Here is a 115,343-nt window from a genome sequence, read left to right as displayed (position 1 = left end):
CTACGACCTGCTGGACGTCGACGAGCTGTTCGACGCGCGCGTGGCGCAGCATCTGGACACCCCGACGGCCGAGCGGGCGCTGTCCCGATCGATCGCGGCCATCGAAGGACTGACGCGGCACGATTACGACCTGAACGCCTGGCTCGCGTCGATCGGAATGCCGACGGAATGGAACGGCAAACCGGCCTGAACCGCGCAGCTCTGCCTCAGGCAGTCCAGTTCGTCTCCTCCGCCCACTGCCACGCCCGCCGATACGCCACGTCGAACCACGGTGCCTTCGCGTTCTCGTATGCCTCGATCGCCGAGCGGTAGTCGGTGATTCCGGCGGCGGCTTCGGACGCACGCCGCTTGATCGCGGCGTATTCCGTCGCGACAGCCGCGTCCGCCCGGAGCCAGTCACGGAACACCAGGGCGAACGTCTGGTTCGGCCAACCGTCGACTCGAACATGAACGTTGGCCGGTCGGCCGGGGTCTGCGTTGCCGTGAAAACGCTTGCCCCACACGGCCGGATCGGCCTCGCCACCCACTCCGTACGCGGGCTTCGGATCGTCGAAGTCACTGGACTCGACTCCGGGGAACCCGGCGACGCGCAACTGTTCGCCGACCGAATCTGCGTCGGCAAGCGAGCGCACCGTGATCTGGATGTCGAGCACGTCCTTGGCGTCGAGTCCGGGTACCGCCGTCGATCCGACGTGGTCGATCCGCACAGCCTTGTCCCCACACGCGAGAGCAAGGCGCGCGATCATTCGCCGCGCCTGGGATTCCCAGGCCGGGTCTGCAGTCACCAGTTCCGGATGCGTCCGGGCGACAATGCCCTCTCTGAGGTTGCGCTCGAAGGGAATCACGCGCTCGTTCCACAAGTTTCGTACCTGATCGTCGACGCTGCCGGGCGCACCCGTGTTGTCTATCCACACATCTGCCGCAGCTCGGCGCGCATCGTCGGTCGCCTGCGCGGCGATGCGCGCGCGGGCATCGGCCTCGGGCATGTGTCGTTGGCCGGTCAGCCGACGTACTCGTTCCTCGGCGTCGACCCAGACGACGACGACCAGATGGAAGAACGGAGCCATCGAGCCTTCGACGAGAAGTGGAATATCTTGCACCACCACGGCATCCGCTGCCGCACCCTCGATGATCTCGGTAGTGCGCTGTCCGACCAATGGATGCACGATGGCATTGAGCTTCTTTCGCGACTCCTCGTCGCCGAAAGCCTTGGCGGCCAAGGTCGGCCGATCGAGTGACCCGTCGGGTGCCAGTATCTCGGTACCGAAGGTGTCCGTCAGTTGTTGCAGCCCAGGCGTTCCCGGCTCCACCACTTCGCGGGCAAGTACGTCCGAGTCGACGAGCACTCCCCCGAGTTCGGTCAGCACTTTCGCCACGGTCGATTTGCCGGCACCAATTCCGCCGGTCAGTCCCAGTCTCAGCATGCGTCCAGTCTGACACTCGAACACGCCGAAGCCCACCAGCCCCAAATGCACCGGTTTTGCAAGCCTGTCGGTTATCTTCGACGAGCGCGACCTCGATGTGCCGACCCACCGCCAGCGAAAAGGACACCCATGCAAAGCAATCAGATCCAACCGGGTCGGCACCGCCTCGGCATGGATGCAGGCGTTCACTGCATTCTCATTCCAGAAGTTGCCTCGGCGCTGGCCGACCACCGGCGTAACTGGTTCACCAACCTCCTGACCCCTGCCCGCCACAGCTTCGCCACGATGCGTAAGCGCACGGCGAGCGTCGGCCAGTGGAGTCCAGCCACCGCCGCGTAGTTCGCACTCCCCCTCAACCTTGGACCCGGTTCACCAGAACCGGGTCCATTGTCGTTCCCGTTGCACCTGCGTATTCGAACGAGAAAGCCCCGGTTCTCACAGGGAGAACCGGGGCCGAGGTCACACCCTCACGGGTGGACTACTTCTATCAGGCGTTGCCCGACAGCTTCTCGCGAAGTGCAGCGAGCTGCGCATCGCTGGCCAGCGATCCACCGGTCGAGGCGGGAGCCGACGCTGCGGGAGCATCGCCTTCTGCATCGGCGGGAGCCTGACCCGACTCGGAGGAGTAGTTGGTGTTGGCGGCTTCAGCAGCTTCGTCCTTGGCCGTCTTCTCCATCTGAGCGGTGTGCATCTTGTGGCGACGCTCGGCCTCGGCGTAGCGACCTTCCCACTCTTCACGCTGCTTCTCGTAACCTTCGAGCCATTCGTTGGTCTCGGAGTCGAAGCCCTCGGGGAAGATGTAGTTGCCACCCTCGTCGTACGAGTCGGCCATGCCGTACTTGGACGGATCGAACTCTTCTGCGTAGTCCTCGTTGGCCTGCTTGAGGCTCAACGAAATCCGGCGACGCTCGAGATCGATGTCGATGACCTTGACGAGTGCGTCGTCGCCGACACCCACGACCTGGTCCGGAACCTCCACGTGACGCTCGGCCAGCTCGGAGATGTGCACGAGGCCCTCGATGCCCTCTTCGACGCGAACGAACGCACCGAACGGAACGAGCTTGGTGACCTTGCCGGGCACGATCTGGCCGATCGCGTGGGTGCGAGCGAACTGGCGCCACGGATCTTCCTGCGTTGCCTTGAGCGACAGCGACACACGCTCGCGGTCCAGGTCGACGTCGAGAACCTCGACGGTGACCTCGGTGCCGACCTCGACAACCTCGGACGGGTGATCGATGTGCTTCCAGGACAGCTCGGAGACGTGCACCAGGCCGTCGACGCCACCCAGGTCCACGAAGGCACCGAAGTTGACGATGGAGGACACGACGCCCTTGCGGACCTGGCCCTTCTGCAGCTGGTGCAGGAACTCGCTGCGGACCTCGGACTGGGTCTGCTCGAGCCATGCGCGACGCGACAGGACCACGTTGTTGCGGTTCTTGTCGAGCTCGATGATCTTGGCCTCGATCTCCTTGCCGACGTACGGCTGGAGGTCGCGGACGCGACGCATCTCGACGAGCGAGGCGGGGAGGAAGCCACGGAGACCGATGTCGAGGATGAGTCCACCCTTGACGACCTCGATGACGGTGCCCTTGACGGCCTCGTCCTTCTCCTTGAGCTCCTCGATCGTGCCCCAAGCGCGCTCGTACTGAGCTCGCTTCTTGGACAGGATCAGACGGCCTTCCTTGTCCTCCTTGGTGAGGACGAGTGCTTCGATCTCATCTCCCACGGAGACGACCTCGTTGGGGTCGACATCGTGCTTGATGGAGAGCTCGCGGGAAGGGATGACGCCTTCGGTCTTGTAACCGATGTCGAGTAGAACCTCGTCACGATCGACCTTGACGATGGTGCCCTCGACGATGTCACCATCGTTGAAGTACTTGATCGTGGCGTCGATGGCGGCGAGAAAATCCTCTGCGGAGCCGATATCGTTGACGGCTACCTGCGGTGAGGTTGTGGTTGAGGGCATGTGTTGAGTTGCTCCGGACGGGTTGGGTATCGGTTGATGGATGTTCGGTCGGACTTGTGAAACGTGTGCAGCACGAGCATCTTCCGCGGATCCGTTGCCGGCTCCGCACGCGTCGACGCCGGGCGAACCCGACCTGGGCGCAGCATGGACACACTCGCGTTGATCAGGGTACGCGATGCCGCAGTACCAGCACAAACCCGGTTAGAGTCGGCGTGTGACCGATCCTTCCGCACCGTCGTCCACCCCCGGCCGCGGCCGAATCGATTCGGTCGCGAGCGACCGCGCGAGTCGAACCTGGTGGGATTCGGATGCCGACAACTATCACCGTACGCACGGCGCGTTTCTGGGCGCGTCGACCGAATCCGGAGAGTTCGTCTGGTGCCCGGAGGGACTGCACGAGGGCGACGTGCATCTGCTGGGTGACGTCGCGGGCAAGGACATTCTCGAGGTGGGCTGCGGCAGCGCACCCTGCGCCCGCTGGCTCGGGACTCAGGGGGCGCGCGCCATCGGCCTCGACATCTCGATGGGCATGTTGCAGCGCGGCGTCGACGCGATGACCGCGGGCGGGTCGACGGTTCCGCTGGTGCAGGCCAGTGCCGAGTCCCTACCGTTCGCCGACGAGGGGTTCGACATCGTGTGCTCGGCCTTCGGTGCGGTTCCGTTCGTCGCGGACTCCGCCAATGTGATGAAGGAAGTGGCGCGGGTACTGCGGCCGGGCGGCATCTGGGTGTTCGCGGTCAACCATCCGATGCGCTGGGTGTTCCCCGACGATCCCGGGGTGGGCGGCCTGACCGCGACGATTCCGTACTTCGATCGAACCCCGTACGTCGAGTACGACGCCGACGGGACCCCCAACTACGTCGAGCATCACCGCACGATCGGTGACCGCGTGCGCGAGCTGGTCGCCGCAGGTCTCGAGGTTCGCGACATCGTCGAACCGGATTGGCCGGAGTGGCTCGACCGCGAGTGGGGTCAGTGGAGCCCACTGCGCGGCCAGCTGTTTCCCGGCACCGCGATCTTCAGTAGTCGAAAACCGCGGTGAGTCCGTAGTCGATCAGCGCCGGTGCACCCTGGCTTCGACGGTCTCGGTGAAGGCGCTGGTCGACGCCTGCCCGCCGAGGTCTGCTGTCGCGACCCCGGATTCGACGGTGTCGTCCACGGCGTGCCGAATCCGGCCGGCTGCGGCGGCGAGCCGTTCGTCCTCGTGCCGATCGGCGAGCCACTCGAGCAGCATCGCGGCCGACAGGAACAGTGCCGTCGGGTTGGCGCGATTCCTGCCTGCGATATCCGGGGCGGATCCATGGGAGGCCTGCGCCATGGCCTGGGTACGCGAAGAGTTGATCGACGGTGCCGTGCCGAGTGACCCGGACAGCTCTCCGGTCAGGTCGGAGAGGATGTCCCCGAACATGTTCTCGGCCACGATGACGTCGTAGTCCTCACCGCGTCGAACCAGATGCGCCGCGAGGGCGTCCACGTGCTCTTCGGTGACGTCTACCTGCGGAAACTCCTCGCCGACGGACCGGCAGGCATCGCGAAACAACCCCGTCGTCAACGACAGCACGTTGGTCTTGTGCACGATCGTCACTTTCTTCCGCCGCCGGTCTGCGAGCGAGAAGGCCTCACGAGCGATGCGTTCGCACGCCGAACGGGTGAACACTCCCACCGCGAGCGCTACATCGGGCGTGGGCATGAACTCGCCACTGCCGACGAACATGTTGCGGTCGGCGTAGAAGCCCTCGGTGTTCTCCCGCACCACCACCAGGTCCATCTGCGGCGACATCGCGCGCACTCCAGGAAGCGCCTTGGCCGGACGGATGTTGGCGAACAGATCGAAATGCTTGCGAATTCGTCCGCCCGGAGTCAGCTGAGATCGGAACGGCTCAGGGTACGACGCGCTGTCGTGAGGCCCGAGAATCCACGCCTCGAGCCTGCCGAGCTCGTTCAACGTGTGCTCGGGCATCGGCGTTCCGTGCTCGTCGAGAGCACCCAACCCCAGCGGCAAGTGCTGCCAGTCGACGACGGGACCGTGCACTGCGGCCAGAGCTGCGTCCACCACCCGGATCGTCGCAGGGACGATCTCGTGACCGATGCCGTCGCCGGTCATGGCCCCAATTCGTAAAGTCGGTGCATCTCGTCCGTCCGTCTGCGCCATCATGACTACATGGTGCAGTCCGCCGAACTCCTCCTCGACTCGGGGCTCGATACTGCGGTTCGCCGCGAGTGGGCGGCACTCTCCGATGCCGGCCTGCCGAGCCAGAACCGTCATCGGGGCGAGTCGAATCGTCCGCACATCACCGTCTCGGTGGCGTCGTCCATGCCCGCGTCCGTCGATTCCGGTACGGCCGTGCGTTTCGACCCGTTCGATGTTCGTCTCGGCGGCCTCGTCGTATTCGGTGGCCGGACCGCCACCCTGGCCCGTCTGGTCGTGCCGAGCGTCGAACTGCTCGACCTGCATGCTCGGATGCATGCCGCCGTAGGCCCGGGCTCGTTCGACAATGTCGCCATCGGGCATTGGACGCCGCACGTGACGCTGGCCCGGCGGTTGACACCCGACGAAGCCGGTGCCGCGACGCGCCTGCTGTGCCCGCACCTGGACGACCTGATCGGCTCTGCCGTTGCCTTGCGTCGGTGGGACGGCGACAACAAGTGCGAATGGCGCATCGGCTGACCGCCAGGCCTGTCAGAACCGGAAGTCTCCGAATTGGGTCACCTCCGCATGTGTATCCGGCGTGCGGCCGACAGCGACCCACGCATCGAGGGCGAGAAACATCAACACAACCACCAGTACAATTGTCATGCCACCAGCGTCCTACCTGCGCCGACCCACCACGAGTGGCAGTAACGACATGTATCGTCGATTTTCTGCCATACTGCTGTCATGCTGAAGAAGGTGGTCGCAGTACTGCTGCCGTTGACCGAGCAGTTCGAGCTCGGCGTGGCCTGCGAGGTGTTCGGATTCGACCGCTCCGACGAGGGACTGCCCACCTACGACTTCTCGTTGATCGCCGGGGTCCCCGACACGATTCGCACCAGGGTGGGTTACACGATCGATGTGCCCCACGATCTCGACCGGCTCGACAGCGCCGATCTGATCATCGTTCCGGCCGGCGGCACCGAATCGGCCGACGACGGAAGCTACGTGTGCGGCAGTAAGTACAGCCCCTCGATCGAGCCACTACTCGACAAACTCCGTGCGGCGGTGGACCGAGGCGCGCTGGTCGCCAGCCTGTGCAACGGCGCGTTCGTACTCGGCGCGGCGGGCCTGCTCGACGGCAGGCGGTGTACGACCCATTGGCGACACTCGGCCTCCCTGGCCGCGAAATACCCGTTGGCCCAGGTCGATCCGAACGTTCTCTACGTGGACGACGGGAATGTACTGACCAGTGCGGGCACGGCGGCCGGTATCGACCTGTGCCTGCACATCGTCCGCAAATACCAAGGCAGTGTCGTGGCCAACGGAATCGCGCGCAGAATGGTCGTTCCGCCACACCGTGACGGCGGCCAGGCGCAGTTCGTCACCAGTCCACTACCGGCGATTCGAACCGAAACGTTGGCACCGTTGCTCGATTGGATGACCGAGAACCTCGATTCGGAACTCACGATCGGCCGACTGGCTGCGCGGGTGAACATGTCGGCTCGTACATTCGCCCGCAAGTTCGCCGCCGAGACCGGCACGACGCCCGCGCGGTGGCTCAACGACCAACGCGTACTGGCTGCGCAGCAGCTCCTCGAGAACTCCGACCTGCCGATGGATTCGATCGCCGAAGTCGTCGGTTTCGGCAATGCCGCAGCCCTGCGCCAGCATTTCGTCAGACTTCGCTGCACGACGCCCAACTCGTACCGCCGAACATTCCGGGCCGCGCCGCAACCCGTGTGACGGACCACGGAGAGGAGTGGGTCCGGGAAGATTCCGGAGAACCTCTGCGTTGAGACGAACAAGAAGCGCAATCAATCGAAAGGGTACGCGTGGCCACTCAGACTTTGACTCAGCAGAATTTCGACGAGATCGTCACCAGCAACGACGTGGTGTTGGTCGACTTCTGGGCCTCCTGGTGCGGTCCGTGCCGCCAGTTCGCGCCGACGTTCGAGAAGTCTTCCGACGCGCACCCGGACATCGTGCACGCCAAGGTCGACACCGAAGCCGAACAGGGCTTGGCCGCTGCAGCGCAGATCCAGTCGATCCCGACGATCATGGCCTTCCGCGAGGGCATCCTGGTCTACGCCCAGCCCGGCGCATTGCCCGCTCCGGCGCTCGAAGACCTCGTCGGCCAGATCAAGGCACTCGACATGGACGTCGTCCGTCAGCAGATCGCCGAGCAGGCACCCGCAGCGGAGTAGTTCCCTCACAGCACAAAACGAAGGGCCGCTCACCGAATCCGGTGAGCGGCCCTTCGTCATGCATGAGCCGGCCCCGACTCAGTGAGCTGCGGCATCCCAGCTGCGACCGGTACCGACCGACACCTCGAGGGGCACCGACAATTCGATGGCCGACGACATCTTGTCACGCACCAACGCCTCGACTTCCTCGCGCTCGGAGTCGACGACCTCGAGTACCAGTTCGTCGTGCACCTGCAACAGCATGCGCGACTTCAAGGTCGACTCCGCCAGAGACTTGTGCACGTCGATCATCGCTACCTTGATGATGTCTGCGGCAGTGCCCTGGATCGGAGCGTTGAGTGCCGCGCGCTCGGCGACCTCGCGACGCTGACGATTGTCGCTGTTGAGATCTGGGAGGTAACGACGACGGCCGTACAGCGTCGAGGTGTAGCCCACCTTTCGGGCTTCCTCGACCGCGTTGCGCAGGTAGTCGCGCACGCCGCCGAAGCGAGCGAAGTACGCCTCCATCTGCTGCTTGGCTTCGTCGGTGGAGATCTTCAACTGCGCGGCGAGGCCGAACGCGCTGAGTCCGTAGGCGAGGCCGTACGACATGGCCTTGACTCGACGGCGTAGTTCCGGGGTGACCTCGTCGATCGGTACGCCGAACGCGCGCGAACCGACGAAGCTGTGCAGGTCCTCACCGGTGTTGAACGCTTCGATCAGCCCCTCGTCACCGGATACGTGCGCCATGATGCGCATCTCGATCTGGCTGTAATCGGCGGTGAGCAGGGTGTCGTAGCCGGCACCGACCACAAAGCCGTCGCGGATGTGGCGACCCGCCTCGTTCCGCACCGGAATGTTCTGCAGGTTCGGTTCCGTCGACGACAGTCGTCCGGTGGCCGCGACGGTCTGATTGAACGTGGTGTGAATGCGGCCGTCCTCGGCGACGGACTTGAGCAGGCCGTCCACCGTCACCTTCATTCGTGTGGCATCACGGTGATCGAGCAGGAACTTCAGGAACGGATGCTCGGTCTTCTCGAACAGCCCCTGAAGAGCATCGGCGTCGGTGGTGTACCCGGTCTTGGTCTTCTTGGTCTTGGGCATGTCGAGTTCCTCGAACAGCACCACCTGCAGCTGTTTGGGCGATCCGAGATTAATCTGCTTGTCGATCACGCCGTACGCAGAATTCGCGGCCTCGTCGACCTGCGCAGCAAAACCCGATTGCAGCGAGCGCAGGTGATCGCCGTCCACTGCGATGCCCGTGGCTTCGATATCGGCAAGCACTGTCAGCAGCGGCAGTTCCATCTCCGAGAGCAGAGTGGTCGACTCGATTGCCGCGAGTTCCGCGTCGAGGGCGTCGGCCAGATCGATGACCGCCCGCGCCTTGAGAATTTCGCCCTCGGCAAATGCCGCGTCAGCGGTGTCCTCGGCGTCGAGAAGTGACATCTGACCCTCGCCGGCATCTTCGACGCGTAATTCGCGCTTGAGGTAGCGCAGCGACAAGTCGTCGAGGTTGAACGACCGCTGACCGGGCCGGACGAGATACGCCGCGAGCGCGGTATCCGTCGTCAACCCACCGAGCGTCCATCCCCGACCACGAACAGCGTGCAGTGCCCACTTCGCCTCGTGCAGAGCTTTGGGTCGATCCACATCGGCGAACCACGCGGCCAGAGCGCGTTCGTCGGATTCGTCGAGAGCCGTCGTGGTGACGAAGGCACCCTCGCCGTCTGCTGCCGCGATGGCCACCGAGGTCGCGTCGCTGTCGTACGGCCTGCGCGGTCCGAGGATGGATACCCCGCTACGCCGACCGTCGGACGCATGCTCGTCCAGCCACGCCGCCAACTCCCCCGGCGCGACGATGCCGCCCCGAACGTCGAACCCTTCTTCTGCCTCGGGCTCGACCGAGGCGAGTGTCTCGAACAGTCGATCCCGCAGGATGCGAAACTCCAGATCGTCGAACAGCGCGTGAATCTTCTCGCGATCCCACGGGGCCAGCTCGAGTTGATCGGGTGTGAAGGGCAACGGCACGTCGCGCACCATCTCGGTGAGCTCGCGGTTGAGCACCACACTCGACAGGTTGGCCCGCAATGCGTCGCCCACCTTGCCCTTCACCTTGTCGACATTGTCGACGAGGGCGGTGAGCGACCCGTATTCGATGATCCACTTGGTCGCCGTCTTCTCCCCGACGCCGGGAATGCCGGGAAGGTTGTCGCTCGGATCTCCGCGCAGAGCTGCGAAGTCCGGGTACTGCGACGGCGTCAGACCGTATTTGGTGGCGACCTCGTCCGGGGTGAACCGCGTCAGGTCCGAGACACCCTTGCGGGGATAGAGCACCGTGACGTTGTCGGTGACCAGCTGCAGTGCGTCACGATCGCCGGTGACCACGAGGACGCGATAGCCCAGCGCCTCGGCCTGCGTGACCAGAGTGGCGATGATGTCGTCGGCTTCGAATCCTGCCTCGGCCATCACCGGAATGCCCATGGCACCGAGCACATCCTTGGTGATGTCCACCTGGCCCGCGAACTCGTCCGGCGTCTTGCTGCGGTTCGCCTTGTATTCGGGGAACCGCTCGGCTCGGAACGTTTGCCGTGACACGTCGAAGGCGGCGGCGATGTGCGTCGGCTTCTCGTCTCGCAACAGGTTGATCAGCATCGAGGTGAACCCGTACACGGCATTGGTGGACTGACCGCTCGTGGTCTTAAAATTGTCCGCCGGCAACGCGAAGAAGGCACGGAAGGCCATCGAGTGACCGTCGATGAGGAGCAGCGTCGGACGCTCTTCGGCTGACTTCGCATCGGTCCGGGCTGCGGGTGCTGCACTTTTGTCGGTTACTGGGCTCACGGTTGACCAGTCTAGGTAGCGGGTCCGACATCACGTAGCCGGATGCGGGCACCGCGACGCAATCGCGGCGGCACCGATCTCCCGCAGCGCGAAACACAACCGATACTTTCCGGAAATCTCAGTTGCCGATTTTGCGTCCTTTCAACGGATAGAGTCCGACAATTGCAGTAAATCCCCATCCCGTGACTCAACGACAACCGTCCGGAGGACGTGCGTGGCTCCAAATGTTCGATGGACCAGAAAGGTGCAACCACCGAGGTTGCGCGCAAGATCTGCAGTTCGCGTCTTCCAGCGAACACTTCTACTCGCCATCCTGAGTTCCATTGCGGCGCTGCTGTTCAGTGCGCCTGCGTTGGCGCAGGAACCTACCCCCACTCCCCCGGCGGCGCCGGGAACCAGTGCCGAACAGGCACCGCCCGCAGACGCCGTCAGCGTCGCGGGATCGCTCAACAACGGTGGAGAACGCCTCGAAGGTGTCGATGTTGCGGCGCTCGACGCGTCGGGCAGCGAAGTGGCCCGCACCACCAGCGAGACCGGCGGACGCTGGACTCTCGAATTGTCGCCTGGCACATATACATTCCAGGTGGTCCAGGAAACGCTCCCCGACGGGGTGAGCGTGCAGGGCGAGGTCGAGCGCGACGTGCAGGCCGGTCGCTCGAACACCGTCATCTTCTCCTTCGGTGAGGCCAGGACCGCGACCAGCACCCCGTTCTACGAGAAGTTCGTGCGCACCACGGTCGACGGCTTCCGCTTCGGTCTGGTCATCGCGCTCGCGGCGGTCGGTCTGAGCTTGATCTTCGGAACGACGGGTTTGACCAACTTCGCACACGGCGAACTCGTGACGCTCGGAGCCGTCGCGGCGTGGTTCTTCAATGTGAGCCTCGGGATACAACTGATCCCGGCCACCGTGCTGGCCATCATTGTCGGAGTCGCGATCGGCTGGCTCAACAACGCCCTGATCTGGCGGCCGTTGCGTAAACGTCGAACCGGCCTGATCGCTCAGCTGGTGGTCACGATCGGACTCGCCATTGCGCTGCGCTACCTCATCCTGATCTTCTTCTCCGACCGCTCGGAGCCATTCGACGACTACCAGGCTCAGACCGAGAACGACTGGGGCCCACTGTCGATCACCAACGTCAACCTCGCCTGCATCGTCATCAGCGTCGTCGTCCTCATCGGCGTCGCACTGATGTTGCAGCGCACCAAGATCGGTAAAGCCATGCGTGCGGTGGCCGACAACCGTGATCTGGCTGCCTCGTCGGGTATCAACGTCGAGCGCGTCGTGACGTTCGTGTGGTGCCTCGGTGGCGGCCTGGCTGCCCTCGGCGGCGTGCTGTTCGGGCTCTCCGAACTCGGCGGCCGCGTGCAATGGGAGATGGGCTTCAAACTCCTACTGCTCATGTTCGCCGGAATCACGCTCGGAGGACTCGGCACGGCCTACGGCGCATTCCTCGGTTGCGTCATCGTGGGTCTGCTCGTGCAGTGGTCGACGTTGGTCATCAATCCCGACCTCAAATACATCGGAGGGTTGCTCGTCTTGATTCTCATCCTCGTCGTCCGTCCTCAGGGCATCCTCGGCTCGCGACAAAGGATCGGGTGACCTGCACATGGATATCATCGGCGCACTTCAGATCTCTCTTGCTCAGCTGGTCGGCCCGTCGGCCATCTTCTACGCACTGCTCGCCATCGGCCTGAACCTGCACTTCGGCTACGCCGGCCTGCTCAACTTCGGCCAGATCGGCTTCGCCCTGCTCGGCGGCTACGGCGTCGGCATCACCACGATCACCTATGAGCAGCCACTGTGGCTCGGCATTCTGGTCGGTCTCGCTGCGGCCGGCCTGCTGGCTCTGGTGCTCGGCATTCCGACCCTGCGATTGCGAGCGGATTATCTCGCCATCGTGACGATCGCCGCATCGGAAATCCTGCGACTGGTATTCCGCTCCACGGCAACCGATTCGGTGACCAAGTCCACCAACGGCATCACCGGATTCGCAGCTCCGTTCACCAACCTCAGTCCGTTCGAGGGTGGAAAGACGTACAGCTTCATCGGCGTTCGGTTCCTGGGTAACGACCTGTGGGCCATGCTCGTCGGCTGGACGTTGGTACTGCTGCTGTGCGGGGTCGTATACCTGCTGACACACAGCCCGTGGGGTCGCGTTCTCAAGGCGGTTCGTGAAGACGAGGACGCTGCCCGGTCGCTGGGTAAGAACGTGTTCGTCTACAAGATGCAGGCACTCGTTCTCGGCGGCGTGATCGGCGGTATGGGCGGGGTGTTCAACGCACTGCAGACGCAGTCGATCAACCCCGACTTCTATTCGACCGCGCAGACGTTCTTCGCGTTCGGCGCTCTCATTCTCGGTGGTGCCGCAACGGTGTTCGGCCCCGTGATCGGCGCAATGCTGTTCTGGTTCCTGCTGTCCATTCCCGACGCGATTCTGCGGCAACTGATCTCGGGCGACGATCCGGTGCTCAACCTCACCGGTGCCCAGGTCGGTGCCACCCGATTCGTACTCCTGGGAATTCTGATCGCCGTGCTGATGGTGTTCAGACCCCAGGGCATTCTCGGCAACAAGCGAGAGGTTCAACTCAATGCCTGACCCGAGCACCGGTGCCGCCGCAGATGCGACACCGAGCAAGAAAGCCAGCACACTCGAAGCACGTGCGGCCAAAGCACTGTCGAGCGATCAGCGTGCCAGTCTGTTCGCCGGCGTCGCCAACGAGCCCGGGGCAGCCAAGCCCGACGCGACATTGGTGGTCGACGGGGTCTCGCGTACCTTCGGCGGCCTCAAGGCCGTCGACGTGGCGCACCTCGAGATCCAGCGCGGATGCATCACCGGTCTGATCGGACCGAACGGCGCGGGTAAGACCACACTGTTCAACCTGCTCACCGGATTCGACCGACCCGACACCGGCACGTGGTCGATGGACGGTCAGGAACTCGGCCGGATGCACCCACATCAGGTGGCACGCAAAGGCGTCGTGCGCACCTTCCAGTTGACGAAGGCACTGTCGAAACTGACTGTGCTGGACAACGTTCGACTGGGGGCGACGGGCCAACGCGGCGAGCGCATGATCAACACGTTCATGCCGTGGACGTGGAAAGCACAGGAGCGTCAGATCACCGAACGCGCCTATGAACTGCTGGGGCGCTTCAAACTCGACGCCAAGGCCGACGATCTGGCCGGCTCGTTGTCGGGTGGCCAGCGCAAACTCCTGGAGATGGCGCGAGCGTTGATGACCGATCCGTCGGTCGTCATGCTCGACGAGCCGATGGCCGGAGTCAATCCCGCTCTCACGCAATCGCTTCTGGGCCACATCAAATCGCTGCGCGACGACGGCATGACAGTGGTGTTCGTCGAACACGACATGGATGTCATCCGCGACATCAGCGACTGGGTGGTGGTAATGGCTCAGGGCAGCATCATCGCCGAGTCCACCCCGGAAGAGCTCTCCAACAACGGTGCCGTCGTCGATGCCTATCTCGGTAGCCATCACGATCAAGCACTCGAATTCGACGCCGACGGCAATCCCGTCGGAGCCACCGCCGAACTGGCCGAGGCATTGAAGCAAGCCGAGGTGGAGGAACTGCAAGCAGGAGGCGATCTTTCGGAACCGGAGTTCGTCAGCCCCGCAGCCACCGACACTGCTGCGGGCGGCTCGCACCGAGCCAAGGAGGACAACTGATGAGCGAACAAACTCTGACGCCGGCCGAGTTCGCGGCCACGCCGGGCGAGCATGCGCGTCTGGCCGAAGGAGCGTTGCTGCGCGCCGACGGTCTGGTTGCCGGGTACATCCCCGGTGTGAACATCCTCAGTGAGTGCAACTTCTTTCTGAACGACGGTGAGATCGTCGGCATCATCGGACCCAACGGTGCCGGTAAGTCGACTCTGCTCAAGACGTTGTTCGGCCTCGTGGCGGTCCGCGAGGGCAGTGTGAAGCTGCGCGGTGACAACATCACCTCCGCCGAGGCGCACGTTCTGGTGACCAAGGGCGTCGGATACGTGCCCCAGACGCAGAACGTGTTCCCATCGCTCACGATCGAGGAAAACCTCGAGATGGGAATCTATCTGCGGCCCAAGAAGTTCGGTGAGCGGTTCGACTTCGTCAGCGAGTTGTTCCCACTGCTCGGCGAACGCAAGAAGGTCAAGGCAGGTGCACTGTCCGGCGGTGAGCGCCAGATGGTGGCGATGGGGCGGGCCCTGATGATGGAACCGTCGGTGCTGCTGCTCGACGAACCGTCGGCAGGCTTGTCGCCGATGTTCCAGGACGAGGTCTTCATCCGCTGCAAGAAGATCAACGCGGCGGGCGTCTCGATCATCATGGTCGAGCAGAATGCCCGCCGCTGCCTGCAGATCTGCGACCGCGGCTATGTTCTCGATCAAGGTCGCAACGCCTACACCGATACCGGGCCGGCGTTGATGAACGATCCCAAGGTGATCGAGCTCTACCTCGGCACTCTCGCGGGAAGCAAAGAAAAGAAGGCCTGACCCTCTCGACAAGAAGCCCCGACTCGACATAGTTCGAGTCGGGGCTTTCTCGTACCTGCGCCATAGGTACCCAACGCGGTGTATTCGAACGACTCCGGGCCCGAGTCCTGATGTCAGGACTCGGGCCCGGAGGCTGTGCAGCAGCTACAGATCACTCACCGACGACGATGTATCCGTCCGTCGTCAGCTTGTTGTCCGGTCCGAAGACCAGGTTGCCGTAGGAACCGGTGGCGGGCTCGCCTGCGTCACTGAAGTTCAGCGCGCCGGTGACTCCGTCGTAGTCGATATCGGTGCCGGCCTTGACGAGTGGGAGGCACTCGGCGAAGCTCGTGCACTTCGTGCCGTCCTTGGTGATGCTGTTGATGTTGGCAGCGATGTCGGTGCCTGCCGTCGACTTCGCCTGCTCGGCTGCCAGCGCCGAGATGACGACCGCGTCGTAGGACTCACCGGCGTAGTTGAAGTCGACCAATGCCGGATCCACGCCCTTGAGTCGGTCCTGGAACGCGGTGCCGACGTCGGTCAGCGGGGTGGTGCCGCGCATCTTGTCGAGCAGGCCGGCAGCGACCGACTCACCGAGTGCGTTGCCCATGTTGCCGTCGACGCCGTAGACCAACGTGCCGTCGGACGGTCCGATGCCGATCTCGTGCATACGGGTGATGATCTTCGCGGACTCCTCGAAGCCGATGATGGCGACGGCATCCGGGTTGAAGTTCTTCACGCCGTCGACCTCGGCGTTGAACGACTGTGCGTTCGGGTCGTAGATCGTGGTCTGGATCTGGTCTGCCGCGATGCCGGCCTCTTCGAGGTTGTCGGCGGTGTTCTTGGCCAGGCCCGTTCCATAGGGGTCGTTGAGAGCCAGGATGGCCACGCGCTGCGCGCCGTCCTCGGCGATCAGCTGCGAGAGTGCCTGTGCCTGCAGCACATCGGTGGGCGCGGTACGGAAGTACTGGCCCTTGTCCGGGTAGCAGACGAACTGGTCGGAGGTGTTGGCAGGCGAGAACTGCACGACACCCGCGCTGGCGATCTTGTCGATGACTTTGAGCGACACCGAGGAGGACGCCGCACCGACGATGACGTTCGAGCCGCCGGCGAGCAGACGGTCGACCGTGGTGTTGGCGGTGTCGGTGGTGGTGTCGCCCGAGTCACCGGGGATGAGCGTGACGGGCTGGTCGAGGACGCCGCCCGCGCCGTTGACATCGTTGACGGCCAGCTGGACACCGGCGACCTCGGGTGGTCCGAGGAAGGCCAGGGTGCCGGTCTCGGGAAGGAGGGTTCCCACCACCAGCGGCGACGTGTCGGGAGTGGATCCGGCGGTGGCCTGCTCAGGTGTGCAGTCGGTGGAGACGGTCGTTTCCGCGGCCGACGTGCCGCCGCTGGCACTGGTGGAGTCGGTCGAGCCCGAGTCGTCGCTCGACGAACAGCCGAACAGTGCGAGCGAGGTGACGCTCAGCACTGCAGCCGTGCGGACATAGGTCCGAATTGCCATCTAGGTTCTCCTTGAAATTGCTCGTCGTTGAAGCTCACCTGAGTTACATGTGGCTCACGTGTGAACCAGACGCTAATGCTCGAAACCGGTTCGCAAGGCCTAGAACGACGCTCGTGACCTGACTGTGACCTAAGAGGTCGAAGTTTTACGTGGCCGTAGCTTTCCGCGGGCCGATCAGCTCTCTGCCACAGGGTTGTTCGCCGGAGTACCGAGTGTTTCGATCACGACCTCGGCTACCGCCTTCATCGTCGTGCGTCGGTCCATCGCGGCACGCTGAATCCACTTGAACGCCTGCGGTTCCGTCAGCGATTGCGACTCCATCAGGACGCCCTTGGCCTTCTCGATCAACTTGCGGGTCTCGAGTCGATCCCGAAGATCGGCGATCTCCGATTCGAGCGCAGAGATCTCGCCGAATCGGCTCGCGGCCAACTCGACTGCAGGCATCAGATCGGCCTTGGTGAACGGTTTGACCAGATAGGCCATCGCACCCGCATCGCGCGCCTTCTCCACGAGCTCTCGCTGACTGAACGCTGTGAGAATCACCACCGGCGCGATCCGCTTCTCCGCGATCTCGGAGGCCGCGTCGATGCCGTCACGTCGCGGCATCTTCACGTCCATGATCACCAGATCCGGTCGAAGTTCGACAGCCAGTTCCACGGCCTGCTGACCGTCCGCGGCCTCACCGACCACGTCGTACCCCTCTTCGCGGAGCATCTCCACCAGGTCGAGACGAATCAGGGATTCGTCTTCCGCGACCACCACCCGCAGCGCAGGCTTGCCAGTACCGTGCGTATCAGGAGCATTCATCTGTACCGGTCTCCTTCGACAGTCGTCGCCCCTCAGGGGCATCGAGCAACTGAAGGGTACCGGTGCACGGGGCCGAAAGCGCATCTTCTACACTCGTCAATCGTTGCTTCAAAGACGCCAGCCCTCGTATCCCAATTGGCAGAGGAAACGGATTCAAAACCCGTCCAGTGTGAGTTCGAGTCTCACCGAGGGCACCACAGCACGATCGACCGGCCGCGGCAGCGGTCGGGCCCACTCCCGATCACGCCTACAGTGGGGTGATGTACATACCCAGCAGTCTTCGTTGCCATGACACCAGCGCGGGCAAATTGTGCGCGCAGAAGGTCGACCACCGTTTCGGAGATTCCGCGGACCAGTCCGCTCAGTGGGTCTACTACACCTGCAGCGCCGACTCCGCCCACGAAACCGGTTACGTCGACCGCCTGGTCACCGCCTGAATCATGTTCGTAGAGCGCGCCTTTGTCCACGCCGACGATGTGGGATCGGAGTGGCCCTTCACCGTTCCCGCTGTCGCCGACCTCGCGCGCGAAGGACTCGAGTTTCTCGCACCGGTCACAATTCTGGTGGGCGACAACGGTTCCGGTAAGTCGACTCTCGTCGAGGCGATCGCAGAGCGTTTCGGCATCGACGCCCGCGGGGGTCGGGCAGCGCAGAAGTCTCGTCGACTGGACGAGGTGACGAGCGTCCTCGGCGAGGTGCTCGAACTCGAGACCACGCCACGAGGCGCGCGCATGCTGCGGGGTCCGCGGGAGCAGAAGCGGGGATTCTTCCTGCGCGCCGAGACTGCATTCGACATGGCCGAGAACCTCGGCGGCATGCCGGGCTTCTGGGACGAGAACACCGCCGAAATGAGCCACGGTGAGGGCTTTCTCACCATGTTCGGTGCGATGTTGGCCGAACCGGGCTTCTATGTGCTGGACGAACCGGAGTCGGCCCTGTCGTTCACCGCGTGCCTGAACCTGGTCGCGCTGATGTCCCACTTGGGCGAGGAGGGGGCACAGCTCGTCTGTGCCACGCATTCACCGATCCTGGCTTCGACACCCGGTGCGGACATCGTCGAAGTGGGTGAACACGGTCTGCGCCGAAGCACCTGGGACGAACTCGAATTGGTCCAGCACTGGCGGCGATATCTCGACGATCCGAACGTGTATCTCCGTCATCTACTCGACTGAACCGGCACCAACGCCACGTCCCGACGACGACGCACACTCCCCGGAGAGACTCCCATCGCCCGTTTGAACGCTTTGCCGAATGCTGCCTCCGACAAATAGCCACTGCGCCGGGCCAATTCGGCCAACACCACGTCCTCGGACCGCAATGTGTCGTACGCGACCTGCATCCGCCACGTCGCCAGGTAACTCATCACCGAATCGCCGACCAATGCGGTGAATCGAGCCGAGAACGCCGAACGTGACATGTGTGCATTCGACGCCAGGGCCGCAACGGTCCACCGCTCGTGGGGATTTCGATGAATGCTAGCCAGCGCGCCCCCGATGCGCTCGTCCTGCAACGCTCCCAGCCAACCGGATTGCGCGCTCGGGGTGTCCGCAATCCATGACCTCAACGCCTGAATCACCAGAACGTCGGAAAGCCTGGTGATCACTGCCTCTCCCCCGGGCTCGAGCGATCGTGCCTCGTCGGCCACCATGGCGAGGATGTTCTGCATACGTGCGCGCCGTGGTTCGCTGTCTGCGTCGATCACGATCACCGCCGGTAGCAGCCGAAGAAGCTGCTGCGCCGCAGGATGATCCATCCGGACGGCCCCGCAGACCAACACGGTGTCGGGTCCGCTCGCATCGCACTGGGCGATCACTGCGTACCGGTCGCTGGCGTAGTCGTGTGGCACCTCGTACACGCTGGTCGCGTCGCCGACAGACTCGATGTCGGCCGCCAATACGTGCCCACGCCCGTGGGGAACCAACGCGAAGTCGCCGGGAACGAGCTCACGCGTCGACTCCCCGGGGACCGACAGCACACACGACCCGTCGACCACGGTGTGGAACCACACAGCGTCGTCCATCGCGGGCAGGGCCAGCCCCCACGAGCCACCCATCTCGGAACGCACGTAGAAGGACCCGGTCATTCGGAGGAAATGCAAAGCCTCACCGAGCGGATCGGGTGACTTCCAGGGGTCGGCTCCACGCACCGGACAATTGTCCCCCACGGCCGGGACGATCGGACATGAATTCGAGCCCTGCGCGCATTGTCCATCCACCCGCGACGCGGAAAGGTCGGAAGCGCACGACGAATCCCCGGGAAGGAAAACCGATGATCGACAAGATCTCCTCGATCGCCACCCTGGTCGCAGCAGTGGGATGCGGCCTCGTCGCGGGCGTCATGCTCGCGTTCTCGGTCAGTGTTCTTCCTGGCCTGGCGTCGTTACCGGTGCCCGACGCGATTGCCGCGATGCAGAGATCGAACGCCGCGATCCTCAACCCACTGTTCATGACGCTGTTCGTCGGTACGGCGTTGACCTGTTCTCTCGCAACCGTTCTCGCGATCACCACGGAGGGTGGGCGATCGACCTGGGTCGGCGCGGGAGCAGCGCTCTACGTCGTGGGCTGCTTCGTGGTCACGGTGGCGTTCAACGTCCCACTCAACGATGCACTGGCAGCGGTCGATCCGGTAGGTCCGTCGGGAGCCGACATGTGGCAGACGTTCACGTCGAACTGGACGCGGTGGAACACCGTCCGGATCATCTCGTCGACGGCGGCGTGCGCCGTGCTGATCCTCGGTCAGGGCAGATCCGCGCTGGGCTGATCGGACTCACCGTCCTGGTGACGCCTGCGAATCTCGTCCTCGAAGCGAGCGATGAGATGATCGGTATCGGCAGTGGACACATCTCGCGCGCCTTCGTCCATCGCGGCGTCGCGTCCTCTGCGCAAGGCGGCGAGTTCGGCTTCGAGTTCGTTGTTGTCGAGTACGCGTGGATCCAACATCTCTCCATTGTGGTCCCACCCGAGTGCCTGCGCGCGCTGTTTGCTGTAATCGCGACATGAACGTCGTGCACAGCTTCGAACCGATAGTCGACGAGCACGCTCACACGCTGATACTCGGTTCGATGCCCGGTGTCGCATCGCTTGCTGCTCAGCAGTATTACGCTCATCCCCGAAATGCGTTCTGGCCGATCATGGGCGCGCTGTTCGGTGCCGGTCCCGAACTTCCGTACGAGGCGCGAACAGAGAGACTGGCGCGCAGCGGGATTGCTGTGTGGGACGTACTGAAGCTGTGTACTCGGACCGGAAGCCTGGACTCGGCCATAGTCGAATCATCTATCGTGGCAAACGATGTCGCGAACCTCATCGCAGGTCATCCCGGCATCGACACCGTGCTGTTCAACGGAGCAAAAGCTGCCGACAGCTATCGCAGATACGTCGCGAACGCGGTGCAGCCGGATGTCGAGTGCATCCGTCTGCCGTCCACCAGTCCAGCGCACGCCTCACTCACCCTCGAAGCCAAGACTCGACTGTGGTCGGCAGCACTCAGGCGCGAACGCGTTTCGGGAAGTGGCGAATGAGGCCCTCCTGCACGACGGTTGCGAGCAGCTGACCGTCCATCGAGAAGAATCGGCCGGTGGCGAGTCCCCGCGATCCGGCCGCGACCGGCGATTCGGTTGCATACAGAGCCCACTCGTCGAATCGGAACGGTCGGTGAAACCAGATGGAGTGGTTGACCGTCGCCGCCACGATGCGGTCGAGTCCCCAGGACAGTCCATGGGTGGTGATGATCGAATCGAGCACCGTGGTGTCCGACGCGTAGCCCATGGTCGCGGCGTGAAAGATCGACTCGTCCGGCAGATCGCCGTCCGCTTTCATCCACACTCGATTGTGGTTGAGTTTCTCACCGGTGCCGTGCATGATCCACGCCGGATCGTTCGCGTACCGCATGTCGATCGGTTTGAGTGCATCGACGAACATCTGCAGTCGGTCCTCGAACCCCACGAAGTGGTCGCCGAGAGGCGGCAGGGCGTCGGGATACGGAACCTCGGGCACCTCGACGCTGTGCTCGAGGCCCTTACCGAAATCCTGGAAGGCAGCGAGCATGACGAACAGCTCGTTACCGTCCTGCAGCGCAGTGACCTGCCGGTTGGCGAACGCCCGGCCGTCGCGCTGACGACTCACCCGGTACTCGATGGGCTTCTTGACGTCACCACCGCGGATGAAGTGCGCATTGATCGCATGAACGTCCCGGGACGTTCCGGTTACGGTCCGGCCGGCGGCGATGAGCGCCTGAGCGACGAGCTGCCCACCGAACGTCCGGCTCCCCACCTGCTCCGGATGCTGTCCGACGAACACATCCTCCTCGGTCTCCTCGAGGGCGAGGAGACCGAGAAGGGTTTCGAGATCGGTTCCGCGTACTGCAGTACTGCTCGGCGCGCTCTCGCTGACGCCGGTTCCCCCCGCTTCGACCACTTACCGGTCCTCTTCTCCGATTCGGTGCACATGGATCAAGTTGGTCGAGCCTACTGTGCCGGGAGGGGCACCGGCGACGATCACGACCTGATCGCCTCGGTTGTAACGACCGAGTTCGAGCAACGCCTTGTCGACCTCTTTGACCATCGCGTCCGTCGAGCCCACATCGGGAACCAGGAACGTCTCGGTGCCCCAGCTCAGGGACAGCTGACTGCGGACCTCGGAGATCGAGGTGAATGCGAGCAACGGGAGCTTGGTGTGGAGGCGAGCCAACCGTCGCACGGTGTCGCCCGACTGGGTGAAGGCCACGAGGGCCTTCGCGTCCAGACGTTCGCCGATATCGCGGGCGGCGTAGGAAATGACACCGCGCTTGGTGCGAGGAACGTGGGTCAGAGGAGGAACGCTGTCGCCCTCGGTTTCCACGGTCTCGACGATCCGAGCCATCGTCCGCACCGTCTCCATGACGTACTTGCCGACCGAGGTCTCGCCGGACAGCATGACCGCGTCGGTACCGTCGAGCACTGCGTTGGCGACGTCGGACGCCTCGGCGCGGGTGGGACGGGAGTTCTCGATCATCGATTCGAGCATCTGGGTCGCAACGATGACAGGCTTGGCGTTGGCGCGGGCGATCTGGATGGCGCGCTTCTGCACCAGGGGCACCTGCTCGAGTGGCAACTCGACGCCGAGGTCACCGCGGGCGACCATGATCGCATCGAACGCGAGCACGATGGCTTCGAGGTTGTCGACGGCCTCGGGCTTCTCGAGCTTGGCAATGACCGGAACTCGGCGGCCGACGCGGTCCATGACTGCGTGGACGAGTTCGACATCGGCGGGAGAGCGCACGAAAGAGAGCGCGATGAAATCGCATCCGAGCGCGAGGGCGAACTCGAGGTCGGCAATGTCCTTCTCGCTCATGGCAGGAACGGAGACGTCCATGCCCGGGAGGGAGACGCCCTTGTTGTTACTGACCGGACCACCCTCGGTGACCCGACACAGCACGTCGTTGCCTTCGACGCCGGTGACGACGAGGCCGACCTTGCCGTCGTCGACGAGCAGGCGGTCGCCTTCCTTGGCGTCCTGAGCCAGCTCCTTGTACGTGGTCGACACACGATCGTGGGTGCCCTCGCACTCCTCGACGGTGATGCGGATGAGTTCACCGGCGGCCCAGGTGGTAGAGCCCTCGGCGAATCGGCCGAGTCGGATCTTCGGTCCCTGCAGGTCGGCCAGGATGCCCACGGCTTTGCCGGTGGCGTCCGATGCGGCGCGAACTCTCTCGTAGTTGGCCTGGTGATCGGGGTGATCGCCATGGCTGAAGTTCAGTCGTGCGACATCCATTCCACTCTCGACGAGTTCGCGGATGCGCTCTGTGGTTGCGGTTGCGGGTCCAAGGGTGCAGACAATCTTCGTACGTCGGCTCACGGTTGCGAGCGTAGCCGCTGGACGCCTCGTTCTCTATCGCAGAGGAACCCGGCCGAATACTACCGACGGGTAGCCGCGCCGGGCCGCTGCTGAAAGCACCTGTACCGGTACAGAGACGAGTGTCACACCACCGCCAGAGGCAGTGCCGTGGGGTGTACCGGGGACGGCAATTCCGAGTGTCCGGTGAGGTAAGCGTCGACCCCGTTGGCAGCCGAACGCCCCTCGGCGATCGCCCACACGACCAACGACGCACCGCGGTGGGCATCCCCACAGACGAACACACCCGGGGCCGTCGTCTGCCAATCGGGACCACACGACAACGCGCCGCGCTTGGTCAGCGCCAGGCCGTAGTCGTCGAGCAGCGGTCCATGCTCGACACCCTCGAATCCGATGGCGAACAATGCCAGATCACAGGGCAATTCGACCTCTTCACCGATGGGCGTCACGATGCGTCGCCCGTCCGCGTCGCGCTGCACCTCGACCTCGGCGAGCACCATGGCGCGCACATGTCCATGCTCGTCGCCGAGAAATCGCTGCACCGCGACCTGATGACGCACGACGCCACCCTCCGCATGCGCGGGCGACGTCCGAAGTACCAACGGCCACGACGGCCATGGCGAAAGGCCGTCGTCACGGGCACCGGGAAGAGCAGGGTTGTAGTCGAGCTGAGTGACCGACGCGGCGCCCTGACGGTGAGCCGTGCCCAGACAATCGGCCCCGGTGTCTCCGCCGCCGATGATCACCACATGCTTGCCCGCAGCGGATATCGACGTCGGCCCGTCGCCCTCGCATTCCTTGTTCGACGGCACCAGATGCTCCATCGCCAGGTGAATGCCGTCGAGTTCGCGGCCGATCACCTCGGTGTTGTCGCGAGCCCGCAGAGCGCCGACGGCGAGCACGACCGCATCGAAGCTCGCGCGCAGTTGCTCGACGGTGAAGTCGATGCCGACCTCGCAGTCGGTGACGAAATGCGTGCCCTCGGCCCGCATCTGCATCAGCCGCTGATCGAGCACCGACTTCTCCAACTTGAATTCGGGGATTCCGTATCGAAGCAATCCACCGAGCCGATCGTCGCGCTCGTACACGGTGACATCGTGCCCGGCCCTGGTGAGCTGTTGCGCCGCAGCCAGTCCCGCCGGACCCGAACCCACGACGGCCACTCGCTTACCGGTGGTGATCGTCGGAGGCTGCGGAACGACGCTGCCCTGTTCCCAGGCCAGGTCTGCGATGGTCTGCTCGACCCGCTTGATCGTCACACTTCCGCCGGTGGCGGCCTCGGAAATGGACAGGACACAGGCGGATTCACACGGAGCCGGACACACTCGGCCGGTGAACTCCGGAAAGTTGTTGGTGGCGTGCAGCCGATCACTGGCCGCGTCCCACCGATCGCGGCGCACGAGATCGTTCCATTCCGGGATCAGGTTGCCCAGCGGGCAGCCGGCAGTTCCGGAGTGGCAGAACGGAATTCCACAATCCATGCAGCGGCGCGCTTGTTCCGAGACCTCGGCCGCGCGTTCGCTGCTGGGCTGATCCGAGTACACCTCGTTCCAGTCCCTGACCCGTTCGTCGATAGGACGCTTGGCGGCCTCACGCTTGACGACCTTCAGAAATCCCTGTGGATCAGCCACGTGCAGCCTCCATGATCGCAGCGTCGACGTCGCGCCCCTCGGCGCGCGCCATTCGTGTCGCCTCCAGCACTCGCTGGTAGTCGACGGGCATGACTTTGGTGAACAGAGCGGACCGGCGGGGCCAGTCGGCGAGCAGTGATGCCGCGACGGTGGAGCCGGTCCAGCGCTCGTGGTTCTCGACCGTCTCGCGCAGCCACACCAGATCGTCCGGATCGGGAACCTGCAACTCGACCATTGCCGTGTTCACGTCCGCGGGGTCGAGACCCAGAACGAAGGCGATACCGCCCGACATGCCGGCCGCCATGTTGCGTCCGGTCGGCCCGAGCACGACAACCCGTCCGCCCGTCATGTACTCGAAGGCGTGATCTCCCACGCCCTCGTTGACCGCAACGGCTCCGGAGTTGCGTACGGCGAACCGCTCCCCCGCCTTACCGCGCAGGTACACCTCCCCCGACGTGGCTCCGTAGAGAATCGTGTTTCCGGCAATGACGTTGTCCTCGGCAACGAAGGGTGCGTCCTCGGCCGGTCGGACGACGATGCGTCCTCCCGACAGGCCCTTGCCCACGTAGTCGTTCGCGTCGCCGACGAGATCGATCGTGATTCCGGGCGGCAGGAATGCACCGAGCGATTGCCCGGCAGAGCCGGTGAACGACACGCGAATCGTGTCGTCGGGTAGCCCGGCCGCGCCGTAGCGTCGCGTGACCTCGGACCCCAGAAGTGTTCCGACCGTGCGGTTGACGTTGCGCACGGGCAGCTCCAGCGTGACCGGATGTGCGTCCTCCAATGCCCCCTCGGCCAGCTGGATCAGCGTGCGATCCAGCGCGAAATCGAGGCCGTGGTCCTGATCGCGTAGGCGTCGACGCTGCGTCATGGGCGCGCCGTGTCGATCCACCGGCATCGCGAAGATGGGTGTGAGGTCGAGTCCCTTGCTCTTCCAATGTGCGACGCCGGCCGCGGTCTCGAGCACGTCTGCGTGGCCGACGGCCTCGTCGATGCTGCGGAACCCGAGCTGCGCGAGGTACTTTCGCACATCCTCGGCGACGAACCTGAAGAAGTCCTCGAGGAACTCGGGCTTGCCGGTGAACCGCTTGCGCAGTTCGGGGTTCTGAGTCGCGACACCCACTGGGCAGGTGTCGAGATGGCAGACCCGCATCATGATGCATCCCGCGACGATCAGAGGCGCCGTCGAGAACCCGAATTCCTCGGCACCGAGCAGCGCCGCGATGATCACATCACGGCCGGTGCGCATTCCGCCGTCGCACTGGACGGTGATGCGATCGCGAAGTCCGTTGAGCACCAACGTCTGTTGGGCGTCGGCCAGCCCGATTTCCCAGGGCGCACCGGCATGCTTGAGAGACGTCAACGGAGCCGCGCCCGTGCCACCGTCGTATCCCGAGATCAGTACGACGTCGGCGTGCGCCTTGCTCACTCCCGTCGCCACCGTGCCCACTCCTACCGAGCTGACGAGTTTGACGTGGACGCGCGCGTTCTCGTTGGCGTTCTTGAGATCGTGGATCAACTGCGCGAGATCCTCGATGGAATAGATGTCGTGGTGCGGAGGCGGGGAGATCAGGCCGACCCCGGGCGTCGAGTGCCGAGTCTTGGCCACCCACGGGTACACCTTGTAACCGGGCAGCTGCCCGCCCTCACCGGGTTTGGCACCCTGCGCCATCTTGATCTGAATGTCGGTGGCGTTGACCAGATAATCGCTGGTCACCCCGAACCGTCCACTCGCGACCTGCTTGACGGCACTGCGCCGGCTCGGATCGTAGAGGCGATCGACGTCCTCTCCGCCCTCGCCGGAGTTGGAGCGCCCACCCAGATTGTTCATCGCAACGGCCATGGTCTCGTGCGCCTCGGCAGAGATGGATCCGTAGCTCATCGCTCCGGTGTTGAACCGGGTGACGATGGACTCCACCGACTCCACCTCGTCGAGTGGAACAGGCGTACGCACCTGGTCCCTGAACTCGAACAGGCCCCGGAGTGCACCCCCTTCGCGGGCGAGCCGGTTCACTTCGTCGCTGTATTTCTGGAACACGTCGTAGCGACCGGTGCGTGTTGCGTGCTGCAACAGGAACACCGTCTCGGGACTGAACAAGTGGAGTTCGCCCTCACGCCGGAACTGGTACTCGCCGCCGATCTCGAGGCGGCGGTGAACACGGTCGGTGGGATTCTCCGGGTATGCCTTCCGGTGACGGAGTTTGACCTCTTCGGCGAGGACGTCGAGACCGACTCCGCCGAGCTTGCTGACGGTGCCCTTGAAGTACTCGCGCACGACCTCGCGATCGAGACCGACCGCCTCGAAAACCTGTGCGCCGGTGTAGGACCCGACGGTCGAGATGCCCATCTTGGACATGACCTTGAGCACGCCCTTGCCGAGCCCGTACAGGTAGTTGCGCACCGCGACAGTGGGCTCGACCCCGGTGAGCTCGCCTTCGCCGACCAGGTCCTCGATCGACTCCATGGCCAGGTACGGGTTGACGGCCGCCGCGCCGAATCCGATCAGCAGGGCCAGGTGGTGCACTTCTCGTGCATCGCCGGACTCGACGACGAGGGCGACCTTGGTGCGTTCCTTGGTGCGCACCAAATGGTGATGCACAGCAGAGGTGGCCAGCAGGGACGGAATCGGTGCCCGAGTGTGGTCCGAATCACGATCGGAGATGATCAGCGTGCGGTAGCCGGCAGCGATGGCTTCCGATGCCCGCGAGCGCAGCTCCTCGATGGCCTCGGCCAGACCTTCCCCACCACGCTCGACCTCGTACAGTGCGCGGAGCACGATGGCCGACAGACCGGGATGATCACCGTCGTCGTCGATGTGAATGATCTTGTTGAGTTCGTCGTTGTCCAGCACCGGCCACGGCAACACGATCTGTCTGCACGACGCGGCAGTGGGCTCGAGCAGATTCTGCTCCGGCCCCATCACGCGCGACAACGAGGTCACTATCTCTTCTCGGATGGAGTCGAGTGGCGGGTTCGTGACCTGCGCGAACAGCTCGATGAAGTAGTCGTACAGCTGACGAGATCGCTGGGACATCACCGCGGACGGGGTATCGGTCCCCATCGACCCCAGTGGCTCGCCCCCGGAGGCGGCCATCGGGGTGAGCACGACGCGGAGATCTTCCTCGGTGTAGCCGAAGGCGATCTGTCTGCGGATCACGGACTCGTGGTTGTACTGAATGTGGGCGCGCTCGGGCAGGCTCTTGATCTCCAGCAAGCCGGCGTGCAGCCACTCCTGGTACGGATGTTCCTGCGCCAGTTGCAGTTTGATCTCCTCGTCGGGAACGAGACGCCCGGCGACGGTGTCGACCAGAAACATCTTGCCCGGTTCGAGGCGACCCTTGGCGACGACCTGAGATTGCGGCACGTCCAGCACACCCGCCTCGCTCGCGAGGATCACCCGACCGTCGGCCGTTTGCCACCACCGACCGGGTCGCAGACCGTTGCGATCGAGAACGGCCCCGACGTAGCTACCGTCGGTGAACGTGACGCAGGCCGGACCGTCCCACGCTTCCATCATCGACGAGTGGAACTGATAGAACGCCCGTACCCGCGGATCCATCGTGCGATGGTTCTCCCACGGCTCCGGCACCATCATCATCACGACGTGGGGAACGCTCCGGCCGCCCAGATGCAGCAGTTCGAGCACCTCGTCGAGCGACACCGAATCGGAGGCGTCGGGATTGCAGATGGGGAAAAGCCGCTCCAGATCACCGGGGATGAGATCGCTGGACAGCATCGCTTCCCGAGCGCGCATCCGGTTCCTGTTGCCCTTGACCGTGTTGATCTCTCCGTTGTGCGCGACGTAGCGGTGCGGGTGCGCCAACGGCCACGACGGGAAGGTATTGGTGGAAAAGCGACTGTGCACGATGGCAATTGCACTCGTACACAACGGGTTACGCAGCTCCGGGAAGAACAGGGGCAGCTGCATGGTGGTGAGCATGCCCTTGTAGACGATGGTGCGTGCGGACAGCGAAGGGAAGAACAGGCCCGAGCCCTCTGCCTCGATCTCCGGGGTGACGCGCTCCGACCGCTTACGCAGCCCGTACACCAATCGGTCGAGTTCGAGACCGGCCGGACGTGAACCGTCGACCTCGGGGGCCGCGACGAAGAGATAGCTCATGTACGGCATGCATCCGAGCGCCGTCAGTCCGACGTCGGCGCGATCGGGGTCGACCTCGACCGGAACCCAACCCAGCACCTCGAGACCCTCTTCGGCTGCAATGGATTCGACACGCTGCACGGCCGACCCGCGCTCGCGGATGCCCTGCGGCAGAAAGCAGACACCCGCCGCGAAGGTGTTCTCGCCGTCGCCGTTGGCGGACGGTAACTCGAACGAGGACAACGAATCGAGAAGTTCGACGGGCAGCTGGATCAGAATGCCCGCGCCGTCACCACTGTTGGGCTCGGCACCGGCTGCACCACGGTGTTCCAGGTTCTCCAGTGCCAGAACACCGTCGGACACGATCGAGTGCGAACGGCGTCCGGCGATGTCCGCGATCATCGCGACGCCGCAGGAGTCCTTCTCCGCGCTCGGGTCGTACAGTCCTTGCTCGGCAGGCATCCGAGAAAACAACACCACGATCACCTCCACGTAGACCGGTGGGTGCTTCGGATGGCGCAGTGTCGACACGCTGCACTGTGAGCCTCGGCTACCCCGCCGGCTGGTCGCCCGAACCGACATAGAGTGCCGGATCGACCGAATTCGATGCCTATCGGGAATTCACCGGGACAGCTCTGGCCCGCGAAAGAATCCGAGATCGCTCTCGGATGGCGGAATCGTATCAGTTGCCGATCGCAACGATGCAATCGCGAACGGCACTGGGCTCAGTCGCGCAGGGGGCGCCCGTGTTCATCGCGCACGCTGCCCGTGAGCATCATGATCCCGTCGATCAGCGGCCAGATACCGCCGATGCCGCACGTGAGCCACGTGACCGCGATCTGCGCCACCGCGATTCCCGGCTGATTCAAATAGAAGCGTCCTGCCCCGAAAACACCCAGCAGGATGTTCAGCAGCCCGGCAGTGAGCTTCTGCTTGTCCGAGAACGGTTCCCCGGTGACGGGATGCCGTCCGTAAGGAGCGCTCGGATCCACCCAACCAGGGGCACCGGCGTACTGGGGGCCTGGGTAGTGGGGTCCTCCGTACTGGGGACCGCCGTATTGGGGACCGCCGCCCGGGAACGGGGGCGGCGGGTAACCCGCACCGGGCGGTGGACCGTCCGGTGCACCGGAGCTACGGTCGTCACTTCCGGACGCGTCGTACGGATCACTGCCCCAATTCGGCGGGCCGTACCCGGGGTCGGGTGCGCCGTATACCGGACCCGGTGCCGCGTTCTTCTCGAACGAGATGGTGGGCTCCGAACCCGAGCCGTCTCCCGCCGATCCGCCCGGTGTCGATCCGTCCGATGACGATGTACCTGAATCACTCACAACGAACTCCCTCGACGACGCGCTACGGGTAGGTCGATCAGTCTCGCAGCTTGAGCCCGCGACTGTCGGGAACATTGCCGACGAGAATCAGCACGGCGTCCACGACATGCCACACGAACAGTCCGAACAACAGAATCAGGCCGAGGCCGAACACCACGGTCAGCAGCACGCCGAAGAAGAACAGCAGCAACTGCGCGACGCCGATTCCGGTGCTACCGATGTAGAAACGACCCACGCCGAGCCAGCCGAGGAACAGCTGAAGTAGTCCACCGACGATCTTCGATTTGTCCGACAACGGTTCACCGGTGACCGGATCCCGCCCGTACGGCGCGTCGGGTCCGACACCGAAACCGGGCCCGGCCGAAAAGCCCTGTGCTTGGCCATAATTCTGCTGGCCATAGCCCTGCTGGCCGTACCCTTGCTGGCCGTACCCTTGCTGGCCGTAGCCCGACTGCTGGCCGTATCCCTGCTGGCCGTATCCCTGCTGGCCATACCCCTGTTGGCCGTATCCCCCAGTCTGGCCGTACCCCTGTGGTGAACCGTAGGGCGACTGTTGGCCGTATCCCGGCTGACCGTATCCCTGGTACTCGGATCCCGGTGTCGGGTAACCGGCGGACGGCGGAAGGCCACCGATCGAATTGTCAATACTGCCGTCCGGGCTGGGGGCCGGATAGCTGGGAGTACTGGACCAGCCGGGCCCGTTGCCGATACCCGAATAGGTGTCCCAGCCCGGTCCGGTAGAACCGGCGGGACCGTGCGAGGGTGCGGACTCGGATGTCGCGGGCGGCTCGGAGAGCGACGCCTCGGCCGTTGCGTCGTAGTCGAACGGTGTACCGAAAGAGCCGGCCGACTTGTCGGTACCGCCGCCCGAATCAGCAGGGTCGGGGTGTGCCCTCTTCTCGAAATCAACCACGGGTACTGCCTTCTTCCTCGGCTTTCTTCTCGGACGATGTCTCGCCCGTGCCTGCCTGCGGATCGCCGTCGGCGGACTCGCCACCCGTCTTGTCTTCGCTGTCGCGACTGTCGTCGTCGTTCGACTTCAATGCCGCCGGGTCTTCGCGCCCCTTGGTGGCGAGAACAACGTAGGCGACCGCGAGCACGAAGATGATCGCCGAGGTGAACGTATTCACGCGGATTCCGGCGATCTTCGTCGCGAAGTCGTCTCGCATGAGTTCCACCCAGAACCGACCGACGCAGTATCCGGCCACGTAGAGCGCGAACAGTCGACCGTGGCCGATCGTGTACTTCCGGTCGACGAGTACCAGGAGGACGACGATCAGGACGCTCCACAGCAGTTCGTAGAGGAACGTCGGGTGGACGACCTTCTCGACCATTCCGGTGGACACGCCGTTCAACGGATCGAGCCGGCCGTTCGCATCGAGTCGCTCGTAGATCTCGAGACCCCACGGTTGCGTGGTTTCGCGACCGTAGAGCTCCTGGTTGAAGTAGTTGCCGATGCGGCCGATTGCCTGGGCCAGCAGGATCGGCGGGCCTACCGCGTCACCGAATGCCGGGAGTGGGATGCCGCGTCGACGACACGCGATCCACGCGCCGACTCCGCCGAGGAACACCGCGCCCCAGATTCCGAGGCCGCCGTTCCACACGTAGAGCGCCTCGATCGGCCGACCGCCGGCACCGAAGTACGTCTTCCAGTCGGTGGCCACGTGGTACAGCCGGCCACCGAGAAGCCCGAAAGGTACGGCCCACACAGCGACGTCGAGGACCGTGCCCTTGGTTCCGCCGCGAGCGACCCAACGGCGATCTCCCCACACCACGGCCACCACGATGCCGATGATGATGAACAGGGCGTAGGCACGGAGCGCGAGCGGTCCGACGTGCCACACCCCCTGCGCGGGACTGGGAATATAGGCCAGGAAGGCGGTCGAAGTCACGACGCTACGTTAGCGGAGCGGACACCCTCGGCGAGTTCGGTCGTCAGGTCACGAACCGCGTCGAGACCGTTGTCGACAGCCGTCACCAAAGCCGAGCCGACGATGACCGCGTCGGCATACTTCGCGATCTCAGCAGCCTGTGCACCCGACCGAACGCCGAGACCGACGCCGATCGGAATGTCGGAATGCTCGCGGATACGCGCCGCCAACGCCGGTGCCATCGAGGACACCGCGTCGCGGGCACCGGTCACGCCCATCGTCGAGGCGGCGTAGACGAAGCCGCTGCTGGCTTCGACGGTGCTGACGAGTCGCTCCTCCGTCGTCGACGGTGCGACGAGGAAGATTCGGTCGAGTCCGTACCGATCCGAGACCTCGATCCATTCCTGAGCCTCATCGGGGATCAGGTCGGGAGTGATGATTCCGAGTCCACCCGCATCGGCGAGGCTCCGGGCGAAATTCTCGATGCCGTATTTGAGCACCAGGTTCCAGTAGGTCATGACGACCGCTTTGCCGCCAGCGGCGGCAACCTGCTCGGTGACGGCGAAGACGTCCTTGACCCGGGCACCGGCTCGCAGCGCCACGTCTGCAGCAGCTTGGATCGTGGGGCCGTCCATCACCGGATCGGAGTACGGGATGCCGACCTCGACGATGTCGCACCCGGCATCGACCATGGTCTTGAAGACCTCGATCGACCGGGGGACGGTCGGAAAGCCGGCGGGCAGGTATCCGACGAGTGCAGCGCGCCCTTCGGCACGGCACTGGGCGAACGTCCCGGAGAGGCGAGAGTCGTTGTTGCTCATGGCTTGATACCTGCTTCGTCGTCCACGTTCGCTTCGCCGTCTCCGTCGATCAGACCGAACCACTCGGCTGCGGTGTCGACGTCCTTGTCGCCGCGACCGGACAGGTTGACCAGGATGATGGCACCTTCACCCAGTTCCTTGCCGAGGGTGAGTGCGCCTGCGATGGCGTGCGACGATTCGATGGCCGGGATGATGCCCTCGGTGCGGCACAGCAGCTTGAAGGCGTTCATCGCCTCGGTGTCCGTCACGCCGCGGTACTCGGCGCGCCCGATGTCGTGCAGGTACGAATGCTCGGGTCCGACCCCGGGATAGTCCAATCCTGCTGAGATGGAATGGGATTCGACTGTCTGGCCGTCCTCGTTCTGCAGCAGGTACGAGTAGGCACCGTGCAGGGCTCCAGGCGTACCACCGCTGATGGTCGCCGCGTGACGACCGGTCTCGACTCCGTCGCCGGCAGCCTCGAACCCGACGAGACGCACATCGGCGTCGTCGATGAACGCGTGGAAGATTCCGATGGCGTTGGACCCGCCGCCGACGCACGCCGCGATGGCATCGGGCAGGCGGCCGGTGGATGCGAGGACCTGCTGCCGCGCTTCGAGGCCGATGATGCGCTGGAAATCGCGGACCATCACCGGGAACGGATGCGGCCCCGCGACGGTTCCGAAGCAGTAATAAGTGTTGTCGGCGTGGGTGACCCAGTCTCGCAGTGCCTCGTTGATCGCATCCTTGAGAGTGCGCGAACCGGACTTCACTGCGACGACTTCCGACCCGAGCAAACGCATCCGGGCGACGTTGAGGGCCTGGCGCTCGGTGTCGACCTCACCCATGTAGACGACGCAGTCGAGACCCATGAGGGCACAGGCCGTGGCGGTCGCGACGCCGTGCTGACCGGCACCGGTCTCTGCGATGACACGAGTCTTGCCCATTCGCTTCGCGAGCAGAACTTGCCCGAGCACGTTGTTGATCTTGTGAGAACCGGTGTGATTCAGGTCTTCTCGCTTGAGCAGGATCCGAGCGCCACCGGCATGCTCGGACAACCGGGTCGCCTCGAACACAGGCGATGGCCGACCGGTGTAATCGCGCTGCAGCCGATCCAGCTCACTGAGGAACTCGTTGTCGCTGCGCACTTTCTCGTACTCGGCGGTGACTTCCTCGATCACACCCATCAACGCCTCGGGCACGAACCTGCCCCCGTACACGCCGAAGTGACCGCCCACGTCGGGCTCGTGCGCGCTGCGATCGGTGAGGCCGATGCTGCTCTGCGGCAGATCAGCGCCCTTGAAGCGGACTACCTGAGGGGCGTCCGCGGCGGAAGAAGTTTGGCTGGTGCTCACCGCTCCAGTGTGCCCCAACGGCGGACCGTCGCCGCGTTCGGGTGGGGTGCCGGTTCAGCGTGCGGGTTTCGGGCACGACGGGTGCGTGCCCGCCGTCACCAGGTCCGAGACCGCAGTGCGCGGATCGCCCGCGGTGACCAGACCTTCTCCGACCAACACTGCGTCGGCGCCGGCTCCGGCGTACGCGAGAAGATCGGCGGTGCCCCGCACTCCCGACTCGGCAACGCGAATGATCTCACTGGGCAGGCCGGGCGCGATACGGCCGAAACTGTCGCGATCGATCTCGAGGGTCTTGAGGTTGCGGGCGTTGATACCGATGACGCTGGCACCCGCCTCGAGTGCGCGATCGGCCTCGGCCTCGGTGTGGACCTCGACGAGTGCCGTCATGCCGAGTGACTCCGTGCGATCGAGAAGAGACGTGAGTGCGTCCTGCTCCAGGGCCGCGACGATCAGCAGGATGACGTCCGCGCCGTGGGCTCGGGCCTCGTGGATCTGGTACGGACCGACGATGAAATCCTTGCGCAGCACAGGAATCGAGACTGCGGCTCGCACCGCGTCGAGATCGGCGAGCGATCCCCGGAAACGACGCTCCTCGGTCAACACGCTGATGACGCGAGCGCCACCCTGCTCGTAGGCACGCGCGAGCACCGCAGGATCACCGATGTCGGCCAACGCGCCTTTGGACGGGCTCGCACGCTTGACCTCGGCAATGACGCCGATGCCGTCCTCGCGGAGGGCAGCCGCCGCGTCGAGAGGTGCCGGGGCCAGCTTCGCTGCTGCCTTCACCGCAGCGAAATCGATCACCGATTCGCGCGCGGCGACGTCGGCTCGTACACCGTCGAGAATCGAGTCGAGAACAGTCATGGTGCCCCAGTCCTTTCTGAGCGTCGACATTCGATGTGAGGAATCTCATCGAGGTCGGAACCTAGCGTAGAGGGCCGAATCAATCCGACGAACGCCGGGTACCGGACTCGTCGGTAGGGTCTTCACCGGCATCGAGCGCGTCCCACATCATGCGCTCGGTCAGGTCTTCACCCTCGTCCTGTGCACCCACGGCGGACGTGGTTCCAGCGGCCCGGCGAGCCACTTCGTCGCGCCGCACAGCCGGAGCTGCGTACTTGGACGAGAGTACCTGTGGGCCAAAAGATTTCCGAATCGACAGGGCAGCCGCCGCGAACGCACACAGGGCCCCTGCAAGCGTGATCAGCGCGGGCAGTATCGATGCCGTCGTCATGGTCACCTCGGCACGAGCCGGGAGCTCGGCGAGCGCAGCCGCCTCCGAGTCCGAAGCCCCCGCGGCGAGTAGCCGAACGGCCGGAATCGCCGCAGCGATCGCAACCACCGCGATGAGCAACGCCAGAACCCGAGATGCCCACCCGCGCACCGCGAACGAGGCCGCCACAGCAGCGACAAGCACCAAGGCGAGAGGAGTCGTCGCCGCGGCCCAGGTACTGCCGACGAGATCGTCGGTCCGACTCTCGCCGAGACCGTCGGAGGACGTCACGCTCACCCACGTCATTCTGGACGCACCCCACAGGCATGCGGCCGCAACCACGAGCAGCACGACAGGCAGAACGGCCGATCCGCGGCCGCCGGAGCGTTCGGTCATCGGCCACCGACCTCACGCAGCGTTTCGGCTGCTGCGACGGCACTCAGCACGGCCATGGCCTTGTTCCTCGCTTCGTCGTCCTCGTACTCCGCTACCGAGTCGGCCACGACTCCGGCACCGGCCTGCACGTACGCCGTGCCGTCCTTGATGAGCGCGGTGCGAATCGAGATTGCGGTATCGGCGTCCCCGGCGAAGTCGAGATAGCCGACGATGCCGCCGTAGATGCCACGACGCGTCGGCTCGAGCTCGTCGATCAGTTCCATCGCCCGCACCTTGGGTGCACCCGACAGCGTGCCCGCGGGGAAGCACGCCTTGACTGCGTCCAGAGCCCGCTTTCCCTCGGCGAGCCGTCCCGTCACCGTCGACACCAGGTGCATGACGTGGCTGTAGCGCTCGATATGGCGGTAGTCGCCCACGCGCACCGTCCCGGGAGCACACACTCGGCCGAGATCGTTGCGACCGAGATCGACGAGCATCAGATGCTCCGCGTTCTCCTTCTCGTCGGCCAGCAGATCCTTCTCGAGCAGCACGTCGTCCTCCTCGGAGGCACCGCGCCAGCGCGTACCGGCGATCGGGTGCGTGGTCGCGAGACCGTCCTTGACCGTCACGAGAGCTTCGGGGCTGGATCCGACGATCGAGAACGCAGTCTCGTCGTTCTCCCCTGGTACGTGCATCAGATACATGTACGGGCTGGGATTCGAGGCCCGCAGCATGCGATAGACGTCGAGAGGAGACGCCTCGGTGTCCATCTCGAAGCGCTGCGAGAGCACCACCTGAAACGCTTCACCGGCCTCGATCTCCTCGACCAGCCGCTCGACATCGGCACCGAATCCCTCCGATGTCCGCTGCCTGCGGAAACGGGGCGCGGACTTGGAGAAGACCGACACCGTCGACGCAGCAGGCTCGGACAGATCCGCGCACATCCGGTCCAGGCGACTCACCGCGTCGTCGTAGGCCCGGTCGACGTGCTCGTCGGTGCCGTTCCAGTTGACCGCGTTCGCGATCAGGGTGATCGATCCTTCGTGATGGTCCACGGCCGCCAGATCGGTGGCCAGCAACATGACCATCTCGGGAATGCCGAGGTCGTCCTGCGCATGTTCGGGCAACTTCTCGATGCGCCGCACCGAGTCGTATCCGAGGTATCCGACCATTCCGCCGGTCAACGGCGGCAGGCCCGGCACGCGCTCGGAATGGAGTAGCTCCAAGGTTCGGGCCAACACGTCGAGGGGGTCACCGCCGCTCGGGACGCCTGCGGGCACGTTGCCGCGCCACGCCGCCTCGCCGTCGACCACCGTCAGCGCCGCAGGCGCACCCGCACCGATGAACGACCATCTCGACCACGAACGCCCGTTCTCCGCGGATTCGAGCAAGAACGTTCCGGGTCGGTCGGCGGCAAGCTTGCGGTACGCCGACAACGGAGTTTCGGAGTCGGCGAGCACCTTTCGCGTCACCGGCACCACTCGATGCTCGGCGGCGAGCTGGCGGAACACCTCCCGGGACGTGGTCGAGTCCGCGGCATCGGTGGGTTGGGCGTCGATGGGTGCGGCGTCCATGGGTGCGGCGTCCATGGATGCGGTCTCGGTGGGGCTCGTGTGGGGAGTCGTCTCGCCGTGCATGACCCCATCCTCCCAGGTTCGGCGGCGACACCCTCGCGCGCGGTAACCTGCCGACCATGAAACCAGGCGAGCTCGTTCCCGATTTTTCCCTGCCGGACCAGACCGGAAAGCTGCGAACGCTGACCGAATTGCTGACCGACGGTCCGATAGTGCTGTTCTTCTACCCGGCTGCATTCACCCCCGGATGCACCGCCGAAGCCTGCCATTTCCGCGATCTCGCAAGCGAATTCGCCGAGGTGGGTGCCACCCGGGTCGGCATCAGCGCCGACGCGGTCGCCAAGCAGGCCGAGTTCGCCGCCGCCAAGTCGTTCGACTATCCGTTGCTCTCCGACGAGGACGGTGCCGTCGCGACGGCATTCGGGGTCAAGCGCGGCCTGCTCGCCAAGCTCTCCCCGGTCAAGCGCGCGACGTTCGTCATCGGTACCGACCGCAAGGTCCTCGAGAGTTTCTCCAGTGAGCTGCGATTCGAGGCCCACGCGGACAAGGCGCTGGAATACCTGCGCGCGCACCGCAGCTAGGTCGATTGTTCGACGCGATGCCTCGGGCCCGGGGATGCTCGAGGCATCATGTGCAGAACACAACTGTCTCGATCGAGAGGTACCCGCGATGGACACGTCGGCGACACCGAATGATGCGGTGGATCCCCGCTGGCTCACCGAGAGCCAGCAAGAGGCGTGGCGTGCGCTCGTCGCCCTGGTCACCCGACTGCCCGCAGCATTGGACGCCCAGCTGCAACGCGATTCGCAGTTGACCCACTTCGATTACTTCGTCCTCGCGGTCGTCAGCGAGAACCCACAGCGACGAATTCAACTGCGCGATCTCGCGGAGTACGCCAATGCGTCACTGTCACGTCTGTCGCACGTGGTCACCAAGCTCGAGAAGGCGGGATGGGTTCGCCGCGAGAGTATTCCGGGGAGCCGCGGTTCCTATGCGGTGCTGACCGACGCCGGCATGGAGAAGGTCGTGGCATCGGCGCCAGGACACGTCGAAACAGTGCAGGCTCTGATATTCGACGGACTGTCCGACGCGGAGGTGGGTCGACTGTCGACACTGAGCACGACGCTACTCACTCAGCTGGACAAGGGAATTGCCGCAGGAACCGGTCACGCCTGAGCCGCGGGCCCCAACAGCACATCGGAGTCGAAGCAGGTGTGGGTGCCGGTGTGGCATGCCGCGCCGATCTGGTCGACGACCAACAGCACTGTGTCCCCGTCACAATCGAGCCGCACCTCGTGCACGTACTGCGTGTGCCCCGAGGTCTCGCCCTTGACCCAGTACTGCTGCCTGGACCTGGAGTAGTAGGTGCCCTTGCGCGTCGCGAGCGTGCGCGACAACGCTTCGTCGTCCATCCAGGCAACCATCAGTACCTGGCCGGTCGAGCGCTCCTGCACCACAGCACTGAACAGCCCGGCCTCGTTTCGCTTGAGCCGGGCGGACAGCGTCGGGTCGAGAGTCATCGAAAACCTCTTCGCTAGCGGACGACGATGCGCTCGGCGCGCATCGATTCTTTGACCTGGCCGATGGTGAGGTCCCCGAAGTGGAACACGCTTGCGGCGAGGACGGCGTCGGCTCCGGCGTGGACGGCGGGCGCGAAATGTTCGACGCGCCCTGCTCCTCCGCTGGCGATGACGGGAACGTGCACGGCGGACCGGACCGCCGCGATCATCGGCAGGTCGAATCCGGCCTTCGTGCCGTCGGCATCCATCGAATTGAGAAGGATCTCACCGACTCCCAGTTCGGCACCGCGTACTGCCCATTCGACGGCGTCGATACCGGTTCCACGCTTGCCGCCGTGGGTGGTGACTTCCCAGCCCGACGGGGTGTCCTGCTGTCCCTGCGGGACGGTGCGTGCATCGACCGACAGGACGATGCACTGGGACCCGAATCGCTCGCTGAGCTCGCGCAGCAACTCCGGCCGAGCGATGGCCGCGGTGTTGACGCTGACCTTGTCGGCACCGGCCCGCAGCAGTAGGTCGACGTCGGCGACAGTGCGTACTCCCCCACCGACGGTCAGGGGAATGAACACCTGCTCGGCGGTGCGGCTGACGACGTCGAGCATGGTTCCTCGATCGGATGTGGACGCCGTGACGTCGAGGAACGTCAGTTCGTCGGCTCCCTGTGCGTCGTACGCTGCCGCGAGCTCGACGGGATCGCCTGCGTCGCGGAGGTTTTCGAAGTTGACGCCCTTGACGACACGTCCGGCATCGACGTCGAGGCACGGGATCACTCTGACCGCAACGCTCATCGCACCGGTCCTTCCAGATAGTCGCCGGGTGCACCGAGTTCGGTGATCACCTTCAGCAGTTCGCCGTGTACTCCGGGGCCGGCCGCGAGCACCGACTTCGAATCGATGGTCCACGGTCGGCCTGCGAGATCGGTGACGATTCCGCCCGCAGCACGAACCAGCAGGGCCCCGGCAGCGTTGTCCCAGGCGCGGTATCCGAAGACCACCGCGCCGCCCAGTACGCCGCTGGCGGTGTACGCCAGATCGACTCCGGTGGCACCGTGCATGCGCAGCCGCGAGGAGTGCATCGACAACTCTTCGAGAATGCGAAACCGGAAGCGGCCGGGGATGGATCCACGGCTGGCAACGTTGAACGCTCCGAACCCGATCATCGACTCGCGCAACGACTTCGGTTGCAGTGCGGGTAGCGGGGCCCCGTTCAGAAGCAACGGGCCGTCCGCCACGGCAGAGAATCGCTGATTCACCAGTGGTAGCCACGTGAGCCCGAGGACCGGCACCCCGTCATCGAGCAACGCCAACAACGTTCCGGCAGAGGGCAATCCGGACGAGTAGTTGAATGTGCCGTCGATCGGGTCGAGTACCCATACGAGACCGGAGTTCAGATCGGGACCGCCGAACTCTTCACCGTGAACGGCGATTCCGGTGGCGTCGTACAGTTCCGCGCCCAGACGACGCTCGAGTTCGAGATCCACCGCGGTGGCGAAGTCGTCGGGGCCCTTCTGCACGGCACTCGGTGCGCCGACGCCCGCGAGGAACCGGTCATGGACGCCGTCGAGCAACCCACCGGCGATCTCGAGCAGACGACTCGGTTCCTCGGGAAGGGTCATTCGTCGTTACCGAGACACTGCCGAGAGGGCATCGGGCAGTGTGAAACGCCCGGCGTACAAGGCTTTTCCGACGATGGATCCCTCCACGCCACGGTCGACCAGTCCGGCGATCGCTTCGAGGTCGGCGATCGTCGACACGCCGCCGGACGCGATGACCGGCTTGTCGGTCCTGTCGCACACGTCGGCGAGAAGTTCGAGGTTCGGGCCGGTCAGGGTGCCGTCCTTGGTGACGTCGGTGACGACGTACCGCGAGCAGCCGTCGCGTTCGAGCCGCTCGAGTACTTCCCACAGGCCACCGCCGTCGCTGACCCAACCGCGGCCACGCAGACGAGGCGCGCCGTCCACCATCAGCACGTCGAGGCCGACCGCGACACGATCACCGAATTCGCCGATCGCACGAGCGCACCACTCGGGGTCTTCCAGAGCCGCCGTACCCAGGTTGACGCGTGCGCATCCGGTTGCGAGGGCGGCGCGCAGGGAATCGTCGTCGCGAATTCCGCCCGAGAGCTCGACCTTCACATCGAGCTCACCGACGACCGAGGCCAACAGTTCACGGTTGGACCCGCGCCCGAACGCTGCATCGAGATCCACCAGATGGACCCACTCGGCGCCGTCGTTCTGCCACGCCAGGGCGGCATCACGGGGCGAACCGTACTTCGTTTCGCTACCGGCTTCCCCTTGAACGAGACGGACAGCTTCGCCGCCTGCGACATCGACAGCAGGCAATAAGACCAGGCTCACGTGCGGTTATGCTACGGGCCGACTCGCGTCGAACTCAAAACGGGTCAGCACTGCCTGGATCCGCAGGCCGCCGGGACGAACCGTCAGCTGTCGGGACCGAGTTCCTTGCGCGTCATGCGCGTGGACACGACCCCCATGGCCGTGATCGCCCCGACAACTCCGGCCAACGCGATGAGCAGAGCAACGCCGGCGGTGGGCTGCCACACAGCAATCGACACGGTCGCGAGGGCAAGTACCGCAACTGCCGCCCCGAGCGCTCGAAACGCCAACCGGCCGAGCGAGAACTCGCGTTCGCTCACACCGATCGAACCCAGTTCTCGAGCAACGCGGCACCGGCGTCCCCGGACTTCTCGGGGTGGAACTGTGTGGCCGAGAGCGCGCCGTTCTCCACGGCAGCGAGGAAGCGGCCACCGTGATCGGCCCACGTGAGCAACGGCGCGGCGATGGTCTCGCTCGGTTCGAGCTCCCACTGCTGCGCGGCATAGGAATGGACGAAATAGAACCGTGTCTCGCGGTCGATGCCGTCGAACAGCACGCTGTTCTCCGGAGCGTCGACGGTGTTCCAACCCATGTGCGGGAGCACTTCGGCCTGCAGGCGTTCGACAGTGCCCGGCCATTCGCCGCACCCGTCCGCCTCGACGCCGAACTCGACACCGCGATCGAAGAGGATCTGCATGCCGACGCAGATTCCCAGTACCGGGCGGCCACCCGCGAGACGACGCCCGATGATGCGCTCACCTCGAACGGCCGTCAGACCCTCCATACAGGCGGCGAATGCACCGACCCCGGGAACCACCAGCGCTTCTGCATTCAGGGCTTCGTCGAAGTCGGAGGTCACCGTCACGTCGGCACCGACGCGGGCCAACGCCCTTTTCGCCGAGTGCAGATTGCCCGAGCCGTAGTCGAGCAACACCACAGAAGTCATGGCTGGAGTCTATCGGGGACGTGGACGCGCGATCAGTGCCACCGCCGCGACAACGGCAACGGTGGCTGCACCTGCAGTGAACCCGGCGGTGTAGCCCACACTCGTCGCGATCACACCGAGGGCGAGCGCCCCTGCGCCGGTACCGGCATCGAAGCTGATGTTCCACACGGCACTGGCGCTGCTGTACCGCGCGGGCCCCGCCGCGTCGAAGGCCATCACCAGACTGTCGTTCTGGCATGCGCCGTAACCGATTCCGAACAACACCGCGGCAACGAAGAACAGTGCGGCAGGCATGGCACCCGCGGCGGCAACGGCGAACAAACCGACGCCCAGGGCCGCGGAGATGAGCGCAGGCACCACCGACCGGCCGATTCCGATGCGATCGGCGACCGAGCCGGCGGCATATCGACCGACCAACATCGCGGCACTGACCACGGCGAGGGCCACGCCGATCATCGCGGCTCGGTCGGATTCGGCGATCGGCAGCAGACTGGTGATGCCGCCGTACGACGCCGACACCGACGCAACGACGAGGCACGGCACCAGGAACCGCCGCGCGTCGAGGCGGACCCGGTCGACCCGAGCCGGTTGCGGTGCGGGGCGGGTCGGCGGTAACAGAGCCACCCCGATCAAGCCCGCAGCGGGAACCAGAGCCCCCAGGACGAACACCGCCGTCGGGCTGGCCGCGAAGATCACCAGGCCCAGCGGCAACGTCACCATCTGCGACAGCGCGACCGCGATCCCCTGTGCTCCCGTCGCGCGGCCGAGCAAGTGGGTCGGTGCCAACTCGGCGACGATGGCGGCCCCGGCGACCGTCAACATTCCGAAACCCGTGCCCCGTAGCGCCGACACGGCGAGCGCCGGTACGGCCTGCACCGACACGATGAACAGCAACGCGGGAACACCCAGAAGCAGGCAACCGGCCGCGAGCACGGGCCGATGGCCGACGCGAACCAGCATCGAGGGTACGAACAGTTGGGTGATGACCGTAGTGGCCATGAAGATCGCGGTGCTGGCTGCCGCCACCGCGTCGGACGAACCCGATTGCGACACCGCCAGCGGAACCACCGGGAGCAACAGGCCCCAGCCGCCGAACGCAGCCGCACCCATGGCCATCGCGGCCGGGAGGCCACGAATCGAACTCAGACCACTCAACGCACGAGCACCGCTCGACCGATCACAGACTGCCCTTGGTGGAGAGAATTCCGGTGACCCGAGGGTCGTATTCGGTGGCCTGACGCAGCGCCCGAGCGACGGCCTTGAACTCCGCCTCGGTGATGTGGTGCTGGTCGCGGCCGTAGATGACGCGGACATGCAACGCGATCCGAGCGTTGGACGCCAAGGTCTCGAACACGTGCTTGTTGATCACGGTCGAGTACGGAACACCCGGGTAGCCGCCGATCACCGAGTGCACCATGTAGTCCGGCTCGCCGGTGTGCACGCAGTAGGGACGGCCGGACACGTCGACCGCCGCATGCACGAGTGTCTCGTCCATCGGAATGAACGAGTCGCCGAAGCGGGTGATGCCGGACTTGTCGCCGAGGGCTTGTCCCAGCGCTTGCCCGAGCACGATCGCAGTGTCCTCGACCGTGTGATGCGCCTCGATCTCGATGTCGCCCTTGGCCCGCACGGTGAGATCGAAGCGGGCATGGGTGCCGAGGGCAGTGAGCATGTGGTCGTAGAACGGCACGCCGGTGGAGATGTCGACGATGCCGGTGCCGTCGAGGTTCAGCTCGACGGAGATGTCGGATTCCTTGGTGGTGCGCTCGATCTTGGCGATGCGGGGAGCGGGTGTGGTCACTGCAGTGCCTCTGCTCTTTCGGTCGATGCGAGTTCCGAGCTGACGGTGAGGAATCGGTCGTTCTCGTGAGCGAGTCCGATGGTGACACGCAGATACCCGGGAATTCCGACGTCCCGGATGAGCACGCCGTCGTCCAGGTACCGCTGCCAGGTGGCGGCCGCATCGGAGAACCGGCCGAAGAGCAGGAAGTTGGCGTCGGACGGCACCACGTCGTATCCCTGGTCGGCGAGTGTTTCGGCAACGCGATCGCGTTCGGCCGACAGTTCGGCCACGCTCGCGAGGGTGTCGTCGGCATGCCGCAACGCGGCCCGAGCGGCGGCTTGCGTGACCACCGAGAGGTGATAGGGCAAGCGCACCAACAGCATTGCGTCGATCACGGCCGGGGCCGCAACGAGGTATCCCAACCGTCCGCCGGCGAACGCGAACGCCTTGCTCATGGTCCGACTGACGACGATCTTACTGGGGTAGCTCTCGATCAATCCGATTGCGCTTGTCGCCGAGGAGAATTCGGCGTACGCCTCGTCGACTACAACGATTCCCGGTGCGGCGTCGAGGATACGACGTAGATCTGCCTCGTCGATGCTGTGCCCGGTCGGATTGTTGGGGCTGGTGACGAACACGACGTCCGGCTTACGCTCCTCGATCGCCTGCACTGCGTAGTCGACGTCGAGAGAGAAATCCGCCCGACGCTGCGCCGGAATCCACTCGGTCTGAGTCCCCGACGAAATGATCGGGTGCATCGAGTACGACGGCACGAAACCCAGCGCGGTACGGTCCGGCCCACCGAAGGCCTGCAGGAGTTGCTGCAGAATCTCGTTGGAGCCGTTGGCCGCCCACACGTTGGCAGTGTCGACCGCAAAGCCGGTCTGCCCGGTGAGATACCGCGCCAGGTCGGCTCGCAGGTCGTCTGCGTCGCGATCCGGATACCGGTGCAGCTGCGCCGCCGCGATGCGCACCGATTCGGCAACGTCGTCGATCAGTGCCTGCGTCGGCGGGTGTGGATTCTCGTTGGTGTTCAACTGAACCGGCACGGTGAGCTGGGGCGCGCCGTACGGCGACTTGCCGATTAGCGCCTCGCGCAACGGCAGATCGTCGAGCGAAATTGATTGGCCCAGAGCATCACTCATGATGCACCACCGGTACGCAACCCCTCGAAACGCAGCCGAACGGCCTCACCGTGAGCCGGGAGATCTTCGGCGTTGGCCAGCGCAATGACGTGCGCAGCAACATCTTTCAGTGCGGCCTCGCTGTAGTCCACCACGTGGATCCCCCGCAGGAACGTCTGCACACTCAGGCCGGACGAATGCCGAGCGCACCCGGCCGTCGGCAGTACGTGATTCGACCCGGCGCAGTAATCACCCAAGCTGACCGGTGACCACGCCCCGACGAATACAGCGCCGGCGCTGCGCACGCGAGCGGCGACGTCGGACGCGTCCTTCGTCTGAATCTCCAGGTGTTCGGCCGCATAGGCGTTGACCACGGCCAGGCCCTGTGTGACGTCGTCGACCAGAACAATTCCGGACTGGCTACCGCTCAGCGCCGTGGTGACGCGTTCCGCGTGCCGGGTGGACGCCATCTGCGCATTGACAGCCTCGTCGACGGCATCGGCGAGCTCGAGGCTGTCGGTCACCAGCACACTGGCGGCCATCACGTCGTGCTCGGCTTGACTGATCAGGTCTGCTGCGACGTGCAGCGGATCCGCAGTGGCGTCGGCGAGAATCGCGATCTCGGTAGGGCCTGCCTCGGAGTCGATTCCGATGAGCGAACGACACAGTCGCTTGGCCGCCGTGACGTAGATGTTGCCCGGGCCGGTGATCAGATCGACCGGTGCCAGTTCTTCGCCGTCGGTGTCGACACCGCCGTACGTGAGCAGAGCGATGCCCTGACCGCCGCCGACGGCCCAGACCTCGTCGACTCCGAGGAGCTGCGCGGCCGCCAGGATCGTCGGGTGGGGTAATCCACCGAAGTTCTTCTGCGGCGGCGACGCCACCACCAGCGAACCGACGCCAGCGATCTGCGCAGGCACCACGTTCATCACGACCGACGACGGGTACACAGCGTTGCCACCGGGCACGTAGAGACCCACGCGATCGACCGGAATCCAGCGCTCGGTCACCGTGCCGCCGGGCACCACCTGGGTGGTGTGGTCGGTGCGGCGTTGATCCGAGTGCACCAGTCGGGTTCGCTCGATCGCGACCTCGAGGGCGGCCCGGACGGCCGGGTCCAGCTCGTCGAGAGCTCGAACCAATTCCTGCTGCGGAACCCGAACGCGGTCCGGTCGGACTCCGTCGAACTTCTCGCTGAACTCGAGGGCCGCGTCGGCCCCACGTTCCTTGACGGCGTCGACGACGGGCCGAACCTGGTGCAGCACCGAATCGACATCCACTCCGCCTCGGGGAAGAGCGCCGCGTAGTTCGGCAGTGGATGGAGTTCGTCCGCGTAGATCGACGCGGGCGAGCTCGATGCGGGCAGGCATAGTGGGCCCCTTCGTGGAGTCGGTTCGGTGCCGGGGTTCGGTCGAATCAGTGTTGTCCGAACCACCAGGATAGTTCCACCGAATTCGGCTCAGCCCCGCACGTCCCACAGATGGTGGATGGGATCGTGAATGTAGTAGGCCGCCAGAGTTTCGACGGTGAAGTGGGAACCGTCGCTGCGTCGCCCTCTGCGATCACGGTCTTCCGGCGGCACAGCCGAGAAGGCGTCGGCCAATGCATGTGCCGCTTCTCCGAGTTCCGACGCCACCGTCGCCGGATTCTGCGCGTTGTAGTTCTCGACCACGGCCGTGGCGTCCTGGTCCCAGTTGTCGAACTCGGGATCGTCCTCGGTCAGCACCAGCGCCAACCGAGTGCGGAATATGCGGTGTGCATCCCGAACATGTGCGCCGTATTCGAGCGCCGACCACGTCGAATCGTCGGGACGCACTGCCGCGTCCTCGCGACGGAGCACTGCGATCCACCGATCCACGTCAGCGCGGATCAACGCGGGTACGGCGTCGTATTCGACGGCGCTCGAGTCGAACCCGCAATCGGGGCAGGCACTGTCGAGGACCCACGTCCAGTTCTTGGTATCGGGTTCGATCGGCATGCGGGTCACTGTAGAGCAGGGCCCGTACCGCCACGGGCTGTCCGAGAGGTCAGGCGTAACGAGCAGCCAGATTGTGCAGTGTGCTCGTGATGCCCTGCGCATTCTTCTGCGGCATCTTGAACAACTCGAGCATTTTCGGAACCTTGGCGGTGCCGTAGACGAAGCTCTCGGTGACAGTGGTCAGGCTGGGCTGCTTCTCCTCGAATTCCCAGCGCCAGCTGTGGCCCATCGGGTGCTGCCACTCGATGATCTTGTGTCGATCCGCATCCACGAACTCGGTCACGGTGCTGGTGATCTTGTACGGCACGCCGTACTGCTTCATGCCGACGGAGAATTTCGCGCCGCTGCTCAGCCTCTCGGGTCCGCGGACGGTGTCCTTGACTGTGCCGGATCCGTCCAGCTCGCCGTGCCGGGTGGGATCGGCCACGATGTCGAACAGTTCGGCTGCCGGTGCCCGAACCTCGGTCTGTCTCGTGACCTGCTGGGGACCGGTGTCGATGGTTCTGATGTCTGCCATCTGCAGCGTCTACCCCACAATGACCGTATCGACACCCGGCCACCGCGCAGAATGCGAATTGACGGGCGTAGTTCAATGAACACATGTCCTGGTCAGTGTGGCTCGCCTTCCTCGGCGCAAGCATCGTCATCAGTCTGTCTCCCGGAGCCGGAGCCATCGCGTCGATGTCCACAGGTCTGCGCTACGGCCTACGCCGCGGGTACTGGAACATCTTCGGGCTGCAGATCGGCCTGCTGGTCCAGATCGGCATCGTCGCAGTCGGACTCGGTGCCGTCCTGGCCAATTCGGCCCTGGCCTTCACCGCGATCAAGTGGTTCGGTGTCGCCTATCTGGTCTACCTCGGCATCCGCCAGTGGCGGTCGGCTCCGTCCGAAGTAGCGGACGCCCCCGCAGTGGCGGATCGAGGCACGACGATGCTCGCGCGAGGATTTCTCGTCAACGCGAGCAACCCGAAAGCCGTCGTGTTCATGGTCGCTGTGCTGCCCCAGTTTCTCGACCCGACGCGGCCGCTGGTCACCCAGTACCTCGCCATCGCCGCGACCATGGTCGTCGTCGACATGCTGGTGATGACCGGTTACACCTCTCTGGCATCGCGAGTCCTCCGCATGATGCGGTCCCACCGTCAGCAGAAGACCATGAACCGCACGTTCGCCGGCCTGTTCTTTGCCGCCGCAACATTTCTGGCCACGGTACGAAGGGTGACCCCATGAGGAAATACCGCGTGATCATGAAGAATGCGCTCGGCGGAGATCCGATTCCGTTGGGGCTCTTCGACACTCTGCTCGAAGCCAACACCTGGATTCAGGACGTGGGTAAGCGGGACGAGCACGAACTCGGCACGTACTCGGTCGAAGTGGAGGTCGACGAGTGAGTACACGGTGTCCGTGTTCGAGTGGAGACACGTTCGATGCCTGTTGCGAGCCGTACCTGACGGGCTCCGTCGATGCGCCGACGGCCGAGAAGCTGATGCGCTCGCGCTTCACCGCGTTCGCCGTCGGTGACGTCGCCTACCTGCGGACGTCCTGGCATCCCGACACCGCACCGGCCGACCTGGAGTTGGACCCCGACCAACGGTGGTATCGACTCGACGTCCTTGCTGCCGACGCAGGCGGACTTTTCGACGAGACCGGCACCGTGCAGTTCGAGGCACGGTACAAGCATCCCGACGGTGCCGGCACGATGTCGGAGATCAGCCGTTTCGTCCGGGTCGACGGCCGGTGGCGCTACCTCGACGGAGTCGTCGCTCCCTAGAGGTTGCGCAGTTTTGTGGGCCGATTGCCCGCGGTGCGACGCGCTTCCTGCTTATCCTTGATGCGCTCGGCATCCTTGCGAACCTGGATCTGAGTCCGACGCTCGCGTACCAGCCACTGCGGTGGGCTGGCGATCAGTTCCTCTATCTCCACGCTGGTCAACGCTTCGGTGACTCCGCCGCGTGCCAATCCGGCGATGGACACACCGAGCTTCTTCGCGATCACGTCGCGGGGGAACGGTCCGTCGGTCTGCAAGTCGGTCAGCCACTGCGGCGGATTGCTGCGCAGGGCGTCCAGCTCGGATCTGCTGATCATCGAATTCTGGAACTCTTCCGGCGCTGCGGGTAGATAGATGCCGAGCTTGTTCGCCGCGGTCAATGGCTTCATGGTCTGCTGTTTGTTCTCCGGGCTCACCGGACCAGCTTATCCGGCAATCGGCGGTCCCGACGCCACCGTCCCGCGCTTCGTGCACCGTCCCATAGGCTCGACTCCGTGAACATCGATGTGCAGACACTGCGCTGGTATGCGGCAGTGGCGCAACAACTGCATTTCGCCCGCGCTGCTCAGTCGCTCGGAATCTCCCGAATCCGCCTCAGCAAGACCGTGGTGGAACTCGAAGAGTTGCTCGGCGTCGACCTGTTCGTGCCGGGTGCGTCCCCCACCGAACTCACCGCCGACGGACGCGATCTGCTCGAACGCGCGTTGGTCGAGATCGCCGAGGACGATCGGCGTTCGGAGCGTGCACAGGCTGCTGCCGGGGAGCCGAGCAGTTTCACCATCGGATACGCCGAGGGCGTGACGCTGACCAAGTGGACGCGAATCTGGGCCGATCGGTTTCCCGATGTCGCCTTGTCCGTCGTGGCAACGACTCCGGACACGCAGGTGTCTCATCTGCGTGATGGAACGGTCGACGTCGGCTTCGTCAGGCCGCCGATCGATCGTGAAGGTCTGAACGCCATCGGGCTGTACCAGGAAATCCAGGTCGTGGTGGTACCCAAAGACCATGCGGTCGCAGCATTCGACTCGGTCACCGCTCTCGACCTCGCCGACGAACACCTGCTCGCCGATCCGACCACGGTGCCCGAATGGGCTGCTGTTGCAACAGAACTGAACACCGACGATCGTCCCGCACTGCCACCGATGAACAGCACTGCGGAGACTTTCGAATACGTGGCCGCCGGGCTGGGCGTGGCGATCGTCCCGCACTCGGTTGCGAGATTCAACGCTCGCAAAGATCTCGTGTACCGCCCGGTCACCGACGTCGAGCAGACACAGATCGCACTGGCCTGGGTGGCGGAGCGGGAAGACGACCGCATCGAAGAATTCATCGGCATCGTGCGGGGCCGGTCGACGCGAAGTTCACGCGGATCTTCGGACGACGCGCCCGTCAAGAAGAAGAAGGCGCAGCCCTCCAAACCGGCTCGACCGGTCGTCAAGACCAAAACGAACGCACGCCGCAGCGGGAAGAGACGCTAGACGGGCTTCGCCCTCGTGCGCGTTGTGTGCCCCCGGAGGTACGCAAAACGCTCACGACTACGAGGGGCGCAGCCGCAGCCGATCGATGTCACGTCGATCACGCTTGGTCGGACGGCCCGTTCCGCGGTCACGTCGGGGAACCGACGCCAGAACCTCTTTCGGTGGCGGCGGCGGACTGCGATCGATCATGCACTCGGCTACCACCGACGCGCCGACGCGTTTGGTGATGGAACGTACGACGACGACGATCTTCTCCACGCCCTCCACGCGCAGCCGGATCTCGTCGTCCGGCCCGATGCGTTGGCCGGGCTTTGCGGGGGTGCCGTTGACGCGGACATGCCCACCGCGACAGGCTGCGGCCGCGGCAGACCGCGTCTTGAACAGTCGCACCGCCCAGATCCAGCTGTCCAGACGGGCACTCTGCAATTCCATCTTCGAACGTCTTCCTCGAATCGTGAGGCTCGGCTACATGTCCAGGCCGAGGTCGAGCACTGTCACCGAGTGTGTCAGACCGCCCACCGCCAGGAAGTCGACCCCCGTACGCGCGTAATCCCGAGCCACGTCGACGGTCAGTCCACCCGAGGATTCCAACTTGGTGTCCGGCGCGAACTTGTCGCGGCGCTGCACTGCCATCTGCGTCTGCCACAGCGCGAAGTTGTCCAGCAGAACGAGTTCGACGTTCTCGGCGAGCACCTCGTCGAGTTGTTCGAGACTGTCGACCTCTACCTCGCAGGCGATGTTCGGCGCAGCGGCACGCACGGCTCGCAGGGCAGCGACGACGGAGCCGGCCGCCGCGACGTGGTTGTCCTTGATCAGCGCGGCGTCACCGAGACCCATCCGATGGTTGACACCGCCGCCCGCCCGTACCGCGTACTTCTGCAGCGATCGCAGTCCGGGCAACGTCTTTCGACTGTCTCGAATGCGACACTCGGTCTCTGCGACCTCGGCGACCCAGCCGGCCGTGGCAGTTGCGATACCCGACAGGTGACAGACGATATTGAGCATGGTGCGCTCGGCGGTGAGCAATCCACGGGTGGGAGCTTCGACCGTCAGGACAGCCTGTCCGGGTTCGACATTCGATCCGTCGGCGGTCCTGTGGCGGATCGAGTACGCGCCCGAACCGATCACCTCGTCGAGAACCAGCAGTCCGACATCGAGGCCCGCGAGGGTGCCGAACTGTCGAGACACCACCGACGCCGTGGCCACGGCGTCCTCGGGAACCGTTGCCATGGTGGTGATATCCGGCCCGTACCGGAGATCCTCGTCCAGCGCGGTGCGGATGAGTGCGAGAACCTCGCCGCGATCGACTCCCGGGTTCACTTCGTCGGCAGTACCGGTCATGTCAGCTTGCTCCCGTCATCACGTCATCGTTCACGATCGCCAGTCGTCCCTCGTCGTCGCGTTCGACATACAGGCTTCGTCGGTACTCGGGCATGCTGTCCGGGAAATCCCGTCGGGTGTGACACCCTCGGCTCTCTCGGCGGTGCGCCGCAGCCAGCACGATCACGTCTGCCGCTGCCGTCAGGGCGGCATCCTCGACCGCTACGCCGTCGACCGGCGGTTCCGACACCACGCCGTGTGCCAGCACGTTCTGTGCCGCCGCAAGACCGGACGCATCGCGGACGACGCCGACGTCCGTGGTCATGGTTCGCTGCAGTAGCGCGCGATCGATCCGCCGGTAGACAGGCAGTGCGGTATCGGACACCGCGACCGTGGTTCCGACCCGTTCCGCGGCGACGAGCGCAGCGCGTTCGCCGACCACCAGACCCTCGAGCAGACTGTTCGACGCCAACCGGTTGGCACCGTGCAGCCCGGTGCGCGCCACCTCACCCGCAGCGAGCAATCCCGAGACGGACGTCCGTCCGAACGTGTCGGTCACGACTCCCCCGCACGAGTAGTGCGCGGCGGGTGCCACGGGGATGAGATCCGTTGCGGGATCGATTCCGGCGTCCAGGCACGATGCCGTCACGGTCGGGAAACGCTCACGCACGTGCTCCACGCGACGGGCGTCCAGCAACACGTGGTCGTCGCCGCTGCGGTACAGCAACTCGGCGATGGCACGCGAGACCACGTCGCGTGGTGCGAGGTCGCCCATGGGGTGAACACCGCCCATGAATGCGCGACCGGTGACATCGACCAAGCGTGCACCCTCTCCGCGCACCGCTTCGCTGATCAGCGGGCGACGGCCCGTCGACCCTGCGGCGAACAGCACGGTCGGGTGGAACTGAACGAACTCCAGATCCGCGATCCGTGCGCCCGCATCGAGGGCCAGTGCAATGCCGTCGGCCGTGGCACCGGCCGGGTTGGTACTGCACGAGAACAGTTGTCCCAGGCCGCCTGTCGCGAGCAACACCGTCGGAGTGCGAACGACGCCGACACCGCGAGGCCCGCGCACGAGGAGTCCGGCCACCTCGCCGTCGGTGGTCAGTACACGCAGCGCCGTGGTGTCGAATTCCACCGAAGGCACTGCGGAGTCCAGTGCGCGTTGTACCTCCGCTCCGGTGGCATCGCCGCCGGAATGGATGATTCGGCGAACACTGTGGCCACCCTCTCGGGTGCGGGAAACCGAACCGTCGGGCGCGCGATCGAAATGTGCGCCGGCGACTTCGAGCGACGCGATCGCCGCGCGGCCGCCCGACACGATGGAACGCACCGCATCCTCGTCGCACAGGCCCGCGCCTGCTGCGCAGGTATCCGACACGTGCGCATCGATCGAGTCGCCGAGATCGGTGCCGACGACTGCGATTCCGCCCTGCGCATACTTGGTCGCGGTGTCGACCGAACTGCCCTTGCTGACCGTCAGCACGCGCAGACCGCGAGCGGCGGCCGTGCGAGCCGCGGTCAGTCCGGCGATTCCGCCGCCGACGACGACGAGGTCGGCCGCGGTTTCCCAGGCGACCGACGGGTTCACTCGCCGCCGCCGGGTGTGCCGATCTCGATCATGCGTTGCACCGACTTGCTGGCGATGTTCGCCGTTTCGAGGTCGACGTGGACCTCGTCGCGCCCTTCGACGAGGCAGCGCAACAGCGCGGCGGGCGTGATCATCTTCATGTATCCGCACGACGCGCGGTCGTTGACGGCCAAGAAGTCGACATCGGGTGCAGCCCTGCGGAGTTGATGCAGCATCCCGATCTCGGTGGCGACCAGAACCTGCTTGGATTCGGTGGCGCGGGCCGCGTCGAGCATGCCGCCGGTGGAGAGGATCTTGACCTTGTCGGCGGGCACGAATCCTTCGCCGGCGAGGTAGAGAGCCGAGGTGGCGCAACCGCATTCGGGATGCACGTAGAGCTCCGCATCGGGGTGGGTTCGAGACTTCTCGGCGAGCTCGTCGCCGTTGATGCCTGCGTGGACGTGGCATTCACCGGCCCAGATGTGCAGATTCTCGCGCCCGGTCACGCGCTTGACATGAGCCCCGAGGAACTGGTCGGGCAGGAAGAGGATGTCGCGGCTCGGATCGATCGATTGCACGACCTCGACGGCGTTGGACGAGGTGCAGCAGATGTCGGTGAGCGCCTTGATCTCGGCTGTCGTGTTGACGTAGGAGACGACGACGGCATCCGGGAAGTCTGCTTTCCACTCGCGCAACTGCTCGGCAGTGATCGAGTCGGCGAGCGAGCAACCCGCACGCTGGTCCGGGATCAGGATCGTCTTCTGCGGGCTGAGGATCTTGGCGGTCTCGGCCATGAAGTGCACGCCGCAGAACACGATGGTGTCCTCGGATACCTCGGCGGCCATGCGCGAGAGCGCGAGCGAATCACCCACGTGATCGGCAACGTCCTGAATCGCAGGCAGCTGATAGTTGTGCGCCAGCAGGGTCGCACCTCGCAGATCGGCGAGCCGTCGCACTTCCGCGGCCCATTCAGCCGACGCGTCGACTCCCCCGTAACCACCGGCTCCATCGACGATGTCGCGGACTCCGGCGAAAGCCGAGTCCAGGAAGTTCACCTGGGTAGCGCTGCTGGTCATGACGGTTCTCCTTCACCGATCATCCGGTCGTCGGTGACCGAATTTCCTCCGAGGGAGTTTTCGACTTATGATCGAAAACATGATTCATCGTAGCACCGTCCACGAAGTACTCATTGCGGTGTTCCAAGTTCGGGTCTTTTCCGACCCCGACACCCCTGAACTGGCGGTCCTGTTGTGGCAGCGTGCACTCGACCCCGAGGCGGGCACCTGGTCACTCCCCGGGGGCACCCTGCGCGACGACGAGAACCTGGCCACGTCCGCGCGGAGACAGCTCGCCGAGAAGGTCGACGTACGCAAGGTGGCACACCTCGAGCAGCTGTCCATCTTCAGCGAGCCCGACAGAGTGCCGGGAGATCGCCGAATCGCGTCGACGTTCCTGGGCCTCGTACCGATCGCGGCCGAGCCGACCCTGCCCGCGGATACGACCTGGTACCCGGTGTCGGAGCTGCCCGCCATGTCGTTCGATCACGGAACGGTCGTCGAGCACGCACGGCATCGACTGGTCGCCAAACTGTCGTACACCAACATCGGATTCGCCCTCGCTCCTGCAGAATTCGCGATTTCGACGCTTCGCGAAATCTACGGCGCAGCCCTCGGCTATCAGGTCGACGCCACCAATCTGCAACGGGTACTGAGCCGCCGCGGCGTCATCGAACCCACCGGACGGCGTGCACCGTCGGGTCGAGCGGGTGGACGGCCTCCAGCATTGTTCCGGTTCGCCGACAACAGCATTCGCGTCACCGACGAGTTCGCGGCATTGCGGCCACCACAGGGATGAACGAGATCTGCCGTCAGTCGGGCACCCGCGAGTCGAACGACGGCGGCGGCGGAGCGAGGTCGAATTCGATCTCGTCGAGCTCGGGATCGGAATCGGGGTGCTGCAGATCGTCGTTGGGATTCATCGCCGCGAGCAGCAGTATCACCAACGACGCCGTCAGCGCCTGCACGATCAGTGCCGTTGGCGTGTCGATACTCGGTGCAACCCGGACGATCGATCCGACGGCCGGCTCGTCCGCCCTCGGGAATCGCAGCGCCGCAACGCCGTTGCCCACCAGCACTGCTGCGATCGAGCCGACGAACGACCCGACGAACACGGCCACGAACAGCCGTGGACCCCGCTGGGAAATCCACAGCCACCACCCGATCGGCACGAGAATGCCAAGAGCGAACGAGACGAGGACGAACAGGGCGAGAGCGTCGAATCGATGCAGACTCTCCCCGGTCAGTGTTGCTCCTCTGTCCTGCGCGACGACGAGCAACTGCTGGCTCGGTGCCAGGAATCCCCACAGCAGACCGCCGACGGCGGACAGCGCGATCGTCACACCGCCGACCAGAGCCACAAAGCGAAGCGTTCGACGCCGCTCCGGAGTCTCGACGGCAGACGAGGTCGTCACCTAACGCCTACCCGTCGCGGCGGAATCGATCAGGCCGTGCCGCGAGCACACCGACGTCCATCCGTCGGGCACGATCTGCACCACCATCCTGCGACCGCACCGGTCGCAGTACCTCGGCGGCTCCAGCCCGAGACCGACGGCAACCGAGAACGACGGTGCCCCCGCATCCGTACCGACCTCGACAGGCCGACCGGTGTGCGGGTCGTACCGGCTCTCGCTCGTCATTCGACCCACCTTAATACGCGCATCAGATCGTCGAGTTCAACGCTTTGATCGGCATCTGCAGTTCCCCGAGAAGATCGAGATCCTCCTCGGCGGGACGACCGAGCGTCGTCAAGTAGTTTCCGACGATGATCGCGTTGATGCCGCCCAGAATTCCCTGCTGAGCTCCGAGATCACCGAGAGTGATCTCGCGGCCGCCCGCGAATCGAAGAATCGTCCGCGGCAGGGCCAGCCGGAAGGCGGCAACGGCTCGCAACGCATCCGATGCAGGCAGCACGTCCAGATCTCCGAACGGCGTTCCGGGACGTGGGTTCAAGAAATTCAGGGGAACCTCGTCGGGTTCGAGAGCGCCGAGATCGGCTGCGAACTCGGCTCGCTGCTCCAGCGTCTCGCCCATACCGAGGATGCCCCCGCAACAGACCTCCATGCCGGCCTCGCGGACCATCCGCAGTGTGTTCCAGCGTTCCTCCCAGGTATGGGTGGTGACCACGTTCGGAAAGTAGGACCGCGAGGTCTCGAGGTTGTGGTTGTAGCGGTGCACACCCATTGCGGCGAGTTGGTCGACCTGATCCTGGTCGAGCATGCCCAGCGAACAAGCGATGTCGATGTCGACCTCGCCGCGAATGGCCTCGATTCCTGCGGCGACCTGCGCGAGCAGTCGAGCGTCCGGACCCCGCACTGCGGCCACGATGCAGAACTCCGTGGCTCCGGTCTTTGCGGTCTGTTTCGCCGCCTCGACCAACGACGGAATATCGAGCCAGGCCGCCCGCACCGGAGAGGCGAACAGGCCCGACTGCGAGCAGAAGTGGCAGTCCTCGGGGCAGCCTCCGGTCTTGAGGCTGACGATCCCCTCGACCTCCACTTCCGGTCCGCACCATCGCATCCGAACCTCGTGCGCCAGTTGCATCGTCTCTTCGAGACGGTCCTCTCCGAGCTCGAGTACCTCGAGCACCTGGGATCGATCGAGCGCGATGCCGTTGTCGAGCACCTGCAGGCGCGCCGTACGCAATATGTCCATACCGGTCCCCTCGTCGTCGAACGGTCTCGGAATTGAACACCGTTCAAGTTGAACGGCGTTCACGTTAGGCACCGCACTCGGCTACTGTCAAAGCGAAACACCGCGTCGAACGGCAGGGGTAGGAAGTGCAGCTACGCAGGCAGGACGTCCTGGACGGTGCAATAGCCATTCTCGACGAGTACGGCCTCGCGGATCTGACCATGCGCCGCCTGGCGACCTCACTGCACGTCCAACCCGGAGCGCTGTACTGGCACTTCCCCAACAAGCAGACGCTGCTGGGAGCGATCGCAGATCACATACTGTCCGGTGCCGACGCACCGTCGACGGAAGAACTGTGGGACGCGCAGATCTCGCAGATCGCACATCGACTTCGCGACGCGCTGCTCTCCCGGCGCGACGGAGCCGAACTGGTCGCCTCGACCTACGCCTCGCGGCTCACCACCAACCGCATCCGTGAACGCATCGCCGCGGTCTGCATTCGTGCCGGGTTGCCCAGAGTCGACGCCGAACTGACCGCCGATACGCTGCTGTACTACGTGCTCGGCCATACCGTGGACGAACAGGCTCGGCTGCAGATGGACTCGGCCGGGGCGCTGACCGCCGACGCGTCCCCGATGTTCGAGCGCCCCGATCCCACCAACAAATTCGACTTCGGTCTCCGGCTCTTTCTGGACGGCGTGCGCCACGCCGCGTCCGAACCACGCTCCGTCAGGATTCGGTGAACACGATTCGGTCGCGTCCGTTGTCCAGAGTCATCGTGTCGTCTTCTCTGGACCATTTCGGCTTCGAGGACAGAAACTCCGACAGCCACCGATCCTGCTCCATGAGCTCGGCCGGGCACCCCATCCGCGTGGCACCCAGGGAATCGACGGTGAGCGTCCCCAGCGAAGTGTCGACGGTGCCGAACAACCTGTTGCATCCGGCTTCGGCCGAGATGCGGTCGTCGGCGAACTCGAGCCGGATCGTCGTACCCGAGACCGGGGTGTAGGAACCGTCGGCATCGACGGAGGTGTAATTCTTGTCTGCCGGGAATTCCCCGTACGAATCGGTGCAGCCCGAGGCCAACACGCTCACGCCACAGGCGAGAGCGAGCAGTGCCCGGCGCGCGTCAGCCACCGAAGATCGGCCCCAGACCGGCCGCACCGGCATTTCCGCGGGAGGCAAACGGGTTGTCGTGCACCATGTACGTCCACGTCGACGTCGGTCGGCGCATACCGGCATTGTCGAGATCGATTCCGTCGGAGGTGATCTCGGCCGACTCGAATGTCGCGTGGGACAGATCCATGGCCTTGGCGGAGACAGTCTTGAAGGCCTCGACCGCAATTCGGTGGTACTCGTCGAGTGGATTCTCGCGACCCAGGGCACGGAGGTGGATGCTCTCGCGCACGTCGGCCAGGTGCGCTAGGTAGTCCGACCACGCGCGGTCGAGGTGGTGAAGAACGATTCGGCGGGCGACCACCACGAGGGTCTCCTCCGACACGTTCTCGCGAAGTTCCTTCGATCGCGTCGGCGACTGCTCCTCGAGCAGAGCCAACGCCTCTCCGGTGTCCAGCAACGCTGCCCTACGACGGTCCAGAATCTCCCGATGCTGCGCCGTCAGTTGGTTGTAGCGCCAGGTACGCGAGTGTATTTCGAGCATCTGTCCTTCGGCGATGCGCTGGGCATGATCGACTCGATCGGCTGCGGCGGCAGAGGTGAACAGGCCGCTGTCGTCGATGCCTTTCGGTGCGTCCTTGTCACCGATGTTGTTCTTGACGACGTCGTCCTCCCAACTGCCGAAGAACACCGAACGGCCCGGGTCGCCCTGCCTGCCCGCACGTCCTCGCAATTGATTGTCGAGCCGCTCGGTGGTGTGGCGGCCGGTGCCGACGACGAACAGCCCACCCAACTCGGCGATGCGGTCGCGGTCGGTCCCCTCCGGTCCCCCGAGCTTGATATCGGTTCCGCGCCCGGCGATCTGCGTCGAGACGGTGACCGCGCCGTGCACTCCGGCGGCAGCGATGACCGCGGCCTCCTCGGCGTCGTTCTTGGCGTTGAGTACGACGGCGTCCACACCGGATTCCGCGAGGATCGCCGCCAGCGTCTCCGACTCCGCGACATCGTGCGTGCCGACGAGTATCGGTTGCCCGGTCTCGTGAATTTCCTTGACCTGCTGCGCAATTGCGGCATTCTTGTGCTCGACCGTGTCGTACACCCGGTCGACCTCGTCGACCCGCACCGTCGGCACGTTCGGCTCGATGACCGAGACGCCGAGCCCGTAGAACGTACGCAGCTGCTCCCCCGCCGCCATTGCCGTGCCGGTCATTCCACATACGGTGGCATACCGGTTGATCAGCGCCTGCACCGTGATCGTGTCGAGAATTTCACCGGTCTCGGTGGGCTCGAGCCCCTCCTTGATCTCTACGGCCGCCTGTAACCCGTCCGGCCAACGCTGCAAGTCCGCCACTCGGCCACGGGAAGCGTTGATCAGCTGAACACGTCCCTCACGCACGATGTAGTCGACATCGCGTTGCACCAGCACCTGAGCGTGCAGCGCGACATTGACCGCAACGAGGGTCGATCCGACGTGCTGCTCGGAGTAGAGATCGATTCCGCCGAGTTCCTTCTCGAGCCGAAGCGCGCCCTCGTCCGTAAGGAACACATTGCGTCCTTCGGCATCGGTGTCGAAGTCGATCCCCTTGTCCAACAGGCGGACTGCGTCCATCACCGTCGAGGTCGACACGTCACCCGATACCGAGCCGGCCAACACCAACGGCACCAACGCTTCGTCGACCAACACCGAGTCGGCCTCGTCGATCAGTGCGACATCCGGGACGGGCGACACCAGATCGGCACGATCGTCGACCAAATGGTCACGGAGAACATCGAATCCGACCTCGTTGACCGACGCGTACGTGATATCGCACGCATAGGAATCACGACGTTCCTGTGCGGAGGACGACTCGGCGATGGAACCGACGGTGATACCCAGAGCCTCGAACAGCGGAGCCATCCACCGCGCATCACGTTGTGCGAGAAAGTCGTTGACCGAGATGACGTGAACCCTGCGACCGGACAGAACGTATCCCACCGCAGCCACGGCCCCGGACAACGTCTTTCCTTCGCCGGTCGCCATTTCCACCACGTCGCCGGCGAGCAGTCGCTCGGCTCCCAGAAGTTGTACGTCGAACGGTCGCATGCCGAGCGTGCGGTCGCTCGCCTCACGCGTCAACGCCAGGTACCGCGGAACGTCGAGTTTCGACGCGCTCGGGGCCCGCAACGCAGCGGCCTCGGTGGCCAATTCGGCGTCCGACAAGCCCGAAGCCCAGCTCGCATGGTCTCCGGCCTGCTCGACGCGCCGACGCGACGCGCTCTGCGCCTTCTGCGCAGAGCGGCCGAGTACACGCCAGAATCGGTCGGAGCCCACAGCCATCTGTCATCCCTACTCGAGAAAGTACGTGATCTTCTTTCCCACAGTACCGAGTGCCGATTGCCCACTACCCCGCGTCGAGCGGCGTTGTCACTGCAATTCTGCGCGAGCGGTAGTAGGACTGGCCCTGGGCGAAGAAGTCTCGGGTCTGCTGCAGGTCGGAGATGGCGGCGTATCCCCCAGCCGTCACGGCCAACGCGCTGATCGCCCTCCGAATATCGAGATCCGAACAGAGCATGGACAAACCGAGGGGTACGCATTAACGTCTTCCACTAATCAACTAGTGAAAGGCTTCTGGTGATCGCCTACCGTATCGATCGTCAGTCCGGCATTCCCACCTATGTCCAACTGATACTGCAGACCAAACAGGCCCTGCGACTGGGAACACTCGCCGTCGGTGACCGACTGCCGACAGCAAAAGAGGTGGTCACGGCGCTGGCCATCAATCCCAACACCGTCCTCAAGGCGTACCGAGAACTCGAACGCGACGGGCTGGTCCAACCTCGGACCGGTTCCGGGACGTTCGTCGTCGCCTCGCTGGCAAAACCCGGCATGGCCGAACGATCGGCGCTCGAGACCGAACTCGACCGCTGGATCCGACACTGCACGGCCGCAGGACTGGACAGACCTGACCTCGAAGCCATCGTCACCGCCGCACTCGACAAGCAATTCGACCGAACCGAAAGAGACGAAACATGACCGACGCGGTGCTCACCATGGACGAGGTGGCCAAATCGTTTCGCAGGAAGACCGTCCTCGACGGATGCTCGTTCGCAGTCGAAAGAGGAAGCGTCACAGCGCTGGTCGGCTCCAACGGTGCCGGAAAGTCGACGCTGCTGTCGCTGGCCGTCGGCCTGCTGACACCGGACGGCGGAACCATTCGGGTTCTGGGCGAAAGCGTGACCCAACGCGGAATCTCGCCCGGCCTGTCCTATCTGGCGCAGCACAAGCCCCTCTACCCACACTTCACCGTCGCCGAACTGTTGCGATTCGGCCGAAACACGAACTCGCACTGGGACGATGCGTACGCGAAGGAAATCGTCGACGCCGCCGGAATCGCCACCTCCGCTCGGGTCAAGTCCCTCTCCCCCGGCCACCGCACGCGGATTGCCCTCGCACTGGCACTCGGGCGTCGACCCGAAGTACTGCTGCTCGACGAGCCGCTTGCCGATCTCGATCCGGTCGCTCGCAGGGCGGTGGCACGCACCCTGATGCGCGATGCAGCCGAGAACGGTACGACGATCGTGCTGTCCTCACACGTGCTGTCCGAGCTCGTCGACGTCGCCGACCGGCTGTTGCTACTACGCGGTGGGCGAATGCGACTCGACGGGGACCTCGACGCCATCACCGCCGACCACTACCTTCTCGTCGGCAGCTCCGACGCCGACCCGACGGTCGAGGACGGCACCATCGTGTCCGAGGTGTTCGGTTCCGGGGCAACAACATTCGTCGTACAGGGCAAACAACCGACAACGACACCACCGGGGTGGACAGTCGAGAACGCCACCCTCGACGACGTCGTACTCGCCCACCTCGGAACGGAGACCACCTGATGATCTGGGTGACTTGGAGACAATTTCGCGCGACCATCCTGTTCGGGGCGTTGACACCACTGCTGTTGGCTGCGATCACGATTGCCGTCACGGTGATCGGCGGCGGTGTGATTCCGTCTCCGTATCTGCAGGGTTGTCGATCCTTCGGTTCGTCCGACTGCACCGTCGGGACCGTGCAGACGATAGCGATACTCACGACGATCGTCTTGCCCGTCGTCCTGGGGGCATTCGTCGGGGTGACCGTCTTCTCCCGCGATCTCGAACGTCGCACCCACGTACTCGGTTTGACTCAATCCGTGAGCAGACGCCGCTGGTACAGCGTGCGCATTCTGGTCGTGTTCACACCGATCGTCGGGGCGATGACGGTGCTCGGATGCGTGCTGTTCGCAGCCAAGTACAACACTGCACCCGATTCCTTCGCGATGTCCTTCGCGGGGTCGAGCGCATCGCGGTTGGACTTTCCCATCTTCGGGGCCACGGGATTCGTCGCAGGCGCGTACACGGCCGTCGGATTGATGGTCGGTTCGGCATGCGCACTTGCGATGCGGAACACGATCGCTGCGATGATCACCACCGTCATTGTGTCGACTGCATTCCTTGCACTGCTGCCGACGCAATTACGCGAGCACTATGCGACTCCACAGGTCGAACGAGTATCGGTGGAGCAGAAGGTCGACGACATGTACGGCGGCACTCCGGACTACTACAGACCAGGCGACTCGATCAGTTTGTTCCCACGTTGGGAATTCTCTGCCGACTACGTCGACAGCAACGGCAGTCCGGTGTCCGTCGACTTGATGGACTGCAACTGGACCCAGAACTACAGGGATCTGAGCGAATTCGAGACGGTCGCCGAGTACGAGGAGTACTCCGACCGCCAGAGCGTGGAACGTCGCAATATCGAGATCCAGTGCATTCGGGATCAGGGCGCGGAGGCCTACGAGACGCGCTATCACGAGGACAGATCGTTCTGGCGGTTCCAGGCGATCGAGTCGGCGTTGTCGTTGGTGGTTGCCGGGCTTCTCGGGGGCGTGTCACTCCTGCTGCTGCGCAGGCTGCGTCCCTAGGGCAGGTCTGCCGCAGCTACCTCTCCGCTGGAATCCCGAGCGGTTTCCGATTCCTGATCACTGTGGCCACGAGGGCGGTGAGGCCGAGGACCAGAACCATGATTCCGACTACGAGTGCAGCAGTGGACCACGGCCTGGACACCCCCAGCTGATCGGCCAGGGTGACCGCGCCGACGATGCCGAGGATCCAGGCGAGAAATTCGATTCGGCGAACACGTCGGGATGTCGGATCCGATGTTGCCCACCACGCACCGACGGACGAACACGCGAGGGCGCACACGAGCAACCAGTACTCCGCCATCTCGGCCTCCTCGAAGTCGATGGTGTGATCAGGGTAGTTCGCGTGCCGCCCGTCCGTTCACAATTGTGCGACCAGCAGTGGCAGACCCACCGCGGCCGTTGTGCGCCATCGGTGGTCGGCCATGTCGGATACCTCGGTCTCGACCGGGTTGATCTCGACCACGGTTGCGCCCGCACTGCGTGCGACGGCGGGCAGTCCGGCGAACGGGTACACCACGCCCGACGTACCGACCACGAGCACCAGATCTGCGGCGCGCACAGCATTCTCGGCTGCTTCCCACGCCTGTTCGGGCAGCGATTCGCCGAACCACACGGCCCCAGGACGGATGAGTCCGCCGCACCGGGGACAGTCCGGCGGCGGAACACGCTGATCTGCGTCGATCAGAATGTCGTCGTCCAGAATGTCGTTACCCAGAATGTCGGTGTCGTCGAGTTCCGCGCGCACTCCACACTCGCTGCAGTACGGCTCGAAGAGGCTTCCGTGTACGTGTGCGAGCACTGTGGATCCGGCTCGTTCGTGCAGATCGTCGACGTTCTGCGTGGCGATGTCCACCTGCGCATGCTGCTGCCATTGCGCGACGGCGCGGTGGCCGGCGTTGGGTTCGGAACGACGAACCAATGCTGCACGCCACCGGTACCAACCCCACACGAGGTCGCTGTCGGCGAGCCAGCCCTCGGGACTGGCGAGGTCCTTCGGATCGAAGTCCTGCCACAGACCGGTCCGGGCGTCGCGAAACGTTGCAATTCCGGATTCGGCAGACATGCCGGCCCCGGTCAGAACGACGATGCGCGACGCCGCTCGTGCGGCGTCCACGATGGGTTGTGGAACGGCGTCGACCGTCTGCTCGTGCGAATGGGTCACACAGCTATTGTGCCAACCGGTGTTCGCTCACGCGCTACCGTGTGGGCATGAGCATCGACACCGATACCCGCACGCGGCGACGCTGGCCCCTGTGGACCGCAGCGGTCACCGCTGTGGTCGTGGTGGTGGCCGTCGGTGTTCTGTGGCTCGCCCCCAGTCGCTATCTACCGTGGGACACCGAATCGTTCCCCGAGGTGAACAGCGCCGAGTTGACCGTCGACCAGGCACGTGTGGTGGACCTGCTGCGAGTCGAGCACGAGAAGCAGCGTCCGGGAACCTTCTATGCAGAGGGCGTGGACGAGGCCTGGTGCGCCGACTTCGTCAGCTGGATCATGAAGGAAGCGGGCCTGCCGTTGTCGAATCCCAACTCGGGTTCGTGGCGCATTCCCGGCGTCTACACGCTGCAGGAGTACTACCAGCAACAGGGACGGTTCGAGACCGTCGGCAACTACACGCCGTCGGTGGGTGATGTGGTGTTGTACGACAACTCCAGTTGGGTCGGCCAACACACCAACGTCATCGTGGCTGTCGACGGCAGCGAGGCCGTCACCGTGGGCGGGAACGAAGCCGGCAAGATCAGGATTCACACTCTGAATTACGAATCCGACTCGGGTGTAGTCGGATTCGGCCGATTGGCATCCTGAGGGCCGTCATTGCGACGGGGTGCTGGAACGGTCGCCGAGTGATCGCGCCCCTCCGTCTCTCTTCGCTCTGTACAGCAACAGGTCTGCTCGGTCGAAACAGTCGTAGAGCGATTCCCCCGGACGCAATGTCGTGTAACCGGCGGAAAATGTCTGCTCGTCCGGGACGACGGCTGCGAGTTCGGTCAGCACGGTTGCCATCGTCGTCGACCCGGTATCGGGCATCGCGATGGCGAATTCCTCCCCGCCCCACCTGGCGACATACGCTCGCCCTGCAAGCAATTGCATTGCGGCAGTGGAGAACTGGACCAACAGGCGATCGCCGCGGCCATGTCCGTACTTGTCGTTGAACGACTTGAAGCGATCGAAATCGATCATCGCCATCGCCAGCGACACCTCGACTCCGCGCGGAGTCGTCAACTGAGACAACCGATCTCGCCATCCACGCCGATTGAGCAGCCCGGTCAAGGGATCGGTCAGCGCAGCCTCCCGTAGGTCGTCCTCCAACCGCCGCCGGTCGGTGACGTCGTGGACCACCGCCATGGTCCATCGTCGGCCGTCCGGGCCGGGGACCTCACTGGCCGACACCCAACCCCACCGCACTGTGCCGTCGGGATGCAGGTATCGCTTCTCGACGTGTACGGATTCACCACGGGCCTCGGCGTCGTCCATCATCTGTTCCATCGCCGCGTGTTGGCCCAGGTCGTCGGGGTGGGTGAATTCACGGGAGGATCGGCCCCACAGTAGGTCCCTGGGGCACCCCACGATGGCCGCATACGCCTCGTTCGCGAGTAACAGCAGCCCGTGTTCGTCGGCGAGTGCCATTCCCACCGTGCTGGCCTCGAACATCTCCCGATACCAGCCATCGGCGTCGACCATGATTGTCCGGTTCACTTCCTCGAACGGTGCGAGCCACATCGATTCACACGACACACCGACGATACGCCGTCGTGGGGGCCCGAACAGTATCCAGCGATCGGTCTTGACCTTGACGCTACGTCAACGTTCACACTGGACGCATGAGAATCGGATCCCTCGCCGATGCCGCCGGAACGACCCCGCGGACGGTGCGCCACTACCACCGACTCGGCTTGCTCTCCGAGCCTCGGCGGCTGTCCAACGGCTACCGCGAGTACACGATCGACGACGTCGTTCGGCTGATGCGAATCCGATGGTTGGCCGAGTGCGGAATGCCGCTGGGCGCGATAGCGGCAGTGCTCGACGGAAAAGCGACGGACGAGCCCGACGTGGTCGCGGACCTGCGAGCCTTGCTGGACGGCATCGAGACCGAGCAGACGGCATTGGCACACAAGCACAGTCGCTTGTCGGCGTTGCTCGACGACGCTGTCGAACGGCGTCCTCTGACCGCGCTCCCACGAGATGTTGCCGCAACGTTCGGGTCCTTGCTCGATGCAGCGGACGGACGGGACCGGCCCGCGCTGATCCGCGAACGCGATCTACTCGAAGTGATGGCAATTTCGGGCCGCGTCCCGGCGGCATTCTTCGAGACGATGTCCGCCGCGCTCGGCGATCACGACCTACGTCGGAGATACCTGGTGTTGCTACGACGCTTCGGTGCCCTCGAGGGCCGAAGCGTCGCCGAATCCGAGGACGACATCGACGCGTTGGCCGACGAGTTGGTGTCCGTACTCGATGTCGAGTCCTTCGCTCAGGTGCCCGAGTCCGCTGCGCTCGGGAGCGACTCGACCGGGTTGCTCGACATCGAGGACATCGTTCCCGACGCGGCCCAACGCGCCGTTGTCCTCCGCACCACAGCCCGCCTGCTCGACGGTGAGCATCCGGCAGGAACCTCACAGTGACCCCGGATCGGGGTGCCCAGGTCGGCAGATGGCACGCACTGCTGTTGTGGGCACGCGGCCGCCACGCTCCGATCGCGGCCGACTCTGCCGAGTTCACCGCGGTGCGCGGAACGGGTTCGATGCCGTTGATGTTCGGTGTGGCCTCGGTCGTCGAGATCGTCGTCGTGCATCTCCTGGTGCCGTGGCTGTGGCTCGATATCGTGCTCGGTGCGTTCTCGGTCGTATCGATCGTTCTGCTGGCGTCGGCCACAGCCGTCGGCCGGGTGCACCCCCATGTCCTCACACCCGAAGCACTCGTCCTGCGCACCTCCGGCGAGGTCGTCGCCACGGTGGAGAGATCGACGATCGTCTCGGCCCGACTCCATCGCCGGTTCGGCGTGGTGGCTCCCACTGTCCGCGACGACCGAGCCGTGTTACCGAACCAGGACGGCACGAACGTCGACATCACGTTGTCGACCCGCACCACATTCGTCGTACCCGCACCCCTACGTCGGTGGCGGGTCGAGGGCACCGCGACGTCCATCGGCTTGTACGTGGACGATCCCGTGGCCCTGGTCGCCGCGTTGTCCTCGGTTCTGGCCGACGGTGGGATGTGAACCCGAACTGCTGCAGGACCGGTGAGACCACGCTGTGAGAAACCGGCGACGAGCTGGGACCGGCACCGCAGTACGGACTCCGAGGAGTGCGTCACCGCGCGTACACGTATTGTTTGCTCAGAACGTCTTCTTGTTTGCGACGAACCTCGGCGTCTGCCGAGCAGCTTCCGAGACGAACACCACCGACCGTGACCGCCCGACCAGTGGTCGATCGACAGCCGGAGCCATTCCCCTTTCATGCAGGTACACCCGAGCGGCACCGATCACGAATCGGCAACCGATTCCGCGGCCCCGAGTTCGGTGTCGGCTCCCGTCGTGCCGCGACCGCCACAGCGCCAGGATCTGAACGGCCTGCGTGGTGTCGCCATCGCTCTGGTGGTCGTGTTCCACATCTGGATGGGTCGGGTGTCGGGCGGAGTCGATGTCTTCCTCACGCTGTCCGGCTTCTTCTTCACTGCGTCGTTGCTTCGATCGGCCGAGGCCGGTGCGAGCCTGAACCCGATCACCCGCATCGTTCGCGTGCTCCGCAGACTCGGACCGCCTCTGGCGCTCACCCTGTTGGCGGTAGCGGCCGCGTCGGTGTTCCTGCTACCGAGGACCCGCTGGGCCGACGTGGGCGACCAACTCGTCTCCGGCGTCTTCTTCTTCGTGAATTGGCAGTTGGCGACGACGGCCAACGACTACCTGGCGGCCGACCCTTCGGTGAGCCCGGTCCAGCACCTGTGGTCCGTCGCGGTGCAATTCCAGTTCTATCTGCTCGCGATTGCCGTCGTGTTCGGTCTGGCGTGGATTCTGCGGACGATGCGACCGGAAGGACCGCGAAGTCTGCGACCACAGACCTTCGCCGTGATCTTCGCCGTCATCGCGGTGTTGTCGTTCGTGTATGCAGCGGACGGTGCTCGACGCCATCAAGCGTGGAACTACTACGACACGGGCGCGCGACTCTGGGAGATCATGCTCGGTGCGGCGGTCGCGGCCACGTTCGCGGCATTTGCCGGCAGAAACACCGGGGCCGATGCCCGCGTGAGTCGGGTGGGATCGACCGCCCGGGGCGCGCTCGCCGCCGGGGCGATGTTCGTCATCGTCGTCTGTGGATTCGTGGTGGACGGCGTGACCGCGTTCCCCGGTCCCTTGGCGCTGATTCCGGTACTGGCCACTGTGGCGCTGATCGTCGCAGGCTCGAACACCGTGGTCGCCGCGACGTTGTCCAACCGGTTCTTCGCCTGGGTCGGCTCGATCGCGTTTCCGTTGTACCTGTGGCACTGGCCGCTGTTGATCTTCTACCTGTCGGCCACCGGCAGGTCCCACGCGGACATACCCGGCGGACTCGGCATCGTCGGTGCATCGGTCGCACTCGCGTGGCTCACCGTCCGCTTCGTGGAGCGTCCCACGCAGGCCGCCACATTCACTCCCGGCCGCATCGCAGTCACGGCCGTCGCCCTCGTTGCTGCCGTTGCGGTGACAGCCGGTTCGGTCGGCTGGAACGCCTACATCGAACGATCGATCTCGGCCGTGCAGGCCGACGAATCGGTCGACGAAGCCACGCACCCGGGGGCGCTGGAACTGACCGACGGCATTCGCGTCGAACCGGCCGAGATGACGCCTCCCCTGTACTCCGCTCCCGAGGATCTTCCCGTCACCACCCTCGAGGGCTGCATCGCGGATTTCGAGACTCGCGACGCTCTGTCCTGTACCTACGGCGACGTCGATGCGGCCCGAACGATCGTGCTGGCGGGGAGCTCACACGCCGAGCACTGGGTGACGGCTCTCGACAGTCTGGGGCGGCGGCACGGCTTCAAGGTGGTCACGTTCGTGAAGATGGGGTGCCCGCTCAGCCTGGACACGATGCCGATGCTCGGGCAGAACGAGTACCCGGATTGTCTGGACTGGACCCGGACCGTGCTCGACGACGTCGCATCGATGCAACCGGAGTACGTGTTCACCACGGCCACCCGGCCCCGCGACGACTTCCCCGGCGACTTCACCCCGCCCTGGTACGTCTCGGTCTGGCAGCAGTTGATCGCCGACGGTGTCGGCGTCCTCGGTATCAGGGACACCCCGTGGCTCGCGTATCGAGCCATCGACTGCCTGGCCGACGGCGGCTCGGCCACCTCGTGCGGCATCCCGCGAGACGAGGCGCTCGACTCGGTCAACCCCGCTCTGGCGTCCTCGTTCCAGCTGAGCGGATTCTCCGCCCTCGACCTCTCGGACGCGGTGTGCGACGACACCGTCTGTCGCGTCGAGCAGGGGAACGTACTGATCTATCGCGACGAGCATCATCTGACCGCCACCTACGTGCGAACCCTGACCACCGAGCTCGGCCGGCAGCTCGGATCTGCGACCGGCTGGTGGGCCGGACCGTGAGCGGAACGGCTCGCGCTCGGTAAGCCTGGTCCCACCGGTCACAGTAGGGTTGATCCATGCTGCACGACGCCTCCGACGACACGCCCGCCATCGCCGTATGGCCGGGATCCCCTTATCCACTGGGAGCGACCTACGACGGAGCAGGAACCAACTTCGCCTTGTTCTCCGAGGTCGCCGAGGCCGTGGACCTGTGCCTGATCGCCGAGGACGGTACCGAAACTCGTATTCGTTTCGAGGAGTCCGACGGCTATGTGTGGCACGCGTACCTGCCCACGGTGGTGCCGGGACAACGCTACGGCTACCGCGTCCACGGGCCGTGGGATCCGGCTGCCGGACATCGTTGTGATCCCAGCAAGTTGCTGGTCGATCCTTACGGAAAAGCATTCGAGGGGTCGTTCGACGGAGACCGATCGCTCTTCTCCTACAACATCGACATCCCGGCCGCCGAACCCGAGCCCGTGGAGTCCACGGACTCCGCAGGCGCGGATCCACTCGACGCCGACGGCGGGTTCGAGGACGCGGCCGACCTCGCCGATCCGGACGGCGAAATCGTCGACGAGGCCCCGATCGCCCACGACGACGAGCCGAACAACGATTTCCCTCAGCACGATTCGCTGGGGCACACGATGACCACCGTGGTCATCAACCCCTTCTTCGACTGGCAGGCCGACCGCGCACCGAAGAGGCCGTATCACGAGACGGTGATCTACGAGGCCCACGTCAAGGGCATGACGATCACCCATCCGGACATCCCCGAGGCCGAGCGCGGCACCTATGCCGGTCTGGCACATCCGGTGATCATCGACCATCTGCAGCACCTGGGCGTCACCGCGATCGAGCTGATGCCGGTGCACCAGTTCATGCAGGACCAGGTACTTCTGGACAAGGGACTGCGAAACTACTGGGGCTACAACACCTTCGGATTCCTCGCGCCTCATGCGGAGTATTCCTCGCATCAGTCGCCCGGTGCCGCGGTGACCGAATTCAAGGCGATGGTCCGTTCGTTCCACGCCGCCGGCATCGAGGTGATCCTCGACGTGGTCTACAACCACACCGCCGAGGGAAACCACATGGGCCCCACCATCAGCTTCCGCGGCATCGACAACGCGGCCTACTACCGACTGGTCGACGGCGATCTCGAGCACTACATGGACTACACCGGGACGGGCAACAGTCTCAATGCTCGACACCCACACACGCTGCAGCTCATCATGGACTCGCTGCGCTACTGGGTCACCGAGATGCACGTCGACGGATTCAGGTTCGACCTCGCATCCACCCTGGCCCGTGAACTGCACGACGTGGATCGGCTGAGCGCGTTCTTCGATCTGGTGCAACAGGACCCGGTCGTCAGCCAGGTGAAGCTGATCGCCGAGCCGTGGGATGTCGGCGAGGGCGGATACCAGGTGGGTAACTTCCCCGGTCTGTGGACCGAGTGGAACGGCAAGTACCGCGACACCGTTCGCGACTACTGGCGCGGTGAGCCCGCGACGCTGGGCGAGTTCGCGTCGCGCCTGACCGGATCCTCGGATCTCTACGAGGCGACGGGCCGTCGCCCCGGTGCCAGCATCAACTTCGTCATCGCGCACGACGGCTTCACCCTCAACGACCTGGTCTCGTACAACGACAAGCACAACGAGGCCAACGGCGAGGACAACAACGACGGCGAGAGCCACAACCGGTCGTGGAACTGCGGCGTCGAGGGTCCGACCGACGATCCCGAGATCCTCGATCTGCGGGCCCGCCAGATTCGCAACATCATGGCCACGCTGCTGCTCAGCCAAGGCACGCCGATGATCGCGCACGGCGACGAACTCGGCCGAACTCAGCAGGGCAACAACAACGTCTACTGCCAGGATTCGGAACTGGCGTGGATGGATTGGTCCCTGGCCGAGACCAACGCCGACCTGATCGAGTTCACCCGCAACGCAATTGCGCTGCGCAACGAGCACCCGGTGTTTCGCCGTCGCCGATTCTTCGAGGGCAGGCCCATCCGATCGGGCGAACAGGCACGTGACATCGCCTGGCTCACCCCCGCAGGCGAGGAGATGACTCCCGAGGACTGGGACAGCGGTTTCGGCAAATCGCTCACCGTGTTCCTCAACGGTGAGGGCATTCCCGAGCCGAATCAGCGCGGGGAGCGGGTGGTCGACGACTCGTTCCTGTTGTGCTTCAACGCACATCACGAGACGATCGAATTCGTCACCCCGGACGGAAACTACGCCAAGGAATGGACGGTCGCCCTCGATACGGCAGCGCGCACGGGAGCGGGTGAGAAATCGATCGAAGCGGGTACACCGGTGGAGGTCACCGCTCGATCCCTACTCGTTCTACGAAAGACTGCCTGACTCATGCCGCTGCCCACCAGCACATACCGGTTACAACTGCGGGGCGATGCCTTCACCCTGGCCGACGCCTCGGACGTGGTCGACTACCTGCACGACCTCGGAGTGAGCCATCTCTATCTCTCGCCGATACTGACCGCGACCGACGGTTCGACGCACGGGTACGACGTCACCGACACCTCGACCGTCTCCGCCGCCCTCGGCGGGCGAGATGCATTGACTCGCTTGCACTCTCGGGCTGCCGAGGTGGGCATGGGGATCATCGTCGACATCGTTCCCAACCACGTCGGGGTGGAGGATCCACGACAGAACGCGTGGTGGTGGGACGTTCTGCGGCGCGGTCGTGACTCGGAGTTCGCCACCTACTTCGACATCGACTTCGCAGCCGACAACGGAGTGGACGGCAAGATCGCCATCCCCGTGCTCGGCAGCGCGAGCGATGTCGCCGAGCTCACCGTCGACCGCTCCGAGGACGAGCCTCTGCTGGCGTTCTACGAGCACCGCTTCCCCATCGCCGACGGTACCGACGGCGACGACGCCCAGGCCGTGCACGACCGTCAGGCCTACCGCCTCGTCAGTTGGTCCGCCGGGCTGATCGGCTACCGGCGCTTCTTCTCGGTGAACGGCCTGGCCGGTGTCCGGCAGGAAGACCTCGACGTCTTCACCGACTCGCATCGCCAGGTGGCGAGCTGGATCGAGGACGGGCTGATCGACGGTTTGCGCGTCGATCACCCCGACGGCTTGGCCGATCCTGCCGGATATCTGACCGAACTACGCGGGCTGCTCGGTCCCGACCGCTGGCTGGTGATCGAGAAGATCCTGGCCGACGGCGAACCGTTGGACGAGTCGCTGCCCGTCGACGGCACGACAGGGTACGACGCGTTGGCGGCCGTGGGCGGGATATTCGTCGACCCGGAAGGGGCGCCGGCACTGACCGCGCTGTCCCAGGTGCGCTCCGGCATCGCCTACGACGACGAGACGTTGCACGAGACAGAACTCGATCTCAAGACCGCTGTCGCGCGCGGCGACCTGTCCCCCGAGGTGCGACGCCTCGCCCGCGCCGTGGTTCGTGAATCGGGTACCTCCATCGAGCTCGAATCGGTGATCGACGCCATTGTTGCCGTTGTTGCCGCAGTTCCGGTGTACCGCACCGACTACGCGCCGCTGGCCGGTGTGCTTCCGGGTGTCGTCGCCGCCATCGGTGAAGAGCAGCCGGAATTGGCCGGCGGTCTCGACGCTCTGACAACCGCCCTGATCGCCGGTACCGAATCCCCCGTACGTTTCGATCAGGTGTGCGGTGCCGTCACGGCCAAGGGCGTCGAGGACTGCCTGTTCTACCGCGCCAACCGGTTGATCTCGCTGCAGGAGGTCGGCGGCGATCCCGCGCGGTTCGGTTGCAGCCCAGCGTACTTCCATCTGAAGAACGCCGACCGCGCGAAGCGCTGGCCCGCCGCGATGACGACACTGTCCACACACGACACCAAACGCGGTGAGGACGTCCGGGCTCGTATCGGCGTGCTCTCGCAGACGCCGGAGCTGTGGGCCCGGTCGATCGCCGATTGGGAGGAGCTGACCCCGAGTCCCGACGGCACCACAGGGATGTTCTTGTGGCAGAACGTCTTCGGTGTCTGGCCGGTCGACGGGGTGATCACGTCGACCCTGCGGGAACGGCTACACGCCTACGCCGAGAAGGCCATTCGCGAGGCCGCTCTCCGTACCACGTGGACCGATCCGGACGAAGATTTCGAGACTGCCGTTCACAATTGGCTCGACGCAATTCTCGACGGTCCGGTGGCACGTTCGATGACTATGCTCGTCGAAAAGCTCTCGCCCCATGGACACTCCGATGCACTCGGGCAGAAGTTGCTCACACTCGTCGGTCCCGGAATCCCGGATGTGTATCAGGGCACCGAGCTGTGGGAGGACTCGCTCGTCGACCCCGACAACCGCAGACCCGTCGATTACTCGGTACGCCGGTCCGTTCTGGCCGGACTGAACGGATCCGCGCCGTCGGTCGATACCGGTGCTGCGAAGCTGGCCGTGGTTCGTTCCGCGCTGACGGTACGACGCGAACGGCCTGCGAGCTTCGTCGGCGGTAGTTACACGCCGATCGTCGCGGACGGGACCGCGGCCGAGCATGTCGTCGGATTTGCCCGAGGTCCGTTGCCCGGCAACTCCGATGTGGTTGCGCTGGCCACGAGGCTGTCCCTCGGTGTGGCCGAGGCAGGGTGGGGCGAGACATCCGTGACACTGCCCGACGGTCGGTGGCGCGACCGCATCACCGACGTCGAACATAGCGGGACCGTTGCGGTCGCCGAGCTGTTCGCCTCCCTGCCGGTTGCACTTCTGGTGCGCGACAACGAAGGAGAGTCAGCACGATGACATCCTCGACCACTACATCCCCGGCCACGACATCTTCGTCCACGACCCGTGAATTCGCAGTGTGGGCACCGACCCCGGAACGAGTACGGCTGCAACTGGACGACTCGGTCCACGACATGGAGCAATCCTCGGACGGCTGGTGGCGAGCAGAGGTGGCCCCCGCCGCGGACAGTCGCTACGGATTCCTCCTCGACGACGCCGAGAAGGCGCTGCCGGATCCACGCTCGCCTCGGCAACCCGACGGTGTGCACGAATTGTCCCAGGTGTTCGAGGTCGATCCGTCGTTGTGGACCGATTCCGCATGGACCGGTCGTCAACTCCCCGGATCGTCGATCTACGAACTCCACATCGGCACCTTCACTCGCGAGGGAACGTTCGACGCGGCGATCGACAAGCTCGATCACCTCGTCGACCTCGGCGTGTCCTTCGTCGAGATCATGCCGGTCAACGGATTCAACGGCGTGCACAACTGGGGCTACGACGGCGTCCTCTGGTACACCGTGCACGAGGCCTACGGTGGCCCGGAAGGGTTGCAGCGCTTGGTCGATGCATGCCACGGCCGCGGGATCGGTGTGGTTCTCGACGTCGTCTACAACCATCTCGGCCCGTCCGGCAACTACCTGAAACGCTTCGGTCCCTACATGACCGAAGGGGCCAACAGCTGGGGCCAGGCGATCAACTATGCCGATGCAGACTCGGGCGAGGTGCGGCGATACGCCCTGGACAACGCGTTGCGCTGGTTCTCCGAGTTCCACATCGACGCGTTGCGTCTCGACGCGGTGCACGCCATCGTCGACCACACCGCTGTGCATCTCCTCGAGCAGCTCTCGATCGAAACGCGCACCCTGTCAGCGCATCTCGGCCGTCCACTGACCCTGATCGCCGAGAGCGACCTCAACGATCCTTCGCTGATCACGGCACGGTCGGGTGGCGGCTACGGACTCGACGCACAGTGGGACGACGACATTCACCACGCGATCCATGCTGCGGTCTCCGGCGAACGGCAGGGCTACTACGGTGACTTCGGGTCGTTGCAGGGCCTGGCGAACACGGTCCGGCAGGGCTTCTTTCATGCCGGAACGTACTCCAGCTTCCGCGGCCGAATCCACGGGCGACCATTGGACACCCGCCGCATTCCCGCCAGCTCTCTGGTGGCCTACACGACCACCCATGATCAGGTCGGCAACCGTGCGATCGGAGATCGCCCCGGCTTCTACCTCTCCCCCGGGCAGCTCGCGATCAAGGCAGCTCTGGTACTCACCTCGCCCTACACTCCGATGCTGTTCATGGGCGAGGAATGGGGAGCGTCGACTCCGTTCCAGTTCTTCACCTCGCACCCCGAACCCGAGCTCGGCAAGGCCACGGCGGAAGGACGCAAAGCCGAGTTCGCCGAACACGGGTGGGACAAGAGCGACATCCCCGACCCACAGGATCCCGAGACGTTCACACGATCGAAATTGAATTGGTCGGAACTGGGCGACGGCGACCATGCCCGACTGTTGGCCGTCTATCGAGACCTACTGGCCCTGCGCCGCGAGCGGACCGAACTGACCGACCCGTGGCTCGATCACGTGAAGGTCGAGTACGACGAGGACGCCCAGTGGATCGCGATTCGCCGCGGCCGCGTCAGCGTGGTGTGCAATCTGTCCGAGTCCGCGGTGACGGTGCCGGTCGGCGGCTCCACACTGCTCGAGTGGGAGCCGACGACCTCGAACGACACCGGGTCTGCCACCACGGTTCCCGGTCACTCCTTCGCGGTGCTCGAATCCTGACGAACCCGTAGGTTCACCAGCACGAACACGGCGGTGACCGCGAGGACCACCGCGGTGGCGACGGCCGCAACGTGCATGCCCGAGACGAACGCGGCATGCGCGGAGTCCAGGAGGACCGTCGCCACCGAGTCCGGTAGTTCACGGGCCACCGCATCTGCGCCGCCGAGCGTTTCGGCTGCTCTGGCACCGAGCTCGGGTGTGAGCTGCGAGGTGTCGATCCCGCGTCGGAAGATGGCCATGACGACCGTGCCGAGGATCGCCACTCCCAGCGCGATGCCCAGCTCGTACGCGGTTTCCGACACCGCGGACGCAGCCCCGGCTCGTTCGGGTTCGACGGCGCTGACCACGAGGTCGGACGTCAGAGTGAGCGCGAAGCCGACGCCTGCACCCACCAGGACGAATCCGGCGATGAACAACGCCGGGCTGGTGTCGGTACCGAGACCGACCAGGATGCCCGCGCCCGCAGCGGCAGCAATCATGCCTGCGCCGAGGACCGTGCCTGCGGTGAAGTACCGAACCAGAACCGCAGCGAGCAATGAGGTCACGATGCTGGCGGCCGTGCCCGGCAGCAACAGCAGTCCGGCTTCGAGCGGGCTGTTGCCCAGGACGAGCTGCAGGTACTGCGAACCGAAGAACAGCACGCCGGCGAGTGCGAACACGGACAGGAAGTTCGTCGCCACACCCGTCGAGAAGGCACGGTTGGCGAACAGCCGGATGTCGATCATCGGGGCGTCGAGAATTCGCTGCCGCCGCACGAACACCACACCGGCGATCATGCCGACGACGGCGGAGACCACGTAGGCCGGGTGTAGGCCGTGCGCTGCGATCTCCTTGACCGCGAACACGATCGGAACGATAGCGAGCATCGACAACGCCGAGCTGGGGAGGTCGAAACGGCCCGGGTTCGGATCCTTGGACTCGGGAATCACCAACGGCCCCAGCGCGATCAGCGCGATCATGACGGGAATGTTGATGAGAAACACCGAGCCCCACCAGAAGTGCTCGAGCAACCAGCCGCCCACGAGCGGACCGGCGGCCGCGCCGCCGCCCGCCATGGCGCCCCAGACGCCGATAGCCGTCACCCGTTGGCGCGGATCGAGGAAGATCGTGCGAATCAAGCCGAGAGTGGCGGGCATCAAGGTCGCGCCGGAGATACCCTGCAGAACTCGCGCCGCGATGAGCATCTCCGGGCTGGTCGAGACAGCCGCAACGAGAGAGGCGATTCCGAAGCCCGCGGCTCCGATCAGCAGTAGGCGACGCCGACCGATCCGGTCACCGAGCGTGCCCATCGTGATGAGCAAGCCGGCCAGTACGAACGAGTACACGTCGATGATCCACAGCAGCTGATTGCTCGACGGTGCCAGATCGGCGCTGATGAACGGCAGGGCGAGGTCGAGCACGGTCCCGTCGACCGCGATGAGAAGGACGGCAAACGCGAGCACCACCAACCCGAACCAGTCGCGCGCGGTGGCTCTGGAGGCCGATCCGCCGTCGATCTCGTGCACCGCACCGGTCCGCACGTCGCTCACCATGACTCCATTTCGCCCGCCCGGTCCGCGACCGGGCACATCTTCGACACCAACCGTCCAGCCGGTACAGCTCCGAAGACTACCTCGAACCGTCCAGCCGGTAAAGTGAGTTCCATGTCATCTGACACACGCGACCGAATTCTGGACTCGCTCGAGACATTGCTTCTCGAACAAGGAATGACCAAAGTGACCCTGGACAGCGTCGCTGCCGCCGCCGGGGTATCGAAGGGCGGCTTGCTGTACCACTTCAAGACCAAGGACGCGCTGGTCGCTGCCATGGTCCGACGACTCGCCGTTCAGGCCGATCAGCAGAGAGCCGACGCCGGCGCAGGTGGCACCTCCGTAGCGGAGTGGTATCTGCAACCACCCGATTGCATTTCGGAGAAGGAAATCGCGCTCTACCGCTCCACGCTGGCGGCACTGCGCAGCGTCGACGGCAACTCCGGTGAGGTGCAAGACGCCGTCACGGACATGATGCAGCAGTGGGACGAGGGCTTACGTACCGAGATCGACGATCCGGTGCAGGCCGAGATCATCCGACTCGTCGGCGACGGGATATACCTCGGAGCCGTCCTCGACCTGCCCGCCGTCGACCCCGAACTGCACAAGCAGGTGGTCGACCGCCTGCTGGGTCGGTGACTCAGGTCAAGTAGCGGTAGACGGGCGAACCCGGCTCCAGCTGCTCCACCTGAAGGTGCGAGGACCGCATACGTTCGAGGAGGGCCGAAAGGCCGTGCGCCGCACCGAGTTGAATGCCGACGAGCGCGGCACCGGTCTCCCGGTTGTTTCGCTTGACGTACTCGAACAAGGTGATGTCGTCCTCGGGCCCGAGTACCTCGTCGAGAAAGCGACGCAGTGCGCCAGGCTCCTGCGGAAAGTCCACGAGGAAGTAGTGCTTGAGGCCGAGGTGGACGAGCGATCGTTCGAGAATCTCGCCGTACCGTGAGACGTCGTTGTTTCCCCCGGACACCAGGCACACGACGGTGCTTCCCGGTGCGATGTCGAGATGCTCGAGCGCGGCGACCGCCAACGCGCCTGCAGGCTCGGCGATGACCCCTTCGTTCTGGTACAGCTCGAGCATTGCGGTACAGACCGCGCCCTCGTCGATCTGGGTGATCAGGAACGCACCGGGGCCGGAGCTTTCGAACACCGGCGCGGTGATCAGGGGCAACGATGCATGGGACACCACCGACGCGCCCAACGACTGCAGCGCCGCGTACGGAACATCGCCGATGCGCCGGACCGCAGCCCCGTCGACGAACGGATCGATCTCGGAGAGCGTCACCGGCTCACCGGCGATCAACGCAGCGGTCATCGACGCAGCACCGGATGGTTCGACGCCGACCAACGATGTCTGCGGAGCGCGCTCACGCAGGTAGCTCGAGATACCCGCGATGCAGCCGCCCCCGCCGACGGGCATCACCACCACATCGGGTGCGCCACCGAGCTGATCGACGATTTCCTTGGCGATCGTCCCTTGGCCCGCCACCGTTCGTGGATCGTCGAACGGCGGGACCATGGTGGCACCGGTACGGGCCACGTCCGCGGCGGCCGCCGCAGCTGCCGCGTCGAACGTGTCGCCGATGACGATGAGCTCCACGAAGTCGCCTCCGTGCACCCTGATTCGGTCACGCTTCTGCTTGGGGGTGTTGGCCGGCACGTAGATCCGACCTCGCACCTGCATGGACCGACAGGCGAATGCCACCCCCTGCGCGTGGTTACCGGCACTCGCCGTGACCACGCCGACGCTGCGCTCGGCCTCGGTCAGCTGATCCATCAGGTTGTAGGCACCGCGGATCTTGTACGAGCGGACGATCTGCAGGTCTTCCCGTTTGAGGTAGACCGTCGCTCCGGTCTCTGCCGACAGGCGCTCGCACAACTGCAGGGGTGTCGCGGCGACCACCGAGGAAATTCGCATCGCAGCTGCATCGATGTCGGCCGCGGTGACGGCTACCGACGAGGGGTGCTGGGAGGCGAGCTCAGGTGATGAAGACACCAGCACATGCTGCCACCAGCGTGGAACGGTCACCCACTCGGGACCGTTCCACGGGCAGGCCGATCGCGCTCAGGCGCGAGCGAGGACGAACACCGGGATCTCCCGGTCTGTCTTCTTCTGGTAATCCGCGTAATCGGGGTAGACCGCGACCGAACGCTCCCACCACACGGCCTTCTCGTCGCCGGTTACCTCCCGAGCGACGTAATCATGCTTTTCGGGTCCGTCCTGCAGCTCCACCAGCGGCTCGGCCTTGACGTTGAAGTACCAGACGGGATGCTTCGGCGCACCACCGAGGGAGGCCACGATGGCGTACTCCCCATCGTGTTCCACCCGCATCAACGGCGACTTGCGCAGCTTTCCGCTCTTGTTTCCCTTGGTGGTCAGCAGCACGACCGGCATCCCGTTCATCGTCGTGCCTTCGGTTCCGCCGGAGTTCTCGTACAGCTCGGCCTGCTTGCGGGCCCAGTCGGATGAACTCGGTTCGTATTCTCCTGTCAATGGCATGGTTTCAGTCAACACCCACGGCCGCCGAGACGCCACCGAATCTCGATCGTCCCAGCTCGGAACCATGAGTTCGGTGGACCGAATCTTTGCGTGGGTATAGTCTGAACTTCACCCGCCGGACCCCCGAATCATCGAACCGGACGGGCGTACCCGAGGAGGACGCGATGACCTACACGAGCAACCAGGTGAGCCGTCGAACTGTCCCCGTTCTTCGCACGGTCGATGTCGCCGGAGTCGAATGGCCTCTGTACAAGCTCGAGGCCGTGGCCATCGGGCTCGTCGTGTTCGTCGCCACGCTCGCCCTGGTCGGATCGCTGCAGGCAGCCGTTCTGGGCGGCGCAGCAGTCGCGGTCGCCGCGTGGTGGACTCTCCGATTGACCGAGGTCCACCCCGCCCGGACCGGCTCACCCCGTCAGGCAGCCGGGCCCCAGTAGCGCCTTCAGGTCTCCCATCAGCGCCGACGTCGGAGTCACCCGCAGACTGTCGTCGAGCTTCATCGTGGTGATCTTGTCGCCACTGACCAAACGTAGATGGACGTCCGAGGTCCCTGGGTGGCTGATCAACACCCGCTTGAGCGCGCCGACCTTGTCTGCCGTGCACAGCCGCGTCGGCAAACTCACCGCGAGCGGCTTGTCGATACCGATCGCCGAAAGATCGGGCACCGCAAGATCGTTCGCGATCAACGACACCCGGTCGTCACGCACCGACACGCGACCCTTGACGAGCACCACCGAGTCCTCGGTGACGTCGGCACCGAACACCGAGTAGGCCTGCGGGAAGAACAGCACCTCGATGCCTCCGGCGAGGTCCTCGAGCTGAGCCGACGCCCACGTCAGACCGTTCTTGTTGATCCGCCGGTTCACCGAGGCCAGAATTCCGCCGACGGTGACCTGGGTGCCGTCCTTGATGTCCCCTTCGAGAATGGTCGGGATGTTGCAGTCGGACTTCGCGGCCAACATATGCTCGACGCCCAGGAGCGGGTGACCCGACACGTAGAGACCGAGCATCTCGCGCTCGAGGGCCAGACGGTGCTTGGACTCCCACTCCTCGTCCGGCACGCGCACGTTGAACACCGAGGAGATGGACTCGTCGGCGTCCTCACCGCCGAACAGATCGAACTGTCCGATCGCCTCGGCCTTCTTGGTGCCCATCACCGCATCGATCGCGTCGGCATGGATCAACATCAGACCCTTGCGCGGATGATCGAGAGAGTCGAAAGCGCCTGCCTTGATGAGAGATTCGGTGACCTTCTTGCTGCACGCGATCGCGTCGATCTTGCCCAGGTAGTCCGAGAAATCCGTGTATTTGGACTTCTCCGACCGCGCTCTGATGATCGATGCGACCACGTTCGTGCCGACGTTGCGCACCGCGCCGAGACCGAACCGGATGTCCTTGCCCACCGATGCGAAGTTGAGCTCGGATTCGTTGACGTCCGGTGGCAGCACCGTGATGCCGAGCTTGCGGCAGTCGGCCAGGTAGATCGCGGCCTTGTCCTTGTCGTCACCGACACTGGTGAGCAGGCCGGCCATGTACTCGGCCGGGTAGTTGGCCTTGAGGTACGCCGTCCAGTACGAGACCAGGCCGTAGCCGGCCGAGTGCGATTTGTTGAACGCGTAGCCGGCGAACGGGAGCACGGTGTCCCACAGCGCCTTGATGGCGGCCTCGGAGAAGCCGTTGTCCAACATTCCCTGCCGGAATCCGGCGTAGGCCTTTTCGAGCTCGGAGAGCTTCTTCTTTCCCATGGCACGACGCAGCAGGTCGGCCTGACCCAGGGTGTACCCGGCGACCTTCTGCGCGAGCTGCATGATCTGCTCCTGGTAGACCACCAGGCCGTACGTCTCGCCGAGAATCACCTTGAGCGGCTCTTCGAGCTCGGGGTGAATCGGCTTGACCTCCTGCCGCCCGTTCTTGCGGTCGGCGTAGTCATTGTGCGAGTTCATGCCCATCGGACCCGGGCGGTACAGCGCGAGCACGGCGACGATGTCCTCGAAACCGGTGGGCTGCATGCGGCGCAGCAGGTCTCGCATCGCGCTGCCGTCGAGCTGGAAAACACCGAGAGTGTCTCCGCGAGAGAGCAATTCGAAGGTCGCCGGATCGTCGAGCGGCAACGCGTCGAGATCGATGTCGATGCCGCGGTTGGCCTTGATGTTGTCGATCGCGTCGCCGATGACCGTGAGGTTTCGCAGACCGAGGAAGTCCATCTTCAGCAGGCCGATGGCCTCGCACGACGGGTAGTCCCAGCCGGTGATGATCGCGCCGTCCTGGGCCCGCTTCCACACCGGGATGGCGTCGGTGAGCGGCTCCGAAGACATGATGACCGCGCAGGCGTGCACGCCCGCGTTGCGGATCAGCCCTTCGAGGCCCTTGGCCGTCTTGTAGATCGTGGCCACGTCGGGGTTGGAGTCGATGAGCGCTCGGACCTCGACGGCCTCCTTGTAGCGCTCGTGCGACGGATCGGTGATGCCTGCCACCGAGATGTCCTTGGCCATGATGGGCGGCGGCAGGGCCTTGGTGATCTGATCGGCGATGCCGAAACCGGGCTGGCCGAACTGCACACGTGCGGAGTCCTTGATGGCAGCCTTGGTCTTGATGGTGCCGAAGGTGATGACCTGCGCAACCCGGTCGCTACCCCACTTCTCCGTGGCGTAGCGCACCATCTCACCGCGACGACGATCGTCGAAGTCGATATCGATATCGGGCATCGAGACGCGCTCGGGGTTGAGGAATCGCTCGAAGAGCAATCCGTGCGGGAGCGGATCGATGTTGGTGATGCCCATGGCGTAGGCAACCAGGGATCCGGCGGCGGAACCACGGCCCGGTCCGACGCGGATGCCGACCGCTTTCGCGTGGTTGATGAGGTCGCCGACCACGAGGAAGTAGGCCGGGAAGCCCATCTCCAGGATCACCTTGATCTCGTACTCCGCTCGCGCGAGGTAATCCTCGGCCGGACCGTCGGGGAACCGACGTTCGAGTCCGGTCATGACCTCGTGCCGCAGCCACGTTCCCTGCGTGTATCCCTCGGGAACCGGGAAGATGGGCATCCGGTCGCGGTGCGCCCACACCTCGTCGTAGGGCTGGACTCGCTCGGCGATGAGGAGCGTGCTGTCGCAGGCACCGGGTACCTCGTCGTCCCAGAGAGCACGCATCTCGGCGGCGGACTTGAGGTAGTAGCCGTCGCCGTCGAACTTGAAACGAGTGGGATCGCTGAGCGTCTTACCGGTCTGGATGCACAGCAGAGCCTCGTGGTTCTCGGCGGCGTCCTTGGTGACGTAGTGGCAGTCGTTGGTGGCCAACGGCGGAATGGACAGCTTCTTGCCGATGTCGAGCAGGCCCTCTCGTACTCGCCGCTCGATGGACAGACCGTGGTCCATCAACTCGAGGAAGAAGTTGTCCGGGCCCCAGATCTCCTGCCACTTGGCCGCGGCCTCGAGGGCTTCGCGGTCCTGGCCCAGACGTAGGCGCGTCTGAACCTCACCGGACGGGCATCCGGTGGTGGCGATGATGCCCTCGGCGTGCTGAGCGATGATCTCCTCGTCCATGCGGGCCCACTTGCCGAGCTGACCCTCGATGGACGCCAGCGAGGACAGCTTGAACAGATTGCGCACGCCGGTCGCGTTCTCCGCCACCATCGTCATGTGCGTGTACGCACCGCTACCGGAGACGTCGTCGGACTTCTGGCTTCGGTCGCCCCACAGCACGCGCTTCTTGTTGAACCGGGATTCGGGAGCGATGTAGGCCTCGATACCGATGATCGGCTTGATGCCGGCCTTCTTGGCCTCGTTGTAGAACTCGCTGGCTCCGTACATGTTGCCGTGGTCGGTCATGCCGACCGCCGTCATCTCCAACCGCGCCGCCTCGGCGAACATGGCCCCGATCTTGGCGGCACCGTCGAGCATCGAATATTCGGTGTGGTTGTGCAGATGAACGAACGAATCGGCCACGAAGGTTCTCTCCTGAAGGTCGTGCGTTTTCGAAAATACGAGCCGCGAATGCACCCACTCTAGGCGGTGGAACCGACAGATTTTTCAGGCCGACGGTGTGTCCTGGGAGGACGTGACGGGTGTGACGAACGAGACTGAAGTTGCCTCATTCGGCGGGAACCGGCCCGTCGTCCGGCAGCGGCCCGACGACGTCGATGTGCTCCGGAAGCAACGGCTCGACGGCGAACTTCCCGGACACCGCGTCGGGCGGAAGTGCCTCCACCGCCCGCACCCCGTCGCGGCCTGCCACCTCGCTCAACTCGGCCGCGGTGCCCCGCACGACCACCGTCACCACGCATGCGCATCCGCTCAGCAACCGGCGCTGCGACACCGCGTCTATCTGAGCCTGCCGGTCTTCCACGCCGAACGATTCCTGGATCTGGCCGGCAGCGCGTGCGGTCGCATTCAGTACCGACCGTTCACTGCCGGGAACACCGACCGTGAGGATCGGAGTTTGCACGCGATCGAGCGGTACCCGAAAGAGCACCATCGAGATGCGCACGCCGTTCGCGGCGGCGTAGGCCTGTTCGGCGGTGAGTTCACGATCGAACGACACCGATCCCCAGCGAGGCTCGGCATCGTCGCCGAGCAGGCTCGCCTCGGCGCGAACCAGATAGTCGGTCACCTGCTCGCCGCTGTCCGGGCCGAGCCGGTCGGTGCCCACACGCAGTTGCCGTTGCGGGTTCAGATGGCCGACGACGGTCAGGCCACCGACCACCAGAGCGATCGTGACGACGACACCGACCACACCCGAGAATCCGCGCATCACGCCTTCCGGAGCACCTCGAGAGCGTGTTCGAGGTCTGCCGGGTACTTGCTCTCGATCTCGACCCAGCGGCCGTCGGACGGGTGCGCGAAGCCGAGCGAACGCGCGTGCAGCCACTGACGTTCCAGGCCCAGCCGTTCGGCCAACCGCGGGTCGGCCCCGTAGGTCAGGTCGCCGCAACACGGGTGCCGCAGCGCGGAGAAGTGCACGCGGATCTGGTGCGTGCGTCCGGTTTCCAGGTGGACGTCCAGCAGGCTCGCGGCCTGGAAGGCCTCGACCGTGTCGTAGTGGGTGACGCTGGGCTTGCCGTCCGCGCGGACAGCGAACTTCCAGTCGTTGCTGCCGTGCCGTCCGATCGGAGCATCGATGGTTCCACTGCTCGGATCCGGATGGCCCTGCACCAGGGCGTGATAACGCTTGTCGATCGTACGAGCCTTGAACGCCCGCTTGAGCACGGTGTATGCCCGCTCCGACGTCGCGACCACCATCACCCCGGACGTTCCCACATCGAGTCGGTGCACGATGCCCTGACGCTCGTGCGCGCCGGACGTGGAGATTCGGAAACCGGCGGCCGCGAGGCCGCCGATGACGGTCGGCCCGGTCCAGCCCACACTGGCGTGCGCGGCGACGCCCACCGGTTTGTCGACTGCCACCACGTCGTCGTCGGCGTAGAGAATCTCCATCCCTTCGACCGGCTCGGCCTCGATCGTCAGCTCACGTGCAGGTTCGGGCAGAGTCACCTCGAGCCACGACCCACCCGAGAGGCGATCGGACTTCCCGACGGCACTGTGATCGACCAGCACCGAACCCTCTTCGGCCAAGGCTGCGGCGACCGTGCGCGAGAGCCCGAGAAGTCGCGCCAGGCCGGCGTCGACGCGCATGCCGTCCAAGCCGTCGGGCACCGGCATCGAACGCGATTCCCTCACGAGTCGGCCTTCTGCGGGGCATCGGACGTGGACTTGGTCACCCGTTCGCCGTTGGGCTCGAAACCGAACAGGCTGAGCGCGACGAGCAGGATGGCCCCGCACACGATGGACGAGTCGGCGACGTTGAACACCGGCCACCATCCCACCGATACGAAATCGACCACATGACCCTGGAACGGGCCCGGCGCGCGGAAGAACCGGTCGATCAGGTTGCCCAGAGCGCCGCCGAGAACCAGACCCAGCCCCAGCGCCCACCACGGCGAACGCAGCGTTCGACCGATCTTGACGACCCCGATCACCACGGCCACGGCGACCAGCGTCAGCAACCAGGTCATTCCGGTGGCCATTGAGAACGCCGCACCGGGATTGCGCACCAGCCGCAGAGTCACGACGTCGCCGATGATCTCGATCGGGTTTCCAGGCTTCACGTAGTGCACCACCACGATCTTCGTGATCAGGTCGAACAGCAGAATCACTGCCGCGATCGCCACCAGGAGTCGGGTACGCAGAGGTGCGGCGGGCCGAACCGCAGCACTGTCGGCACCGGACACCTGCTCGTCTGCAGCCTCGTGGGGGTCGGGGGTTGCACTGGTCTCGGTGGTCGGATCGTCGGGTCGGTCGTCACTCACCCGTCCATCATGGCGCATCGACAACCGTCGGTCCGCATCCGAGCCGCGTGGTAGCGGTCTGCGCACCCGGTGTCATCAGTAGCCTGGTGCCCGTGAAGTCGACCGATCGCACCCGCACCGTCCGCTCCGGCTTCGTGGCCGCCTCCTGCGCAGTGGCTCTACTGGCCGGATGCTCGAGCGGTGATTCGGATCCCGCACCCGAACAGACCCCGTCTTCGAACGAGGTCACGATCGCGGTGACGCCCACGACCACCACCGTCGTCGATCCCGGTAGCGAGCCACGGCGCGCGCTCACCTTCGACAGCTCCGACACGAACGCGCAGAACCAGAATGTCGACCTCACCACCACCTCGACCGTGCAGCAACAGATCAATGCTGCTGCGCCGCAAGACTTCTCCAGTCCGGAACTGACCGTGCCTCTGACTGCCTCGGCGTCCGACACCGTCCCGGACGAGGACGCGTCGAGCGGGGCCACCACCTCCGTCGAGCTGACCATCGGAGCCGCGACGTCACCGGACGCGGGACTGACCGACGCACTCTCCGCATCCGAGGGATCGACTGCGCGATTGGCCAGGACCGATTCCGGAGCGATCACCGCCCTGCACATCACGCCGGCCGACGATGCCCTCGATACCGCCCGCGCCGCGATCGAACGCTCCTTGAACGCGGCGGTGTACCGATCCATCGACTTTCCCGACGCGGAAGTGGGGGTCGGCGCGGTCTGGACCGTCGATCAGCAAGTGCTCAGCGGCATCACACTGAATCAGCGCACCACGGTCACCTTGCGTGCACTCGACGGCGACCGCGCGACCCTCGACGTGGCCATCACCCAGACGCCCGAATCGTCGGTGTGGAATCTGCCCGACAATGCGGGCACGCTCAACATCGCGTCGTACACCTTCACAGGCGCGGGAACACTCGATGTCGATCTCTCCCGACCACTTCCGGTCGGAGGTTCGATCACCGCAGGCGGCGAGCAGATGTACACCGACCCCGACAGCACCACGGTGCTCCGGCAAACCGTCGGCGATTCGATCACCTGGACTGCCCGATGACGCGCGCTGCCACCCGCGTACTGGCGACGTTGTCGATTCTCGGGATCGCTGCCACCGGATGCAGCACGGACGAGCCTGCCGAAACGGCCACGCCTGCCGTCACCACCGTCGCGGCTCCCGACCCGCTGCGCGGTCCGCCCATCACCGACCCGGCGACGCTGACTGCCGCGATGCTGGGGCTCGCAGACCTGCCGGACGGCTTCTCCTCGATTCCCGATCCGGTTCGAGATCTGGGATTGGATCCGGCGCCGGAGTACGACTCGCCTGATCGCTCGAGCACCGACCCGGCCGAGTGCGCCGCCGTCCTCGCGCCGGTATCGCAACAGCAGGCCGGAGCCGCGTCGAGCGCGGTGGTCCGCTTCTCCGGTCCGAATTTCTCGTCGATCGACGAGGACGCGGCGAGCTATCCCGTGCCGGGAGCCGCCGAAGCTTTCGCGGACATTCAGCGAGCGTGGGCCGAGTGCTCGACGTTCACCGGAACCGACGCGGACGGTATCGGCGTCGACTACTCGGTGGCGGGGCGTGACCAAGCGACCGTCGGCGACGCGTCCGCATCGATTCGACTGACCACCACGAGCGAGGGCTTCACGCTGGTCTCCGACGTCGTGGTGGCGGTGGTCGACTCGACCGTGGTGCAGATCGTCGTCTCCGACCAGAGCGGACTGGAACCGGAGACCGTCACCGCCGTCGCGGGGTCTGCAGCGGATCGCATTCGATCGGCCGTGCCCAGCGCCTGACCGCCGTCCCTACACAAGACGAACTGCCGGTGACACCCTCTCGAAAGAGGGTGTCACCGGCAGTTCGCGGTTGGTCAGAGACGATCGGCAGGACTCAGGGTGCGGGGCACGCCGGGCTGGTCAGCTGCGCGAGAGAAACGATGCCGCAGGCGTTCTCCTTGGAGAGCTTCCACACACCGTCCTCGGGGACGAACTTGAACGTGCCGGGGTTGGCCTGGCCGTTGAGGGTGATGGTGATGCCGGCGTTGAGCTCACCGGTGCCCAGATCGTCGATGCTGGTGATCTCGATCTGTGCGTTGTTGGCCACAGCAGCGGCGGCAACCTGGTTGATCAGACCCGGATCCTCGGACGCACCCTGGATCAGAGCAGCCTTCTCCTCGACCGGAACGTTGGGATCGAGTCCGCGGTTGAGCTCGGTGTTGAGCTGCTCGACGGTGGGCACCGGCGGGTAGTCCCCGCCCGCGGGTGCAGCACTCGCGGTGGTGGTGGCAGCCGTCGTGGTCGTGGCCGTCGTGCCGCCCTCTTCCGAGCTGCAGGCAGACATGGTCAGTGCACCGGCGATGGCGATACCGGCAACCATGGCCCGTCGGGTGTTGCGAAGCTTCAAGTGCTTGTCCTTTTCACTCTGAGTCACGTATCGATCGTTCTGTGACTCGTCGGTCGTCTGTATGGGGGTCGTCTCGGACCGAGTCCACTATGTCAGCTCGACTCGCCCGAGTCACAACGCGAAGGGCATACCTGTGAAACCTCACAGAGTTTCCTCAGCCGCGCCACAACTCACGCCAAGCTGTCCAGAACATCGGCCACGACCAGGTCGGTGTCCGATTCTGCAAAGGTGCGGGCCGTTCCCGGACCGGTGGTCCGTGTCTCGAAACGGACCGTCACCACCGAGTGTCCAGCGCCCTGCACCCACCCGTGACCGTACCGAACATGCCGAACGTCCATACCCGGTTGCCACCGCGGACCGTCCTCGACCACGGCGAGATTCGCGGCCTCCTCAGTCGCGGGTAACGGCTCGTCCGGGACCGGAGCAACCGGTTCGTACTCGAGTTCGGGGAACAACGATCCTTGCCGAACCGCGGACAGACCGGCGAGCCCTACACCGACGAGCCGGATCGGTCCGACATCCACCGGATCGACCGCCAACCGCTGAGCAGTGGCCACGATCGTCTGCTTGTCCACCGTCGCGTAGGGCAATGTCGCCGATCTGGTGATGATGCTCATGTCGGACTTACGCAACTTGAGCACGACCGTGCGGGCCCCCCGGCCGTCCTTCAGCAACCGGCGATGAGTCGACTCGACGATGGACTCGATCGCCGGGCGTAGTTGAGCGAGAGTCGTCAGGTCGTTCGCGAACGTCGTCTCGGCACTGACCTGCTTGGCCTCGGCCCGCTCGGCCACCACCCGGTTGTCGATGCCGCGCGCCAGCTGATGCAGGCTCGGGCCCATGGTCGCACCGAGAATCGACGCCACTTCCGACTCGGGCGTAGCCACGAACTTGCCGATGGTGTCGATCCCCAAGCGGTGCAACCGTTCTCCGGCAACAGGGCCGATCCCCCACAACTTGCGCACCGGCAGATCGGCCATCAACTCGGCCTGGATGCCGGGCGCTACCACCGTGATTCCATCGGGTTTGGCCAGACCCGACGCGATTTTGGCGATCTGTTTCCCGGACCCGGCACCGATGGAGGCGACGAGCCCGGTCTCTGCCAATACCAGCGCCCGCAAATCGGCACAGAAGCGCTCGACCTCGGCCACCGTCGCGCCCGCCAGCTCGAGCGGCTCGCCGAAGGCCTCGTCGATCGAGAGCTGTTCCAGCACGGGCATGCGCACCCGAAGCGCCTCGAAGGCACGTCTGCTCAGCTCCGAGTACAGCGGGAACCGCGGCGGCAGGACCACTGCGCTCGCACCGACGAGTCGACGGGCCTGGTGCATCGGCATCGCCGAACGAGCCCCGAACGCCCGGGCCTGATAGCTGCACCCGGCCACCACGCCTCTGCCGCCTGCACCGCCGACCAGCACCGGCCGACCCCGCAGCGTCGGCCGCGTCAGCTGCTCGGCGGACGCGAAGAACGCGTCCATGTCCAGATGCAACACCCAACGCCGGCTCCGCAGAGTCCGATCGACACTGTCGGGCATGGTCAACGACGGTCGTCGGGCGGCTCGGACGGGGCGTCGGCACCGAAGCCGAGCACACGTGCGGCCCGCTCCGGTCCGGGATCGGACCACAGTGTGGAGTACTGCTCCGTCGTGGTCAGCGACCGTGTGTGCGCACGATCGATGTACAGCGTGCCGGCGAGGTGATCGCTCTCGTGGGCCACGATCCGTGCGGGCCAGCCACGCACCACCTCGTCGATCTCTCGGCCGGTCTCGTCGGTGCACACAAGCCGGACTTCCGCGGCGCGGGTCACGACGGCCTGATACCCCGGCACACTGAGGCAGCCCTCGTAGAACGAGGCCGTGCGTCGCCCTACCGGGGTGTACCGAGGATTGATCAACGCTCGGAACGGCAACGAGGTGCGCTCCCGGACCCGGGCGACGTCCACCGCTACATCGAAGAGATCCTCGATCACCGCGATCTGCAACGGAATTCCGATCTGCGGGGCAGCAAGGCCGACACCGGGCGCATCGTGCATCGTCGCGCGCATCACCTCGATCAACTCCGTCAACACATCACGCTCGAGCTGACCGGTGTAGCGCAGCGCCGGGGCACGCAGCACTGGATGGCCGGCGGCGACGATGGGAACGACGCCGCCGCGAGCCTCGGAGAGACGCTCGTGGACGGCATCGACCACCTCCTCCTCGGTCACGACGACCCGGTGCCCCTCGCTCATATGCCCTCGGTCACGACGACTTCGTGATCGCTGCCCGAACTCCTTCACCGAGATCGCTGCCGTCGTCGCCGACCGAGCCGTCGACCAGCGACAACGCGAGTACTTCGCGCGCGATCAGATCCCGATGAGCGTCCAGCCACGCACGTCGATGTTCGGGTACCTCGATGACGATGTCGATACGGTCGGACACATCGAGTCCGTGGCTACGACGCGCATCCTGCAACTCACGAATGCGGTCCTTGGCCCAACCCTCGGCCTCCAGCTCTTCGGTGACCGCCGAATCGAGCACCACGAGTCCCGCGTTCCCGGGCAGCGGTGCCGTCGATTCCGGCTCCGCGGCAACGAGTCTGCGGGTGTACTCCTCGGGCAGCAACGCGATGCCTGCGGCGCTCACGACACCGTCGGCATCCTCCGACCAGTCACCGGCCTTGACTGCCTTGATGACCTTCTGGACATCCTTGCCGATTCGCGGCCCGGCAGCGCGTGCGTTCACGACGAGCTCGAATTTGCCGTGCACGGCAACGTCTTCGGTCAGATCCACCTTCTTGACGTTGACCTCGTCGGCGATGATGTCGAGGAACGGACGCAGCCGCTCGGCGTCGGCGGCCGCGACGGTCACCTCGGGCAGCGGCAGCCGCACGCGCAGATTCTGTGCCTTACGCAGACCGAGCACCGTGGAGCACACGGTACGAACCTCGTCCATGCTGTCGACCAGCTCCGGGTCGGACGGCAACTCGTCGGCCGTCGGCCAATCCGTCAGGTGCACCGATCGGCCACCGGTCAATCCGCGCCAGACCACCTCGCTGATCAACGGCAACAACGGAGCGGCGATGCGGGTGAGCACTTCGAGCACGGTGTGCAGGGTGTCGATCGCGTCGGCGTCCTCGCCCCAGAAGCGTGAACGCGACCGTCGCACATACCAATTGGTCAATGCGTCACAGAACGTACGGAGTTCGTCGCACGCCCCGGCGATGTCGTTGCCCTCGAGCGCATCGGTGATCGCATCCCGCGTGGCGGACAGTTTAGCAAGCACGTACCGATCGAGAACGTGCGGAGAATCGGTCCGCCACTGCCCCGGCGTCGACGCGTAGAGCTGCAGAAAACTCCACGCGTTCCAGATCGGCAACAGCGCCTGCCGGACTCCCTCGCGGATGCCCTGCTCGGTGACGATCAGGTTGCCACCGCGCAGGATCGGCGACGACATCAGGAACCACCGCATGGCATCCGAGCCGTCGCGGTCGAAGACCTCCTTGACGTCCGGGTAGTTCCCCTTCGACTTACTCATCTTCAGACCGTCGTCACCGAGCACGATGCCATGGGCAGCAACAGTTTTGAAGGCAGGCCGGTCGAACAGTGCAGTCGCGAGCACGTGCAGGGTGTAGAACCAGCCGCGCGTCTGACCGTTGTATTCGACGATGAAGTCGCCCGGGTTGTGCGTCTGGAACCACTCCTCGTTCTCGAACGGGAAGTGCACCTGCGCATACGGCATCGAGCCCGATTCGAACCAGCAGTCCAGCACCTCGGGAACGCGACGCATGGTCGACTTGCCGGTCGGGTCGTCCGGGTTGGGACGCGTCAGGTCGTCGATGTACGGCCGATGCAGATCGGTGGGACGCACACCGAAGTCACGCTCGAGTTCGTCCAGGCTGCCGTACACGTCGAGACGAGGGTAGGCGGGGTCGTCGGACGTCCAGGCCGGGATCGGGCTGCCCCAGTACCGGTTTCGGCTGATGTTCCAGTCGCGGGCACCTTCGAGCCACTTGCCGAACTGACCGTCCTTGATGTGCTCGGGCACCCAGGTGATCTCCTGGTTGAGCTCGACCATCCGATCGCGGAACTTGGTGACCGCGACGAACCACGACGGAACCGCCATGTAGATCAGCGGCTGACCGCTACGCCAACTGTGCGGGTACGAGTGCTCGATGGTCTCGTGCCGCAGCAAGCGGCCCGAGGCCTTGAGATCCTTGATGATCACCGGATTGGCGTCGAACACCATCAGGCCCTCGTAGGGCGGCACCAACGACGTGAATTTGCCGCCCGCATCGAGCGGTTGCACGACCTCGATACCGTTCGCGGTGGCGACGTCCATGTCCTCCTCACCGAATGCCGGTGCGAGATGGACGATTCCGGTGCCGGAGTCGGTGGTGACGTAATCGGCCTCCAGAACGCGATGCGCATTCTCGTGGCCGAGGAAGAAGTCGTAGGGCGGTGCGTAGGCGAGGCCGACCAACTCCGCGCCGGTGTACTCCGAGAGCACCTCCGGCTCCTCCCCCAGTTCCTTCGCATAGTGCGCGAGTCGGGCAGAGGCGAGCACGTAACGCTCACCGTCGGCACCGCGGACCTGAACGTAGTGCACCTCCGGATGCACCGCGATCGCGAGGTTCGACGGCAGAGTCCACGGAGTGGTGGTCCAGATCAGTGCGTTCGCGCCGTCCAGGGGTGTGCCCGGTGCCGTCAGGGGCATGGTGACGGTGACCGCGGGATCCTGACGCATCTTGTACGCGTCGTCGAGCCGGGTCTCCTGGTTGGACAGCGGCGTCTGCTCGTACCAGCTGTACGGCAGCACTCGGTAGCCCTGGTAGATCAGGCCCTTGTCGTGGAGCGTCTTGAACGCCCACATGACGGACTCCATGAAGTCGACGTCGAGGGTCTTGTAGTCGTTGTCGAAGTCGACCCACCGCGCCTGCCGAGTGACGTAATCCCGCCACTCGTCGGTGTACTGCAACACCGATTGCTTGCAGTAGGCGTTGAACTTCGCCAGGCCCATCTCGTCGATCTCGGACTTGTCCTTGATGCCGAGTTGCTTCTCCGCTTCCAATTCGGCGGGAAGGCCGTGGCAGTCCCACCCGAAACGACGCTCGACCTTCTTGCCGCGCATGGTCTGGAACCGGGGCACGAGATCCTTGACGTACCCGGTGAGCAGATGGCCGTAGTGCGGCAAGCCGTTGGCGAACGGAGGTCCGTCGTAGAAAACGAATTCCTCGGCATCGGCGCGGTTGTCGATGCTGGCGCGGAACGTGCCGTCCTCGGCCCATTCGTGCAGTACGATGCGCTCGAGATCGGGAAACGGAACGCTTCCCGATCGACCTTCGGCCAGATCCACCAGCGGGTAAGACGCGTTCTCGGTGCGTGCGCTCGAATCTGTCATATCTGTCTCCTCCGTGCCGGACGCGTACAGGACGCGACATCGATTGGCACGGGGACGACATTCGGCGATGGGGACGCCGAGTACCGCGGTACCACCCCGCTTGCTCGGACCGATGGAACCCGTCGGACCGAGCCTCTCCACACGAGCTGTGACGGGCTCACCCGTTCGGTTCTACTGAACAGCCCATTTCGGTCGTTGCAGACCGAATCGTCACTGTCGTTCTTCCGAAGGCTCCCCGGTGATGGCCGGATCGACGCCTGATTGTTCTTTCGTCCGACAACCGTCGAACTGATGCACTACCGCCTGGTGTACTGCTGCCTGATGCACTACCGCTTAGATGCTACCTGTCGATCTCGGGCGGTGGCCGCCGCCCGAGCAAAGCCCCGACCAGGAGCAGCACCGCCCCGACTATGCAGATCACGATGCAGGCCCAGGCCCAGACCACCGATCCGGTCATCAGGGCCAACACCAGGAACCCGAACCCGACAGCCGCCGCGCCGAGAGTCAGAATCAGCACAGGATTCCTCGCTCACCACTCGACGCTACAACCGAGCCCGACGCTGCCCCGAGAGGCAGCGTCGGAGAACGATCGCGTCAGTTGTTGCCCTTGGCGTACGACTGGCTGTAGCCGGACGTCTGGTTGTCCTGGTTGAAGTTGTCCTGGCCGTTGTCCACCGGCAGCGCCGAGGAACGGTTCTCGAGCTCTTCGAGCTGCGATTCGAGGTACGACTTGAGGCGCACCCGGTATTCGCGCTCGAACGTCTTGAGCTGCTCGATGCGACCTTCCAGCACGGACCGCTGCTGGTTGATCGTCGCCATGATCTCGGTGTGCTTGCGCTCGGCGTCGGCCTGCAATGCGTCGGCCTTCTCCTTGGCCTGTCGAAGCTGGGTCTCGGAGCGAGTCTGTGCATCGGTGAGCAGCGACTCGGACTTCTGCCGCGCTTCGGACATCATCGACTCCGAGCGAGCGCGGGCATCCGACACCAGCCGTTCGGCGTTGGTGCGCGCATTACCGAGCAGCTGCTCGGACTCCGTCTTCGCATCGCCGGTGAGGCGGTCCGCCATCTCCTGCGCGAGACCGAGAATCTTCGCGGCCTGCATGTTGGAGTCGCCGCTCTGCTGCGGTGCTGCGGCCACGGGAGCGACCGGCGCAGGCTGCTGAACCACCGGTGGCGGCTTGGGGGGATCGACCGGCCGCTGCGGCTCGGCTTTCGGTGCGGCGACCGGAGCCGACTGTGGGCTCTGGCGCGCAGAGTTCTTGGCGTCCGCAAGCTCCTGGTCGAGCTCACCGACGCGCTGGCGCAGGTCGGCGTTCTCTTCGATCAGTCGGGACAACTCTTGCTCGACGAGGTCGAGAAATGCGTCGACCTCGTCTTCGTTGTAACCGCGCTTACCGATGGGCGGCTTGCTGAACGCAACGTTGTGCACATCAGCTGGAGTCAGCGGCATGGAAGGATCCCTTCACGCGTCTTGGGGCGGTAGAGCAAGCATTCAGTTATATGCCATTCCGCGCGAGTGCAGAACAATCAAACTGTAACTGGCGTCCATTCTGTCACACGGGACACGCAGCTTGCGCTGGGTCCCGAGTTCTAACATTCCATCTTCGGCCTCAGGCCGCGAGGCTGCTGGTCACATTCCACAGAATGAACACGACGAACAGCAAGACCATGATCGACAGGTCCAGTCGCACACCACCGAGGTTGAGCGGCGGAATTATCCTGCGCAGGAACTTCACGGGCGGGTCGGTGACCGTGAAGATCGCCTCCAGAAGGATGACGACCAGCCCGGTCGGTTGCCAATCTCTCGCGAAAGTCCTGATGAACTCGACGATGATTCGACCGATGAGAAGGAGCCAAAAAAGAAACAATACGATGTTGATCACCGTGAACACGATCACGGCTATACTCTGCCTGACTTCGCCGGGCTGAGCAAAGTGCGCTGGTCACAGCTCCGACTTGCCGCCCCAAGGGGAGAAACGATCACTGCTGGCTGTAGAAGCCGGTTTCCGCGATTCGCCTGCGCTCCTGCGGGGATACATCGACATCGGCCGGCGAAAGCAGGAACACCTTCGTGGCCACCTTGTCGAACGACCCACGGAGCGCGAAGGCCAATCCGGCAGCGAAGTCGACGAGTCGCTTGGCGTCGGCGTTGCTCATTTCGACGAGATCCATGATGACCGGAGTGCCGTCACGGAAACGCTCACCGATGGTGCGCGCCTCGCTGTAGTCCCTCGGGCGCAGGGTGGTGATCTTCGAGAGCGGGCCGCCGTCGTCGACGATCGGGCTGCGTCGCGTCTCGGCCCGCACGTCCATGCGGGTGTCCATCGCCAGCGCGCCACGGGTGGCTGCGCCTCGGGTCGACGGTCCTGCTGTGCCGCGTGCGCGTCCACCGATCGGAGCGAGCGTGGCAGCGGGGCGAGGGGCCTCGTAATCGTCGTAGTCGTCGTCGGCCTGCGCGTGCCGCGAGCCACCGAACGACGGCTTGACGAAGTCACGATCGTCGATGTCGTCGTAACCGTCACGGCCACCACGGGGACTGCGGCGGGTGTCCGGATCGTCGAGGTAGTCGTCCTCGTAGTCCGCGAGCGGAACCATGCCGAAGTACGCCTTGAACTTGTGCAGGGTGCTCATCGTTCTGCCTTCCGTGGCCGTGTCTACTGTCCATCTCCAGGTTCGCAAGTGTCTGTTGTGACTGATGTGATCCGTGGACTGTTATTGGGAGGCTATCGGCCGCGCACCGAGTATTGCGGTACCGACACGCACGCACGTCGATCCGTGTCGCACAGCAGCTTCCAGGTCCCTCGTCATGCCGGCCGACAACTCGCGGGCATCGGGATGATCACGCAGAAGTCGCTGATGCAGCACCTCGAGATCACCGAACGCAGCGTCCGCATCGGCGTCCAACGGAGGTACGGCCATCAGTCCCGCCAGACGCAAGCCGGGTGCGGTCGACACCGCGTCGGCCAACTCGTACAGGTCCCCGCGTTCGACGCCGCCGCGGTGGACATCGCCGTCGAGACTGACCTGAACGAGGACGTCGAGCGGCGTCGTCCGAGCGCCGTCGTCGAGTGCTGTCTCGGTGGCCTTGGACAGCGCGGTGACCAATCGAGCACTGTCCACCGAGTGAATGGAGTGCGCCCACGCAGCGATGGACTTCGCCTTGTTTCGCTGGAGATGCCCGATCATGTGCCATCGCGGCGGATCACCGCGGAACTCGTCGGCGGTCTCGGCCACTTTGGGCGACGCATCCTGCTCTCTGGACTCGCCGAACTCACGGCAGCCCAGCTCGTACAGGATCCGAACGTCGGACGCGGGGAAGAACTTCGTCACCGGCAGCAGAGTCACGGTCGAGTCTTCTCGACCTGCGTCCGCACATGCTCGCGCCAGTCGTTCGCGTACCGACGCCAACGCGGCGGCGATCTCGGCAGCTCGGTCGGTGGGCTCGCTCACGACATCCTCTCCTGGCCGGAGTCGACAACCTCGTCTGCGGATGCGGAATCCATCCACACGACGCTCGCGATACGGCCGGTCGAACCTTCCCGGCGATGGCTGAACAGGGTGCGATCCTCGATGGTGCACCGGGGATCCTGAGCCACTCCGTGCAGTCCTGCGGCGATCAGCTGCGCGCGCACACCTGCCGGGATATCGAGACCGGGGGTGTTCCGAACCGTCGTCGTCGCGCTTCCGGGAAGATGCTTGTCGACGTCGGCACGCATGTGTGCGGGTACCTCGTACTGACGCCCACTGGCCGCCGGGCCGAGGAAGGCCCCGATCCTCTCCGGGACCGCGCCCAGCTCGACCATCGACGCAAGTACTCGAGGAATGATGCCGATGCGGGCACCGACGCGGCCGGCGTGTACCGCGGCGATCACGCCCGCCTCTTCGTCGGACAGCAACACCGGAACACAGTCGGCCGTCAACACCACGAGCGCGAGATCGCGCTGCGTCGTCACCAACGCATCTGTCATGGGAACGGGCTCGGACACCGGCCCGTCCACCACCGTGACGGTGCGGCCGTGGACCTGTTCCATGAACACCATGCGTTCGATGCCCATACCCAACCGGTCACCGAGGCGTCGACGGTTGGCCTCGACAGCAGCCGGGTCGTCGCCTACGTGGTCACCGAGATTGAAGGTGTCGAACGGCGGGGCCGACACGCCGCCTGCTCGCGTCGTCGACACCCGCCTGACCCGAAAGGAGTCACTCACCGCCGCATGAAGGACGGTACGTCGACCTCGTCTTCGCCGTCGTCCTCGGCGACGGGAACGCGGCGTCCGGATCCGACCGACTCGCGGCCCTGACCGCCGGAATCCCGGCCGTGACCGGCTGCGGACTCGCGGCTGGACGATTCGCGGTTCGACGAACTGGACGAGTTCAGCGGGGGCAGGCTCGATCCGCTGGGTGCGCCGACCGGGTCGCGGAACACAGCGCCCTCGGAGCTGTCGTTGGAGCGTGAGGAGACCTCACCCGAGCGTGCCGATCCGATCGGGCCGCGGGTGGATGCCGCTGCCTCGACCGGACGACGCGTGGGCGTTCCTCCGTCGAACCCGGCGGCGATGACGGTGACACGAACCTCGTCGCCGAGAGAGTCGTCGATGACGGTTCCGAAGATGATGTTGGCGTCGATGTGCGCAGCTTCCTGGACCAGCGAGGCGGCCTCGTTGATCTCGAACAGGCCGAGATCCGAGCCACCCGCGATGGAGAGCAGCACTCCGCGGGCACCTTCCATGGACGCTTCCAGCAGCGGCGAGTTGATCGCGGATTCCGCGGCCTTGATCGCGCGGCCTTCACCTCGGGAGGAACCGATGCCCATCAGCGCACTGCCTGCGCCGGACATAACGCCCTTGACGTCGGCGAAGTCGACGTTGATCAGCCCGGGGGTGGTGATCAGATCGGTGATGCCCTGAACGCCGTTGAGCAGGACCTCGTCGGCACTGCGGAACGCATCCATGAGGCTGACGGCCGCGTCGCCGAGCTGAAGCAGACGATCGTTGGGAATGACGATGAGCGTGTCGCAGGATTCACGCAGCTGCTGGATACCGGTGTCGGCCTGGCCACCACGGCGCTTTCCCTCGAAAGAGAACGGACGCGTCACGACGCCGACGGTCAGCGCGCCGAGCTTGCGCGCGATGTTGGCGACGACGGGAGCGCCACCGGTACCGGTTCCGCCGCCCTCACCTGCGGTGACGAAGACCATGTCGGCACCCTTGAGGACCTCTTCGATCTCGTCCTTGTGGTCGTCCGCTGCGCGGCGACCCACCTCGGGGTCGGCACCGGCACCGAGTCCGCGAGTCAGCTCACGGCCGACGTCGAGCTTGACGTCGGCGTCACTCATAAGCAAGGCCTGAGCGTCGGTGTTGACGGCGATGAACTCGACTCCCTTGAGTCCCTGTTCGATCATCCGGTTGACCGCGTTCACGCCGCCGCCGCCGATGCCGACGACCTTGATTACGGCGAGGTAGTTGTGCGGGGGCGTCATGGGCTCTCGCCTTCCGTGGATTGTTGCTCGAAAAATGTGGAAAACCCTCAACCTAAACCACAGGCTTAGAGTTATGTCAAGTACTCGACTGATCGGAACGCTATTCACCGACGGCCACGATCGCCATTAGGCGCGCCGATGCCGCGCCGAAAATATGAGCCTTTCGGACCCGTTGCTATTTCGTGGTCGGAAGATCGGGACTGGACACGTCGAAAATCTGACCCGGTTGCGACAGCAACGCGATCGCCACCGCCCCCTTGCGCTCGGAGTTGTCCTTGTTCCCCCACACGACGGTACGCCCGTCCAACAGCAGGATCGAGATGTCGGACAGCGTGCTCGCGCGCACTTCGCCGACCTGACCTCGAATCAGCGGCGGCAGCGAATCGAGCACAGCCAGTGCATCTTTCGTCACCGGATCGCCGAAGACAGGATTGTCGGTCACCAGTCGGACCACCCCGGGCGGAGGCGGTGCGACGGCGAAGTCCACGCCGGTTGCATCGAGCAAGTGAGTGCCGTCGGGAGAATCGACGAACGCCACCGGGACACGTTCTTCGACGGTGACCTGCACGGTGGACGGGTATTTCCGTTGCACCCGAACCGATGCCAGCTCCGGTATCGATGCAACACGCTGGGCCGCGGCCGCGGCGTCGACCCGCACCAGCGGCAGGCCGGTCGACACCTCGAGTCGGTCGAGGATCTCCTGTTCGGACACCGACGAGGCTCCCACGACCGAAATCGTCCGAACCGACAGCAGCGGCGTGAAGTAGACCAGTACCGCCGATCCGATGATCACTGCGACAACCGCCACGACGGCAAGGACTGCGCGACGGCGTGACCGTTTCACGCGAGCGCGCTCTTCTTCCCTGGCCTGCGCGCGAGCTTGCCTGTCTGTGACCGACGACGTCGAATCACCCTGCCCGGCAACGGGTTCCGATCTGGAAGCGCGGTCTCGATCGGACCGACGAGTCACGTCGACGGCCGATCCTTCGGTGCCGCGCGGCCGGTCGTGGCACCGAAATCGGTTTTGGAACGAAGGGCGTCGAGAATGGGCCCGCCGAGCATGGTCACGTCGCCCGCACCCATCGTGATCACCACGTCGCCGGGACGGCTGAGATTGGCCACCTGCTTGGCGACCAACGACAGATCCGGTTGGTAATTCACCGGTTTGGTCACCGACGCTGCGACCAAGGCCCCGGTCACACCGGGCAGGGGTTCCTCGCGAGCGCCGTAGACGTCGAGCACCACGATCTCGTCGGCCAACGACAGTGCGGTACCGAACTCCTCGGCGAACGTCGCAGTGCGCGAGTACAGATGCGGTTGGAACACCACCACGACCCGCCCCCGCTCGCCACCCTCGAGTGCTTGACCCGCGACCAACGCCTGCGCAGCGGTCAGCACGGCCCGCACCTCGGTGGGGTGATGGGCGTAGTCGTCGAACACTCGGACTCCGTGCTCGCGTCCGGTGAATTGGAACCGCCGGTGCACTCCCCCGAATCCGGTCAGCCCGGCCAGCAACTCCTCGACCCCCGCGCCCACCTGGCGGGCAGCCACGAACGCCGCCAGGGCGTTGAGGGCGGTGTGCCGTCCCGGTACTCCCAGCCGAACCGTGCGGGCAGAGTCCTCACCGGCGATCTGCAACTGCGCGACGCCCCCGATGTCCTCGGGCTCCCAGGCCAACAGGCGAACGGCCATCTCGACCGGTCCGGCGTCGACGTCGGACGACCCGTAGCCGAGCACCGTCACTCCGGGAAGATTCTTCTCGACCACGCGGCGGGCCAGAGCTGCCGAACCCGGGTCGTCCATGCATGCAACCAGCACACCGCCCGGGTGCAGCAGCGCGGCGAAATCGTCGAACACCTTCACGTATGCCTCGGTCGTACCGAAGAAATCGAGATGATCGGCCTCGATGTTCGTCACGATGATCACGTTCGCCGAGTACTGCAACAGCGAACCGTCACTCTCGTCCGCCTCGGCGACGAAGACGTCGCCACTGCCGTGATGCGCGTTGGTTCCGGCCTCGTTGAGCTCACCGCCGACCGCGAACGACGGGTCGAACCCACAGTGCTGCAGTGCGACGACCAACATCGATGTGGTCGACGTCTTGCCGTGCGTGCCCGACACCAGCAGGGTGCGGTACCCCTCCATCAACGACGCGAGGACGGCGGGCCGCAACACCACCGGAATCCCGCGATCGCGAGCCTCGACGAGTTCGGGGTTGGTCTTGGGTATGGCCGCGTGGGTCGTCACGACCACGGTGGGGCCGCCGTCGATCATGTCCAGTGCGCTTGCATCGTGCCCGATTCGCACCAGCGCACCGCGGGCTCGCAGCGCCAACACCCCGCGCGATTCCTTGGCATCCGATCCGGACACCTGACCACCGCGCGCCAGCAGAATGCGTGCGATCCCGGACATCCCGGCACCGCCGATTCCCACCATGTGCACCCGTTCGAGCTCTGCCGGCAACTCCGACATCGCCGCACCCTCAGTTGTCACGCGGACGTCTCCCTCGTTCTGTGGCATTCTCGCCGCCGCCCGGTTCAGCGCCGCGCCGCGTGCGCGGTATCGAGCACGATCTGCGCAACGGCAGCCGCAGCACCCTTGTGACCGGCTCCTGCCGCAGCACGGGACATCGCGGCGATGCGCTCGGTGTCGGCCACCAAAGCGACGACCGTGTCGGTCACGTACTGCGCGCTCAGCGTCGCGTCGGCTACCAGGATGCCACCTCCGGCGTCGACGACGGGACGTGCATTGAGCTCCTGCTCACCGTTGCCGTGCGGTAGAGGCACGTACACGGCAGGAAGCCCGGTCGCGGAGACTTCGGCGACCGTCATGGCACCGGACCGGCAGATCGCGAGATCGGCCGCCGCGTAGGCCAGGTCCATCCGGTCGATGTAGGGCACTGCGACGTACGGAGCATCCGGATTGCTCTGCTCCACGTCCAGTGTGTTCTTGGGACCGTGTGCGTGCAGAACCGAGATGCCGGCGGCGGCAAGGGCGGCCGAGGCACCGGACACTGCGTCGTTGAGTGAACGCGCGCCCTGTGAACCGCCGAACACCAGCAGCACCGGCCCGTGTTCGGGCAGACCGAAATGAGCGCGAGCCTGCGACCGCATCGCTGCGCGATCGAGACCGGTGATGGTGGGCCGCACCGGAATTCCGATCACTTCTGCATCCTCGGACCCCGGTGCAGAGATACCAGATCCGGCGACGGCGGCAAGGACTCGTTCGGCGCTGCGTGCACCGACCTTGTTCGCGATGCCGGCGCGGGCATTGGCCTCGTGAATGATCACCGGAATACGGCCGCCGCGACCGAGAAGTCGACCGCGGGCAGCGAGATACGCAGGAAGCGCGACGTAGCCGCCGAAGCCGACCAGTACATCGGCCTCGACCGCAGCGAAGATCTCCCGGGTTCGACGCACCGACCGTGCGACCCGAACCGGTAACTTCACCAGGTCGAGAGTGGGCTTGCGAGGCAGCGGCACGGGCGGTATCAGTTCCAGCGCGTAGCCGCGGGCGGGTACCAGTGTCGTTTCGAGCCCCCGGCTGCTGCCGAGGGCGGTGACGGTGACGGTGGGGTCGAGCTCGCGTAGGGCGTCGGCCACGGCGAGCGCGGGCTCGATGTGTCCGGCGGTTCCGCCTCCGGCCACCACCACGGATATCGGCCTCGATGTCTGCTTCACCGTCGATATCCTCGCTCACCCGAGCGGACCGGCGGACGACCGGGTTGCGGTTCCGGACGCGGCCGATACGGCGACCGTGGTCCGGCGGCGTACCCGCTGCCGGTGTCTCGGCGTTGGGGCTCGGCACGGCGGGCGTGGCCACGGGGTGCGTTCCTGGCCGACCCGTTGGGGCCGGCCGTGTCCACCCGTGAACTCGACACCCGGGTACGTCCGGGCTCGGGTGACCGTGCCCCACGGCCGTCCTTGTTCTTGCGGGACTCGAGACGTGTGCGATCCTGCGCCGCCAACGTGGGACGGGTGGATTTGGAGCGTGCCATCGCGGCCCGCTTCGGTGAGAAGACAGCAGGCAGCGGCAATCTCAGAGCTCGGGCGATACGACCCTCTTGCCCGGCGTGCAGCGCGGCGATGGCTTCCGGTTCGTGTCGGGCCGCACTGGCGATGATTCCGAACATCAACAGCGTGATGGCCGTAGACGTACCGCCGTAGGACACCAGCGGCAGCTGCAGACCGGTCACCGGCAGCAGCCCGACCACATAACCGATGTTGATCATGGCCTGACCGAACACCCAGCACGTTGCGCCTGCAGTCAACAGACGCAGGAACGGATCGACCGACCGCATCGCGATGCGTAGGCCGGTGTAGACGAAGAGACCGAACAATCCGATGACGGCAAGGCAGCCGATCATGCCGAGCTCCTCGCCGATGATCGCGAAGATGAAGTCGTTGTGCGCGTTGGGGAGGTAGCTCCATTTCGCGCGACTCTGTCCCAATCCGCGACCGAAGAGTCCGCCGTCGGCCAAGGAGTACTTGGCCTGGGTGGACTGATACGACAGACCCTGGGTGTCCTCCCCCGGGTTGAGCCAAGCCTTGACGCGGTTCGAGCGGTAGCCGGCGGTGAACGCGAGCACGGTCGCCAGAGCCAAACCGGTCACCAGGACTGCTCCGAACAGCCGGGCGTTGAGGCCGGCGAACCACAGCAGTGCGACGAGAATGATGCCCAGGGCGATCGCGGTACTGAGGTTGGGCTGGAGCACGACGAGCAGACACATGAGCAGGCCCGCAGGCAGCAACGGCACCAGCAGCGACTTGATGTTGCCGTGCTCGCTGCGGCGGGAGGCCAGCAGGTGCGCTCCCCACAGAACCAACGCGACCTTCGCCAGCTCGGACGGCTGGAACGAGACGACACCGAAGTCGAACCAACGCCGTGCGCCCTGACGCTCGGCACCGATACCGGGGATCAACACCAGCATCAACATCGTGATCGAGACCAGGAAGAGCGGGAACGACAATTTGCGCAGGTATCGCACCGGCAGCCGAAGCGCCGCATAGAACGCGACCACACCTAGTGCGACACCGATCAGCTGTTGCGTGAACAGCGCGTAGCCGGACTCGTCGGCTGCGAACGATTCGGCCGACGACGCGGACAGCACCATCACCAGTCCGAGCACGGTGAGCAGCACCGCGATCGTGACGATGAGGTGGAACGACGCCAGCGGCCGACCGAACCACAGTCCGATTCGGGTGCGCGGCGTGGTGGTGCGACGAGGTGGACGCGCCGGTCGAGCTGCGGTGGTCACGATCGCGGCGATCCGAGGGCGGCGATGTCGAGGCGCTCGACGGACTCGGCGAAGCTTCGGCCGCGGTGGCCGTAATCGACGAACATGTCCAACGACGCAGCCGCGGGGGCCAGCAGGACGGTATCGCCGGCCGCGGCAAACCCCGCAGCGTGGTCGACGGCCGCTCGCATCACCGCATCTGCATCTTCAGCCTCATGAGTCACACCAGCATCGTCTCCCGAAGGGAGCCTGACGACCGGAACATCGGGGGCGTGTCGCGCCAAAGCCTCTGCGATCTGCATCCCATCGCGGCCCAACACCACCGCAGCCACGAGCCGATCGGCGATCTCGACGACCAGATCGTCGATCACCGCACCCTTCAACAACCCGCCCGCGATCCACACGACCCGATCGTGCGCGAGGATCGACGAGCGCGCGGCATGCGGATTCGTCGCCTTGGAATCGTCGACGAACGTCACCCCACCGAGTTCACGCACCACTGCGGCCCGATGCGGTCCCACCCGGTACGTCCGCAAACCGTTTCGGACGGCCTCGGCGTCGACACCGATCGATCGCGCCAACGCAGCCGCGGCCAACGCGTCGAGCACACCGGACGGGCCACTCGGTTCCACCGCGTCGGCCCGGAGCAACTCGACGTTGTCCCCGAACGCACGATCGACGAGCATTCCCGCCCGCACTCCCAACTCGCCCGCGGCGGGTTCGTCCAGGCGGAAACCGACGACCGTCTCAGCCGGTGCCCCCGCCCGCAGACCGGCCGCCACCGCGTCGTCGAGTCCGACGACCCCGACGTCCCCGCCCAACGCGCGCGCCTTGGCCTGGACGTACCCGTCCATGCCCCCGTGCCAGTCCAGATGATCCTCGGCGATGTTGAGCACCACCCCCGCCGCGGGACGAACCGACGGTGCCCAGAACAACTGGAAGGACGACAGCTCGACCGCGAGCACGCGCGGATGTGGGGTACCGCGCAATGCGTCGGCGATGGGGAGGCCGATGTTTCCGCAGGCGACGGAGTCGATTCCGGCCGCGTCGAGGATCGAGGCGAGCATCGAGGTGGTGGTCGTCTTACCGTTCGTACCGGTGACCACCAGCCAACGAGCGCGCGGGCCGTACACCTCGGCGCGGTCGAGATGCCACGAGAACTCCACGTCGCCCCACACCGGGACGCCGTGGTCGGCGGCCGCAGCCAGCACCGGAGAGTCCGGCCGGAACCCGGGACTGGTGACGACGAGCGCAAAGGCCGTGATCGCGTCCGGATCGGCGAGCAGATCGTCCTGAACCACCACGGCAGCACCGAGCGCCGACGCCTCGCCGAGCGCAGCTCGGTTCGAGTCGGTGACGGTCACGAGTGCGCCGAGGTCCAGCAGTGGGCGTACGACGGCCAGCCCGGAGATGCGCGCACCGGTGACCAGCACGGAACTACAGCGCAACCAGGACAGATCGGTCGAGGCTTCGGTCATCGCCTAACCGCCCACAGCCGCGAGGTATTCGCTGTAGAACAGTGCCAAGCCGACGGCCGAGGCGATCGCGGCGAGCAACCAGAACCTGATGATGACCGTCGTCTCGGCCCAACCGGCCAACTCGAAGTGGTGATGGAACGGGGCCATTCGGAACACGCGTCGCCGACTCGACCGGAACACTGCGACCTGGATGACGACCGACGCTGCTTCGGCGACGAACAACGCGCCGATGACCACCATGATCAGTTCGGTCTTGGTGACCACGGAGAGTCCTGCGATCAGGCCGCCCAGAGCGAGGGATCCGGTATCGCCCATGAAGATCTTGGCGGGCGCGGCGTTCCACCACAGGAAACCGATGCAGGCACCGGCCGCCGATGCGCACACCAGGGCCAGGTCGAGAGGGTCGCGTACGTCGTAGCAACCCGGCGCAGGACCGGCCGGCCCTGCACACGCCTGCCGGTACTGCCAGAAGGTGATGACGGTGTACGCCCCGAGGACCAATGTCATGGACCCGGCCGCCAGGCCGTCGAGGCCGTCGGTGAGATTGACCGAGTTGGACCACGCGATCACCAGCAGACAGACGAAGAACACGAAGACAGCAGCCGACATCGACCACGTTGCGATGTCGCGCACATACGACAGTTGAGTGCTGCCCGGAGTCAATCCGTCGTCGCTGCGAAATTGCAGGACCAGGATGGCGAACAGCACCGCCGCGGTGATCTGGCCGACGTACTTGCCGGTGGCGTTCAGACCGAGGTTGCGCTGTTTACGAATCTTGATGAAGTCGTCGAGAAATCCGACGAGGCCGAGCACGGTGGTCAGGCCGAGTACGAGTAGCGCCGAGGCCGACGGCCCCTCGGCGTCGTATCCGATGCCGATCAGGTGCGAGCCCCAGTAGCCGGCCCAGATCCCGACCAGGATCGCCACGCCGCCCATGGTGGGAGTACCGCGCTTGGACTGATGGCTCGCCGGGCCCTCGACCCGGATCTCCTGGCCGAAGCCCTGTTTCGAGAAGGTCTTGATGAGCACGGGAGTCAGCAGAATTGCGACTGCAAGTGCGATCCCTCCGGCGAACAGGATCTGTCTCACTGCTCGCCCTCCGACGGTTCGGCCAACAAGGCGTCGGCCGACGGTTCGGCCAACAGGGCGTCGGCCGACGGTTCGGCCAACAGGGCGTCGGCAACGGTCCACATCGCGCCCGACTGCGAGGCCTTGACCAGAACGATGTCGCCGGCGCGAACCTCGTCCTCGAGCACGGCGATGGCGGTCTCGCGGTCGGGTACGAGCATCGATTCCTCGCCCCAGGACCCTTCCATGACGGCGCCCTGATGCAGCGCACGCGTGGGCCGACCCGAATCGACGATGATCAACCGATCGACGTCCAGGCGGACGGCGAGCCGACCGATCGCATCGTGCTCCACCACCGATTCGCCGCCGAGCTCGCCCATCTCCCCCAGCACCGCCCAACTGCGCCGCTTCGGCCCGTCATCACGCCGCGACATCGACACCAGCGCCTTGAGGGCGGCCCGCACCGAATCGGGATTCGCGTTGTACGAGTCGTTGATGACGGTGACGCCGTCCGCGCGGGTGCGTACATCCATCCGGCGGATCGAGGTGGGTACCGCGGTCGAGAGCGCTTCGGCAACCTGGGCCACGCCGGCCCCGCACTCGAGCGCGACGGCCGCGGCAGCCAGGGCGTTGCCCACCTGATGTTCACCGTGCACCGCCAGCGTGATGTGCGCCGTGCCTGCCGCACACACGAGTGTGAACGACGCTCGCGCATCGGTGTCGACCACGACGTCGACAGCCCGGACGTCGGCGTCCGCGTTGAGTCCGACGGTGACGACGGCCGCCTTCGTGCGTGTCGCCATCTCGGCGACCAGACGATCGTCGATGTTGAGGATCGCCACGCCGCCGTCCGCAGCAGCGGGCAGTGCCTCGACCAGTTCACCCTTGGCCAGCGCAATCGCGGCACGTGAACCGAACTCGCCCAGGTGCGCGGTTCCGACGTTGAGGACCACCCCGATCCGCGGCGGCGCAAGCCTGGCGAGTTCGGCGATGTGGCCGATTCCCCGGGCGGACAGCTCGAGAGCGAGGAAGTCGGTATCGGCGTCGGCCCGCAGAGCAGTCCATGGATGCCCGAGTTCGTTGTTGAACGATCCGGGTGGGGCCACCACGGATCCGAGCGGACGCAGCACCGCCGAGATGAGATCCTTCGTCGACGTCTTGCCCGACGACCCCGTCACGCCCACCACGGTCAGGTCGTGGCGCGCGGTCAGTTCGAGCACCGATTCCCGGGCCAATGCACCGAGCGCGGTCAACACCGCAGCGCCGGCCCCCTCCGGGTCGTGTTCGAGTGCCATCGCACGGCTCGAGTGCGGCGCCGGCCGAACGACGACAGCCGGGACGCCCACCGGACGCGCCGCGAGAACGACAGCAGCGCCTGCGGCCACGGCGTCGGCCGCGTGCTCGTGGCCGTCCACCTTGGCACCGGGCAGGGCGAGAAAGACACTGCCGGGTGTGACCTTGCGTGAGTCGAACTCCACCGGCCCGGCAACCAGCACCGTCGGGTCCGCCACGTCGTGCAGTTCGCCGCCGACGACCTCGGCGATGCGAGCGATCGAGAGCGGTATCACCGTGCGCCTGCGCTCGTGGTGACCAGTCGTGCATCGATGGCCGATGCGAGTACCACTCGGTCGTCGAACGGATACTTCACCCCCGCCACCTCCTGGCCCGTCTCGTGTCCTTTACCTGCGATCAACACAACGTCCCCCTCACGTACCCACGCCACGGCTTGTTCTATCGCCGCTGCGCGGCCTTCGACATTTCGTACTTCGCCACGAGCGTCGTCGGGCACCGACAGTGCACCGTCTTCGACGGCATGCCGTATCGCTGCCGGATCCTCACTGCGCGGATTGTCGTCGGTCACCACGAGCAGATCGGCACCGCGCGCTCCGGCCGCGCCCATCAGAGGGCGCTTGGCGGTGTCTCGATCCCCGCCGGCACCCAACACGACGGCGATACGTCCACGGGACGACTCTCGCAGAGTCGCCAGCACCGCTTCGACCGCAGCGGGCTTATGGGCGTAGTCGACCACCGCGAGGAAGTCCTGGCCGCGATCGATTCGTTGCACTCGACCGGGCACGTCGACGGTGGCGATTCCGGGCGCCGCCGTCGCGGCATCCACGCCTGCCGCTTCGCAGGTCGCGAGCGCGAGCACGGCGTTGGCGACGTTGTAGCGACCCGGCAGACGCACCGACACCGGCAACGACGTTCCGTTCGGATCGGCAACGGTGAACGACTGCGTTCCGTCGTCGTGCTTGGCCCACTCGGAGACGGTCCACTGCGAGTCGGCACCGGTGGACACCGTGACGACCGTGGATCCTGCCGACCGGGCGATATCGGCCATCCGCACGCCCCAGGCATCGTCGACGCACACGACCGCTGTGTCTGCCCGTACCGGCGAATCGACCCCGAACAGCCGGCTCTTGGCCAGAAAGTAGTCCTCGAGCGAGTCGTGGAAGTCGAGATGATCCTGGGACAGGTTGGTGAACGCGCCAACCGCGAAGTCGGTGCCGTCGACTCGGCCGAGGGACAACGCATGGGAGGACACTTCCATCACCACGGTGTCGACTCCGGCCTCGACCATGACGGCGAAGAGCGCATGCAACTGCGGAGCCTCGGGGGTGGTGAGAGCGCTCGGTACGTGCCGGCCCACTACGCGGGTCTCGATCGTGCCGATCAGTCCGCAGCGGCGGCCGGCGGTTGTCAGGCCGGCCTCCACGAGGTACGCGGTCGTCGTCTTGCCCGACGTGCCGGTGATTCCGACGACCGTCATCTTCGACGACGGATTGCCGTACACGAGGGCGGACACGGTTCCGAGCACCTGGCGTGGTCGGTCGTGCACGAGGACAGGAACCTGGCGATCGGCGGTGGCGAGGACGCGGCGGACGATGTCGGCACCGGATGGGTCGGTGAAGACCGCCGCCGCACCCCGCTCGATCGCGTCGGCGGTGAACTCGGCTCCGTGCCGAGCGGATCCGGGTAGCGCGGCGAAGAGATCGCCGGGACGAACGGACTGCGCTCGCAGATCGATTCCGGTGACCTGCACTCCGTCGAGGTGTCCCCACTCGATCGTTGCACCGACAGCGGACGCCACGTCGGATACGTCGGTGTGCGGCGGATTCGCCGGCCGAGACCCCGGAGCGGGTTGTGAATCCGGTGACACAGTCACTCCTGCTCCCTTCCTCTGTACTGCCACCGCACACTGCGTCAGCTCGAACACGCTGCGGTGGCTGATCGACGAACACGCCTCGAGCCGATGTGTCAGATTACCGGCGACCGTGATCGGCATGCTGCCGCCCCGATTCCCGGACCGACAGATTCGAGCGTCAGTCGGCCTGAAGAACCAACTTGGGGCCCGGGTCTGCGGACATCGGAACACTGTCGCGCTGCAACAGCCAGCTGGCGATGTTGTGGAACAGCGGTGCGGCCGACTGCCCTCCCGAGCCGTCGGCGCTGCGCGACGGCGCGTCCAGCATGATCCCGATCACGTAGCGAGGATCGTCGGCCGGAGCGATACCCGCGAACGTGATCCAGTACTTCGAGTTCGAGTAGCACTTGCACTCGGGATCGACCTGCTGGGCCGTGCCGGTCTTACCACTGATCTGGTAGCCCTCGACACCAGCGGCGACTCCGGTACCGCGCTGATTTCCGTTGTCGTCCTGGGTGACCGACCGGAACATGTTGCGGACCGTCTTCGCGGTATCGGGACTGACCACGTACACCCCGTCGGGTCGCGGTGTCTCGGTTCGTTCGCCGTTGGCGTCCACCGTTGCCGCGACGATCCGAGGCGGGATGCGCACACCGTCGTTGGCGATCGCCTGGTACATCCCGGTCATCTGCAGGAGCGTCATCGACAGACCCTGCCCGATCGGCAGGTTGGCGAAGGTACCGCCCGACCACTGATCGCGGCTGGGCACGCTGCCTGCGCTCTCATTGGGGAGGCCGACGTCGCTGCGCTGGCCCAAGCCGAACTTGTTCAGCATGTCGGCATACCGATCCTCGCCGACACGTTGAGCCAGCATCAGAGTTCCCACGTTGGAGGACTTACCGAAAACTCCGGTGGAGGTGTACGGCGCAACTCCGTGTTCCCAGGCGTCCCGGACCGAGACACCGGACATGAAGATGTTGCCCGGTACCTGCAGCACCTCGTCGGGTGTGGTGAGCCCGTATTCGATAGCGGCTGCAGCAGTGATGATCTTGTTGACCGAACCGGGCTCGAACGGCGTCGTGACGGGCAGATTGCCCATCTCCTTGGTCCGTTCGTTGTTTCCGACGCCGATTCCGGGGTTGAACGTGTTGTCGTTCGACATCGCCAGCACTTCGCCGGTGTGCGAATCCTGAACGTAGGCAGACGCATTCTTGGCCCCGGACAGATCTTTCGCCAGCTGCACCTGCTGCTGTACGTAGTACTGCAGGTCCGCGTCGATGGTCAGTTCCACGTTCGAGCCGTTGACCGCGGGCTGCTTGTCTCGCCAGCTGCCGGGAATGACGGCCCCGTCGGAGCCGCGATCGTAGGTCTGCGATCCGTCGGTACCGGCGAGCGTGGCGTCGAGCGAATCCTCGAGCCCGAGCAGGCCGTGTCCGTCCCACCCGGTGGCCCCGACGATGTTCGCGGCGAGCGAGCCTCCCGGGTACTCGCGGATGTCCTGACGTTCGAGCCCGACCTGCTTGAATTCCTTGCTGATGTTCGACGCCACGGTGGCGTCCACACCCCGTGCCAGATAGGTGAATTCGTCGTTGCTCTTCAGTTTCGCGAGCAGATCCTTCTTGCTGACGACGTCACCGAGATCGCTGTGGATCCGCTCAGCGATGTCGTCGAGGTACTTGTCGGTTTCCGGCTTCGTCGGATCCTTGGCGCGTGCCTCGTCGAGTTCTCTACGAACCCGGACCGGCTGGAACGTCAGCGCTTTCGCTTCCATGGTGAAAGCGATCGGGTTTCCGTTGCGATCGAGGATCGAGCCGCGCATCGCCGGATCGACGAGGGTGGTGGTGCGCTGCGAGGCGGACTCGGCCGACAGTGTCGGCGCATCGAATCCTTGAATCCACAGCAACTGTGCCGCGACGACCGCCAAGGCCACGTACATCAGGATGCGGCCCGTACCGTGCCGAAAACGAAATGTGGACGAGTCCAAACGCTTTCGTCCCGGCCGCGCTCGATCTGCGGGCCGGGGACGTGACGCAGGCGACGGCCTGGTCACTGCTCGTCACCGGAGGATTCGCCGGGGGCGGGAGCCGAGGGGGTGCTCATGGGAACCAATTGTTCAGCAAGCGCGGCAGTTCCGGCACCATTGGGCGCACTCGGCGTGGCGGCACGGGTGTCACCTGTGCCCGTCGGCCTGGTGGGCTGCGACGCACTCCTCGGAGTCTGCGACTGCGCCGACTGTTGTGCGGGATTCTGTGTCGACGCACTCGGAACCGAGCCCTCACCCGAGCCGGTGGCGGGAGGCGGATCGAGGGGTGCAACCGGCGCACCGTCGGCGGGAGCGGGCGTGCCGACGACCTGCACACCGCCCTCGGGGGCTACGACGAGGCGGGCGGGGTTCTTGGCGGGGACCATTCCGATCGCGGCGGCTTTGCGCGCGAGCTCGGGCGCAGATTCCGCGAGCTCGACGTCACGCTGCAAGGAGGCACGCTGTTGTGCGAGCTCGGCGTTGACGGCTTTGGCGGCACTGAGGTCGTAGGAGTCCCCCGCCGAGCGCGTCGTCAACAACAACGTCAAGCCGAGCCCGAGCGCAAGCAGACCGATGACCAAGGCTACGAACGGGATTCGAGCCGCAATGGCGCTGCCGTTGAGCGTCGGACGAAGTGAGGCCGCCGAACCGCGAGCAGAATCCGACGTATGTATCGAGGCACGCTGCTGCCTGCGCTCGTAGGCGCGCAATGCGGCTCCGGACCGACCACCGCGGCCGGCCCGCTCGGGTCGAGTAGCCGGAACCCGATTGCGTTGTGTTCCAACAGTTGTGCCTGGAACCGTCATTCCGCTCTCCTTGCAATCCGTTCGGCGGCGCGCAACCTCACCGGGGCCGAGCGTGGGTTGACTTCGATTTCCTCGTCCGAGGCGCGTTCCGCACCTCTGGTCAACAGCCGAAATTCCGGACCCATCCCGGGAAGTTCGACCGGCAACCCCTCGGGACTTCGAGACTTGATCCGAGGGGCCAACTCCTGTTTGACAACTCGATCTTCGAGCGACTGATACGACATGAAGACGACGCGGCCGCCGACGGCCAAGGCGTCGAGTCCGGCCGGCACCGCGGCTTTGAGCGAATCGAGCTCCCCGTTGACCTCGATACGCAGCGCCTGGAATGTTCGCTTTGCCGGATGCCCACCGGTGCGGCGAGTCGCGGCCGGTATTGCGGCATACAGCAATTCGACCAACGGGCCGCTCGTGGTGAACGGCGTGTGCTCCCGTCGCCGCAGAATTGCGGACGCGATCTTGCCTGCGAACCGCTCTTCTCCGTAGGTGCTGAGCACGCGAGCGATATCGCCGTGCGAGTACGTATTGAGCACGTCGGCTGCCGTGATGCCCTGCGTCGGATTCATCCGCATGTCCAGCGGTGCATCGACGGAATACGCGAAGCCGCGGTCCGACTCGTCCAGCTGCATCGACGACACTCCGAGGTCGAACAGGATGGCGTGAACGGAATAGGTCGCGGGAAGTCCGGCCTCGTCGAGGGCGGCGGCAATGCCCTCGTATGTGGTGTGCACCAAAGTCGTTCGATCCGAGAACGGGGCCAGTCTGGCACCCGCCTTGTCGAGCGCGTCAGGATCGCGATCGAGTCCGATGAGGTGCAGACCGGGATACTTCCGTAGAAAGTGTTCGGCGTGACCGCCGAGTCCGAGCGTGGCGTCGATCATGACGCGAGTCGTGTCGGGGTCGTCCGCCGATTCCACTGCGGGCCCGAGAAGTTCGTCGGCACGCTCGAGTCGAACGGGGACGTGGATCGGGCCGCCGGAGCGACGGTGAGTGCGGTCGGCGGACGCGTCGTTCTCGTCCGGCCCGGCTCCCTCCGTCATGGTCCCTCCCGGTTGCGTATACGTACTTCTCGCCCGGGTCCGGGCCCTGCGGGTCGTCCATTGCGGCCGGTGCGAATGCTTCGAGGTCCCTGTCCGATAGGGAACCTGGCGTTGGGGAAGAACGTCAGGGTCCTGATCTGCGAAACCTGGCGTTGGGGAAGAACGTCAGGGTTCTGATCGGGCAGAGGCCTCGCTGCACTCGCAGCCGGCCTCGGTGGTCTACAAGATCCCTCCGAGGGATTCGTCGAACGCGTCGGAGAAATCCTGCTCGTTCTCGGCGGAGTAGCGGGCCCAGGCTTCGTCGTTCCAGATCTCGATGAAGTCCATCGATCCGATCACCACGCAGTTGCGTTCGAGTCCCGCATACCGACGGTGCTCGGGACTGATGGTGATGCGGCCCTGTCCGTCCGGCCGCTGTTCGTCGGTTCCCGAAAAGAACTGGCGCACATAGGCACGGGCTTTGGGGTTGGCACGAGAGGCCGCCGTCAACTTTCGAGAACGTTCTGCGAAGTCTGCCGCGGTGTAGACAGCAAGGCTGAAATCCTGCCCCTTGCTCACCATGACACCTCCCGCAAGCGCGTCCCGAAACTTGGCCGGCAACGTGAGTCGACCCTTGTCGTCGAGCTTCGGCGTGTAGGTACCGAGAAACACTCGCCACCTCCAGCCTCGACTCTCCGCTGCGGACCACTTTACCCCACTCTCCCCCACTTCGAACCATTCACAGCCCGAAAACTTTGTGGACAACCACATATCCGCAGCTCAGACGCAAGAAGATTGCCTGTTCCCGTCGCCGCGTTCAACGTCGGCTCTGATCCGGCCGACGCAATCCCCTGGAGCGCGGGGCGTCTCGAGCAGGCATTTTGTGCGGCAACCCACCTGACAAGCGCAGCTGGACCCCCGGGGTGGGGTCTGAGTGGGGAGAAGTG

General features: G+C 65.1%; 112 protein-coding genes and 1 tRNA gene (1 of these 113 running past the window's edge). 37 read left to right on the top strand and 76 right to left on the bottom strand.

Annotated elements, in window-relative coordinates; translation table 11 throughout:
* Nucleotides 1–190 carry the 3' end of a DUF402 domain-containing protein gene (locus CH268_RS05560; RefSeq protein ID WP_094621181.1) on the top strand. The gene continues 356 nt to the left of window position 1, outside the view, so only the last 190 of its 546 coding nucleotides appear in the window; its start codon lies beyond the left edge, outside the window; it ends in the stop codon at nucleotides 188–190.
* A 16-nt stretch (nucleotides 191–206) separates the two neighbouring features.
* Here CH268_RS05560 and coaE read toward each other — a convergent pair whose 3' ends face one another.
* Nucleotides 207–1,424 (bottom strand): dephospho-CoA kinase, encoded by a 1,218-nt coding sequence (coaE, locus tag CH268_RS05555; protein ID WP_094662864.1) that lies wholly within the window; start codon nucleotides 1,422–1,424, stop codon nucleotides 207–209.
* A 129-nt stretch (nucleotides 1,425–1,553) separates the two neighbouring features.
* Between coaE and CH268_RS05550 the strand changes: the two genes are divergently transcribed.
* Complete coding sequence (locus CH268_RS05550; RefSeq protein ID WP_027497254.1) at nucleotides 1,554–1,763, top strand: hypothetical protein; 210 nt, start codon at nucleotides 1,554–1,556, stop codon at nucleotides 1,761–1,763.
* Between the two features lie 148 nt (nucleotides 1,764–1,911).
* Here the strand turns inward: CH268_RS05550 and rpsA are convergent, their stop codons facing one another.
* Nucleotides 1,912–3,390, bottom strand: coding sequence for a 30S ribosomal protein S1 (gene rpsA, locus CH268_RS05545; protein WP_027497255.1), 1,479 nt, complete (start codon nucleotides 3,388–3,390; stop codon nucleotides 1,912–1,914).
* Nucleotides 3,391–3,604: 214 nt separating this feature from the next.
* On the opposite strand from rpsA, the gene CH268_RS05540 reads away from it, so the two are divergent.
* Nucleotides 3,605–4,432, top strand: a complete 828-nt coding sequence (locus CH268_RS05540) for a class I SAM-dependent methyltransferase (RefSeq protein ID WP_032365528.1) — start codon at nucleotides 3,605–3,607, stop codon at nucleotides 4,430–4,432.
* Nucleotides 4,433–4,444: 12 nt separating this feature from the next.
* Here CH268_RS05540 and CH268_RS05535 read toward each other — a convergent pair whose 3' ends face one another.
* Nucleotides 4,445–5,542: an isocitrate/isopropylmalate dehydrogenase family protein gene (locus CH268_RS05535; RefSeq protein WP_094662862.1), complete on the bottom strand. Its 1,098-nt coding sequence runs from the start codon at nucleotides 5,540–5,542 to the stop codon at nucleotides 4,445–4,447.
* A gap of 9 nt (nucleotides 5,543–5,551) precedes the next feature.
* Between CH268_RS05535 and CH268_RS05530 the strand changes: the two genes are divergently transcribed.
* From CH268_RS05530 to trxA, 3 genes are all read left to right on the top strand, one after another.
* A complete protein-coding gene (locus CH268_RS05530; protein ID WP_027497258.1) occupies nucleotides 5,552–6,058 on the top strand; it encodes a 2'-5' RNA ligase family protein in 507 nt (168 codons plus the stop codon).
* A gap of 210 nt (nucleotides 6,059–6,268) precedes the next feature.
* Entirely contained in the window at nucleotides 6,269–7,267 is a 999-nt protein-coding gene (locus tag CH268_RS05525) for a helix-turn-helix domain-containing protein (RefSeq protein ID WP_032365530.1), read from the top strand.
* Nucleotides 7,268–7,356: 89 nt separating this feature from the next.
* Nucleotides 7,357–7,728 (top strand): thioredoxin, encoded by a 372-nt coding sequence (trxA, locus tag CH268_RS05520; protein ID WP_027497260.1) that lies wholly within the window; start codon nucleotides 7,357–7,359, stop codon nucleotides 7,726–7,728.
* A 78-nt stretch (nucleotides 7,729–7,806) separates the two neighbouring features.
* Here the strand turns inward: trxA and polA are convergent, their stop codons facing one another.
* Complete coding sequence (gene polA / locus CH268_RS05515) at nucleotides 7,807–10,548, bottom strand: DNA polymerase I (protein ID WP_094662822.1); 2,742 nt, start codon at nucleotides 10,546–10,548, stop codon at nucleotides 7,807–7,809.
* A gap of 259 nt (nucleotides 10,549–10,807) precedes the next feature.
* On the opposite strand from polA, the gene CH268_RS05510 reads away from it, so the two are divergent.
* The 4 genes from CH268_RS05510 to CH268_RS05495 are packed head-to-tail and all read left to right on the top strand — an operon-like array spanning nucleotide 10,808 to nucleotide 15,035.
* Entirely contained in the window at nucleotides 10,808–12,148 is a 1,341-nt protein-coding gene (locus CH268_RS05510; RefSeq protein WP_051365155.1) for a branched-chain amino acid ABC transporter permease, read from the top strand.
* 7 nt (nucleotides 12,149–12,155) lie between these two features.
* Nucleotides 12,156–13,145 carry a branched-chain amino acid ABC transporter permease gene (locus CH268_RS05505; RefSeq protein WP_027497263.1) on the top strand — a complete coding sequence of 330 codons (990 nt, stop codon included), beginning with the start codon at nucleotides 12,156–12,158 and terminating at the stop codon, nucleotides 13,143–13,145.
* A complete protein-coding gene (locus tag CH268_RS05500) occupies nucleotides 13,138–14,232 on the top strand; it encodes an ABC transporter ATP-binding protein (RefSeq protein WP_027497264.1) in 1,095 nt (364 codons plus the stop codon). Before CH268_RS05505 ends, CH268_RS05500 begins: the two co-directional genes overlap by 8 nt.
* On the top strand, nucleotides 14,232–15,035 hold the full coding sequence (locus tag CH268_RS05495; RefSeq protein WP_027497265.1) for an ABC transporter ATP-binding protein: 804 nt from the start codon (nucleotides 14,232–14,234) through the stop codon (nucleotides 15,033–15,035). Before CH268_RS05500 ends, CH268_RS05495 begins: the two co-directional genes overlap by 1 nt.
* Nucleotides 15,036–15,186: 151 nt before the next feature.
* Here CH268_RS05495 and CH268_RS05490 read toward each other — a convergent pair whose 3' ends face one another.
* Both CH268_RS05490 and CH268_RS05485 read right to left on the bottom strand, forming a co-directional pair.
* Nucleotides 15,187–16,521, bottom strand: a complete 1,335-nt coding sequence (locus CH268_RS05490; RefSeq protein WP_032368064.1) for an ABC transporter substrate-binding protein — start codon at nucleotides 16,519–16,521, stop codon at nucleotides 15,187–15,189.
* Nucleotides 16,522–16,695: 174 nt separating this feature from the next.
* Nucleotides 16,696–17,328 carry an ANTAR domain-containing response regulator gene (locus tag CH268_RS05485; RefSeq protein WP_094662820.1) on the bottom strand — a complete coding sequence of 211 codons (633 nt, stop codon included), beginning with the start codon at nucleotides 17,326–17,328 and terminating at the stop codon, nucleotides 16,696–16,698.
* A 120-nt stretch (nucleotides 17,329–17,448) separates the two neighbouring features.
* Here CH268_RS05485 and CH268_RS05480 point away from each other — a divergent pair.
* The 3 genes from CH268_RS05480 to CH268_RS05475 all read left to right on the top strand — a co-directional run bounded on the left by CH268_RS05480 (nucleotide 17,449) and on the right by CH268_RS05475 (nucleotide 18,500).
* Nucleotides 17,449–17,525 (top strand) — tRNA-Leu (locus tag CH268_RS05480).
* A 63-nt stretch (nucleotides 17,526–17,588) separates the two neighbouring features.
* The gene (locus CH268_RS27755) at nucleotides 17,589–17,765 is read left to right on the top strand and encodes a hypothetical protein (RefSeq protein ID WP_165430221.1); all 177 of its coding nucleotides are present in this window, start codon (nucleotides 17,589–17,591) and stop codon (nucleotides 17,763–17,765) included.
* A gap of 3 nt (nucleotides 17,766–17,768) precedes the next feature.
* The gene (locus tag CH268_RS05475) at nucleotides 17,769–18,500 is read left to right on the top strand and encodes an AAA family ATPase (protein ID WP_048318705.1); all 732 of its coding nucleotides are present in this window, start codon (nucleotides 17,769–17,771) and stop codon (nucleotides 18,498–18,500) included.
* Here CH268_RS05475 and CH268_RS05470 read toward each other — a convergent pair.
* Complete coding sequence (locus tag CH268_RS05470; protein WP_094662818.1) at nucleotides 18,485–19,474, bottom strand: AraC family transcriptional regulator; 990 nt, start codon at nucleotides 19,472–19,474, stop codon at nucleotides 18,485–18,487. The genes CH268_RS05475 and CH268_RS05470 overlap by 16 nt on opposite strands.
* Nucleotides 19,475–19,596: 122 nt before the next feature.
* Here CH268_RS05470 and CH268_RS05465 point away from each other — a divergent pair, with 122 nt between their 5' ends.
* Nucleotides 19,597–20,088 (top strand): anthrone oxygenase family protein, encoded by a 492-nt coding sequence (locus CH268_RS05465; RefSeq protein ID WP_094662816.1) that lies wholly within the window; start codon nucleotides 19,597–19,599, stop codon nucleotides 20,086–20,088.
* On the opposite strand, the gene CH268_RS05460 is transcribed toward CH268_RS05465, so the two are convergent.
* Nucleotides 20,064–20,267, bottom strand: coding sequence for a hypothetical protein (locus CH268_RS05460; protein WP_027497271.1), 204 nt, complete (start codon nucleotides 20,265–20,267; stop codon nucleotides 20,064–20,066). The genes CH268_RS05465 and CH268_RS05460 overlap by 25 nt on opposite strands.
* Before the next feature lie 56 nt (nucleotides 20,268–20,323).
* Here CH268_RS05460 and CH268_RS05455 point away from each other — a divergent pair, with 56 nt between their 5' ends.
* Complete coding sequence (locus CH268_RS05455; RefSeq protein ID WP_094662814.1) at nucleotides 20,324–20,845, top strand: DNA-deoxyinosine glycosylase; 522 nt, start codon at nucleotides 20,324–20,326, stop codon at nucleotides 20,843–20,845.
* Here the strand turns inward: CH268_RS05455 and CH268_RS05450 are convergent.
* The 12 genes from CH268_RS05450 to CH268_RS05395 all read right to left on the bottom strand — a co-directional run bounded on the left by CH268_RS05450 (nucleotide 20,811) and on the right by CH268_RS05395 (nucleotide 37,417).
* Nucleotides 20,811–21,740, bottom strand: a complete 930-nt coding sequence (locus CH268_RS05450) for an acyl-CoA thioesterase (protein WP_094662812.1) — start codon at nucleotides 21,738–21,740, stop codon at nucleotides 20,811–20,813. The two genes, CH268_RS05455 and CH268_RS05450, sit on opposite strands and share 35 nt — an antisense overlap.
* Entirely contained in the window at nucleotides 21,741–23,159 is a 1,419-nt protein-coding gene (pyk, locus tag CH268_RS05445) for a pyruvate kinase (RefSeq protein ID WP_027497274.1), read from the bottom strand. It lies immediately after the preceding gene.
* A 122-nt stretch (nucleotides 23,160–23,281) separates the two neighbouring features.
* Nucleotides 23,282–24,787 (bottom strand): glutamate synthase subunit beta, encoded by a 1,506-nt coding sequence (locus CH268_RS05440; RefSeq protein ID WP_094662810.1) that lies wholly within the window; start codon nucleotides 24,785–24,787, stop codon nucleotides 23,282–23,284.
* On the bottom strand, nucleotides 24,780–29,348 hold the full coding sequence (gltB, locus tag CH268_RS05435; protein WP_441346965.1) for a glutamate synthase large subunit: 4,569 nt from the start codon (nucleotides 29,346–29,348) through the stop codon (nucleotides 24,780–24,782). Before gltB ends, CH268_RS05440 begins: the two co-directional genes overlap by 8 nt.
* A gap of 263 nt (nucleotides 29,349–29,611) precedes the next feature.
* The gene (locus CH268_RS28515) at nucleotides 29,612–30,214 is read right to left on the bottom strand and encodes a TM2 domain-containing protein (RefSeq protein ID WP_441346962.1); all 603 of its coding nucleotides are present in this window, start codon (nucleotides 30,212–30,214) and stop codon (nucleotides 29,612–29,614) included.
* A gap of 37 nt (nucleotides 30,215–30,251) precedes the next feature.
* Nucleotides 30,252–31,127: a TM2 domain-containing protein gene (locus CH268_RS05425; RefSeq protein ID WP_094662806.1), complete on the bottom strand. Its 876-nt coding sequence runs from the start codon at nucleotides 31,125–31,127 to the stop codon at nucleotides 30,252–30,254.
* Nucleotides 31,120–32,106: a prolipoprotein diacylglyceryl transferase gene (lgt, locus tag CH268_RS05420; RefSeq protein ID WP_094662804.1), complete on the bottom strand. Its 987-nt coding sequence runs from the start codon at nucleotides 32,104–32,106 to the stop codon at nucleotides 31,120–31,122. The genes CH268_RS05425 and lgt overlap by 8 nt, the downstream gene beginning before the upstream one ends.
* Nucleotides 32,103–32,906: a tryptophan synthase subunit alpha gene (trpA, locus tag CH268_RS05415; protein ID WP_027497278.1), complete on the bottom strand. Its 804-nt coding sequence runs from the start codon at nucleotides 32,904–32,906 to the stop codon at nucleotides 32,103–32,105. The genes lgt and trpA overlap by 4 nt, the downstream gene beginning before the upstream one ends.
* Nucleotides 32,903–34,174 (bottom strand): tryptophan synthase subunit beta, encoded by a 1,272-nt coding sequence (trpB, locus tag CH268_RS05410; RefSeq protein WP_094662858.1) that lies wholly within the window; start codon nucleotides 34,172–34,174, stop codon nucleotides 32,903–32,905. Before trpB ends, trpA begins: the two co-directional genes overlap by 4 nt.
* 120 nt (nucleotides 34,175–34,294) lie before the next feature.
* Nucleotides 34,295–35,104, bottom strand: coding sequence for an indole-3-glycerol phosphate synthase TrpC (trpC, locus tag CH268_RS05405; RefSeq protein ID WP_027497280.1), 810 nt, complete (start codon nucleotides 35,102–35,104; stop codon nucleotides 34,295–34,297).
* A gap of 79 nt (nucleotides 35,105–35,183) precedes the next feature.
* On the bottom strand, nucleotides 35,184–35,849 hold the full coding sequence (locus CH268_RS05400; RefSeq protein WP_032370331.1) for a TIGR02234 family membrane protein: 666 nt from the start codon (nucleotides 35,847–35,849) through the stop codon (nucleotides 35,184–35,186).
* Complete coding sequence (locus tag CH268_RS05395; protein WP_441346964.1) at nucleotides 35,846–37,417, bottom strand: anthranilate synthase component I; 1,572 nt, start codon at nucleotides 37,415–37,417, stop codon at nucleotides 35,846–35,848. Before CH268_RS05395 ends, CH268_RS05400 begins: the two co-directional genes overlap by 4 nt.
* Nucleotides 37,418–37,521: 104 nt before the next feature.
* On the opposite strand from CH268_RS05395, the gene CH268_RS05390 reads away from it, so the two are divergent.
* A complete protein-coding gene (locus CH268_RS05390; RefSeq protein WP_094662799.1) occupies nucleotides 37,522–37,983 on the top strand; it encodes a peroxiredoxin in 462 nt (153 codons plus the stop codon).
* Nucleotides 37,984–38,071: 88 nt separating this feature from the next.
* On the top strand, nucleotides 38,072–38,578 hold the full coding sequence (locus tag CH268_RS05385) for a MarR family winged helix-turn-helix transcriptional regulator (protein ID WP_045841353.1): 507 nt from the start codon (nucleotides 38,072–38,074) through the stop codon (nucleotides 38,576–38,578).
* Here the strand turns inward: CH268_RS05385 and hisI are convergent.
* The 12 genes from hisI to CH268_RS05325 form a co-directional block, all read right to left on the bottom strand.
* Nucleotides 38,569–38,922: a phosphoribosyl-AMP cyclohydrolase gene (gene hisI, locus CH268_RS05380; RefSeq protein WP_027497285.1), complete on the bottom strand. Its 354-nt coding sequence runs from the start codon at nucleotides 38,920–38,922 to the stop codon at nucleotides 38,569–38,571. The genes CH268_RS05385 and hisI overlap by 10 nt on opposite strands.
* A gap of 14 nt (nucleotides 38,923–38,936) precedes the next feature.
* Nucleotides 38,937–39,710 (bottom strand): imidazole glycerol phosphate synthase subunit HisF, encoded by a 774-nt coding sequence (hisF, locus tag CH268_RS05375; RefSeq protein WP_027497286.1) that lies wholly within the window; start codon nucleotides 39,708–39,710, stop codon nucleotides 38,937–38,939.
* A complete protein-coding gene (locus CH268_RS05370; protein ID WP_094662797.1) occupies nucleotides 39,707–40,537 on the bottom strand; it encodes an inositol monophosphatase family protein in 831 nt (276 codons plus the stop codon). The genes hisF and CH268_RS05370 overlap by 4 nt, the downstream gene beginning before the upstream one ends.
* 6 nt (nucleotides 40,538–40,543) lie before the next feature.
* Nucleotides 40,544–41,278: a bifunctional 1-(5-phosphoribosyl)-5-((5-phosphoribosylamino)methylideneamino)imidazole-4-carboxamide isomerase/phosphoribosylanthranilate isomerase PriA gene (gene priA, locus CH268_RS05365; protein ID WP_032370327.1), complete on the bottom strand. Its 735-nt coding sequence runs from the start codon at nucleotides 41,276–41,278 to the stop codon at nucleotides 40,544–40,546.
* Between the two features lie 83 nt (nucleotides 41,279–41,361).
* Nucleotides 41,362–41,577 carry a hypothetical protein gene (locus CH268_RS05360; protein WP_027497289.1) on the bottom strand — a complete coding sequence of 72 codons (216 nt, stop codon included), beginning with the start codon at nucleotides 41,575–41,577 and terminating at the stop codon, nucleotides 41,362–41,364.
* Entirely contained in the window at nucleotides 41,574–42,203 is a 630-nt protein-coding gene (gene hisH / locus CH268_RS05355; protein ID WP_032370326.1) for an imidazole glycerol phosphate synthase subunit HisH, read from the bottom strand. The genes CH268_RS05360 and hisH overlap by 4 nt, the downstream gene beginning before the upstream one ends.
* A 9-nt stretch (nucleotides 42,204–42,212) precedes the next feature.
* Nucleotides 42,213–43,319 (bottom strand): MFS transporter, encoded by a 1,107-nt coding sequence (locus CH268_RS05350; protein ID WP_094662795.1) that lies wholly within the window; start codon nucleotides 43,317–43,319, stop codon nucleotides 42,213–42,215.
* 61 nt (nucleotides 43,320–43,380) lie between these two features.
* Nucleotides 43,381–44,004 (bottom strand): imidazoleglycerol-phosphate dehydratase HisB, encoded by a 624-nt coding sequence (hisB, locus tag CH268_RS05345; RefSeq protein WP_027497292.1) that lies wholly within the window; start codon nucleotides 44,002–44,004, stop codon nucleotides 43,381–43,383.
* Nucleotides 44,001–45,131 carry a histidinol-phosphate transaminase gene (locus CH268_RS05340; RefSeq protein WP_094662793.1) on the bottom strand — a complete coding sequence of 377 codons (1,131 nt, stop codon included), beginning with the start codon at nucleotides 45,129–45,131 and terminating at the stop codon, nucleotides 44,001–44,003. The genes hisB and CH268_RS05340 overlap by 4 nt, the downstream gene beginning before the upstream one ends.
* The gene (gene hisD / locus CH268_RS05335; RefSeq protein WP_032368400.1) at nucleotides 45,128–46,480 is read right to left on the bottom strand and encodes a histidinol dehydrogenase; all 1,353 of its coding nucleotides are present in this window, start codon (nucleotides 46,478–46,480) and stop codon (nucleotides 45,128–45,130) included. Before hisD ends, CH268_RS05340 begins: the two co-directional genes overlap by 4 nt.
* Nucleotides 46,481–46,569: 89 nt before the next feature.
* Nucleotides 46,570–47,088, bottom strand: a complete 519-nt coding sequence (locus tag CH268_RS05330) for a DinB family protein (protein WP_094662856.1) — start codon at nucleotides 47,086–47,088, stop codon at nucleotides 46,570–46,572.
* 49 nt (nucleotides 47,089–47,137) lie between these two features.
* Nucleotides 47,138–47,605: an SRPBCC family protein gene (locus CH268_RS05325; RefSeq protein WP_032400000.1), complete on the bottom strand. Its 468-nt coding sequence runs from the start codon at nucleotides 47,603–47,605 to the stop codon at nucleotides 47,138–47,140.
* A gap of 83 nt (nucleotides 47,606–47,688) precedes the next feature.
* On the opposite strand from CH268_RS05325, the gene rhtB reads away from it, so the two are divergent.
* The 3 genes from rhtB to CH268_RS05315 are packed head-to-tail and all read left to right on the top strand — an operon-like array spanning nucleotide 47,689 to nucleotide 48,856.
* Entirely contained in the window at nucleotides 47,689–48,315 is a 627-nt protein-coding gene (gene rhtB / locus CH268_RS05320) for a homoserine/homoserine lactone efflux protein (RefSeq protein WP_094662791.1), read from the top strand.
* Nucleotides 48,312–48,476: a hypothetical protein gene (locus CH268_RS27750; protein WP_167669112.1), complete on the top strand. Its 165-nt coding sequence runs from the start codon at nucleotides 48,312–48,314 to the stop codon at nucleotides 48,474–48,476. The genes rhtB and CH268_RS27750 overlap by 4 nt, the downstream gene beginning before the upstream one ends.
* Nucleotides 48,473–48,856 (top strand): YchJ family protein, encoded by a 384-nt coding sequence (locus CH268_RS05315; RefSeq protein ID WP_094662789.1) that lies wholly within the window; start codon nucleotides 48,473–48,475, stop codon nucleotides 48,854–48,856. Before CH268_RS27750 ends, CH268_RS05315 begins: the two co-directional genes overlap by 4 nt.
* Here the strand turns inward: CH268_RS05315 and CH268_RS05310 are convergent.
* Nucleotides 48,853–49,269 carry a DUF5997 family protein gene (locus CH268_RS05310; RefSeq protein WP_080736442.1) on the bottom strand — a complete coding sequence of 139 codons (417 nt, stop codon included), beginning with the start codon at nucleotides 49,267–49,269 and terminating at the stop codon, nucleotides 48,853–48,855. The two genes, CH268_RS05315 and CH268_RS05310, sit on opposite strands and share 4 nt — an antisense overlap.
* Nucleotides 49,270–49,347: 78 nt before the next feature.
* Here CH268_RS05310 and CH268_RS05305 point away from each other — a divergent pair, with 78 nt between their 5' ends.
* Nucleotides 49,348–50,331 carry a LysR family transcriptional regulator gene (locus CH268_RS05305; protein WP_094662787.1) on the top strand — a complete coding sequence of 328 codons (984 nt, stop codon included), beginning with the start codon at nucleotides 49,348–49,350 and terminating at the stop codon, nucleotides 50,329–50,331.
* 57 nt (nucleotides 50,332–50,388) lie between these two features.
* Here CH268_RS05305 and CH268_RS05300 read toward each other — a convergent pair whose 3' ends face one another.
* Genes CH268_RS05300 through nadA form a run of 4 tightly spaced genes read right to left on the bottom strand, consistent with a single transcriptional unit; the run spans nucleotide 50,389 to nucleotide 54,297 of the window.
* Nucleotides 50,389–50,763 carry an RNA-binding S4 domain-containing protein gene (locus CH268_RS05300; protein ID WP_094662785.1) on the bottom strand — a complete coding sequence of 125 codons (375 nt, stop codon included), beginning with the start codon at nucleotides 50,761–50,763 and terminating at the stop codon, nucleotides 50,389–50,391.
* 33 nt (nucleotides 50,764–50,796) lie between these two features.
* Nucleotides 50,797–51,672: a carboxylating nicotinate-nucleotide diphosphorylase gene (gene nadC, locus CH268_RS05295; protein ID WP_094662783.1), complete on the bottom strand. Its 876-nt coding sequence runs from the start codon at nucleotides 51,670–51,672 to the stop codon at nucleotides 50,797–50,799.
* A gap of 1 nt (nucleotide 51,673) precedes the next feature.
* Nucleotides 51,674–53,242, bottom strand: coding sequence for an L-aspartate oxidase (locus CH268_RS05290; RefSeq protein ID WP_094662781.1), 1,569 nt, complete (start codon nucleotides 53,240–53,242; stop codon nucleotides 51,674–51,676).
* A complete protein-coding gene (gene nadA, locus CH268_RS05285) occupies nucleotides 53,239–54,297 on the bottom strand; it encodes a quinolinate synthase NadA (protein WP_048318691.1) in 1,059 nt (352 codons plus the stop codon). The genes CH268_RS05290 and nadA overlap by 4 nt, the downstream gene beginning before the upstream one ends.
* Nucleotides 54,298–54,376: 79 nt before the next feature.
* On the opposite strand from nadA, the gene CH268_RS05280 reads away from it, so the two are divergent.
* Entirely contained in the window at nucleotides 54,377–55,075 is a 699-nt protein-coding gene (locus tag CH268_RS05280) for an NUDIX hydrolase (RefSeq protein WP_027497305.1), read from the top strand.
* A 13-nt stretch (nucleotides 55,076–55,088) separates the two neighbouring features.
* On the opposite strand, the gene CH268_RS05275 is transcribed toward CH268_RS05280, so the two are convergent.
* Genes CH268_RS05275 through bioB form a run of 3 tightly spaced genes read right to left on the bottom strand, consistent with a single transcriptional unit; the run spans nucleotide 55,089 to nucleotide 56,931 of the window.
* Nucleotides 55,089–55,691, bottom strand: a complete 603-nt coding sequence (locus CH268_RS05275) for a DUF2567 domain-containing protein (RefSeq protein WP_094662779.1) — start codon at nucleotides 55,689–55,691, stop codon at nucleotides 55,089–55,091.
* The gene (bsaP, locus tag CH268_RS05270; RefSeq protein WP_032382834.1) at nucleotides 55,692–55,916 is read right to left on the bottom strand and encodes a biotin synthase auxiliary protein BsaP; all 225 of its coding nucleotides are present in this window, start codon (nucleotides 55,914–55,916) and stop codon (nucleotides 55,692–55,694) included.
* A gap of 22 nt (nucleotides 55,917–55,938) precedes the next feature.
* Entirely contained in the window at nucleotides 55,939–56,931 is a 993-nt protein-coding gene (gene bioB / locus CH268_RS05265) for a biotin synthase BioB (RefSeq protein WP_032370319.1), read from the bottom strand.
* A 125-nt stretch (nucleotides 56,932–57,056) separates the two neighbouring features.
* Here bioB and CH268_RS05260 point away from each other — a divergent pair, with 125 nt between their 5' ends.
* On the top strand, nucleotides 57,057–57,653 hold the full coding sequence (locus CH268_RS05260; protein WP_094662777.1) for a TetR/AcrR family transcriptional regulator C-terminal domain-containing protein: 597 nt from the start codon (nucleotides 57,057–57,059) through the stop codon (nucleotides 57,651–57,653).
* On the opposite strand, the gene CH268_RS05255 is transcribed toward CH268_RS05260, so the two are convergent.
* The 3 genes from CH268_RS05255 to CH268_RS27745 all read right to left on the bottom strand — a co-directional run bounded on the left by CH268_RS05255 (nucleotide 57,640) and on the right by CH268_RS27745 (nucleotide 60,578).
* Nucleotides 57,640–58,047, bottom strand: coding sequence for an META domain-containing protein (locus CH268_RS05255; RefSeq protein WP_052054876.1), 408 nt, complete (start codon nucleotides 58,045–58,047; stop codon nucleotides 57,640–57,642). The two genes, CH268_RS05260 and CH268_RS05255, sit on opposite strands and share 14 nt — an antisense overlap.
* Nucleotides 58,040–60,343 (bottom strand): accessory Sec system translocase SecA2, encoded by a 2,304-nt coding sequence (gene secA2, locus CH268_RS05250; RefSeq protein WP_094652600.1) that lies wholly within the window; start codon nucleotides 60,341–60,343, stop codon nucleotides 58,040–58,042. Before secA2 ends, CH268_RS05255 begins: the two co-directional genes overlap by 8 nt.
* 64 nt (nucleotides 60,344–60,407) lie before the next feature.
* Complete coding sequence (locus CH268_RS27745) at nucleotides 60,408–60,578, bottom strand: hypothetical protein (RefSeq protein ID WP_176457849.1); 171 nt, start codon at nucleotides 60,576–60,578, stop codon at nucleotides 60,408–60,410.
* Between the two features lie 59 nt (nucleotides 60,579–60,637).
* On the opposite strand from CH268_RS27745, the gene CH268_RS05245 reads away from it, so the two are divergent.
* From CH268_RS05245 to CH268_RS05235, 3 genes are read left to right on the top strand one after another with little or no spacing between them, the layout of a single operon-like run.
* Nucleotides 60,638–61,039 (top strand): GntR family transcriptional regulator, encoded by a 402-nt coding sequence (locus CH268_RS05245; RefSeq protein ID WP_027497311.1) that lies wholly within the window; start codon nucleotides 60,638–60,640, stop codon nucleotides 61,037–61,039.
* Nucleotides 61,036–61,893, top strand: coding sequence for an ABC transporter ATP-binding protein (locus tag CH268_RS05240; protein ID WP_094662775.1), 858 nt, complete (start codon nucleotides 61,036–61,038; stop codon nucleotides 61,891–61,893). The genes CH268_RS05245 and CH268_RS05240 overlap by 4 nt, the downstream gene beginning before the upstream one ends.
* A complete protein-coding gene (locus tag CH268_RS05235; RefSeq protein ID WP_094662773.1) occupies nucleotides 61,893–62,960 on the top strand; it encodes an ABC transporter permease in 1,068 nt (355 codons plus the stop codon). The genes CH268_RS05240 and CH268_RS05235 overlap by 1 nt, the downstream gene beginning before the upstream one ends.
* Before the next feature lie 16 nt (nucleotides 62,961–62,976).
* Here CH268_RS05235 and CH268_RS05230 read toward each other — a convergent pair whose 3' ends face one another.
* Both CH268_RS05230 and CH268_RS05225 read right to left on the bottom strand, forming a co-directional pair.
* Entirely contained in the window at nucleotides 62,977–63,261 is a 285-nt protein-coding gene (locus CH268_RS05230) for a hypothetical protein (protein ID WP_094662771.1), read from the bottom strand.
* Nucleotides 63,262–63,318: 57 nt separating this feature from the next.
* Entirely contained in the window at nucleotides 63,319–64,023 is a 705-nt protein-coding gene (locus CH268_RS05225; protein WP_441346963.1) for an SIR2 family NAD-dependent protein deacylase, read from the bottom strand.
* A 146-nt stretch (nucleotides 64,024–64,169) separates the two neighbouring features.
* Here CH268_RS05225 and CH268_RS05220 point away from each other — a divergent pair, with 146 nt between their 5' ends.
* Entirely contained in the window at nucleotides 64,170–64,766 is a 597-nt protein-coding gene (locus tag CH268_RS05220) for a CHAP domain-containing protein (protein WP_027497315.1), read from the top strand.
* 6 nt (nucleotides 64,767–64,772) lie between these two features.
* Here CH268_RS05220 and CH268_RS05215 read toward each other — a convergent pair whose 3' ends face one another.
* Nucleotides 64,773–65,681, bottom strand: a complete 909-nt coding sequence (locus CH268_RS05215; RefSeq protein WP_094644257.1) for a sensor domain-containing diguanylate cyclase — start codon at nucleotides 65,679–65,681, stop codon at nucleotides 64,773–64,775.
* 101 nt (nucleotides 65,682–65,782) lie between these two features.
* Between CH268_RS05215 and CH268_RS05210 the strand changes: the two genes are divergently transcribed.
* From CH268_RS05210 to treZ, 6 genes are all read left to right on the top strand, one after another.
* Nucleotides 65,783–66,583 (top strand): MerR family transcriptional regulator, encoded by an 801-nt coding sequence (locus tag CH268_RS05210; RefSeq protein ID WP_094662767.1) that lies wholly within the window; start codon nucleotides 65,783–65,785, stop codon nucleotides 66,581–66,583.
* On the top strand, nucleotides 66,580–67,179 hold the full coding sequence (locus CH268_RS05205) for a hypothetical protein (protein WP_094662765.1): 600 nt from the start codon (nucleotides 66,580–66,582) through the stop codon (nucleotides 67,177–67,179). The genes CH268_RS05210 and CH268_RS05205 overlap by 4 nt, the downstream gene beginning before the upstream one ends.
* 237 nt (nucleotides 67,180–67,416) lie before the next feature.
* The gene (locus CH268_RS05200; protein WP_094662762.1) at nucleotides 67,417–69,543 is read left to right on the top strand and encodes an acyltransferase family protein; all 2,127 of its coding nucleotides are present in this window, start codon (nucleotides 67,417–67,419) and stop codon (nucleotides 69,541–69,543) included.
* Between the two features lie 56 nt (nucleotides 69,544–69,599).
* Nucleotides 69,600–71,891, top strand: coding sequence for a glycogen debranching protein GlgX (glgX, locus tag CH268_RS05195; RefSeq protein ID WP_094662760.1), 2,292 nt, complete (start codon nucleotides 69,600–69,602; stop codon nucleotides 71,889–71,891).
* A 3-nt stretch (nucleotides 71,892–71,894) separates the two neighbouring features.
* Nucleotides 71,895–74,270 carry a malto-oligosyltrehalose synthase gene (treY, locus tag CH268_RS05190; RefSeq protein ID WP_094662758.1) on the top strand — a complete coding sequence of 792 codons (2,376 nt, stop codon included), beginning with the start codon at nucleotides 71,895–71,897 and terminating at the stop codon, nucleotides 74,268–74,270.
* Entirely contained in the window at nucleotides 74,267–76,042 is a 1,776-nt protein-coding gene (treZ, locus tag CH268_RS05185) for a malto-oligosyltrehalose trehalohydrolase (protein WP_176457848.1), read from the top strand. Before treY ends, treZ begins: the two co-directional genes overlap by 4 nt.
* Here the strand turns inward: treZ and CH268_RS05180 are convergent.
* The gene (locus CH268_RS05180) at nucleotides 76,015–77,571 is read right to left on the bottom strand and encodes an MFS transporter (protein WP_255182302.1); all 1,557 of its coding nucleotides are present in this window, start codon (nucleotides 77,569–77,571) and stop codon (nucleotides 76,015–76,017) included. The genes treZ and CH268_RS05180 overlap by 28 nt on opposite strands.
* Nucleotides 77,572–77,685: 114 nt before the next feature.
* Between CH268_RS05180 and CH268_RS05175 the strand changes: the two genes are divergently transcribed.
* A complete protein-coding gene (locus tag CH268_RS05175; protein ID WP_032391018.1) occupies nucleotides 77,686–78,210 on the top strand; it encodes a TetR/AcrR family transcriptional regulator in 525 nt (174 codons plus the stop codon).
* 1 nt (nucleotide 78,211) lies between these two features.
* Here the strand turns inward: CH268_RS05175 and ilvA are convergent, their stop codons facing one another.
* Together ilvA and CH268_RS05165 are read right to left on the bottom strand one after the other, a co-directional pair.
* Complete coding sequence (ilvA, locus tag CH268_RS05170; RefSeq protein WP_094662852.1) at nucleotides 78,212–79,567, bottom strand: threonine ammonia-lyase IlvA; 1,356 nt, start codon at nucleotides 79,565–79,567, stop codon at nucleotides 78,212–78,214.
* Between the two features lie 69 nt (nucleotides 79,568–79,636).
* Nucleotides 79,637–80,071, bottom strand: coding sequence for a nitroreductase family deazaflavin-dependent oxidoreductase (locus tag CH268_RS05165; protein ID WP_027497325.1), 435 nt, complete (start codon nucleotides 80,069–80,071; stop codon nucleotides 79,637–79,639).
* 164 nt (nucleotides 80,072–80,235) lie between these two features.
* Here CH268_RS05165 and CH268_RS05160 point away from each other — a divergent pair, with 164 nt between their 5' ends.
* Nucleotides 80,236–80,505 carry a hypothetical protein gene (locus tag CH268_RS05160; RefSeq protein ID WP_045841248.1) on the top strand — a complete coding sequence of 90 codons (270 nt, stop codon included), beginning with the start codon at nucleotides 80,236–80,238 and terminating at the stop codon, nucleotides 80,503–80,505.
* Here CH268_RS05160 and dnaE read toward each other — a convergent pair.
* The 4 genes from dnaE to lspA form a co-directional block, all read right to left on the bottom strand.
* Nucleotides 80,476–84,012, bottom strand: coding sequence for a DNA polymerase III subunit alpha (dnaE, locus tag CH268_RS05155; RefSeq protein WP_027497326.1), 3,537 nt, complete (start codon nucleotides 84,010–84,012; stop codon nucleotides 80,476–80,478). The genes CH268_RS05160 and dnaE overlap by 30 nt on opposite strands.
* Before the next feature lie 145 nt (nucleotides 84,013–84,157).
* Nucleotides 84,158–84,817, bottom strand: coding sequence for a hypothetical protein (locus CH268_RS05150; RefSeq protein WP_094662756.1), 660 nt, complete (start codon nucleotides 84,815–84,817; stop codon nucleotides 84,158–84,160).
* On the bottom strand, nucleotides 84,817–85,743 hold the full coding sequence (locus tag CH268_RS05145) for an RluA family pseudouridine synthase (RefSeq protein WP_027497328.1): 927 nt from the start codon (nucleotides 85,741–85,743) through the stop codon (nucleotides 84,817–84,819). The genes CH268_RS05150 and CH268_RS05145 overlap by 1 nt, the downstream gene beginning before the upstream one ends.
* Nucleotides 85,740–86,390 (bottom strand): signal peptidase II, encoded by a 651-nt coding sequence (gene lspA / locus CH268_RS05140; protein WP_080729936.1) that lies wholly within the window; start codon nucleotides 86,388–86,390, stop codon nucleotides 85,740–85,742. Before lspA ends, CH268_RS05145 begins: the two co-directional genes overlap by 4 nt.
* 74 nt (nucleotides 86,391–86,464) lie before the next feature.
* Here lspA and CH268_RS05135 point away from each other — a divergent pair, with 74 nt between their 5' ends.
* Entirely contained in the window at nucleotides 86,465–87,427 is a 963-nt protein-coding gene (locus CH268_RS05135; protein WP_255182301.1) for a hypothetical protein, read from the top strand.
* Entirely contained in the window at nucleotides 87,424–88,164 is a 741-nt protein-coding gene (locus CH268_RS05130) for a hypothetical protein (RefSeq protein WP_094662753.1), read from the top strand. The genes CH268_RS05135 and CH268_RS05130 overlap by 4 nt, the downstream gene beginning before the upstream one ends.
* Nucleotides 88,165–88,258: 94 nt before the next feature.
* Here the strand turns inward: CH268_RS05130 and CH268_RS05125 are convergent, their stop codons facing one another.
* From CH268_RS05125 to mraZ, 23 genes are all read right to left on the bottom strand, one after another.
* Nucleotides 88,259–88,744, bottom strand: coding sequence for a hypothetical protein (locus CH268_RS05125; RefSeq protein WP_176457850.1), 486 nt, complete (start codon nucleotides 88,742–88,744; stop codon nucleotides 88,259–88,261).
* A gap of 197 nt (nucleotides 88,745–88,941) precedes the next feature.
* Entirely contained in the window at nucleotides 88,942–90,303 is a 1,362-nt protein-coding gene (locus CH268_RS05120) for a DNA polymerase IV (RefSeq protein ID WP_051365163.1), read from the bottom strand.
* Nucleotides 90,304–90,305: 2 nt separating this feature from the next.
* Entirely contained in the window at nucleotides 90,306–90,998 is a 693-nt protein-coding gene (locus tag CH268_RS05115) for a peptide deformylase (protein WP_176457847.1), read from the bottom strand.
* 10 nt (nucleotides 90,999–91,008) lie between these two features.
* Complete coding sequence (gene ileS, locus CH268_RS05110) at nucleotides 91,009–94,146, bottom strand: isoleucine--tRNA ligase (RefSeq protein WP_094662844.1); 3,138 nt, start codon at nucleotides 94,144–94,146, stop codon at nucleotides 91,009–91,011.
* A 340-nt stretch (nucleotides 94,147–94,486) separates the two neighbouring features.
* On the bottom strand, nucleotides 94,487–94,663 hold the full coding sequence (locus tag CH268_RS27740; RefSeq protein ID WP_027497336.1) for a hypothetical protein: 177 nt from the start codon (nucleotides 94,661–94,663) through the stop codon (nucleotides 94,487–94,489).
* 77 nt (nucleotides 94,664–94,740) lie between these two features.
* Nucleotides 94,741–95,595 (bottom strand): DivIVA-like cell division protein Wag31, encoded by an 855-nt coding sequence (gene wag31 / locus CH268_RS05105; RefSeq protein WP_027497337.1) that lies wholly within the window; start codon nucleotides 95,593–95,595, stop codon nucleotides 94,741–94,743.
* 160 nt (nucleotides 95,596–95,755) lie between these two features.
* Entirely contained in the window at nucleotides 95,756–96,043 is a 288-nt protein-coding gene (locus CH268_RS05100) for a YggT family protein (RefSeq protein ID WP_027497338.1), read from the bottom strand.
* Nucleotides 96,044–96,125: 82 nt separating this feature from the next.
* A complete protein-coding gene (locus tag CH268_RS05095; protein WP_027497339.1) occupies nucleotides 96,126–96,776 on the bottom strand; it encodes a cell division protein SepF in 651 nt (216 codons plus the stop codon).
* Nucleotides 96,777–96,857: 81 nt separating this feature from the next.
* Nucleotides 96,858–97,595 (bottom strand): YggS family pyridoxal phosphate-dependent enzyme, encoded by a 738-nt coding sequence (locus tag CH268_RS05090; protein WP_094662751.1) that lies wholly within the window; start codon nucleotides 97,593–97,595, stop codon nucleotides 96,858–96,860.
* Complete coding sequence (gene pgeF / locus CH268_RS05085; protein ID WP_063216716.1) at nucleotides 97,592–98,353, bottom strand: peptidoglycan editing factor PgeF; 762 nt, start codon at nucleotides 98,351–98,353, stop codon at nucleotides 97,592–97,594. Before pgeF ends, CH268_RS05090 begins: the two co-directional genes overlap by 4 nt.
* On the bottom strand, nucleotides 98,350–99,624 hold the full coding sequence (ftsZ, locus tag CH268_RS05080; protein WP_027497341.1) for a cell division protein FtsZ: 1,275 nt from the start codon (nucleotides 99,622–99,624) through the stop codon (nucleotides 98,350–98,352). Before ftsZ ends, pgeF begins: the two co-directional genes overlap by 4 nt.
* A 175-nt stretch (nucleotides 99,625–99,799) precedes the next feature.
* Complete coding sequence (locus CH268_RS05075) at nucleotides 99,800–100,468, bottom strand: cell division protein FtsQ/DivIB (RefSeq protein WP_255182300.1); 669 nt, start codon at nucleotides 100,466–100,468, stop codon at nucleotides 99,800–99,802.
* 122 nt (nucleotides 100,469–100,590) lie between these two features.
* Nucleotides 100,591–102,096, bottom strand: a complete 1,506-nt coding sequence (murC, locus tag CH268_RS05070) for a UDP-N-acetylmuramate--L-alanine ligase (RefSeq protein WP_094662747.1) — start codon at nucleotides 102,094–102,096, stop codon at nucleotides 100,591–100,593.
* Nucleotides 102,097–102,161: 65 nt separating this feature from the next.
* Nucleotides 102,162–103,304: an undecaprenyldiphospho-muramoylpentapeptide beta-N-acetylglucosaminyltransferase gene (murG, locus tag CH268_RS05065; protein WP_027497344.1), complete on the bottom strand. Its 1,143-nt coding sequence runs from the start codon at nucleotides 103,302–103,304 to the stop codon at nucleotides 102,162–102,164.
* Nucleotides 103,301–104,881, bottom strand: a complete 1,581-nt coding sequence (gene ftsW / locus CH268_RS05060) for a putative lipid II flippase FtsW (RefSeq protein WP_027497345.1) — start codon at nucleotides 104,879–104,881, stop codon at nucleotides 103,301–103,303. Before ftsW ends, murG begins: the two co-directional genes overlap by 4 nt.
* On the bottom strand, nucleotides 104,878–106,338 hold the full coding sequence (gene murD / locus CH268_RS05055; RefSeq protein WP_094662745.1) for a UDP-N-acetylmuramoyl-L-alanine--D-glutamate ligase: 1,461 nt from the start codon (nucleotides 106,336–106,338) through the stop codon (nucleotides 104,878–104,880). Before murD ends, ftsW begins: the two co-directional genes overlap by 4 nt.
* A gap of 3 nt (nucleotides 106,339–106,341) precedes the next feature.
* On the bottom strand, nucleotides 106,342–107,427 hold the full coding sequence (gene mraY / locus CH268_RS05050) for a phospho-N-acetylmuramoyl-pentapeptide-transferase (protein WP_032374350.1): 1,086 nt from the start codon (nucleotides 107,425–107,427) through the stop codon (nucleotides 106,342–106,344).
* Nucleotides 107,424–108,974, bottom strand: coding sequence for a UDP-N-acetylmuramoyl-tripeptide--D-alanyl-D-alanine ligase (locus CH268_RS05045; RefSeq protein ID WP_094662743.1), 1,551 nt, complete (start codon nucleotides 108,972–108,974; stop codon nucleotides 107,424–107,426). The genes mraY and CH268_RS05045 overlap by 4 nt, the downstream gene beginning before the upstream one ends.
* Nucleotides 108,971–110,572: a UDP-N-acetylmuramoyl-L-alanyl-D-glutamate--2,6-diaminopimelate ligase gene (locus CH268_RS05040; RefSeq protein WP_094662842.1), complete on the bottom strand. Its 1,602-nt coding sequence runs from the start codon at nucleotides 110,570–110,572 to the stop codon at nucleotides 108,971–108,973. The genes CH268_RS05045 and CH268_RS05040 overlap by 4 nt, the downstream gene beginning before the upstream one ends.
* A 157-nt stretch (nucleotides 110,573–110,729) precedes the next feature.
* Nucleotides 110,730–112,601, bottom strand: a complete 1,872-nt coding sequence (locus CH268_RS05035) for a peptidoglycan D,D-transpeptidase FtsI family protein (protein WP_027497349.1) — start codon at nucleotides 112,599–112,601, stop codon at nucleotides 110,730–110,732.
* Nucleotides 112,598–113,380: a hypothetical protein gene (locus CH268_RS05030; RefSeq protein ID WP_228139226.1), complete on the bottom strand. Its 783-nt coding sequence runs from the start codon at nucleotides 113,378–113,380 to the stop codon at nucleotides 112,598–112,600. Before CH268_RS05030 ends, CH268_RS05035 begins: the two co-directional genes overlap by 4 nt.
* Entirely contained in the window at nucleotides 113,377–114,417 is a 1,041-nt protein-coding gene (gene rsmH, locus CH268_RS05025) for a 16S rRNA (cytosine(1402)-N(4))-methyltransferase RsmH (protein WP_027497351.1), read from the bottom strand. Before rsmH ends, CH268_RS05030 begins: the two co-directional genes overlap by 4 nt.
* 219 nt (nucleotides 114,418–114,636) lie before the next feature.
* Complete coding sequence (mraZ, locus tag CH268_RS05020; RefSeq protein ID WP_027497352.1) at nucleotides 114,637–115,068, bottom strand: division/cell wall cluster transcriptional repressor MraZ; 432 nt, start codon at nucleotides 115,066–115,068, stop codon at nucleotides 114,637–114,639.
* Between the last annotated feature and the right edge of the window lie 275 nt (nucleotides 115,069–115,343).

This window comes from Rhodococcus sp. 06-1460-1B (genome assembly GCF_002258475.1).
Taxonomy (GTDB): Bacteria; Actinomycetota; Actinomycetes; order Mycobacteriales; family Mycobacteriaceae; genus Rhodococcoides; species Rhodococcoides fascians.
The sequence above is the reverse complement of the archived record's forward strand: the minus strand, read 5'-3'. Positions and strand labels throughout refer to the sequence as shown.

Bases quoted from the DNA above. Each gene is read 5' to 3' on its own strand.
- coaE (WP_094662864.1), bottom strand. From the start codon at position 1,424: ATGCTGAGACTGGGACTGACCGGCGGAATTGGTGCCGGCAAATCGACC.
- CH268_RS05550 (WP_027497254.1), top strand. From the start codon at position 1,554: ATGCAAAGCAATCAGATCCAACCGGGTCGGCACCGCCTCGGCATGGAT.
- rpsA (WP_027497255.1), bottom strand. From the start codon at position 3,390: ATGCCCTCAACCACAACCTCACCGCAGGTAGCCGTCAACGATATCGGC.
- CH268_RS05535 (WP_094662862.1), bottom strand. From the start codon at position 5,542: ATGGCGCAGACGGACGGACGAGATGCACCGACTTTACGAATTGGGGCC.
- CH268_RS05530 (WP_027497258.1), top strand. From the start codon at position 5,552: ATGGTGCAGTCCGCCGAACTCCTCCTCGACTCGGGGCTCGATACTGCG.
- CH268_RS05525 (WP_032365530.1), top strand. From the start codon at position 6,269: ATGCTGAAGAAGGTGGTCGCAGTACTGCTGCCGTTGACCGAGCAGTTC.
- CH268_RS05505 (WP_027497263.1), top strand. From the start codon at position 12,156: ATGGATATCATCGGCGCACTTCAGATCTCTCTTGCTCAGCTGGTCGGC.
- CH268_RS05500 (WP_027497264.1), top strand. From the start codon at position 13,138: ATGCCTGACCCGAGCACCGGTGCCGCCGCAGATGCGACACCGAGCAAG.
- CH268_RS05495 (WP_027497265.1), top strand. From the start codon at position 14,232: ATGAGCGAACAAACTCTGACGCCGGCCGAGTTCGCGGCCACGCCGGGC.
- CH268_RS05490 (WP_032368064.1), bottom strand. From the start codon at position 16,521: ATGGCAATTCGGACCTATGTCCGCACGGCTGCAGTGCTGAGCGTCACC.
- CH268_RS05485 (WP_094662820.1), bottom strand. From the start codon at position 17,328: ATGAATGCTCCTGATACGCACGGTACTGGCAAGCCTGCGCTGCGGGTG.
- CH268_RS27755 (WP_165430221.1), top strand. From the start codon at position 17,589: ATGTACATACCCAGCAGTCTTCGTTGCCATGACACCAGCGCGGGCAAA.
- CH268_RS05475 (WP_048318705.1), top strand. From the start codon at position 17,769: ATGTTCGTAGAGCGCGCCTTTGTCCACGCCGACGATGTGGGATCGGAG.
- CH268_RS05465 (WP_094662816.1), top strand. From the start codon at position 19,597: ATGATCGACAAGATCTCCTCGATCGCCACCCTGGTCGCAGCAGTGGGA.
- CH268_RS05460 (WP_027497271.1), bottom strand. From the start codon at position 20,267: ATGTTGGATCCACGCGTACTCGACAACAACGAACTCGAAGCCGAACTC.
- CH268_RS05455 (WP_094662814.1), top strand. From the start codon at position 20,324: ATGAACGTCGTGCACAGCTTCGAACCGATAGTCGACGAGCACGCTCAC.
- gltB (WP_441346965.1), bottom strand. From the start codon at position 29,348: ATGCCTGCCGAGCAAGGACTGTACGACCCGAGCGCGGAGAAGGACTCC.
- trpA (WP_027497278.1), bottom strand. From the start codon at position 32,906: ATGAGCAACAACGACTCTCGCCTCTCCGGGACGTTCGCCCAGTGCCGT.
- trpC (WP_027497280.1), bottom strand. From the start codon at position 35,104: ATGACTGTTCTCGACTCGATTCTCGACGGTGTACGAGCCGACGTCGCC.
- CH268_RS05400 (WP_032370331.1), bottom strand. From the start codon at position 35,849: ATGACCGAACGCTCCGGCGGCCGCGGATCGGCCGTTCTGCCTGTCGTG.
- CH268_RS05395 (WP_441346964.1), bottom strand. From the start codon at position 37,417: ATGGACGCCGCACCCATGGACGCCGCACCCATCGACGCCCAACCCACC.
- CH268_RS05390 (WP_094662799.1), top strand. From the start codon at position 37,522: ATGAAACCAGGCGAGCTCGTTCCCGATTTTTCCCTGCCGGACCAGACC.
- CH268_RS05385 (WP_045841353.1), top strand. From the start codon at position 38,072: ATGGACACGTCGGCGACACCGAATGATGCGGTGGATCCCCGCTGGCTC.
- hisI (WP_027497285.1), bottom strand. From the start codon at position 38,922: ATGACTCTCGACCCGACGCTGTCCGCCCGGCTCAAGCGAAACGAGGCC.
- hisF (WP_027497286.1), bottom strand. From the start codon at position 39,710: ATGAGCGTTGCGGTCAGAGTGATCCCGTGCCTCGACGTCGATGCCGGA.
- CH268_RS05370 (WP_094662797.1), bottom strand. From the start codon at position 40,537: ATGACCCTTCCCGAGGAACCGAGTCGTCTGCTCGAGATCGCCGGTGGG.
- hisH (WP_032370326.1), bottom strand. From the start codon at position 42,203: ATGACTTCTGTGGTGTTGCTCGACTACGGCTCGGGCAATCTGCACTCG.
- CH268_RS05350 (WP_094662795.1), bottom strand. From the start codon at position 43,319: ATGGCCATGGGTGCGGCTGCGTTCGGCGGCTGGGGCCTGTTGCTCCCG.
- CH268_RS05340 (WP_094662793.1), bottom strand. From the start codon at position 45,131: ATGAGTGATGCTCTGGGCCAATCAATTTCGCTCGACGATCTGCCGTTG.
- hisD (WP_032368400.1), bottom strand. From the start codon at position 46,480: ATGCCTGCCCGCATCGAGCTCGCCCGCGTCGATCTACGCGGACGAACT.
- CH268_RS05330 (WP_094662856.1), bottom strand. From the start codon at position 47,088: ATGCCGATCGAACCCGATACCAAGAACTGGACGTGGGTCCTCGACAGT.
- CH268_RS05325 (WP_032400000.1), bottom strand. From the start codon at position 47,605: ATGGCAGACATCAGAACCATCGACACCGGTCCCCAGCAGGTCACGAGA.
- rhtB (WP_094662791.1), top strand. From the start codon at position 47,689: ATGTCCTGGTCAGTGTGGCTCGCCTTCCTCGGCGCAAGCATCGTCATC.
- CH268_RS27750 (WP_167669112.1), top strand. From the start codon at position 48,312: ATGAGGAAATACCGCGTGATCATGAAGAATGCGCTCGGCGGAGATCCG.
- CH268_RS05300 (WP_094662785.1), bottom strand. From the start codon at position 50,763: ATGGAATTGCAGAGTGCCCGTCTGGACAGCTGGATCTGGGCGGTGCGA.
- nadC (WP_094662783.1), bottom strand. From the start codon at position 51,672: ATGACCGGTACTGCCGACGAAGTGAACCCGGGAGTCGATCGCGGCGAG.
- nadA (WP_048318691.1), bottom strand. From the start codon at position 54,297: ATGACCAGCAGCGCTACCCAGGTGAACTTCCTGGACTCGGCTTTCGCC.
- CH268_RS05280 (WP_027497305.1), top strand. From the start codon at position 54,377: ATGATTCATCGTAGCACCGTCCACGAAGTACTCATTGCGGTGTTCCAA.
- bsaP (WP_032382834.1), bottom strand. From the start codon at position 55,916: ATGACGAGCGAGAGCCGGTACGACCCGCACACCGGTCGGCCTGTCGAG.
- bioB (WP_032370319.1), bottom strand. From the start codon at position 56,931: ATGGACATATTGCGTACGGCGCGCCTGCAGGTGCTCGACAACGGCATC.
- secA2 (WP_094652600.1), bottom strand. From the start codon at position 60,343: ATGGCTGTGGGCTCCGACCGATTCTGGCGTGTACTCGGCCGCTCTGCG.
- CH268_RS27745 (WP_176457849.1), bottom strand. From the start codon at position 60,578: ATGCTCTGTTCGGATCTCGATATTCGGAGGGCGATCAGCGCGTTGGCC.
- CH268_RS05240 (WP_094662775.1), top strand. From the start codon at position 61,036: ATGACCGACGCGGTGCTCACCATGGACGAGGTGGCCAAATCGTTTCGC.
- CH268_RS05235 (WP_094662773.1), top strand. From the start codon at position 61,893: ATGATCTGGGTGACTTGGAGACAATTTCGCGCGACCATCCTGTTCGGG.
- CH268_RS05230 (WP_094662771.1), bottom strand. From the start codon at position 63,261: ATGGCGGAGTACTGGTTGCTCGTGTGCGCCCTCGCGTGTTCGTCCGTC.
- CH268_RS05225 (WP_441346963.1), bottom strand. From the start codon at position 64,023: ATGTCTGCCGAATCCGGAATTGCAACGTTTCGCGACGCCCGGACCGGT.
- CH268_RS05220 (WP_027497315.1), top strand. From the start codon at position 64,170: ATGAGCATCGACACCGATACCCGCACGCGGCGACGCTGGCCCCTGTGG.
- CH268_RS05215 (WP_094644257.1), bottom strand. From the start codon at position 65,681: ATGTGGCTCGCACCGTTCGAGGAAGTGAACCGGACAATCATGGTCGAC.
- CH268_RS05210 (WP_094662767.1), top strand. From the start codon at position 65,783: ATGAGAATCGGATCCCTCGCCGATGCCGCCGGAACGACCCCGCGGACG.
- CH268_RS05200 (WP_094662762.1), top strand. From the start codon at position 67,417: ATGCAGGTACACCCGAGCGGCACCGATCACGAATCGGCAACCGATTCC.
- glgX (WP_094662760.1), top strand. From the start codon at position 69,600: ATGCTGCACGACGCCTCCGACGACACGCCCGCCATCGCCGTATGGCCG.
- treY (WP_094662758.1), top strand. From the start codon at position 71,895: ATGCCGCTGCCCACCAGCACATACCGGTTACAACTGCGGGGCGATGCC.
- treZ (WP_176457848.1), top strand. From the start codon at position 74,267: ATGACATCCTCGACCACTACATCCCCGGCCACGACATCTTCGTCCACG.
- CH268_RS05175 (WP_032391018.1), top strand. From the start codon at position 77,686: ATGTCATCTGACACACGCGACCGAATTCTGGACTCGCTCGAGACATTG.
- CH268_RS05165 (WP_027497325.1), bottom strand. From the start codon at position 80,071: ATGCCATTGACAGGAGAATACGAACCGAGTTCATCCGACTGGGCCCGC.
- CH268_RS05160 (WP_045841248.1), top strand. From the start codon at position 80,236: ATGACCTACACGAGCAACCAGGTGAGCCGTCGAACTGTCCCCGTTCTT.
- CH268_RS05150 (WP_094662756.1), bottom strand. From the start codon at position 84,817: ATGCGCGGATTCTCGGGTGTGGTCGGTGTCGTCGTCACGATCGCTCTG.
- lspA (WP_080729936.1), bottom strand. From the start codon at position 86,390: ATGCGCCATGATGGACGGGTGAGTGACGACCGACCCGACGATCCGACC.
- CH268_RS05130 (WP_094662753.1), top strand. From the start codon at position 87,424: ATGACGCGCGCTGCCACCCGCGTACTGGCGACGTTGTCGATTCTCGGG.
- CH268_RS05125 (WP_176457850.1), bottom strand. From the start codon at position 88,744: ATGGTTGCCGGTATCGCCATCGCCGGTGCACTGACCATGTCTGCCTGC.
- CH268_RS05120 (WP_051365163.1), bottom strand. From the start codon at position 90,303: ATGCCCGACAGTGTCGATCGGACTCTGCGGAGCCGGCGTTGGGTGTTG.
- CH268_RS05115 (WP_176457847.1), bottom strand. From the start codon at position 90,998: ATGAGCGAGGGGCACCGGGTCGTCGTGACCGAGGAGGAGGTGGTCGAT.
- ileS (WP_094662844.1), bottom strand. From the start codon at position 94,146: ATGACAGATTCGAGCGCACGCACCGAGAACGCGTCTTACCCGCTGGTG.
- wag31 (WP_027497337.1), bottom strand. From the start codon at position 95,595: ATGCCGCTGACTCCAGCTGATGTGCACAACGTTGCGTTCAGCAAGCCG.
- CH268_RS05095 (WP_027497339.1), bottom strand. From the start codon at position 96,776: ATGAGCACCCTGCACAAGTTCAAGGCGTACTTCGGCATGGTTCCGCTC.
- ftsZ (WP_027497341.1), bottom strand. From the start codon at position 99,624: ATGACGCCCCCGCACAACTACCTCGCCGTAATCAAGGTCGTCGGCATC.
- murC (WP_094662747.1), bottom strand. From the start codon at position 102,096: ATGTCGGAGTTGCCGGCAGAGCTCGAACGGGTGCACATGGTGGGAATC.
- murD (WP_094662745.1), bottom strand. From the start codon at position 106,338: ATGACCGAAGCCTCGACCGATCTGTCCTGGTTGCGCTGTAGTTCCGTG.
- CH268_RS05030 (WP_228139226.1), bottom strand. From the start codon at position 113,380: ATGACGGTTCCAGGCACAACTGTTGGAACACAACGCAATCGGGTTCCG.
- rsmH (WP_027497351.1), bottom strand. From the start codon at position 114,417: ATGACGGAGGGAGCCGGGCCGGACGAGAACGACGCGTCCGCCGACCGC.